The sequence below is a fragment of the Bifidobacterium sp. LH_449 genome, from assembly GCF_056356755.1.
On sequence record NZ_JBKEUV010000002.1, the window covers coordinates 1 to 115,343 of the forward strand.

Here is a 115,343-nt window from a genome sequence, read left to right on the forward strand (position 1 = left end):
CATTGGAACAACCGGCGGCGTCAGAAAAGGCTTCAGGGCCATACCCCGGTCGAGTACCGGAATATGACCCTGACGGTCTAGGACGCTATCATGATAAATATCGTCCAACTTTTGGGGCGCAGTTCACAACGGGGACCTTTCAGATGGGACGATCGCCGTGGAAAGCACTTGCGTTGTGATATGAAAAATACGGAAAGGCACGCGAGAAATATCGGAGGGACAATATGGAATTCGATGTGAACGATTTGCAATGGACACGGCAGCCAAAAAGCTGCGTTATTTCCCAGGATCACATTGAAATCGTCACCCAACCACATACCGACTTGTGGCAAAGAACCTATTATCATTTCCGCAATGACAACGCTCCCGTGCTTCAGATGGATACGGAGGAACGGTTCTTCTCCTTTGTGGTCAAAACGGAATTCCCTGAAAGCCACCATCGGTTTGACCAGTGTGGCGTGGTCATGTATCTGGATTCAGAAAACTGGCTGAAGGGCTCCATCGAATATGAGAATGAGCAATTCCAGCATCTGGGCAGCGTGGTAACGAATGAAGGCTATTCGGATTGGGCGACCACGGAAATTCCCGCCAGCATTAAATCCATGTGGTATCGCCTGAGCCGCAGAGAAGACGATTTCTGCATCGAATGCTCCGAGGACGGGACTGTTTTCCACCAAATGCGTATATGCCACCTGAGCAAGGCAAAAGGAAAGATCCGATTCGGAATCTACGCCTGCAGCCCAGAGGATTCTTCGTTCCGTGCCGTCTTCTCAAATATGAAAATGATGGAATGCCAATGGCTGGCACATGACGGTCAGGCACCGGACGAGGAATTGTAATGCGGTTCATATTGCGTCAGGTAAATCCCGGTTGCTAAGGATCCATTCATATTAATGGGAAAACCATTGATTGCGCCCCGATAACGCTCTACAGCTATAAGGGGCGCAATCAATTTAAGACGCATTATTGTCCCTTAACCCCATACTGTTAAAATGTGCCCTATTGTAATGCACATTGCATTGTCAGGAGTCCAAATGAAGTACAGCGCGCTTTTGAATAGTGGCGCATCTCCCGGTGAGCTTCAGATATCCATCGTCGGCAGTGACATTGTTTCCGCTAGTATGCGGGTTCTTGAGAATCTCTCGGAAAGGGATTGATTACGGTGGAGTTTCTTAACAACGTTGGGTCCGAAAGACTCGGTGACGCCTTTGCCTCATCCATTGATGAAGGTGCCAGGCTTTCCATCATTAGCGCATACTTTACCGTTTTCGCCTATAAGGAGCTCAAAGATGAGCTGTCGAAAGTCGAGAACGTACGTTTTCTTTTCAGCGAACCGACATTCGTCAAGACCATGGAGAACGCGAAGGAACCTCGCCAGTTTGAGCTGGAACGTCGAGAACGTGAACATGGCATTGGCGGTGTGGGACTCGAACTTACATTGAGCAACAATCTTAACCAAAGAGCCATCGCTCGTGAGTGCGCCGATTGGATTCGGAATAAAGGAACATTTCGCTCGGCACGTGTCAGAGGCGCTATTCAGCCCGGCGGCACCTATATCGTTGAAAACCCTGCCGGAACGGCACATGGTTTCATGGGGGCAAGCGCCACATTCACACAGGAAGGTCTCGGCTACGAGCATCGGCCTGACACAGTGACAGGTGTGAGCCATTTCGAAGGCAGGAATGAGACCGCCGGCCTTAAGGCAATGTTCGAATCGGTTTGGAACAATCCGGCCATGGTCGAAGACGTTACGGAATGCGTGGCGGAACAGGTCCAGACGCTCTACCGTGAAAATCCGCCCGAGTTCGTGTATTTCCTGACGCTCTACCATCTGTTCCGCGAGTATATGGATGATGAGGAAGACAACGGCATCCGATCCGGCATCAACTTCGAGGATTCGGTTATCTGGGGGAAACTCTACGACTTCCAGCGGGATGCCGTCGTGGGGGCCATCCGAAAACTCGAGAAATATAAGGGCTGCATCATCGCCGATTCCGTGGGCTTGGGCAAAACGTTTGAGGCGCTCGCCGTCATCAAGTACTATCAGGAACGCAATGACCGCGTCCTCGTGCTATGTCCTAAGCGTCTGCGCGAGAACTGGACGCTGTGGACCAACGACAACGACGACCGTAACCCACTGGCTGACGATCGTTTCAGCTATACGGTGTTGAATCATACCGACCTTTCGCGCTATTCCGGTATGAGCGGTGAGGTTGATCTTGAGCATTTAAGATGGGGTAATTTTGATCTGATCGTCATTGATGAGAGCCATAATTTCCGCAACAAGAGCACCGATGCCGAGAAGAAGGACCGCTATACCCGCCTCATCGAGGATGTCATCAAAAGCGGCCGCCGCACGAAGGTGCTTATGCTTTCTGCGACGCCGGTAAACAATCGGCTGCTGGATTTGCGTAATCAGATCGAGCTCATCACGGAAGGTGACGACGCTTACCTTGCGGATACGGATGGCATCCCTTCCATTACGCAAGTGACGCGTGTGGCGCAGCAGCGTTTCAACGAATGGAGCAAGCTGCCCGACGAGGAGCGAACCACGGAAAGCTTCGCCGAAGCGGTGAACGCCGACTACTTCAAGCTACTTGATGTACTCACCATTGCGCGCAGCCGCAAGCACATCACAAAGTACTATGGTGCCGAAAACGGCACCTTCCCTACAAGGCGACCGCCATTGTCGTTCCAGACGCCAATCGACCTTGAAGGAAAACTGCCTCCGATAGCGGAGCTTAACGACAAGATCGCACAGCTCACGTTCGCCCAGTATCAGCTTTTGGGCTATGTGAGGTACAGCCTACGGAAGAAATATGAGGATCGTTACAGCGACACATGGGGTAAGGATTTTAACAGTCAAGTGCATCGCACCGCTGCCGTAGCGAATCTTATGCGTGTGAACGTACTCAAGCGTATGGAATCCTCAGTGAACAGCTTCGATATCACGCTCCGTCGTATCCTCGAAGGCTGCGAGGCTCTGCTAGCCCAACTCAACGGACTGAAAGAAGCAGGGAAAACAAGGAAGCCGGCTACCAGTACTGGAACCTGGGACGGTGACTTTGACGACGATGACGACGCCGAGGAGTTTGAGGCAGGCTCCAAAGTACAGGTCGACCTTCGTGACGTCGACCAGCTCAAGCTCCGCGCCGACCTTGAATTCGATATCACCGTTCTAAAAGAACTGCTTGAATATGCGGATTCCGTGACACCCGAGCGTGACGCAAAACTCGCCAAGCTGAAGGAGTTCATCGCGGACAAAGTCATGCACCCCTTCAATCCAGGCAGCCGCAAGGTGCTCGTGTTCAGTGCATTCTCCGACACGACGGCCTATCTCTTCGAACAACTCGCACCTTGGCTCAAAAACGAACTCGGACTCGAATGCGCCGAAGTGAGCGGATCCTACAATCGGACATATTCGCTCAAACTGCGCAGAACCACGTTCGAGAACATCCTCGCGCATTTCTCCCCGGTATCCAAGGAACTGCCGGAAGCACAGCGTGCCCAAGGCGAAATCGACATCGTCATCGCAACCGACTGCATTTCCGAAGGCCAGAACCTCCAGGATTGCGACTGCCTCGTGAACTACGACATTCACTGGAATCCAGTACGCATCATCCAACGTTTCGGACGTATCGACCGTCTGGGATCACGCAATAAGGAAATCCAGCTCGTAAACTTCTGGCCCGACATCGCGCTCGACGAATACATCCAACTCGAAGGACGTGTAAAAGGTCGCATGGCATTGCTGGACGCCTCCGCCACGGGCGAAGAGAACGTGTTTGAAGCCAAAGCCTCAGGAGAGATGAACGACCTCAAGTATCGCCGTCAGCAGCTCAAACAGCTGCGTGAGGAAGTACTGGACCTTGAAGACATGTCAGGTGGCATCTCAATCACAGACCTGCAGTTCGACGACTTCCGCGTTGAACTCCAAAGATACGTGAAGGAGCATCCCGACCTTCTGGAGAACGCATCCATGGGAATGCATGCCGTAGTGCCCATCCCCGAAGGACTACGCGCTGAAATCAAGCCCGGCGTCATTTTTTGCCTCATGCAGAATGACGACAGCCGCAACCCTCTGGATACGAACCCGATTTTCCCGTACTATGTCGTCTACGTCACAGCCGACGGGGCACATGTGACGAAACATACGCGGCCGAAGACGGTACTTGACATCATGCGCGCGGTATGCGCCGGCCACGCCGAACCAATCGCCGATCTCTGCCGGGCCTTCAACCGAGAAACAAAAGACGGTCTTCGCATGGAAGCCTACACTGAATTGCTCAACACCGTAGTATCCTCAATCACCGGCGTCCAAGAAGAAAAAAGGCATAGACTCACTATTCAGCCTCGGCGAAGTCGGAACCGGCTCCGTCTCAGGCTTCGACGACTATTCGCTTGTAAGCTTCGTGGTGATGCGATGACGTGGAAATGGAACGACTGTCTGGCATTACCGGACGCAGCGCTCGCAGGCAACAAGCGTGTGCCGAAGACCGTAATTGTCAAGCAGGCACTGTTGACCAAGCACGAGCAGAAGACGCTTGACAAGGTTGCACGTCTTGAGCATTTTGCGACGGTTGCTAAATCGACGACGCGCATACCGTCGCGAGTCGATGATGCCTATGATATCGCTGCCGTGATCTTCCTCCGTTGCGAACTTGCCGGATCAAGCGAAGCCTATGCGGAAGTTGCCCGTCTTCTCCACAAGTGCTTTCCCAACCCCACGGTGCTGCTGATGGATGGCCAGGATACGCGTTGCATGTCTGTGGCGGTCAAACGCAAAAGCTTGGCTGAGAACGGTGCGACCGTTGTGGAAACGGAAGAGTCAACGGGGGCGTTCCATGGGACGGACACTACTTGGAAAGGATTCCTGAACGCAATTGCGTGCGGCCGTCTGCCGCAGGAAGATCTTCTTGCGTATGTTCGGGGACTGGCCGGTCGGGTACGCATGGCTCGTGCCATCCCCGTTGTGGGTTTCTATCCTAACTGTGCGCCTGAGATGGCAGACGCTCTTTTTGAGCTGATAGCGCATGATGATACCCTGCGTTTGGAGGAAAACGAGGTCCGTGCGCAATATCGCAACCAGGAGTTGACGCTCAACGAAACGGCGAAACTGCGCATGCGGCTTAGGGGAATCGAAAAGCAACGCGGGCAGCTGTCCGCAGAGATTAAGGAGATATGCAATGGTTGAGCTCGAGAAACTGGACCTCGAATCAAAGGACCTCGTCGATGATCGTTTGAATAAGCTTCGCGAGCTTATGCCCGAAGTATTTTCCGAGAGCGGTATCGACTTCGAGAAACTGAGACTCGAACTAGGTGATGAAGTCGATGACGGTGACGAGCGCTATGCGTTTACATGGCCGGGGAAACACAATGCAATTCGTCTTGCGCAAACCCCAACAACTCTTACTCTTAGGCCTTTGCCTGAAGAGAGCGTTGATTGGGATTCAACGCAGAACCTTTACCTCAAAGGCGATAATCTCAAAGTCCTAAAAATCCTTCTGAAATCTTATTTCAATAGTGTCAAACTTATCTACATTGACCCTCCATATAACACCGAAGGCGACTTTGTCTATGAGGACTCATTTAGCGATTCAATCGAGGATTACAAAATTCAATGCGGGCTGAGCAATCAAGCGAGTCCAGATTTGAGTGGACGCAAGCACTCTCGTTGGTGTACTTTTATGTATGCTAGAATGAAAGTCGCTCGCGAGTTGTTAACTCATGACGGAATAGTAATTATAAATATCGATGAGCACGAGTACACCAATCTTCAATTCATTATGCATGAGGTTTTTGGGGAAACAAATGATCTCGGGACTATCGTTTGGGACAAAAGAAATCCGAAGGGCGACGCCACTGGCATCGCAATGCAACATGAATACTTGGTAGTATACGCACGCGACAAGTCGCAAATTGCTGACAAACATATCCTGCAGAGACCCAAGAAAAATGCCCAAGCTATACTCGACAAAGCAAAAGCATTGTTCACTTCCATCGGTCCAACTTACTCTCTTTCAGATGCCAATCGTGACTTCAAAGAGTGGATAAAAAGCCGAAATGAACTATCGGGCGGAGAACGTGCTTATAACAGTATTGATGAGAACGGCGAAGTATATCAGCCTGTTTCCATGGCATGGCCAAACAAAAAACGGCTCCTGATGATTATTTTGTTCCTCTTATTCATCCCGTCACTGGAAAAGCTTGTCCTGTACCTCCACGAGGTTGGAGAAACCCCTCGAAAACCATGCAGGAATTGCTCGACAACGATTTAATTGTTTTTGGAAAGGATGAGACGACTCAACCTAGACGTAAGTATCTTCTTCGCGAAAACATGATGGAGAACATACCTTCGCTTTTATATTTTGGCGGAAGCGATACGGCTATGCTAGAAGCGATGGGCGTCCCCTTTGATACGCCGAAGGTAACTTCAGTTTGCACTGAGCATATACAATCCCTTACCTCAGGTAGCGATATCATTCTGGATTTCTTTTCTGGATCTGCAACAACTGCTCATGCAGTCATGCAAGCTAATGCAAACGACGGAGGAAATCGTCGTTTCATTCAAATCCAGCTTGAAGAGCCATGCAAAGAAGGCAGCGAGGCAGCAACGGCCGGATTTAAGACCATCTGCGAGATTGGCATGAAACGTATCCGAGAGGCTGGTGAAAGTCTTGACGCAAACGATACGGGTTTTCGTGTGTTTAAGCTTGATGAATCCAGCATTGCTAAACCAAAATCAGGCGAGCTTCTTCTCAATGTTGTCAAGTCTGGCCGCTCTGATCTAGATATAGTTTTCGAAATGATGCTCAAATGGGGGCTTGAATTGACTCTTCCTATTGAGCAAGAGGTAGTTGCAAGCTATCCTTGTTATTCCGTTGCTTGCGGCGAACTCGTCTGTTGCCTCGCTCCTGGACTCACCACCGAGGCGCTTGAAGCCGTCGCCGACCTTGGCCCACGTCGCGTGCTTATCCTTGATTCTGTGCTTACGGATTCTCTTAAGCTTAATGCCATCCAGATCTTCAAACGTGTCGAAGAGCGTACGGGCCGTGAAGTTGAACTGAGGACGATCTGACATGGCAACGCTTGAACTGAAATATTCTGCGAATCAGCAGCATCAGATAGAGGCGGTCCAGAGCGTCTGCGACCTGTTCCAAGGGCAGGAATTCATGAATAGGGAGTTCCTTGCCGAAGCCGCCGATGACCATCAGTTGTTTGAAAGTGTGGGGCACGCCAACGATCTCCGCCTTTCTATGCGTCAGCTTGAAAGCAACCTGCATGCCGTACAGGAGGAGAACTCCCTGCCCACTACCGATGCTGAAACCGATGGCAGGCTCCGTGACTTTACGGTGGAAATGGAAACGGGCACCGGCAAAACCTATGTGTATACCCGTACGATCTTCGAGCTGAACCGTCGCTATGGCCTGACCAAGTTCATCATTGTCGTGCCTTCCGTTGCCATCCGCGAGGGCGTCATGAAGAGCTTCCGCAGTACCAAAAGCCACTTCGCGGCGCTGTATGACAACGTGCCCCTTGACGTGTTCGTCTATGACTCCAAGGACATGGGGCCGGTAAATAATTTCGCGACATCAAGCTCGATCCAGGTGATGATCATCAACATCGGTGCCTTCAACAAGGCCTATTCCGACGATGGCGGCATCGACAAGGGCAATATTTTCCATCGCCCGAGTGAGAAACTGGTCGGTGGACGTAGTCCACAGGAGTTGGTCGCGGAATGCAACCCCATCGTCATCATCGACGAGCCGCAGAGCGTCGATAACACACCGAAGGCGAAGGCCGCCATCCGCAGCCTGAACCCGCTGTTCGTACTGCGATACTCGGCCACCCATAAGGAGGAATACAACAAGGTCTACACGCTCACCCCCGTCGATGCATACCAGCAGGGGCTGGTGAAGGGCATCTGCGTTGATTCGGTTCTGACCCAGGAGGACCTGAACGGTTCTTTTGTGCGACTCGAGTCGGTGAAGAGCGATCCCTTCGCCGCGAAGTTGACCATCGATGTGAAGCAGAAGGACGGCAGTCAGAAGCGCAAAGCCGTCAATGTGAAAACCGGCGCGAACCTTTATGACACGAGCAAGGAAAATCCCGATTACGAGGCCGGATGGATCGTGAACAACATCTCCGCTCAGGAAGGCAACGAGTTCGTGGAGTTTCTGAACGGCGAGCGCCTTTATCTTGGACAGGCGGTCGGCGACGTCGCCGCCGAGGCGATTAAGCGCGCACAGATCAGGCGTACCATCGAGGATCACCTGCAGAAGCAACTGGAACTCTACCCTCGAGGAATCAAGGTTCTTTCGCTTTTCTTCATCGATACGGTCGAAAAGTATAGGAAGTACGGTTCCGGTTCAGGTAATGAGTACACGAACGGGGAATATGCGGTCGTCTTCGAGGAAGAGTACGCCGATGCGGTAAACAGGTGGCGTCCGCGTTATGAGAAGGCTGGCGTCCCTCTGGATGATGACGCATCCGTCGTGCATTTCGGTTACTTCTCCCAAGATGGCAAAGGGCGTATCAAGAACACCTCCGCCTCGGCGAGTACCGCAGCTGACATCTCCGCTTTCGAGACCATCATGCAGGACAAGGAGACGCTGCTCTCTTTCCCCTCTGACAGCGATGGCGAGGAGCCCAGACGTAAGAAGCGCATCCAATTCATCTGGAGTCATTCGGCGCTCAAGGAGGGTTGGGACAATCCCAACATCTTCCAAATCTGCACGCTGGTGGAAACCAAGGACACCATGACCAAGCGTCAGAAGGTGGGTCGCGGTCTGCGCTTGTGCGTCGATCAGAACGGCGAGCGCTGCTATGACGAGGACGCAAACGTGCTCACGGTGATAGCGAACGAATCGTACGAGGACTTTGCCAAGGGCCTTCAAACCGAAATGAAGAAAGATGGCATACGCTTCGGCGTCATAACACCGGAAAGCTTTACTTCCGCTGTCATAGAGAGGTCTGATGGCACGGAGGAACGTATCGGCTACGAGGGGTCGAAGTCAATTTTCGAAAGTTTGCTTGCAGCAGCTCTTGTGGATAAGCAAGGTAATATCACGGAAGAACTTAAGGTGGCTGCCGAACAGAACGCCGTTGAGCTCCCTGCCGGAATGGAATCTGCAAGAACGCAGATTCAGGCAATCATTCTGCATAAGGCGCAGAAGCTGCAAATCAAGGATAAATCCAAGGAGGTCAAGGTCAAGCTTCAAAAGGATGTGAGCGGCGAGCCTGCGTTCCAAGAGCTTTGGGAGCGCATCCGCAAGCGTACGCGTTTTGAAGTTGACGTCGATACAGAGGCGCTTATCCGTGAAGCCGTCACAGCTATCAGCCAAATGCCGAAAGTTGAGGCCCCGGAAGTCATTTCAACGTATGCCAACATTTCCATTGATGACACTGGTATTGCCGGCGAAGCGATCAGATCTTCCTTGGTTCAGGTCAAAGGTCGACGCGCCTACGACCTGCCTGACCCAATCGCCGAGCTGCAAGACGTCGTGGGGCTTACCCGTGCGACGATCAAGCGCATCCTGGAAGGTTGCGGGCGTTGCGATGAGTTCGCAGTCAATCCTGCGCTATTCCTGGAACAAGTGGCGGGAAAGATCAACAAAGCGAAAAATGAGGCAATCGCGCAAGGGATCAAGTACACCAAACTCCCCGAAGACGACTGGTACACGATGGAAGATCTGGAGCCAGGCGATTTGAAGGCATATCTTGATCAGAACGCATGGGAGCCGAAGAACGGCAAGAGTCTTTACAACTATGTTGTGTATGACTCCTCGAGCGTGGAGAAGCCCTTTGCCGTAGAGCTTGATCAGGCGGAGGAGGTGAAAGTGTTCGCCAAGCTCCCTGACCGCTTCAAGATCGATACCCCGCTTGGTAGTTACAACCCTGACTGGGCTTATGTCGTGGAAAAGGACGGTGAGCATCGCATCTACTTCGTTACCGAAACAAAGGGCGGCGGCAACAATGACATTCGTGTGAGCAGAAAGGAAAACACGAAGATCCAATGTGCCAGGAGACATTTCGAAGCGATCGGTTCGCCTGATCTCGAATACAACGTGAGAACCACGTATCGCAGCATAGGCGTCTAAGTACGATTCTTCGCGCTGCTGACGAAGGTTCTTAATTGCGTGAAGAGACTTGCGAAGCAAAATAGCCCGTACACGACATTAGTGTGCGGGCTATTCTGTGTTCTCCTTGAGAGGTAGGGTAGTGCCCGCTATTTCGCTCGTCTGTAGCCTTTCGGATGTACTCTACGTAAGCCTTCTGCATTGATAGAAGTCGATATCGTCCCACACATTCCAAACTTGTCTAGGAGCGAGAGCAGCGTATCGTCGGAATCCGATTCGGGAATCATTGACGTGGATCCTCCGATGAGCTTCGTATAATCCTCCAGCTCCGCATCTTTGAAACATCTCAAAACTTTGTCTCTATTGATTTCGTTTTCATGTCTCTCTAAGTACCATGCGAGAAGGCGTAGTCTTCCTTCGCGATTCGCCTTTAAATATTTCAGGGAATTGAAGAAGAGATCCCAGTCAATCTCGATATTATCGGTTACGATCATTTCATCGTACATTGCCAACGTCTTAGCGATCTGCTCCTTAAACTCTGCGGTTGCAGCTCCGTAATATGAAGAAAGATTCACCAAGTCATTTGGATCAAAATGTTTAGCGACTATCGCCATGTTAATATCGATTGCATAGCTTTCGTCGAGACGAATCATGCCATCGAAGCAAGAAAGGGCAGCGAGCTTCTTGCTGACATTGATATTCGATTTTAGCAAAGCAATCACTTCATCTTCCTCTATTTTTCTTTCAACTTCGTTAGAGGAATCAACGCCAACTAGTGAAAGAAAACCATTTAAATCGGAAAGTATGTAATCAAGTTTCAGGTTGGAGCTGCAAGTTATAAATTTGTCTAACATGTCGCTGTTCATTTCGATGGTTTTGGTTTCGAGCATCGCTTTCACCGTCTCGTCGTCTAATTTGCTAATATCGAAAGACCGGAACTTAAACCCGCATCCAGCCAAAACTGTCTTTTTATTTTTGACCGACACGGTCTTGCACTCAACAATTTTGCTGACGATATCTTTCGCGTCCACACCTGCTTTTTCGCATTTTGTGGAATTCAGGTCAATGGGCGCACCTTTTGTCTCGATTAACTTAGCGAGATTAGCGGGAATTGAGTTTCTTGCCCATTGATAGAACAATATGACATTGTCTGCATTACATTTGATAAGTTCATTCGCCAGTAGCATGCTTCTGTAATCGGGTGAAACGACTTGGCTGATATCCTCGATCTCAACATCCGCTAAAGTCTCGATATACATTTGAGCGGTCTCCGCTTGAATGGTCTTTTCGTTCAAGACATAGATCACTGACTCCGGTGCGTCCTTGAGCGGCTTCTTGGATTCTCCGGTAACACTAGAGATGAAATAATCCATGTTTTTGGAAACGACATCCTTTATCGGACAGTCAGAGAGCTTCAACACCTCTGTGATCAAAGCGCCACGGTCCATGCTCCCGTTCACTTCGAACTTGAGATTCAAATATCCATCGATGATCAAAGCGGCAGGCATGAAAAGACGGTTATCGTAAACAAAATCCAGTAGAATACTATTTGCGTTTTGGAAATCGATAATTTCGGTGCAATACCCGACGCGATAGAGACCCTCCTCGATTTCCGCATCATTGAAACGTGGATCTCTCTCTAAGAAGTGAGGATCCGCATTGATGTATTCTGTAAAGGCGTTATTCTCCATATCGAGTAGGCGAAAACCATCTCTATTGACAAGGCAGCACTTGCAGAAACAGCGTTTTTCTTCCGCTGATATCGTCTCATCATCCAATAGCTGCGCAGCTGGACTGTCGAAGTAGGTAGGAATCCATGCGAAAATTTCAGGTGTGAACTGTTCTGAAGCGATGAAACCTGCGAGATACTGAACGCCGCCGGATCGCTTGACAGACGACATGAATTCATTAATCTTCTGCTTGTCCTTGCTGCTAAGAAGCGCCGACACAATCCAAGGGTTTCTTATACCTATTCTGGAGAATTCTCCCCGGCTCATACGCCTAACGATCTCACTTGGAGCTTTAGGCCGATACGATAGATCAACCGACTTTGCCTGTTTAATAGCTGACAGGAAGTCATCATCTTCTGCACAAAGCGTATCGGAATAGAAGTTGCTGATATACCGGCGGTAGGATTCGTCAATATATCCGGATGAAACCAGAAATCGCAACATCGGGAAAGAAGGACTGCTTAGAACAGTGCTCATCGAAAGCTCTTCAAAATCCTCCTCACGCTCAATATCGGTGCTTCTAAAATTGAATAAGTCATCTGCATCTGGTAGCTCATCAATAAGCTGCTTAATAGTCATTGAGCGCAAAGTCTCAGATTTGTCCCTCAACTCCTTCTGACGAGCTCGAATAATATTGCTTCTGCTACCTGCATCATTTTGGACCTCCAGAAGTCTCGATTGATAAAGGGTGTTTTCCTCCAGTCTCTGCATGAGGCTCTCGAGTTGATGAGAAGCCCATGATCTTTCTTTGATAGCGTCTAAACAAGAATGCGGGTCAAAATCTTGTGCGTTGCTAAAATTTCTAAGACTCTGGACGATATTTGCCAATTCAACTGTACCGAACATGCATATAAGCTCTTCCTCGCTTACTTCAAGTTGGTGTTTAATATCGTTCAGTTCATTTTGTAGTTTTGCATATTCGGCTTCGTCGTTTTCTGTTAATTTGGCGATAAGTCTTTGCTTTCCGTTTAATACTTCATGAAGGTAGCCTCGCCCAGCTTGGAGCAACTCAAAATCTCCCGGAAACAATGCCTTGTATGCAAGCAAAGCGATTAGACGCTCGGAGTCTCCATCGGCAAAAGACCGACTCTTAAACAAGGCCCTCTTGTAATGATATGCCTCATCGGCTATATCATGGATGATTCTAGGATCGTCAATATACGAAGAAAGCTGATAGAGAAAACCTTCGTCGACTTTCATCCCAACTCCGCTAAGGGCATTCCGGAAGATGTCCAATGCGCTATTTGGGTCGATATAGGGAACGACTGGGATGACATAGTCGAAGAATTTCGTTCGATCATGAGGATTTTCGAACAGTCCGTCACGCACCAGGAAAAAGAACTTTAATGGTTTTGCTTTTTTCTTTTTTGTGCTGCAGAATCTGGAGTCATTCGCCAAGGCGTTTAAGCTCCTCATCTTCTCAAAGATTGCCATCGAATCAAATCTATCAAGATCTTCAAATACAACCGCATCCACCTTGGATGCATTGAGTAAATATACGATTTCGTCTGCACAGCGTTCGTAGGGAGACGTCGAATCAGACGGTGTTACCTCAAACTCAGCGTCGAAAATTTTGATTCGCCTGACCATTTTTGAGATCACGCTCGTGCGTACAAGATGGTATATGCCGACACCTGCTATAACCATCCATGTGACAAGCATGAAGCATTTCGTGTAAGAAAGTTGGAAGGGTAAAAGTTGGGAGGAAGCTTTCGCCAAATATGCGGTTAGGAGTATAAAAGCCAAAACTAGTATGGCTATAGACGCATCGACAGCGGGTTCGCGGTCGCTTAATCTGCGGAATCGGCTCTTCGGAGCCATGGATGTGCCGATTTTATGGACCATCTGTCTGAGAATCTCTGCTTCGATAGCATTTTGAACCGAGGCGCTTTCCGATCTCTGCTCGTCATTTATTTCTCCGAAGGCGGCAAGAGAAACGGTAATCCATTTTTCTTTGTGTTCTTGCCGCTCTCTTTTTACTTTCTCCATGACAGAGCTTTTGCCAGCTCCGTAAGGGCCGGAAAGAGCAATGTTTCTGCAGAGTGGATCATTCAAAACTTTCTCAAATTCTACTTCATATACTGAGAACTCTTCATCGGACAGTTTCTTGGGATGAAGAGGCAGCAGAACGGGCTTTCCCTCGTTTACCAAATTGGACTCCTAAAATTTTAAAACCAACATCATCAACAAGGCGCGAAACTTTATTCGCTTTGCTGATAAATCGTTGACCTTGCAACGTCAACCTTTTTTGGAGGCACCTTTATCTTGGACCTCCATGGCACGCTGTGCTTATATTCAATTGGAAATTGTGGTTTTAAACGTACATGTCAATTTTTCGGGTTTGGTTATGAAGCATACCAACCACCGATACAGGGATTTGATTAATTGGAAGCATCCTACTTCTTTCAATTGGAAGGTCCGGAAGACAAAGGTTACAACATGCTTTTGTCTATTTTATCTGCTGCACAGGAAAGGAAGGCTTATTTGTCGTCGCGCTTGCGGTTGTTTGCCGAAAACTACAATTTGATACAAAGAGAGTTGAGGATATCCTAAGTTTCCGGAAGCCCTTTCTCGGAAGATTAAGCCGTTTATACCAGTGAATATAGTTTTAGCGATGGGGTGCGGGACAATACGGGCATAGAACACGCATTCGTTTGGATGCAGAAGACGACAAAAAGTCGCGGCATTCGCAATTCTTTACTTGTTATCAAACTGATGACATATGTGCTAACAAACCTTGTCGGGATCGTCCGTCCACGTGGGTGCTATTGCCGGAAATTCCTCTCTCAACGTCTGCTTCAAGATTGGTAGAACATCTTCCAAAACCCAATCAAAACGTCTTTTTTCAGATGCTCTTCTTATGAGATTTCTCAAATCGGTTGAAGATTTCGCTTCGTCGGAATCAAGAACATGGGCTATGACATGTTGGAAGACGGATTCAGCTTGGTTGTCATCGTATATGAGCCTAAGCGCGTCGATTAATCCTCTTGCATATCCGATAGCCTCGGCCACGTCATAGTATCTGTTCGGCATACTGATAGTTTCCATCTTTATGCTTCCGGTTCCCTTTTCGTAAATCAGGTCCAGAATCTTTTCATAGACCTTGCTGGCGCTTGTCTCTGAATCGTTGTTTTCGTGTGTTATCTTTCCGTCGACAGACAACAGCGACTCGCCGCAGCGAAGGCAAGTGACTTTAAGGTCTCTGTCATTGGCGCCGCATATTCCGGGCAACACTTCGTAGGAAAAATCCCATCCTCTAGGTCCCCTAGGATATTTTCTACGGCAATCGCGACGATCGTACCAAAATTGCTCAAGAGCGTCGCGTTCCTCATCGGTAAGGTAGATCTCATATTTTTGTTGAGTAGGCTCAGTTTCCTCGAGACTCCAACGGAACACCGTTTCGCCATCTTTATTCACCCACGCGCTTTTAACCCGGTTCTCTTTCCTCAACTCCTCAAATTTCTTATCGAAATACGACCTCATGGATTCATAGGTGTCGAACTTGCGGTACTCCACGCCGGTGCTATGGTGCCACTCGGCAAAACATGAACCCACGCTGTGTTCTGTTCCAAGATTGCAGCCTGCGTGTATAAATCCTTTCCACAAATCCCCTTGCGCAGGGCCTGTGACCATGACGTTCTTATCTTCCGGAAGGAAAGAGATGAAATAGCGGGGATTATCTGGATCGTCGAAAAACAATCTTCCGCACTTCTCGCATTGATAGAATTCCCTCTCTTAATCGAACGGTTCAGATAGGATGCCGAGATCTTGTCCTCGTCCGGTTCTTTCCGACGCTTCCCAGTAGTCTTCAATATCCATATCGGCCACATAATGCGCCTTATAAGGCAGGGAATCCGTCGTGTCGGTTATTGTTCTCCCACATCCGCAATGAAAACGCATCGCAGGCTCCTCCCGTCACTAGTGCAGCTTATTCAATTATTGCAGAGCGCGAGTGATTCGGAATAGATGGGGTGGCCAGTTCTGAGAAATTCTTTGATTGGAGGTACTTCTTGCATAGAAACAAAACTATTTCAGAAACGATTCCAAATCAAAATCAAAGTACCCCCGAAATCTCGTGGATTTCGGGGGTACTTAGCGATTGTTTTTTGCCTGTTTCGGCAGCTCGCCGCATTCTGCAACGTCCTGACTTTATGAGTCATAGTGGATTGCTGCGGGTGGTTTTATAAAACTGACAGGGGTTTACTCCCACTCGCTCCTGTTAGAAGTTTTCTAAACAGATTTGCTTATGGGATTTAACTTAGAGTACTGGTATGCTTTTCATTATTCAAATAGTAGAGGTCATCTGATTTTTGTTGCCATGGTGTTGTCGCGGAACAAACAGATGCTTATTGATTTTCCAGCGGCCTTCTTAATGTTTCAGGGAGCATATGGTTTAACTCTTTTCTGGAGAAAAACTGCGATTCATTATCTTTCAATGCCTTTTGTGCCAAGGAGTAGCTTTTATTGTCTGTCAACGGCGCAGAGGCATATATTTCTGCTGCACGCTCTTGAAGATTATCTCGTCTAACTACAATTTCTTCTCTTGAAAGTGTGAAAAAATCTGTAAGTAAGGATAGATATAATTCTCTGAGTAACCACAACTTGTTTGATGTCTCTAAGTGCAGTTTATGGATAGCAGACAAATCAGTATCCTTAAAATACGCAGTTAGAATTAACAAAAATGTTGAGCAAGCACCGCTTACCCAAGTCAGTAAAATTTGGTTAGTAATTAGCGTACCAATAAAACCGCCAGTCGATATCGCAGAAAGGATTAACTGTAACCACTTTAATGCTGTATATTTCTTATACAATCTTGCCGCATGGATTACTTGAGTAGTATAAGAATATACAACTTTCCCATAGGCTTCTTCGATTTGATTATAGAGCTTTATATCATGATTCCGGGAATTTGTTTCCATATATTCCCCTCCAATCCTGATGCCAGATATAGGCATAATCTTTATTGTAGTCCTCTAAGGCTTCTAAACATTTATTATATGCTTTTTCAGCATCGCTTTTGAAACTGTATTTTTTATAGACACGTTCATTGCTGCCTGGTTTAAGCCAATACGTTTTATCTGCATTATCCAATAAATACTTGAAAAAATCTCTGGACATCCAGTCACAGTATGTATATGACTTATCTGCATGCTGATAATCTTGAATAAACCGATAAGCTATTGTGTCGATTAGGATTCCTGACATCAGAACAGTGTGTTTACTGTTCCATGCTCTAATCATTCTGCATAATCTTTTCAAATTTTTGTCTGATAGTATATTTTGCAAATTAAAAGCATCAATTTCAGCTTTTGGATTCATGCTTTTCCAAGAACCACCGTTGTTTGTATCTGGATAGCAATAACCAGATCTATCTGAATATCTAAATGCAGGAACAACTTCAAACTTAACGTCATCAGAAAAAACAATATCCACAACCTGTCCATCAGCACTTACTGAAGATGAACTATATGTTTTTTTGCAGACTGCATTTTACTGTCTGTAGCAAAGCTGATTGTCCATTGCTGGAATAATCATTATATTTTGTGTAGTAACTCCACGGCAATTCTACAACTATGTCCACGTCACTCGTATAGATGCAAGTACCTCGTCCATATGATCCTACATATAGACTGTGAGTAGTGTCTGAATCGCTGTTCCAAAAATCTTGATTAATTCTTTTGGTGATTGTGTGATATCGTGTTTTAATGTTAGAGACAGCAGTATCGCTTAACCGCAAATTAGAACAAAAACTTGAAAAGTCATTACTTACAGAAATGCTATCCATTATTCCTCCTCACACAGATATTTCACTGTTCTTTTGCAAATTGTCTGTGCAGCCATCACTTTGAACTGCGCCCCAAAAGTTGGACGTCATTTATCATGATAGCTCCTAGGTTTTCAGGGTTGTTTATGTTCAATTAGAAATTACGGGTTGGAGGCTGCGATGCTCCTCCTGTCCCGTTTTGGTCCAGAATTTCCACCGCAGTCCTGTGCGAGCAGTTACTTTTGTATGAATTGAGTGTTTATCTTGTACGCTATAGGCGGCACATACCGGAACGCATATGAAAAATGAACCAGTCCCGTAGCATGCCTCGATAGTTTTCTTTTTGATTGATGAACTAGGATCGAAGTCTTATGTCTGTCAGCATGCCTAATTGATCGCTTATTCATGTATTTGACGTGCAGAATCGTTTCAAAAAGAAAACGGGGGAAAACGTCCCCGGCACTTGGAAGCCTTCCTTGCGGAAAACCAAGCTATTTATACCATCGAATACATCTTTTAGCAATGTGATGTGAAAATGACATGGGCATGAAGCGACACACCTGGGTATGGAATGAACTTTTATTTCTGAAGGCGTACATATTTAGTTTGGCCAAACACCTAAAAGTAGAGCGTCCTGGTCAATCCCAGGACGCTCTAAATATCAATGCGTTACCGCACTGGTTTACTCCCACTCAATCGTTGCCGGCGGCTTGGAGGTGCAGTCGAGAACGACGCGGTTGATCTGGCGGCATTCGTTGGTGATGCGCGTCGAGATGGTGGCCAATACGTCGTACGGCAGACGGGACCAGTCGGCGGTCATTGCGTCTTCGGAAGAGACCGGGCGCAGCACGATGGGGGAGCCGTAGGTACGCTCGTCGCCCTGCACGCCGACGGAGTGCACGTCGGCCAGCAGCACGACCGGGCATTGCCAGATGTCTCGATCCAGGCCGGCCTTGGAGAGTTCTTCGCGGGCGATCGCGTCGGCTTCGCGCAGCAGGTCAAGACGTTCCTTGGTGACCTCGCCGATGATACGGATGCCGAGGCCCGGGCCCGGGAACGGCTGGCGCCACACCATTTCCTCCGGTAGGCCAAGCTCGGTGCCGATGGCGCGCACTTCATCCTTGAACAGGGTGCGCAGCGGTTCGACGAGCTCGAACTTCAGGTCTTCCGGCAGGCCGCCGACGTTGTGGTGGCTCTTGATGTTGGCCGCGCCATCGCCGCCGCCGGATTCGACGACGTCCGGGTACAGCGTGCCCTGCACGAGGAATTTCACTTCCTTGCCTTCGGCGCCGGCCTCTTCGATGACCTGACGCTGTGCCTTTTCGAACGTGCGGATGAACTTTTCGCCGATGATCTTGCGCTTGCGTTCCGGCTCGCTCACGCCGGCCAGGGCGGTGAGGAAGTCTTCGGCAGCGTCGACGGCGATCAGCTTGATGCCGGTCGCTTCAACGAAGTCATGCTTGACCTGTTCGACTTCACCCTTGCGCAACAGGCCGTGATCGACGAACACACAGGTCAGCTGGTCGCCGATGGCCTTGTGCACGAGTGCCGCGGCCACGGCGGAATCGACGCCGCCGGACAGACCGCAGATCACCTGGGCGTCTCCGACCTGTTCGCGGATTTTGGCGACCTGGTCTTCGATGATGCTGGAGGCGTCCCAATTGTTGTCCAGTCCCGCGCATTCGTGCAGGAAGGTTTCGATGAGCTTCTGGCCAAGCGGGGTGTGCTTGACTTCCGGATGCCACTGCACGCCGTACAGCTTGCGGGATTCGTCCTGCATGGCGGCGACCGGCGCGCCTTCGGTGTGCGCGAGGACCTCGAAGCCTTCCGGAGCGCTCTTGACGGCGACGCCGTGGCTCATCCACGTGTCCTGATCGGCGGGGGAGCCGGCCAGCAATCCTTCGGCCTTGTCGATGACGGTGGCGGTCTTGCCGTATTCACCCAAGGCGGCCTTGTCGACATCGCCGCCGAGCTCATGGGCCATGACCTGGAAGCCGTAGCAGATGCCCAGCACCGGGACACCGGCTTCGAAGATCTTCTTGTCGATGGTCGGGGCTCCCGGCTCATATACGGATGCGGGGCCTCCGGAGAGGATGATGGCCTGCGGGTCCTTGGCCAGCATGTCATCGACCGGCATCGAATGCGGTACGAGTTCGGAATAGACATTGGCCTCACGCACGCGGCGGGCGATCAGCTGGGCGTACTGGGCTCCGAAGTCAACGACGAGCACAGGACCTGTTGCCATAAGACTCTCCCTTAATAATAAGTCAATTGTCACGGTTGGGATGGAAGTGAACAGTATAACCTATTGTGGCCTTGCGAGGCGACAAAGAAACGGCGTTGTGCCGCGCTTTCCCTCGCATGAGCGAGCGGTGTCTTTCGAATGGGCAAACGTAACAAACCCTCACGTTCTATTAGACAACACGCCGCGCGGATATACACCGAAACGAACGTGGGAAAATGGGTGAAGTGGCAGTAAATGGCTATTTTCCAGTCTTTTTGTTAATTGAAGACATATTTACTTCCTTCACAAATCAGTCATCAAATCATCACAAAAACAGTATTTTTTCTAACAGAATCAAACATACTTGCAAAAAAATAGCGCAAAGTCGCGCACGGCTCGTAATATAACGAAGTGATTGGTGACGGGCTATGCATGGGATCGCAAAGTTTCATGCATGGGCAAGTCTCCAAACGTTAGTATCAATCGCACAATATTGTGCAGGAGTACAGGAGTACATATGACGAGTCCTGTTATTGGCACCCCTTGGAAGAAGCTGAACGCTCCGGTTTCCGAGGAAGCTCTCGAAGGCGTTGACAAGTACTGGCGCGCCTCCAACTATCTTTCCATCGGCCAGATTTATCTGCGCAGCAACCCGCTGATGAAGGAGCCCTTCACCCGCGAAGACGTCAAGCACCGTCTCGTCGGCCACTGGGGCACCACCCCGGGCCTGAACTTCCTGATCGGCCACATCAACCGTCTCATCGCTGACCACGGCCAGAACACCGTGATCATCATGGGCCCGGGCCACGGCGGCCCGGCCGGTACCGCTCAGTCCTATCTGGACGGCACCTACACCGAGTACTACCCGAACATCACCAAGGACGAAGCTGGCCTGCAGAAGTTCTTCCGCCAGTTCTCCTACCCGGGCGGCATCCCGTCCCACTTCGCTCCGGAAACCCCGGGCTCCATCCACGAAGGCGGCGAACTGGGCTACGCCCTGTCCCACGCCTACGGCGCTGTGATGAACAACCCGAGCCTGTTCGTTCCGGCCATCGTCGGCGACGGCGAAGCTGAGACCGGCCCGCTGGCCACCGGTTGGCAGTCCAACAAGCTCGTGAACCCGCGCACCGACGGCATCGTCCTGCCGATCCTGCACCTCAACGGCTACAAGATCGCCAACCCGACGATCCTGGCCCGTATCTCCGACGAAGAGCTGCACGAGTTCTTCCACGGCATGGGCTATGAGCCGTACGAGTTCGTCGCCGGCTTCGACGACGAAGATCACATGTCGATCCACCGCCGCTTCGCCGAGCTGTTCGAGACCATCTTCGATGAGATCTGCGACATCAAGGCCGCCGCTCAGACCGACGACATGACCCGTCCGTTCTACCCGATGATCATCTTCCGTACTCCGAAGGGCTGGACCTGCCCGAAGTACATCGACGGCAAGAAGACCGAAGGTTCTTGGCGCGCCCATCAGGTGCCGCTGGCTTCCGCCCGCGATACCGAAGAGCACTTCGAAGTGCTGAAGAACTGGATGGAATCCTACAAGCCGGAAGAGCTGTTCGACGAGAACGGCGCCGTGAAGCCGGACGTCACCGCCTTCATGCCGACCGGCGAACTGCGTATCGGTGAGAACCCGAACGCCAACGGTGGTCGCATCCGTGAAGAACTGGTGCTGCCGAACCTCGACGAGTATGAGGTCAAGGAAGTCAAGGAATACGGCCACGGCTGGGGCCAGCTCGAAGCTACCCGCCGCCTGGGCGTCTACACCCGCGACGTCATCAAGAACAACCCGGACAGCTTCCGCATCTTCGGACCGGACGAGACCGCTTCCAACCGTCTGCAGGCCGCTTACGACGTGACCGACAAGCAGTGGACCGCCGGCTACCTGTCCGAGCTGACCGATGAGCACATGGCTGTCACCGGCCAGGTCACCGAGCAGCTGTCCGAGCATCAGATGGAAGGCTTCCTGGAGGGCTACCTGCTCACTGGTCGCCACGGCATCTGGAGCTCCTACGAGTCCTTCGTGCACGTCATCGACTCCATGCTGAACCAGCACGCCAAGTGGCTGGAAGCTACGGTTCGTGAGATCCCGTGGCGTAAGCCGATCTCCTCCATGAACCTGCTGGTTTCCTCCCACGTGTGGCGTCAGGATCACAACGGCTTCTCTCACCAGGATCCGGGTGTCACCTCCGTCCTGCTGAACAAGACGTTCAACAACGATCACGTCGTGAACATCTACTTCCCGTGCGACTCCAACATGCTGCTGGCCGTCTCCGAGAAGTGCTACAAGTCCACCAACCAGATCAACGCCATCTTCGCTGGCAAGCAGCCGGCCGCTACCTGGCTGACCCTGGACGAGGCTCGTGAAGAGCTCGCCAAGGGCGCTGCCGAGTGGAAGTGGGCTTCCAACGCTGCCTCCAACGACGAAGTCCAGGTCGTGCTGGCCGCCGCCGGCGATGTTCCGACCCAGGAGATCATGGCCGCCGCCGACAAGCTGAACGCCATGGGCATCAAGTTCAAGGTCGTCAACGTTGTTGATCTGATCAAGCTGCAGTCCGCCAAGGAAAACAACGAAGCCCTCTCCGACGAGGAGTTCGCTGAGCTGTTCACCGAGGACAAGCCGGTCCTGTTCGCTTACCACTCCTATGCGCACGACGTGCGTGGCCTGATCTTCGATCGCCCGAACCACGACAACTTCAACGTTCACGGCTACAAGGAGCAGGGTTCCACCACCACGCCGTTCGACATGGTGCGTGTCAACGACATCGACCGCTACGAGCTCGTCGCTGAAGCTCTGCGCATGATCGACGCCGACAAGTACGCCGCCGACATCGAAAAGCTCGAAGCCTTCCGTCTGGAAGCCTTCCAGTTCGCTGTCGACAACGGCTACGATCACCCGGATTACACCGACTGGGTGTACTCCGATGTGAAGACCGACAAGCAGGGTGCCGTCACCGCCACCGCCGCCACCGCTGGCGACAACGAGTGACGTTAGCACGAACGCATAACGGTTCATAACGGATGAGGGCTCGCTGGGCAACCAGCGGGCCCTCATTGCGTTTGCGGGGTTATCGGGGGAGAATCGGATTGAGCGGCGACGGAATTCTAAGGTACTAGCATCTTCCGCTCATTCAGTACTTCCTGTATACAGCGTTTCCGTACACTGTGCCAGCTGTGGCCGCAAATTGTATTGGCAGCACTGGCACATTGTGTATGCGGCACCCACACATTGTGCCAGTGCCACATACACAATGTGCGTAGAGTGCCCGGGCAGCGCACAATGTGCGTCGAATCAACGCACAATGTGCGTGTAAACAGCGCACAATGTGCTAGTGGAAGCCGTCCGACGCACAATGTGTATGTGACACCTACACATTGTGTATATGACATTCACGCATGTGCGTGGGGCACTCACACATTGTGCGTGCGGCACTGGTGCATCGTGCGTCGGAATAGGGTGCGGGAATGGGTTTGCTTACAGAGATGTGGGTTGTGATGGTTCTCTCATATTGTCGGAATCATGATTACCGGAAATGATGTGGACCGTAGCCGATATCGCCGATATAGAGCCATCTATGGTTGTTGCCTTGCAGGAGGAGCGATACTGTGACCCACCTCACCTGTGAAATTTCGCACAGGTTTGGTGTGCGTTTTCGCTGATGATTGCGCGTAGCCTGTTTTCCGTGCGGGGCACAAGAGAGGGTATACGTCCCGCGCGGAAAGGGAAGTATGGCAATGATTCGTGAAAATCGCTGGCTGCGGGCCGTCGCTCCGGCCCTGCTGATCCACATCTCCATCGGCACCGTCTATTGCTGGAGCGTGTTCAAGCAGTTGATCGCCGACGAATTCCAGGTCAGTGCAGGGCAGGTCGAATGGGCGTTCTCCCTCGCGATCTTCTTCCTCGGCATGTCCGCCGCATTTCTTGGCCCTATGGTCGAACGCGACGTCAAACGTTCCGCGCTCATTTCTCTGGTCTTCTTCATCATCGGTTTCGCGGGCACGGGCGTCAGCATCATGCTGCATTTCCTGCCGGGCGTCTACATCTTCTACGGCGTCATCATGGGCATCGGCCTTGGCATCGGCTATCTGACGCCGGTCAAGAACCTCATGCTCTGGTTCTCCGATAATAAAGGACTCGCCACCGGCATTGCCGTCGCCGGCTTCGGCCTGGCCAAAGCGATCGCCAGCCCGGTCATGGAATGGCTGATCGCCGCACAAGGTCTCGTCGGCATGTTCTTCATCCTTGCTATCGTCTACGCCATCATGATGGCCGCCGGCTGGCTGCTGATCAAACGTCCCGCCGGTTACGTGTACGATCCGCGCAGCGCAAAGGCCAGCCGGCTTTCCATCATGCGCCGCCCGGCGTTCTGGGGCATCTGGATCGCTTTCTATCTGAACATCACCTGCGGCCTCGCCCTGATCTCCCAGGAAAAGGACATCCTGTCCGACGTGCTGCATAAAAGCCCGCAATATGCGGGGCTGAGCGCAACGGAATTCTCCGCGGCGATCGCAGGCGGCATCGGCACCGTGCTTGCCGTCGACGCGGTGTTCAATGCCGCAGGACGCCTTGGCTTCTCCGCATTGTCGGATCGCTGCAGGCGTCGCGAAACCGCATACAAGGCGCTGCTCATCATGTCGATCGTCGCCTGTGCGTTGCAGTTGCTGACCGGCAGCATCGCCAACGGCATTCTGTGGAGTGTGCTCATCATGCTGTTCCTCGTCAACGCCGGCTACGGCGGCGGCTTCTCCACGCTGCCGGTGCTGCTCGACCAGCATTTCGGCATCGCATCGGTCTCCACCGTGCACGGCCTCGCATTAAGCGCATGGGCGTTCGCCGGTCTTTCCGGCAATCAGCTGGCATCCTTCATCGTGTCGCACGCAAGCAATCCGGAGAACCGTTATGCGACGCTGATCCCGGTATTGACCGTGCTGTATGCAATCGCATTGGTGGCGATATGGCTGGTCGGCCGCCGGAAAACCGAAGAAAGCGTCGCGTAGCAAGGCAGTCGTTGCATGCAAGCAGGCCTCGCATGACACAACATGCGTGCGGTATGGCAATACCGCCATACCGCTATAATCTTTTGGTCACAAAGTTGCGTCAAGAGGAGTCCACATACATATGCGACAGGGATTCGACAACGACAAATACATCGCACTGCAGGCGGAGAACATCAAGAAACGCATCGCGCAGTTCGGCGGCAAGCTGTACCTGGAATTCGGCGGCAAGCTGTTCGACGACTATCATGCGTCGCGCGTACTGCCGGGTTTCGAACCCGATACGAAGTTCCGCATGCTCAAAAGCCTTGCGGACGACGTCGAAATCATCATCGCCATCAACGCCAACCATATCGAAAAAGCCAAGATGCGCGGCGATCTCGGCATCACATATGACGAGGACGTGCTCCGCCTGATCGACATCTTCCGCTCCCGCGGTTTCTATGTGGGCTCCGTCGTGCTGACGCAGTATGCGGGCCAGCCCGCCGCCGACGTGTACCGTCACCGTTTGGCGCAGCTGGGCATCACCTGCTATCTGCATTACCCGATCGCCGGCTATCCGCATGACATCGAACACATCGTGTCCGACGAAGGCTACGGCCGCAACGACTACATCGTCACCAGCCGTCCGCTCGTCGTCGTCACCGCCCCCGGCCCGGGATCGGGCAAGCTGGCAACCTGCCTGTCGCAGCTCTACCATGAGAACAAGCGTGGCACCAACGCCGGGTATGCGAAGTACGAGACGTTCCCGATCTGGAACCTGCCGCTGAACCATCCGGTGAACATCGCCTACGAGGCCGCCACCGCCGACCTGGACGACGCGAACATCATCGACCCGTTCCATCTCGAGGCGTACGGCAAGACCACCGTCAACTACAACCGTGACGTCGAAGCGTTCCCCGTGCTGAAGGCCATGATGGAAAAGATCATGGGCACCAGCCCCTATCAGAGCCCCACCGACATGGGTGTGAACATGGCCGGCTACGCCATCGTCGACGATGAGGCGTGCCGTGAGGCGGCGAACATGGAAATCGTCCGCCGCTACTTCGATGCCGCGGTGAACTACAAGCGCACCGGCACCGGCGAAGAGCAGGTCGAACGTCTGCGTTCGATCATGAAGAAGGCCGGCGTCGGCCCGGACCTTTCCCCGGCCCGTTCGGCGGCCCTGCTGAAGGAGGAGATGACCGGCGCTCCGGCAGGCGCCATGGTGCTGCCGGACGGACGCGTCATCACAGGCAAGACCGGCGACCTGCTGGGCGCCGCCAGCGCGCTGCTGATGAACGCGTTGAAGGCCGTGACCGGCGTGCCGGACGATACGCTCGTCATCGACGAGGCCGCCATCGAGCCGATCTGCCGTTTGAAGACCGAACACCTGTCGAGCGTGAACCGCCGCCTGCACTCCGACGAAACGCTGATCGCCCTGTCGATCACCAGTTCGCAAAGCGAGCAGGCCGCCAAGGTGATCGGCGGCCTGGAGCAGCTGCGCGGCTGCGACGCGTTCTTCTCCGTCATCATCTCCTCGACCGATGAAGACCTGTACCGCAAACTCGGCATCAACGTGTGCTGCGAGCCGAAATACGAGCGCGTAAGCCTGTATCACAAGTGACGCCGTCACAAGTGGTGTGCTGAATCACCGGAACGGCGAAACGGCGGAATGCCGTCGCGTGGAATTCCCGCGCGGCGGCATTCCGCCGTTTTTTCTTGCATCCTTCATAGGTTTTCCGGATGTTTTCCCCGATATTCCCACCCGTTATGTCGCATTCCGCCGTTTATTTTCGGGGGAACGCGTCATATCGGCGGGTAAAGCGCCCCTTGTCGGGTACAATCATTGATTGTTTACCGAATATTCGCGGAATGTTAACCGTCGGATTCGTTTGATGAGGAAGGTGATGACGCCCTTGGATGTGTCTTTTTCGTATTTCATCCAACAGATCTTCTCGAATCCGGCGCTGGCCGTAACCACGCTGCTCACATTGGGCGTCATTTTCGTCAATGGCTGGACGGACGCGCCCAACGCGATCGCCACCTGCGTCACCACTCGCTGCCTGCGTGTACGTTCCGCGGTGATCATGGCGGCGATCTTCAACTTCCTCGGCGTGTTCGTCATGACGCAGATCAACGCCTCCGTCGCCTCCACCATCAGCAATATGGTCGATTTCGGCGGCAACACGCATGAGGCGTTGATCGCGCTATGCGCGGCCCTGTTCTCCATCGTCGTATACAGCGTCGCCGCATCCCTGTTCGGCATCCCCACATCCGAAAGCCATAGCCTGATCGCGGGCCTGTCCGGCGCGGCCATCGCCATCCAGGGCGGTCTGGGCGGCATCAACATGGACGAATGGGTGAAGGTCCTGTACGGTCTCGTGGCCAGCCTCGTATTGGGCTTCGGCATCGGCTGGATCGTATGCAAGATCGTGACGCTCGTCTGCGCGGGCCTCGACCGTCGCCGCGCCAACGGCTTCTTCACGTACGCGCAGATCGTCGGCGCCGCCGCGATGAGTTTCATGCACGGCGCACAGGACGGTCAGAAATTCATCGGCGTACTGTTCCTCGGCATGGCGTTCTGCAACGGGCAGTCCAGCGTCGCAGGCGTGGTCATCCCGGTGTGGCTGATGCTCCTGTGCAGCGCCATCATGGGCATCGGCACCAGCGTCGGCGGCGAGCGCATCATTAAATCCGTCGGCCAGGACATGGTGCGATTGGAAAAGTATCAGGGCTTTTCCGCCGACCTTTCCAGCGCCGTATGCCTGCTGCTGATGACCGTGCTGGGTATTCCGGTCTCCACCACGCATACGAAGACCAGCGCCATCATGGGCGTCGGCGCGGTGCGTCGCCTGTCCGCCATCAATTTCGGCATCGTGCGCGACATGATGCTCACCTGGGTGTTCACGTTCCCGGGCTGCGGCATCATCAGCTTCGTCATGGCAAAGCTTTTCATGTTCATGTTCTAAGGAAGGGACCCGATCAATGGCAAGGAAAAACGATTCTTTTTATTTCGACGGATTCCGGCAGAGCGCCGAATGCGCCTGCCAGGCGGTGAAGCTGCTTTCCGACGTCATGCATGATTACGATCCCGAACATCTGCGTGAGCGCATGGATGAGATGCACCGCATCGAGCAGGCCGCCGATGAGATCCGCCATGGCATGATGGACGAGCTGGTGACCGCGTTCATCACGCCGTTCGAACGTGAGGACATCGCCGCTTTGTCGAGCGCGTTGGACGACGTGGTCGACACGCTTGAGGAGACGCTGTACCGCCTGTATTACGACAACGTGCAGGAGATCCGTCCGGACGCGCTGCAGCTGGTCGACATGATCGACCAGGCGTGCAGCCGCATGGGGGAGCTGGTGTCGGAACTGCCTCGCTTCAAGCGTTCCAAGACATTGCGTGAGCATGTGTTCGCCATCAACAAGATCGAGCAGGACGCCGACCGCCTGTTCGTCGATGCGATGCGTAAGCTGCATACCGCGGGCGGCGACCCGTTGCAGGTGTTCGCTTGGCATGAGCTGTATACGCAGTTGGAAAGCTGCACCGATGATTGCGAGCATGTCGCCGGCGTGATCGACAGCATCGTGATGAAGAACAGCTGATTCGTTATATTGTGGACGACGGTGATGCCGTATCCCATAGGAATCCGGCATCATGCGTATGCGCGTCGTTCAGGAGCTGCGGTGCCGGCGGCGCTCCTCGAGAGCGTGGCGGATCTCATCCATGATTCGCGTGTTGCGCGTGGATGTCATTTGCGGGAACGCGTCGATCAGTCGGCGCTGCTGCCAGTTGAGCGTCGCATGAATATGCTCGTTGAGCTGCGCGAGACGCTCGTGCTTCTCCGTGATCCGCTCGTTGACCGCGTCGATGCGTGCGGCACGATGCTGGTCAAGCTCGTCATCCAGCATGGCGAGACGGCCGTGCAGCGTGCGCAGACCTGCGATGTTGATCGCAAGGTCGACCATCAGCATCGCCGCCAGAACGCCGGTGATGATGTGCAGCGCGAGCGGGGGAAGGCCTGCGGTCAACGCCGAAAGCCAAGGCTGGACGAACAGCATGACGAATGTGGCTCCGGCCCCGAATGCGACGAATCCGTTGAGATACACGCGTCCGTGGATGTTGAAGGGCTTGTCCGTGTAGTCCCAAAGCCTGACGCTGAACAATCGTTCGGTCGCATATGACGTGATGTATTCGATGGCGCAGGCGATGAAACCCGAGCTGAGGAACAGCGCGAACGGATTCCTCACGTCATGCAGAAGCAGGATCACGATGATGCCGCCGAATCCGTATATCGGGCATATCGGGCCGTTGAGCACGCCCCTGTCGACGAGTCGATGCCGCAGCACCAATGCGAGCAGGGTTTCCCAAACCCATCCGACGAATGAGTAGAACGTCCACCATAGGAACAGTTGTTCGAGGTATGTCATCGGTGATTCACCTCTGTCCGTAGCGTGAGAGCGCTTGCATGCCTGTTGCCGTCACTCTATCGCATCCTATGCGGATATGCACTTGGCGTAACACGGCAGGGATCCGCCTTCATGGTGGTATGCGCGTCGGCCTGAGGGCAATCGGGCATCGCCTTTTGGGGTGCGGTTCAGAACGCGCCTTGCATGATGGGCGAGGGGGACTGGCGTCAACGATGGGATGTGCGATCGCGTCAAGGCGAATATGCGAAAGGCGGGCATTCGCCCGCCTTTCCTGTTACGCGTGTCTCCTGTTCCGGGGATCGCTTACTGCTCGTTCTCGCCGGGCTTGGCGGCGAGGAAGTGCTCTTCGCTCGGCAGCACGAGGCTGAGGATCAGCGCGACGACGAACGCCACGGCGATGCAGTTCGAAGCGAAGATCTGCTGGAACAGGGCCGGGAAGTGCACGAAGATGTCGCCGACCTGGGTGAAGCCGATGCCGATGGTCAGGCTCAGCGCGGCGATGGTGATGTTGCGCTGCGTGAAGCCCGCTTCGGCGATCATCTGGAAGCCGGAGAGGATGATGTTGCCGAACATCATGATCGTGCAGCCGCCGAGCACGGCCTGCGGCATCGAGTTGAACACTTCGGCGATGGCCGGCACGAAGCTGGCCAGGATCAGGATCAGACCGCCGGAGAGGATCACCTTGCGGTTGACGACCTTGGTCATGGCCACCAGGCCGATGTTCTGCGCGAAGGAGGTCAACGGCAGGCAGCCGAACAGGCCGGACACGGAGGAGATCAGACCGTCGCCTGCGATCGCGCCGGCGGTTTCCTTCTCCGTAGGCAGACGGTTCAGGCCGACCTTGGTCAGGGCTGCGGTGTCGCCCAGTACTTCCACGGAGGAGACCACGTAGAGCAGGCCGAGGGAGATGATCGCGCCCGGATCGAATTCAGGCTTGAACGGCATGAACTGCGGCACGGAGATGATGGACAGGTCCGCGAAGCCGGAGAAATCGACCTTGCCCATGAAAATGGCGACCACATAGCCGACCACGAGGCCGAACAGCACGGACAGCTGCTTGGCGGTGCCCTTCATCAGCAGCTGGAAGGCGAGGCAGGCGACCAGGGAGATCAGGCCGAGCGTCAGATTCTGCCAGGAGCCGAAATCCTCCGCGCCGGAGCCGCCGCCGAAGCTTTCGGCGCCGACCGTCAGCAGGGAGAAGCCAATCGAGGTGACTACGATGGCGGACACGATCGGCGGCACGAAACGACGCCAATATTTGGCGGTCAGGCCCAACACCAGCTCCAGCAGGCCGCCGACGATGACGGCGCCGACCACGGCGCCATAGCCCTTATCGGCGCAGATCGCCACGGCGGCGGCCACATACGTGAAGGAGATGCCGGTGACCATCGGCAGGCGGGAACCGATCAGCCAGGCGCCGTACAGCTGCAGGCAGGTGCCGAGGCCCGCCACAAGCAGGCCGGCCTGGATCACGGCGGCGGACTGGGCCGCGTCCATGTTCGCGGCGGAGGCGACGATGAAAATCGGGGCGAGATTCGCCACGAACATCGCCATGACATGCTGCAAGCCGAACGGAATGCCACGCCAGAAGGAGACCGGAGCGTCCAAACTGGTCAGGGCTTCGAAGGAGACGGCGGATTTCGTCGTCCTATCCTTATTCGTTGCCATACTGTTCTCTCTCTATTCTCTGTGTCGTTGCACAACAAAACCCTTGGAACGTCCAAGTTGTATTTTTAAAAGCCCACGCAACGCCATCGCGTCGCAATGCCGCGAAGCGACGGTGCGGCGGGCAGAAAAAACCGGGGAACCCGCGATGCGGACGCCCCGGAAAATCTTCAAATCAGCGGAATTCGATGGAGCCGGATTCCGGATCCATCGATTCGACGATCGCAAGCGAATCAACGTCATAGCCGTCGGCGCGCAGCTGGTCGCCGCCGCCCTGGAAGCCCTTTTCCACGGCGATGCCGATGCCTTCGACCACGGCGCCGGCCTTCCCGCACAGGTCGATCAGACCATGCAACGCCTTGCCGTTGGCCAGGAAATCGTCGATCAGCAGCACATGATCGCCTTCATGCAGATACTGCTTGGCCACGATGACGGGGAATTCCTTCTGCTTGGTGAACGAATACACCGTCGTGGAATACTGTTCGCCATCCAGATTGATGGACTGGGCCTTCTTCGCGAACACGACCGGCACATTGCCGAAATGGCGGGCGGCGACGCAGGCGATGCCGATGCCGGACGCTTCGATGGTCAGGATCTTGGTGATGTTCCTACCCTTGAAATGCTCCGCCCAAGCCGCGCCCATGGCGTCGAACAGCGCAACATCGCACTGGTGGTTAAGAAAAGCGTCGACCTTCAGCACGTTGCCCGGCTTGACCTTGCCTTCCAGACGAATGCGTTCCTCAAGCTCCTTCATGAAACCCCTTTGAATAATTGTCGGATGGGCTATGACTGCTTCAACATGAGACCACGCCCACGTATCAAGAACTTCCAGCATACTCGCGTGAGATGACGTGACCGCGACGCCGGGCGCCGCACCGTGTCGCCGGCGTCAAAGCGAACAATGCGCTGCAGACGAAAACGAACGGAAACGGGAAAACGCCGGCGCGATCCAAACGCGACCCGCCGCCGGCCATGACGTATTCGACGGGCCACGACTACTATATGCAAAGGCCACGGCGCTCCAGCGCCGTGCGAATTCCAAAGGAGATACAAGAAGTCATGTCGCAGCGACAGCGCTTCCATTGCATCGACGGCATCAAAGGCGTCGCACTTGCCGCCATCGTCGCCTACCATTTTTCAGTCGCCGGCGAATCCGGCGGCTTCCTCGGCGTGGAAGTCCTATTCACCATCTCAGGATTCCTGCTCACATGGAGCCTGCTCGACGAATACGACGACCACGGCCACCTGCTCCTGCGCCGATACTATCTGCGACGCCTCGCACGCCTGCTGCCCGCCATCATGCTGCTGATCCCCGTGGTCGCAATGCTCAGCGCGGCGATCGACACCGACGCGCTCGTGAAATACGGCTGGGAAAGCCTCGCCGCGATCACCTTCACCTACAACTGGTACGGCATCGCCAGCGGAGCCAGCTACTTCGCCGCAACAGCGCCGCAACCCCTGCAGCACCTCTGGTACGTGGCCGTATTCGCGCAATTCGCGGTATTGCTGCCGCCGCTGGTCGCACTGATACGCAGACACGTGCCGCAAAAACTGCAGTGGGCCATACCGGCAGGCCTCGCCATACTCAGCGCGGTACTGATGGGCGCACTGTACACGCCGGGCAAAGACGCGACCCGCATCTACTACGGACTCGACACCCACACGTTCGGGCTCCTGACAGGCATGGCCTTCGCATGGGCGCTGCACGGCAGCATGCAAGCCGCACTGTCACGACGCCTCGCCCAAACATGGGTGAAAATCAGCCCATGGCTGGCCACGGCGGCGCTGACCGTCTTCCTCGCGCTGACCCGATACGTGCATCAGGACGCCACGGCATTCCGATGGGGACTCGCCCTGACCGCCATATTGACCGTGCTCATGCTGATCGGATCGATCGGCGAAGGCTCCTGGATGGAAAACCTGTTCGAATGGCGGCCCCTCCGACTGATGGGCCGCTACTCATACGGACTCTACCTATGGCATTGGCCGATCTATGTACTGCTCGAACGCCTCATGCCGATGACCCACGACGGGCGCCCGCAATGGCCGCTATGGGCACTCGCCTGGACCCTCACCATGGCATGCGCGGCCTTCTCATGGCATTTCGTCGAACGGCCGGCTGCGCGCCTGCTCGAAGGATGGCGCCCCGACCTCACCGAAACACGAGACAGGTGGAAGGCGCTCGCGGCCGGAATCGTCGCCGTGGCATTGTGCCTGGGATTCGGGTTTACGATGCATGCAGCGCCTGATAAGACGAAAGTGCAGCTTGCGTTGGAGCGGCAGCAGGCGTTGCTGGAGCGGCGGCATCGTCAGGCCGAGCGGGATGCGGAAGAACAGGATTCGAACAAAAGTTCGAATAATGGTTCGGGTGAGGAATCGCCGGCGGAAAACGAATCGGACGAAACCGGCGAAAAGGAGTCCGGCAAAGACGGATCCTCCTCGTTCGGCGCGTCGGGCGGTGTGTCGAACGACAAGGCCGGCAATGCGGCGGTCGGCGAAGACAAGGTCGCGCATGAGCCGCCCCGGCCGGCCGAACCGGTCAAGGGCGGCGACGTCATCGCCATCGGCGATTCCGTCATGCTTGGCGCGTCGTCGGCATTGTCGGCGGCGCTGCCCGGCATCTACGTCGACGCCAAGGAATCGCGCAGCATCGCCGTCGTACGCGATCTGATCTCGTCATACAAGGCGAGTGGCCAGCTCAAAAAATATATCGTCATCGCGGCGAACACGAATTCAGCGACCACCGTCGGCGACTACGCCGAAATCGCGCAGACCGCAGGCCCCGGCCATGTGCTGTGCATCATCAGCGGCCACGGCGAACGGGCGTGGATACCCGTCGCCAACCAGGCGGCACGCGACTATGTCCAGGCCCATCGCGACTCGTCGCTGCTGATCGACTGGGACGCCGCGGCGACGCCGCATCCCGAAGTGTTCTATTCCGACGGCATCCACACCATGCCGGAAGGCGCGAATCTGTATGCGGCCACCGTGCGCGACGCACTCAATGCCTGGTCCGTGCGGCACTGACGTGCTCATGTGGTAAACATGAATGGCTCAGATGGCTCCAAGAATTCGTTCGAGAATCGATTCGACAATCGTTTCGACGGGCCAGCAACAAACGACAAAGGGGAGTGTGCGCCAGTGCAGCAGGATCCTGATTTCATCGCACGTCATGCCGAAGAGCTTATCGGCGACCTGAACGAGCAGCAATCGCAGGCCGTGCAATATCGAGGCCCGGCATTGCTGATCGGCGCAGGCGCCGGTTCGGGCAAAACGCGCGTGCTCACGCGACGCATCGCATGGATCCTGACGCAGTTCGGCGCATGGCCGAGCCAGATTCTCGCCATCACATTCACCAACAAGGCCGCGGCGGAGATGAAGGAACGTCTTGCCGCGCTGATCGGTCCCGTCGCCGAACGCATGTGGGTGTCGACCTTCCACTCCGCCTGCGTGCGCATCCTGCGCCGCGACGGCAAGCAGATCGGGCTTGATTCCGGCTTCTCCATCTACGACACCGCCGATTGCGAACGCCTGGTCAAACTGATCGGCGCCGACCTCAACATCGACCTGAAGCGTTATACGCCGCGCGCGATCCTGTCACGCATCTCCGACTATAAGAACAATCTGACCGACTGGCGAACGCAATTGAAGACGTACGCGCCGGACTATCGTCCCGGCCAGCGCGGATACCAGCTCGGGCGCATCGGCAACGTCGAAGAGCTGTATGCGGTCGTCTACGCCGAATACCAGCATCGTCTGGCGCAGGCCAACGCCGTCGATTTCGACGATCTGATCTCGCGCACCGTCGAATTGCTGCGCACAGATCCGATGGTCGCCGAATACTATCATCACAAGTTCCGCTATATCCTCGTCGACGAATATCAGGACACCAACCATGCGCAGTATGAGCTGGTGCGCGAATTGGCCGGCGTCGATGCGGGGGAGGAGGCCGCGCCCACCGCGGTCGCCGCCGGCAAGACGGGCCCCGCCTGGATCACCGTCGTCGGCGACTCCGACCAGTCGATCTACGCCTTCCGCGGCGCGGACATCCGCAATATCCAGGATTTCGAACAGGATTTCCCGAACGCGCGCACGATCATGCTGGAACAGAACTACCGTTCCACGCAGACCATTCTGGACGCGGCGAACGCGGTGATCGCGCATAATGAAGGCCGCAAGCCGAAGAAGCTGTGGACCGCGTTCGGCAAGGGCGACCCGATCGTCGGATACGCCGCCGACAATGCGCAGCAGGAGGCGGCGTGGATCGCCGGCGAAATCACGCGCGTGCATGCCGAGGAAGGCGTCGCCTACTCGGACATGGCCATCATGTATCGCGCCAACGCGCAGTCCCGTTCTTTGGAAGAGGCGCTGATCAACGCCGGTACGCCGTATCAGCTGGTCGGCGGCACGAAATTCTACGAGCGCCGCGAAATCAAGGACGCCGTCGCCTACCTGCAGGCCATCGTCAACCCGTCCGACAGCGTCAACATGCGACGCATCCTCAACGTGCCCAAGCGTGGGCTGGGCGCGCGGGCCGAAGCGCTGGTCGCATCCTATGCCGACGCGCATATGGGACCGTTCTGGCTCGGCATCGAACATGCCGACGAATTGGACGGCATTACGGCGCGCACCGCGAAGCCGCTGCGCGAATTCCGCGATCTGCTGATCGGATTGCGCGCCTTCGCCGCCGAGCATGATGCGAAACCGTCCGAAATCGTGGCCGAAGTGCTCGACAAGACGGGCATGCTGGAGGAACTGCGCCGTTCGGAGGACCCGCAGGACATGTCGCGTGTGGAGAACCTTTCGCAGCTACAGTCGGTGGCCGCGGAATTCGAACAGAACACGCCGGACGCCACGTTGGCGGCCTTCCTTGAAACCACGGCATTGGTGGCGGATTCCGATCAGCTGCCCAGTGAAGGCGAGGATTCCGGCAAGGTCACATTGATGACGCTGCATACGGCCAAGGGTCTGGAATATCCGATCGTGTTCCTGACCGGCATGGAGCAGGGCACGTTCCCGCATTCGCGCGCGATGGAGGACACCAGCGAACTGTCCGAGGAGCGTCGCCTCGCATATGTCGGCATCACGCGCGCGAAGCGCCGCCTGTACGTGACCCGTGCCGCCGTGCGCGCGCAGTGGGGGCAGGCCAATGAGATGCTGCCGAGCCAATTCCTTGACGAGATCCCGGAAGAACTGATCGATTGGAAGCGTCGCGAAACCGGTGTGGAGCGCATGCGCGGCGGCTGGGGCAGCGGAAGCTTCTCCGACGGCTTCGACGATGATTTCGGCGGATGGCGTGACGACGATTTCTCGGGCTCGTCATTTGGCGGAGGAGCGTCTTCCTACGGGTCCTCGTCCTATGGCTCCTCCTCGCACGGGTCTTCCTCGTACGGCTCCTCGCGCCGCGGCGGATCGTATGGATCGTCCTCATACGGTTCGTCATATGGTTCGTCGTCGTACGGTTCTTCAGGTTCCGGGCGCCGCCGTTCGGCAGGCTCCTCGTATGGCTCGTCCCGCGGTTCTTCCTACTACGGCTCCTTGGGATCGTCTCGCTCCTCGTCGAAGTCCGGCAAGGTCACCGTCCGTCGCGTGACGCCGTCGGACAAGTCGAAAACAGCCCCGGCCTCCGCGCTGAGCAAAGACAACGAGCTCAACATCGCCGACTTCCATATCGGCGACAAGATCACGCATGACCGTTACGGATTGGGCACCGTGCTCGACACGCAGGACAAGGGGCGCAATTCGGTGATCACCGTCGATTTCGGCACGGATGGCGTCAAACGTCTGATGCTCCGGGTGGCCCCGATCGAAAAGCTCTAGGCGACACGGCGAAGTCCGCCCCTGTCGTGTATAGTTGCCGATTGGTGTCTTTCTTCGAAAGGCATCGTCTGGAGCCTTAGCCCATCAGCGGGACGGCGGTCGGACCGTCAAGGCCGGGCCGTTCATGTCTTACCATGACAAAGCGCTGGAGAGGCCGGCTCAGCGTGGAATCCCGTATTCCACGTTCCGTTCAGACAACGACAGAACTAACAAAGGATTAAACCAATGACGAACGTTCAGCGTTCTCGCCGTCAGGTGCGTCTTTCCCGCGCCCTCGGCATTGCACTGACCCCGAAGGCTCAGCGCATCTTCGAAAAGCGTCCGTATGCTCCGGGCGAGCACGGCCGCACCCGCCGTCGCACTGAGTCCGATTACGCAGTGCGTCTGCGCGAAAAGCAGCGTCTTCGCGCTCAGTATGGCATCTCCGAGAAGCAGCTCCGCGCCGCTTACGAGAAGGGCACCCATACCCCCGGCCAGACCGGCAACGCCATGCTGACCGATCTCGAAACCCGTCTCGACGCCCTGGTCCTGCGTGCCGGCTTCGCCCGCACCACCGCCCAGGCTCGTCAGTTCGTGGTTCATCGTCACATTCTCGTTGACGGCAACATCGTCGACCGCCCGTCCTACCGCGTCAAGCCCGGCCAGACCATCCAGGTCAAGCCGAAGAGCCAGACGATGGTTCCGTTCCAGATCGCCGCCGAAGGCGTGCACCGCGATGTGCTGCCGGCGGTTCCGGGCTACCTGGACGTCAACCTGCCTTCCCTGAAGGCCACCCTGACTCGCAAGCCTGAAGCCGAGGAAATCCCGGTGCAGGTCAACATCCAGTACGTGGTCGAATTCTACGCCCGCTGATCTGGATTCACATACTGTAAAAACATACAGTGTAAGGACATACATACAGCAAGAGCCTCGCAGGAAACCTGCGAGGCTCTTCGCTTTCTAGTTGTTTTTGCGTTTTTATATTGTGCGGATTATTCGCCGATCACCATGCCGACGATGCTTGAGACGATCGACATGATCAGCGACCCGATCACCGACCACAGGAACCCGTCAATGACGACGCCGACATCGAACAGGCTCATCGCCAGCCACGACGCCAGTTCCATGAACAGCCAGTTGATGACCAGCGCGACCAGGCCGAAGCTCAAAATCGAAAACGGCAGCGCCAGCAAATGCACGATCGGTTTGATCGATGCATTGATCAGCGCCATGAACAACGCGAAAGCGGCGACGCCGATGATCGGCGGATCGCCGATCACCTCCATGCCCGGCAGCAGCGCGACCATGACGCCCGCCGCAATCGTCAGCACCAGCCAACGTGAAATGAAACTACCCATAGATGATATCGTACAGGGACAAATGCATATATATCGCAAAATCATCCCTTATACCATCCCTGAAACCATCCCTGAAAAACTTTGGGGCGATCTTCAATATGGCACGTCAGAATGCTGAATGCCATATGGGAATGCGCTAATCTGAAGGCATGATGTTGCATTTGCATGTTGTCCGCCATGGGCAGACCCTGTTCAATCGATATAACCGACTGCAAGGATGGAGCAATTCCCCGCTGACCGAAGCCGGCCTGGCCGACGCTCGACGCGCGGGGGAGAAGCTGCGCGATATCGAATTCGCTGCAGCGTTCTGCTCCGACACCACGCGTGCGATGGTCACCGCGCAGCGCATACTCGACATCAACGAATCCGCAGGCCATACACGTCCCGAATTGGTGAACGACATGCATTTCCGCGAGCAGTGCTACGGCTATTTCGAAGGCCAGGACATGTCGCTCGCATGGACGGCCGCGGGCGGCCCCCACGGCGCAAAGGACTACAACGACATCGTGCGCAGATTCGGGCTCGCCGCGACCCGCGATTTCCTGAAGGAAGCGGATCCCTTCCACGATGCGGAATCCGACGCCGAATACTGGCGGCGTGTGGAAGGCGCGTTCGCGCTGATCGCCGCCGACAAGCGCCTGCATGACGGCGATGACGTGCTGATGATCTCGCACGGCAACACACTGCTCAGCCTGATGCACCGCTTCGCGTCGGAGGACTACGATCTGAGCGAACGGCCGGCGAACGGCTCGGTGACATGCCTTGAATTCGATACGGACCAGCCGTTCGGCAATGCGATAACCGTCGCATCGTATAATCAATGAGTTCGCGACTTCCTGCAGCGTCTGGGCCGTTCGTTAGTCTAGTGCGGGTATTGTGGTCGCGGTGCTGTGCCGTGATACTGAAAAGAGGTACAAGATGGGTGTAGGAGAGATTGCAGGTCTCATCGCCGCCATTGCGTTCGCGATTCTGGCCGGATTCATGATCTACCCGCTGATTCGCCTTGGCAAGCTGTTCGACCAGCTCGCCCAAGTCGTCAGGGATACCGGAGACCATGCGATCCCGGCACTTGACGAAAGCGTGACGACCATACAGCAGGTCAACAAGTCGTTGGACGACGTGAACAAGATCTCCGCGGCCGCATCGGCCACGGCGAGCAACGTCAGCGCCTTGAGCGATTTGTACGGCTCGTTCCTGGGCAAGCCCGTCATCAAGATCGCCTCCGTCGTATATGCGGCAAAATCCACCGCCCGATCGTTCCTGCAGAACAAGACTGCGGGACGTGCGGATTCCACTAAGGGGGAGTGATGTTCAAACGTCTGTTCTGGGTGGGCGTCGGCTTCGTGATCGGCGTGATCGCAGTGGCCAAGGCACAGGCCTACGTAAAGGCCAACACCCCTGATGCCGCGCGTCAGTTCCTGCTCGGCCCCGATCAGGAACATGTGACGATGCGCACGCTGCAAGGTCTGGTCAATGAATTCAACTCCACACGTCGGGCACGCGAGGAGGAACTGAACGCACGATATGCCGGATAATCGCTCACCGGCGCGAACGATCTGCTTCGATCACGTCAAATAGACGTCACATAGACAACGGAAGACGACTGCGGACGGCAGTCGAAATCATGACAAAACGGGACCGACCCTGGTCCCGGCCGTAAAGGAGCCCAAAAACACATGCGCACTTCTGAAATCGCGAAGCGCTATCTCGATTACTATGAACGACACGACCACCTTGTCGTGCCGTCGGCATCGCTGATCTCCCCGAACCCGACCACGCTGTTCACCATCGCCGGCATGGTCCCGTTCATCCCGTATCTGATGGGCGAACAGACCCCGCCGTCGCCGCGCATGGCATCGAACCAGAAGTGCGTGCGTACCCTCGATATCGACGAAGTGGGCAAGACCACGCGTCACGGCACCTTCTTCCAGATGCTGGGCAACTTCTCCTTCGGCGATTACTTCAAGGAGGAAGCGATCCACTATGCCTACGAGCTGCTGACCACCCCGCAGAGCGAGGGCGGCTACGGCTTCGACCCGGAGAAGCTGTGGATGACCACCTTCACCGATGACGAGGAGGCTCGTGCCCTGTGGCGCAACGAAGGCGTCGATCCGGAGCACATCCAGATCATGGGCATGGAAGACAATTTCTGGACCACCGGCGGCCCCGGCCCCGGCGGCCCGTGCTCCGAAATCTATGTCGACCGTGGCCCCGAATACGGCGTCGAAGGCGGCCCGATCGCCGACGAGAACCGCTATATCGAAATCTGGGATCTCGTGTTCGAAAACTACGAGGTCGACAACGTCAAGTCCAAGACCGACCTGCACATCGTCGGCGAATTGGAGAACAAGAACATCGATACCGGCGCCGGTCTCGAACGTCTCGCCTACCTGCTGCAGGGCAAGCAGAACATCTACGAGACCGATGAGGTCTTCCCGGTCATCGAGGCCGCGCAGACCATGTCCGGCCGCATGTACGGCGACGACGAGGCGATGGACGTCAAGTTCCGCGTCGTGGCCGATCATGTGCGCTCCGCGCTGATGATCATGAGCGACGGCGTGCGTCCGTCCAACAACGGCCGTGGCTACGTGCTGCGCCGCCTGCTGCGTCGAACCGTCAAGGCCATGCGCGCGCTCGGCGTCACCGATCCGGTGCTGCCGACCCTGTTCCCGGTTTCCAAGAACGCCATGGTTCCGAGCTATCCGGAACTGGAAAACACCTTCCATGAGGTTTCCGAATCCGCATACGGCGAGGAGGACGCCTTCCGCCGCACCCTCGAAGCCGGCACCGAAATCTTCGACATGGCCGTGTCCAAGGCCAAGGAATCCGGCAAGACCACGGTCTCCGGCGACGATGCGTTCAAGCTGCACGACACCTACGGCTTCCCGATCGAGCTGACCCTCGAAATGGCGCAGGAGCAGGGCGTCACGGTCGACGAAGCCAAGTTCCGCGAATTGATGGCCGAACAGAAGTCCCGCGCCCGCGCCGATGCGCTGAAGAAGCGTCACAACGTGGACCTGAGCGTCTACGACGACTTCAAGAAGACGCTGGAACAGCCGATCGACTTCCTCGGCTACACCGATTTCTCCGCGCGCGCCCGCGTGCTTGGCATCATGCAGGAAGGCAAGGGCTCTGTTCCGGCCGTCACCGCTCCGGCGAACGTCGAAGTCATCCTCGACCGCACCCCGTTCTACGCGGAGGCCGGCGGCCAGCTGGCCGATGAGGGTGAGATCCTTTCCGACGACGGCGCAGTGCTCGAGGTCGACGACGTGCAGAAGCCGATCAAGGACCTCATCGTCCACCAGTGCCGTCTGACCGAAGGCACGCTGGTGGTCGGCGCCGAAGTCAACGCCACCATCGACCTTGACCGTCGTGGCGCCATCGCCCGCTCCCACACCGCGACCCACATGGTGCATAAGGCTTTGCGCGAAGAGCTCGGCCCGCAGGCCACCCAGCGCGGTTCCGAAGACGCCCCGAACCGTCTGCGCTTCGACTTCCAGTGGTCCAAGGCCCCGACCAAGACGATCATGAGCGCCGTCGAAGCGCGCGTCAACGACCGTCTGCGCGACAACCTCGCCGTCACCACGCAGGAGATGAAGTTCGACGACGCGATCGCGCTCGGCGCGATGCACCTGTTCGGCGAAAAGTACGGCGACATCGTGCGCGTGGTCTCCATCGGCGAAGACGGCTGGAGCCGCGAACTGTGCGGCGGCACCCACGTCGACCATGTCGGCAAGATCGGCGCGATCAACATCATGTCCGAAGCCTCCATCGGCTCCGGCGTGCGCCGTGTAGACGCGCTGGTCGGCCAAAGCGCCTACGAGTACAACGCCCGCGAACACGCGCTCGTCTCCCAGCTGAGCGACAAGCTCAACGCCCGTCCGGACGAGCTGGCCGAACGCGTGAACACGCTGCTCGCCAAGCTCAAGGAATCCGACCGTCGTCTGGCCGCCATGTACGAAGGCCAGTTGGCGGCGGCCGTTCCGCAGCTCGTCGCCGACGTCAAGGCCTCCGCCGCCCCGGTGAAGGTCGCCGCGAAGAACGTCGGCCACTTCGGATCATTCGACGCGCTGCGTAAGACCGTTCTGGACGTTCGCGGCCAGCTCGGCGAAGACGCTCCGGTCGTCGTCGCCCTCGCAGGCGTCTCCGAAGACGACAAGCCGATGGTCGCGGTGGCAACCAACGAAGCCGCGCGTAAGGCCGGCATCAAGGCCGGCGACCTGGTCCGCGGCGCTTCCAAGATCCTCGGCGGCGGTGGCGGCGGCACGCCGGACTTCGCCCAGGGCGGCGGCAGCGACGCGACCAAGATCGACGAAGCCATCACGGCACTTGCCGAACAGGCGATGAAGGCCTGAGCTTACCCGCATGGTATGGCTCGGCATTGATTTGGGCGACGCCCGGGTCGGACTTGCATTGTCCGATCCGGGCCTCGCCCTTGCTCATCCTGCAGGAAACATACAGGCGTACGGTGATTCGTTCCGTGCGATCGACGATGTTATCGGTATCATCGAAGATGAGCAGATTGAACACGTTGTTATCGGATTGCCGTTGCAATTGGACGGCACTGAAGGTAGAAGCGCGAAAAAGGCCCGACGTTGGGCTGCCAACCTCGAAAAACGACTCGCAACATGGATCGAAGAGGGAGAGGTGGTCCTCGATCAGATGCCGACGGTGGCTCTGGTCGATGAACGTTTGACCACGGTGACTGCGCACCGGCAGTTGCTTGATGCTCAGGTCGGCAGCCGGCAGCATCGCCCGAAAGTCGACCAGCAGGCCGCGGTGGTGATCTTGCAAACGGCATTGGACCGCGTGGAGAAATGAGGGAAGCGATCGATGTCAGAGGATTTCGAAGAGTTCTTCGACGATAACGTTCATTGGGAAGGAGATGGCTCCGATACAGTTGTTCCCGTGAATCCACCGGCTCCTCCGCAGTCTCGTCGCGCCATGCGGCGTCAGCGTGAAATGCACAAGCGGCGCAGGATGTTCGGCATCATCGCGGCTATCATTGTCATCGCCCTGGTGGCCACCGGCGGCTATTTCGGTTATCACAAGCTGATCGACATACGCAACGCCAACAATCAGACCGAATCCGTTATCGAGGATTATCCGGGACCGGGCGAAGGCGAAGTGCAATTCACCGTCGAACAAGGCCAGGACGCCGCGACGATCGCGGAAAATCTGTATGAGGCCGAGATCATCAAATCCGCAGCGGCCTTCACCAGCATCGTCATGGCGAACGGCAGCGTACTGTATCCGGGAACCTTCTCGTTGCTCAGGCATATGAAGGCCGCGGATGTCGTCGCCATCCTCTCCGACCAATCACAGGCCAGCGGCTTCCTGGAAGTCCGTTCGGGGGAACGTGTGTCCGACGTAATCGCCGCAGCGGTGGAGCTTTCCGGATTATCACAGTCCGATTTTGATGCGGTCATCAATGGCGGCGGCGCCGGGATCCTGCCGGATGAGGCGAACGGCGACTTCGAAGGCTGGTTCGAACCGGGCAGCTACGATGTGCAGAACAAAACCGTCGAAGAGATCATCACCGCGATGGTCGAAGCCCGTATCGAAAAGCTTGACTCGATGGGCGTGCCGGCAGGCGAAGAGCGTGAACGAATCCTGATCATGGCATCGATCGCCGAATCCGAAGTGAATTCGTCCGAATACTACGGCAAGGTCACGCGCGTGATCCTCAACCGTCTCGAGCAGGACATCACATTGGGCATGGATTCGACCGTCGCCTACGGTCTCGGCATCAGCGCCAGCGAATTGACCGACGCCATGCTGCAGGATGATTCGAATCCATACAATACTCGTCTTCATGCAGGCCTGCCCCCGGGACCGATCAGCAATCCCGGCGACAACGCCATCGAAGCCGCGCTGAATCCGGAACAAGGCGACTGGCTGTACTTCGTGACCACGAATCTGCAGACCGGCGAAACGAAGTTCACCACAGGCACGCTGGACGAGCAGAATCGGCAGTTCGAACAGTATGTGAAGGAGTACAAGACCGGCAACGAAAACGCCAATTGATCGATCGATCAGCCGGCGTAATCGCGAATAGGATCGCAACACAATAAACGGGCGTGTGACGGAATCCCCGATTCCGTCACACGCCCGTTTGCCGTAGTCATATCACGAAATCAGATCAGCGTCGGCTGTATCACATCAAAGCGGACGCCAATACCGCGAAAACGCCAGCCAACACGATAACCGGCGCGAACGGCGCCTTCCCCTCATATGCCGTGCCGCGCTGCGGATCGAAACGCAACCAGGCCGCAATCCAGATTAGACCGACCAGGCCCATGAACAGCCACCAAAGAACAACCGTCTGCAGGCCTCGCATGCCAATGGCCAGGCCCACCATCAACGTCGTCGTCACATCGCCGAATCCCAACGCCCCCGGCTTCAGCAACGCCAACGCCGTCTGCACGGCGGCGCACAACAGCGCAAACACGGCCGACTGCACGACAACGAACAGATCATTCGCCAGCAAAGCGTATACGCATGTCGCAATCAGCTGGGCCGCGATGCCGATCGCTATCCACAGGCGGGGCACACGGCGGCAGCGAATGTCATTGACTGAGACGGCAAGTCCACAAATCAGACTCGGCAAGCATGCAAGATACCCCATATAGTTACAATAATCCGAAGTCACGCACGAAGCGTGCAGCAAAACGAAAAGGAGAAGGCATGTTGCGTTGGCAGACTGCAGGCGAATCGCATGGTGAAGCGCTTGTCGCCATGATCGAAGGACTGCCGTCCGGTGTACGTATCACCACCGACGATGTGGTCGGCGCGTTGGCGCGTCGCCGATTGGGCTACGGGCGTGGCGCGCGCATGAAATTCGAAGAGGACAAGGTCCGTCTGCTCACGGGCGTACGCCACGGCCTGACGCTCGGGTCTCCCGTCGCCATCGAAATCGCCAATACCGAATGGCCGAAGTGGACGGAGGTCATGAGCGCCGATCCGCTCGGTCATGAGCTGCCGCGTGAAGGCCGCAACGCGCCGCTGAGCCGTCCGCGACCGGGGCATGCCGATCTGACCGGCATGCGCAAGTATGCATTCGATGACGCCCGCCCCGTCCTGGAGCGTTCCAGCGCCCGCGAAACCGCGTCGCGCGTGGCGTTGGGCGAAGTCGCGCGCCAATTCCTGGAGCAGACCCTGGGCATCCGCACCGTCAGCCATGTGATTTCCATCGGCGGCGCCGGCGTCGAAGGCGATTACGCCATGCCGACGGCGGATGACGTGGCCGCGCTGGACGCCTCTCCTGTACGCACGCTGGACAAGGAAGCGGAAGCCCGCATGATCGCGCGCATCGACGAAGCGAAGGCCAACGCCGACACGCTGGGCGGCGTCGTCGAAGTCATCGCATACGGCGTGCCCGCAGGCATCGGCACCTATGTGGAATCCGACCGTCGTCTCGACGCCGCGCTGGCGGGCGCGCTTATGGGCATTCAGGCCATCAAGGGCGTGGAAATCGGAGAAGGCTTCCTTGAAGCGGTCCGCCCCGGTTCGCAGGCGCATGACGAAATGGCCGTCGGCGAAGACGGCCGCATCACACGGCTCACCAACCGTGCGGGCGGCATCGAAGGCGGCATGTCCGACGGCATGCCGATCCGCGTGCGCGCCGCGATGAAGCCTATCCCGTCGATTCCGCGCGCGCTGCGCACCGTCGACGTGGCCACCGGCGAGGCGGCGCAGGCCATCAACCAGCGTTCCGACTCCACCGCGGTGCCGGCGGCCGCCGTCGTGGCCGAAGCGATGGTACGTCTGACGCTGGCCAAGTATGTGCTGGAGAAGTTCGGCGGCGACAGCGTCGAGGAGACGCGCCGCAATGCCGAAGCGTATCTGGCGTCCTGGCCGGAGCACATGCGCTGAGACGATAATGCCACGCTGCGGACTGCTGCAGGGGCCTTTCGGGCCGGCAGCTGCGCAAGCCCCGCACCGCAAACCTGCATCGCAGTCCTGTACCGCAATCGAGGGAAGGAATAATCGTGACTTACACCCGTCCGGTGGCCGTGATCATCGGCATGATGGGGGCCGGTAAGACCCGAGTCGGACGCGAAGTGGCGCAGATGATGAATCTGCCTTTCGCCGACGCCGACGATGAAATCGAACATGAAGTCGGAATGACGATCCCCGACTATTTCGCGCAATATGGCGAGCCCGCCTTCCGCAAGGTGGAAAGCGAGCTCATCTGCGGCATGTTGGAGGATTTCGACGGCGTCCTTTCCCTCGGCGGAGGCGCTCCGATGACGGCGTCGACGCGTGAGTCATTGGCCGAATACGCGCATAACGGCGGCAAAGTCGTGTATCTGATGGCCGATCCGAAGGAAGCGATGGAACGCGCACGCCGTGGCGGCGGCCGGCCGATGCTGGACGGCGATGCCGATGCACGATGGAGGAAGCTGCATGCGCAGCGCGATCCCGTGTTCCGAAAAGTCGCCAACGTGCATGTGCGCACGCATGGACAGACTCCTCAGGCCGCCGCAAAACGCGTGATCGACATGCTGCGGGAACGCTGCGTGCATGTGGACGGCAGCGGCGTCGAACCGTATGATGTGCGCATCGGCGAGGGCATGATGCTGCATCTGGCGGAAGTATTGGGCAGCAAGCCCGCCAAAGTCGCGCTGATCCATACGCAGCCCGTACAGCGTCATTCCGATCACGCCCGCACGATGCTGCGCCAGGCGGGATACGATGTGCTCGATATCGTGATCCCGGATGCCGAAGCCGGCAAAACCATACACGTCGCCAGCGGCATTTGGGCGCGTCTTGGCGAGGCCGGATTCACCCGATCCGACGCGATCGTCGGCCTTGGCGGGGGAGCGGCCACCGATCTGGCTGGCTTCGTCGCCGCGACATGGATGCGCGGCATCCGCTATGTGAACTGTCCGACCTCCCTGCTGGCCATGGTCGACGCTTCCACAGGCGGCAAAACCGGCATCAATACCGAATCCGGCAAGAATCTGGTCGGCTTCTTCTACACTCCGGCCGGCGTGCTCGCCGATATGCGCACGCTCGCCTCTCTGCCCAACGACATCTTCATCGAAGGTCTGGGCGAAGTCGCGAAATCCGGTTTCATCATGGATACGGGAATCCTCGATATTCTGGCCGCTCATGCCGGGCGGCTGCGCGATTTCAACGGGCGTGACTTCGTCGGCGGCCCCTTGGAGGACGTGGTCGCCGAACTGATCGAGCGCACGGTGCGCGTGAAGGCGCATCATGTTTCCGCCGATCTGAAGGAGGCCGGCCTACGCGAATTCCTCAACTACGGCCATACGCTCGGCCACGCCATCGAAAAGCTGGAGCACTTCCGCTGGCGCCACGGCAACGCCGTGGCCGTCGGCATGGTGTATGCGGCGGAACTGTCGCATCTGCTGGGATACATCGATAAGAACGTGGTCGAATATCATCGTTCGCTGCTGTCTTCGCTCGGCCTGCCGATTTCCTGGAACAACGGCAGCTGGGATGACGTGCTCGCCTTGATGCATCGCGATAAGAAGGCGCGTGGCAATACGCTGCGTTTTGTGGTTCTCGATGCCATCGGACATCCGATGCATCTTGACGATCCGCCGGCGGACGCGGTGCGCGAGGCGTTCGAGCGCATCCGCGATTGGTGATGTCGTCGATGCCGTTGCCGGCGATATTACCGGCGACGGCATCGGCAATGGTATTGGAGATGTTCATGGAAGGGATGATTGTATGCGTAAGGTGATTGTCGTCAACGGACCGAATCTGGGACGCCTCGGCGTGCGCCAGCCGGATGTGTATGGCCGTCAGGATCTGGAGACGCTGCGGCGTCTGTGCACTGAGTGGGGCGCGGCGCTTGGCCTCGATGTCGAAGTGCGTCAGACCGATGACGAGGCGGAGATGATCGGCTGGATGCATCAGGCCGTCGATGAGATGACGCCGGTGGTGATGAACCCCGCCGCCTTCACCCACTACTCATACGGTCTGTCGGACGCCGCCCACATGGTCGGCGACGCCGGCCTGCCGCTGATGGAAGTGCATATCTCCAACCCGTCCGCACGCGACGAATTCCGCAAGCGTTCGGTGATCAGCCCGGTCGCCACCGGCACGATCACCGGCATGGGCTTCTACGGATACAAGCTCGCTTTGGAGGCCATCGCTCATCTGCTCGAATCCTGATCTGGAAGATGCCGCTCATCGTGCGGCGGGGTAGTGGGCGCATGCAAGGTCTTGTCAAGGTGTAGCCCGGCGTTCACGGTATTCCTGTCGGAATCGTGCCCCGGTTTTCCGGGCCGCTTGAGTGCGGTCGAGAGGTTTTCATCGTCTCGACTTCGCCCAAGCGGCCTGTTTTTACATTCTTTCTTCTTCTATCACGATAGAGCCGCTCTTTTAACTGATTGTTTCCGGTTTTTCTAGTTAACTTCAACTTCGTCTTTGTTTTGCGATATCTGCGACGTTTTGCGGAGGTCAACACGCGGGTATGCTCCGTGTCGCGTCGCAAAAAGGCCTTTTTGCGACGCGACACGGAGCACAGGGGTGTGTTGCTATCCTCAAAACGTCGCAAAATGAGGACGGCAAACGCTGATTACATCAAAACACCCGACCTGTTGGTTGGTTATAGGGGGGCGGAAGAAGGGAAAGAACAAGCACAGAGGGAAAATATTGACATATCTTCAATAAATGACAGTGTCAGGTGGAGGTTGCGTTATACGCAAGTCGCAGAGTCGAAACGAAAACGCCTCTACGCCAGCGGTGGCTCCGGAATGCTGGGATAACCCACCCATGGAACGCCGGCATTCCGCAATTTCACCACCAAAGGTGTGCGTTGCATCGCCTCCTTATACGTACAGTGAATGATAGTGGTCACACCGGAACGTCGAAGTATATCGTCACGTTCCATCTGATCGGCGACGACCTGCTGCACCGTACGGCTTCTTGTCATTCGGGGGTCGGTATATTTCGCCATCCCGTCAAATTCGAGCACGATCATGCGCCCGTCATGCAGCCGCCACAGGAAATCGACGCGGAAACGCGTGGCCGGGCGGTCAGGATCATAAAATTCCACCTGCAGCGTCGGCACGGCGAAGCCTTCAAGAATGATGATTCCGCGGACCATTGATTCCCCGCCGTTTTCGCTGGACGGATCTGCATATTTCAGCAGATTCCCGATTGCGGAACAATTCGCACGGATCCCGTCGGTTTCCGCCAAGACGTTCGTTGTCGTAATCTTTTCGCTGCGCAAGGCAGAGTCGACAATACCTAATGCATGCTGGAAAGGCAGGCGCAGGGCGCAGTCGATTACAGTTCGCTCCGGTGTGGCGACGAGTAGGCCGGAAACTTTGTCGAATGGTATTGCCGGCATAAAAATACGTTTCAGGCCGATATGATTGCAAGCTTCCTTCGATGATGCATCCGCTGACCGTTCTCCGTATATATGACGACTTGCATGACGGGTGTCCGCAATGGTCACGCAGCGCTGATGAAGGAATCTTGCGTGATCGAAGCCGTATATATCAGCCGCGGTAAGACCTGCGAATATCCAATTCGGATGTCGTAGGGCCAGTGCGCGGGCGGCATGCATAATCTGCTGGCATTCCGTAAGCGCATTCCAATATGATGCCTCCGCATACAGGCCACGATACGGCGATATGATTTCGCCTGATCCGCAGCGCCGCCGCAATGCACAGTCGGCAGCATTGTCCGCGGCGATGGCGCATCGTTGCCGCGACGCCGCCTCCGCCATGATCGTTGTGACTTTTGCGTGCTGTTTCATATGACGACGCTACCGGCAATCCTATTATTTCCGCAACCGATTCCGGCAAATGTGGATAACTGGCTGAGCGGGTGTGTCGCAATTCCGTTCCCGCCGAACTCGTATGCCATGTCCGGTTCCCTTCTCGTGCCATGATGCTGCAACGTTCGCTAGAACTCGCTGAACTTGCATTTGTCCGGGGGGGGGGTATTCTGCCGAGACAACAGGACGAAGATGTTTTATGGAAGGGCTGTCATGGGTGCGACTGTGCTGTCTCATAATCTGTTTGATTATGCCACTTCGGAATTGTCCCAGGATGCGTTCATTTGCTGGTTGAGCGCACAATGGGATAGCGAAGACGGGATTCTGCGTCGAACATCGCAGCGTTTTTTGCGTTGCTGTCTCAATGGCCTAGCTGATGTGGCGGGGTATACGGGGCCCGTCCGCGTGCGGTCCATCGTTCGGCAGTGTCATGGTGCTGATGTGGTACTGGTCGTAATGGTGCGGGAGCTGACGGTGGCCATCGTTGTCGAAGACAAGGTATCCTCGGTGGAGCATGATGGGCAGCTTGAGCGCTATAGGACGAAGATGGCGGAGCAGCTGGACGTCGACTCGTTTGTCGTTGTGTATTACAAGACCGGTTTGTTGACGGAACGCCAAGCGATATGTGGCCGATGCGACGTAATTCTTGACAGGCGGACGATTCTGGATTGCCTGTCCGTGGATTTGGAAGGGCAGATATGCAATCCCATCCTCAACGATTATGTCGAACATCTGAAATCCATCGATGAAGCTTATGCGGCATATATGACGATGCCATTAAGCGCATGGAATTATGAGCAGTTTTGTGGTTTCTTTGAACACCTTGAAGGATTCGTCCATGAGAATGTGCCGGCGATCACATGGGCTGGTTACGGGTATAACGACAATCGCAGCGGGGGACACTGGACGTTCTGGTGTGGCAACGGTATAGAAGTCGGTGACGTTCCCGGACAGCGTTTTATGGTGAACGTCGAATCGCCGAGTGCTTCACTTCTGCACAGCGGCCAATGGATGTGCCGGGCAGTGGTCCGCCACTGCGGGGACGGTATGGGAAAACACTCCCGAAACGATCTGCGCATTCCTGAGGTAAACGACCTGAAATATAGCCGGGTATCCGCGAAAGACCCTGTGGTGGGCAAACTGTTTGAAATCAGACGGGACGGTAACGGTTCGGACTATACGTACCACGATCTTGAGCGACTTGTCGTCCGAGCCATCGATGAGTACGAGACCTGGTGTCAGAGCAATCGATACCGGAGCTGATCAGTTCATTTTCCGGGGGAGGAGATTGAGATGGCAAAATCCCGTCAAACACGAAAACCGGCAACGGTGCTGATCGTGGTCCTCATGTTCGCAACGATTGCATCTGTTGGTGCATGGTACGTATGGGACCGGCACCGGCATGATACCGCCTATATAGAATGCATGCAATCGTTGGCGCCGTTCGAAGGTGCGGATGCGGACACAAGATTCGATGCCGATTTCCTGTCCCGTGAAGCCGTGAGCACCATGGAAAGCGAAGCGTACGCTGTTGCCGGGGAACAGGAAGCGTCGGACTTGGACATGGCCGTGAACGATGTGCCGTCGCTCGGCAGCACGGACATTGTGCAATGTCTGCCCAGTATGTCTTTTGCGCAACTGCATGATGCTGCTGCGACGAATACGCGAATCAGCGATTCATGGTCGGAATACGCTGAGTCAGTACGGCAAGCGCTTGATGACGTGGACTATTCCATCGCCACGCATGAGTATGGCTTCCCGGAGCTTTTCAATCTGGTTACGTTGGGTTCAATGTATCCGTTTGCCGGTGATTACTGCCGACATGATGGCAGCTGCATAACCATCGCCAGATCGGGGGAAGTCACCATAGATAACATGACAGATGATGATCCCTTTCCCGAAGGAGTTGCTTCCGGCGATGTAATCGGGACTCTTCATCCACACTATCAGTCCTACAGCGGCACGCCGGATCAGCCAACATCCATTCATTTGTGCGCAGCAACCGATGATTTCAATTGCATGGGTCCATATCGTTCCAATTTTTACCCTGAAGGATCGGTTGCCGTGCAAGTCGACTACGTAGCCAACGGCGTGAATCTGACAGAGGAATCAAAGTGGGGATGGGCAAAATATGATGAAACCAATATGCCGGATTCGACAAGCCCGTTCCTCGTATTCAAGAGTACTTACAAGGTTGTGGATGGTGAAGTCATCCAGACACACTTTTATCAAACCGCTTCCGTCTCTGACGACGATGTGTATTACCGGGTAACCCCAACTAGAAACGAGGAATCATGATCTGCGATTCATGCAATCAGGAATATTCCGATACTGACCGATCCTGCCCGAATTGCGGCACGACTGTCACCCGTCAAATTGACGGCGATAACCAGATTGGAGAAGTTACGATGCAAATGCAATCTTTCGAAGATTCGGCATCTTCCGCAGACGGTGCCCAGCAAGATGCATCGGGTGATATACAGGCAAGCCATTCGCGGGACAGAGCTTGGACTGTTTTGGACTGTATGGAAGGCATGGGCGCCATCATCGCGGCCGCGGTCGTGCCGTCAATGGCGTTGTCCATTGGCGGGTTGTTCACGTTTACATTTGACCAGCTCAGCGGATTGTTAACGATTGTGCAATCGATTGCTTTCTCCTTGTCGCACAGCAATATGACAGCGTATGCGATACCCCCATCCAGTTTGAGCGGCGTGGCGTTGCTGTACGGCATGTTGATATCGTTCGGTTATCTGTGTGAAATCGTATATCTTGTTCTGTCTGGTTTGAGAATGCGTTTCGCTCACTTCATCCTTGCCGCTGGCATGCTGTGCTTTGCGGCATCGGCGATAATGGTCGTGCTGGCGGCGTCACAGTCGACCGATGCCATCACTCAGGCTGCCCAGTTGCTGCAAATGCGCAATCCGGCATCGACCAGTGTGGTGTCGGCAGCATCAAGATCGTTGATTGCAGCGACGCCAGGATGCTTTGTCGTAATGGTAGCGGGCATTATCACTTCCGCATTGTGCATTGCACATGGGTGGCTGAATAGGCATACACCCTGTGGACATGTCGTGGCGGTTCCCGCTGCCAATGAACAATGAGTTCCAAGAATGTGCAGGTGAGGCCATGACGGCGAGAACAAAGCCGAATAAACTCCCGATGATTCTCACGGCGATATTCGTCGTCGTGGCCATCTGCATCGCCTGCGGAGCCGGATACTGGTGGTCTCAACGACGTCAGGACGAAGCGTTTTCGGCATGCGTCGATCAAGTAGGAAGATATCAGGCAATTCTGCAAGAAAGCACCTCGTTACAGGAAACCCCGTCCTATGCGGTGACCGATCAGAAACCGCTTGAAGTGCTTTCGCAGGCCCTTGCTGATATGCCGGACGTACAATCATCCATACTCTGTTCTCCATACTCGGATGCCGATTCTTTGGAACAGACGTCATCGGAGATACGCCATCATACACAGACATTGACCGCAGCCGTTGATGCGGTACATGCAGTCATCAAGAGTCTGGACGACTACAGTTTGGCGGATATCGTCGCCGCAGCGGAATCCGGGGATTTTTCCCCTATCGCAGGCGAATACTGCCAGAACAGCGGCGTATGCTTTACATTGGCAGATGATGGAACTGCGACATTGACAACGACCTTTGGTGCGGGGGACGGCACCTATCAGGATGTATGGAGCCCGTTCAACGCGTATGGAAGGATACGAACCCAACTTCATTCCACCGTATATGAGCGTGCGTCCATGGATTATGCATATGCGCAGGGCCTAGGATTTTCACTGTCGGGACCGGATTCCGAATACCGCTGCTCCTTGGGAACCGGACTGGAGGCTTGCAGCGATGAGCCACGTTCAAACATATCCGAATATCCGTCATCGGCGACATATTACATAAAAGGTGCAGGCTCTCGGATCTATGCCGACCAGAACCTGTATTACGAGAATTCGTACTGCGAAATCCCATCCCAAGAAGCTTGGCCGAAGGATGACAGGCCATTTATCATGTTTCGTTCCAGTCTCATCGCTGCCGGTGAAGGATGCTTGGTCAATCAGGCGACGGATTCCAGTGTGTTTTATCTTACTGACTGAACGGAGAGACTCCCCCGACGAAACACGCCGCGTCGCACACCGGTGATATGTTGGAATTCCATGGTCAGAAGACAACATGGAAATTCACAGGAACATATCACCAAACATATTTTCGTCACGGGGGGCGTTGTTTCATCGCTTGGCAAGGGGCTGACCGCATCTTCGTTGGGGCGTCTGCTTCGTTCGCGCGGCATTCGTGTGCTGCAGCAGAAGCTTGATCCGTACATCAACGTGGATCCGGGTACGATGAACCCGTTCCAGCATGGCGAGGTCTACGTTACCGAAGACGGCGCCGAAACCGATCTGGACATCGGCCATTACGAGCGTTTCCTCGACGTTTTCCTCAGCCAGAAGGCGAACGTCACCACCGGTCAGATCTACCAGGAAGTGCTGCGCAAGGAACGCGCCGGCGAATACCTCGGCCAGTGCGTGCAGGTCATTCCGCATATCACCAACGAAATCAAGTCCCGCATGCGCGCGCAGGCCTCCGATGACGTCGACGTGATCATCACCGAAATCGGTGGCACCGTCGGCGACATCGAATCGCAGCCGTTCCTAGAGGCGGCGCGTGAGGTCCGTCGCGATCTGGGCGCCGACAACTGCATGTTCGTGCATGTTTCCCTCGTGCCGTACATCGCCGCCGCGCATGAGCTCAAGACCAAGCCGACCCAGCATTCCGTCATGATGCTGCGCCAGCTGGGCATCTCCCCGGACGCGCTGGTGCTGCGTTCCGACCGCCCTCTGAACCAGTCCATCAAGGACAAGATCTCGCTGATGTGCGACGTCGACGCCGAAGGCGTGGTCAACTGCGTGGACGCCCCGAGCATCTACGACGTGCCGAAGACCCTGTTCGACGAGGGCCTCGACGCCTACGTGGTGCGCGAGCTCGGCCTGCCGTTCCATGACGTGGATTGGGATGAATGGCAGGATCTGCTGGAGCGCGTGCATCATCCGAAGCATGAAGTGAACATCGCGATCGTCGGCAAGTACATCGACCTGCCGGACGCCTACCTGTCCGTCACCGAAGCCATCAAGGCCGGCGGCTTCGCCAACTGGGCCAAGGTCAACGTCAAGTGGGTCGCCGCCGACACGTGCGCCAGCCCGGAAGGCGCCGCGGCGGCCCTTGATCAGGTCGACGGCATCTGCATCCCCGGCGGCTTCGGCATCCGCGGCATCGACGGCAAGATCGGCGCCCTGCGTTTCGCCCGTGAAAACGGCTTGCCGGCGTTGGGCCTGTGCCTTGGCCTGCAGTCGATGGTCATCGAATACGCTCGCGACGTGCTCGGCATCGAGGACGCGAATTCCTCCGAATTCGAACCGGATTGCGCCAATCCGGTCATCGCCACGATGGAGGAGCAGAAGGACATCGTCGCCGGCCATGGGGACATGGGCCATACGATGCGTCTGGGCTCCTATCCCGCCGAACTGCTGGAAGGCTCGCTTGTGGCCGAACTGTACGGCACCACGCATGTGACCGAACGCCACCGTCACCGCTATGAAGTGAACGTGGCCTACAAGGATCGCCTGCGCGAAGCCGGCCTGGTCATCTCCGGACAGAGTCCGGATGGCGAACTGACCGAATTCGTGGAACTGCCTCGCGAAGTGCATCCGTTCTATGTGGCCACGCAGGCGCATCCGGAATTCAAGTCCCGCCCGACGAAGCCGCATCCGCTGTTCGCCGGACTGGTGAAGGCCGCGCTCGATCACCAGCAGCGTCACGAGCGCTGAAAGCCGACGAAACGAACGTCGCGACCGTGAGCGGCGAATAGTGACGTACGTCATACGACATGCCTGCATGGCCATGGATTTCTCTGTGGGGAAGTTCATGGCCATGTTGCATAATTGTGCGGGGACGCGCATCACACGCGCTACAACGAAGAGAGCAAATCTAGGAATTGCAGATGAGCGAATCAAACGGGAGCATGCCGGGATTCCCCGGCGGGAACAACAATGGGATGAACGCGGAGCGGTCTTCGACGCAGGCTGGCGCCACGTTCACGTTCGATTCATTGACCGATATCAGTGATGTGCAGCCTCTTGACTCTGCCGATGACGAAGCCCTTGGCGGCAAGAGCGTCAAGAAGAAGCGCGGCCTGCTGTGGCTGTGGATCCTTGCAGCCATTGTGGCGGTGATGGCCGCGCTCGGCGCCGGCGGCGCATGGTTCTTCCAAACGCATACGCTTCCTGGCGTGAAATTATGGGGCGTTTCGATGATGGGACGCAGCGAAGCCCAGATCGCCGACGAGATCGACCGTCAGACCGCCGATGCCGCGGTGCAGGTGACCTATGACGGCACGACGGTGAAGGCGACGCTGCAGGATCTGGATCTGACCGTCGATTCCGATGCGATCGCCTCGCGTGTGTTCCAGTCGAAGCGCGATCTGCCGTGGTGGCAGCGGTTCGCTTTTTGGAATGAGGCCGATGTCGACGACGCCCCGTTCAATGTGCAGGCGGCGGATTCCGGCGCGCTCAACGAAAAGCTCGGCATCGAAGAGACCAAGCCCGTGGACGCGGCTGTGCGGCTGAATGCGGACGGCAACGGATTCGAAGTCGTCGCGGCCCAGCAGGGGCAGGGCGTCAGCGCGACCGAAGCGGCCGAGGAGATGCTTACCGCAGTCGAATCTTTGGGACGGTATGACACCAGAACCGTCACCGCGAAATTGGAGTCCATCGATCCGGCCGTCACCGATGACATCGCCGATCAGGCGAAGCGGACTTTGGATGCTCTCGTACGGAATCCTGTGCGGATCACCATCGGCGATCACGCGATCGCGACGTTGGACGCGCCCGCGTTGGCGGCGTCCATGCGCATCGACGCGAACGACAACGCGCAGCTGGCCGACAATGAGGCCCGCAACGGCTACGTCGTGTTCAACGCCGACCAATTGCAGCGATACTATACCGACAACATCAAATCGAATCTGAAAACGGGACGCGAAGACCGAGAAACCATCGTCAACAACAACGGCGACGTGTTGGAAACCATCAAGGAAGGCCATGATGGCGTGACGGTGGCCGATGGAGCGGACACGAACATCGGCGTTGACGGCATCCAGGCGTTGGCGGCGGGCGGCGGCGACATCACCGTCGAAGGCACCGTCGATCCGATGAAGGAGATCACGACGAAGCGTCACGTCGTCGTCGATTTGTCGGACGGCAAGGTCTACGCCTACGAAAACGACAAGCTGATCAGAACGATGAGCATGTCCGCCGGTGAAGGCAATGACCGCAGCACCGGCGCATGCATGGGCGACCTGTGCACCCCGACCGGTGATTTCACCATCTGGCTGAAATACGAATCGCAGGATATGAGCGGCAATCTGACGCTGTCCGACGGTTCGACCTCGCAGTGGGACGTCAAGGACGTCGGCTTCGTGAACTATTTCTCGAAAACGGGATGCGCGATCCACCGCATCGTCTCGCAGATGACGGATGCGCAGATCGCCGCGATGAACGCCAACACCTCCCACGGCTGCGTCGGCATCGGCTGGGATGTGGCGGAATGGTTCTACGGCTGGTGCCTGTACGGAACCAGCGTGCACGTCCAGCAATAGCGGTCAGCACGGCTGTCAGCGGCAACGGATCGGCATATCGCACATGCAGGTGACCGATAATGCCGACGATGAAGGCCCCGCATGATGCGGGGCCTTTTTTCGTATTCCACATGCCGCAGTTGGAAGGCGGGAAAGGCGACGATCGCTGGCGCCTTTGCCTGACGACGGCGATGTAATGCATATCACGCTGCAGGCGGAATCATATTTTGCATCAGACACTAGCGTTGCCCTGTAAATTCTGTTAGGTTGTGTCATGGACCAGACCGTGAATGGAGGCAGCGTAGGGTGAGTGACAACCAAGCGCCGAACGCGGCGGCAGACGTGGAGATGAGCCAGTATGTGGCTGACCGCGGCCGCGTGAATGAGGAAAAGCTTCGTCAGGATGAGCGGATCATCAGCCAGTTCGGTGATTACACGTATGGCTGGCATGATTCCGACGCCGCAGGCGAAGCCGCGAAGAAAGGCATCAGCGAGCAGGTCGTTCGCGAGATCTCCGCCGACAAGCATGAGCCGGAATGGATGCTGGAAAAGCGTCTTGAAGGCTACCGCGATTTCATCAACCGCCCGATGCCGCAGTGGGGCGTCAACCTGCAGGATTTCGACGCGGATGATTTCAAGTACTACGTCAAGCCGATCGACAAGCAGGCTGCGACGTGGGATGAGCTGCCGGACGAGATCCGCGCCACCTATGACAAGCTGGGCATTCCGGAAGCGGAGAAGAGCCGCCTTGTGTCCGGCGTCGCCGCACAGTATGAGTCGGAAGTCATCTACAATTCGATCCAGGAGGATCTGAAGAAGCAGGGCGTCATCTTCGTCGATACCGACACCGCCGTGCAGCAATATCCTGAGCTGGTCCGGAAGTATTTCGGCAAATGCATTCCGAGCAACGACAACAAGTTCTCCGCGTTGAACACGGCCGCATGGTCGGGCGGTTCGTTCGTGTACGTGCCGAAGGGCGTGCATGTCGACATCCCGCTGCAGGCGTACTTCCGCATCAACACGCCGAATATGGGCCAGTTCGAACGTACGCTGATCATCGCCGACGAAGGCTCCTACGTGCATTACGTCGAAGGCTGCACGGCTCCGATCTATTCCACCGATTCGCTGCATTCCGGCGTGGTGGAGATCTTCGTCGAGCCGCATGCCCGCGTGCGCTACACCACCGTGCAGAACTGGTCGAACAACGTGTACAACCTGGTCACGCAGCGCGCGTATGTGCGCGAAGGCGGCACGATGGAGTGGGTGGACGGCAACATCGGCTCGAAGGCCACGATGAAATACCCGGCCTGCATCCTCGCCGAACCGTATGCCAGCGCCTCCACGATGTCGTTGGGCTTTGCCGGCAAGGGCCAGTATCAGGATACCGGCGCGAAGATGATCCATCTCGCCCCGCATACCAGCTCGACCATTGTCGCGAAGTCCATTTCCCGTGGCGGCGGACGCTCCGCATACCGCGGTCTGGTCAAGATCGTCCAGGGCGCAGAGGGAGCGTCCTCGAACGTGGTCTGCGACGCGCTGCTGGTCGATGATTACAGCCGCACCGACACGTATCCGCATGTGGACGTACGCGAGGACGACGTTTCGATGGCGCATGAGGCGACCGTGTCGAAGGTCTCGGAAGACCAGCTGTTCTATCTGATGAGCCGCGGCCTTGAGGAGAAGGAAGCGATGGGCATGATCGTGCGGGGCTTCGTCGAGCCGATCAGCCGCGAGCTGCCGATGGAATACGCGCTTGAACTGAACAGACTTGTGGAATTGCAGATGGAAGGATCGGTGGGCTGATTCATGACAGCGCAAACCGAAATCAATGTTCCCGTGGCGGGGCGGAACGATTCGTATGCGAATCCGGCGGGCATGCCGTCCAGCGCGGATTGTGCGCCGCGTTCGTTCGACCTGGCTGATTTCACGATGCCGGACCGCAATCAGGACGATTGGCGATTCACTCCGGTCGACCGCATTCCCGAATTCTTCGACGTGTTCGAACCGAGCGGCCGCACCGAAATCGCCGTCACCAACGTCGACGGCACGCCGATCGATCCGGCGGTTGTCGACGTGCGGACCGTCTCCATGGACCAGGCTCCTGCCGGCACGGTGTCGCAGCCGCGCGATCGCGCCGCCGCCGTCGAATGGCATTCCAGCCGTGAGGCGACCGTCGTGAATCTCAACGGCGACACCGGCCAGCCTGTACTGGTGAAGATCACCGGTCACGATTTCGACCTTGACGCGTTGCATCTGGTCATCACCGCCAAAGCCAACGTGCATGCCGATGTCGTCATCGAACACGATGGAACGGCGCGCCTTGCAGAAGGCGTTGAAATCATCACCGGGCGGGATTCGCATGTCTCCGCCACGTTCATTCAGGAATGGGTGCCAGGCAGCAAGCATGTGGGCAACCATCGCATCCGCGTGGGCGAAGCGGCCTCGCTGCGCCATTCAGTCGTCACTCTGGGCGGTGATTTCGTGCGTATCCGCATGGACCAGGATTTCGCAGGCCCGCAGTCGGACCTCAACATGCTGGGCATCTATTTCGTCGACCCGGGCGAGCATATCGAACATCGCACGATGGTGGTGCATAATCAGCCGGAATGCAAGTCCCGCGTCGTCTACAAGGGCGCATTGTCCGGTAGGGGCGCGCACAGCACATGGGTCGGCAACGCGCTGATCGAACCGAACGCCCCGGGCACGGATTCCTACGAACTCAACCGCAATCTGGTGCTCACCCCGGGCGCCATCGCCGATTCCGAACCGAATCTGGAAATCGAAAACGGCAATATCGTCGGCGCCGGCCATGCCAGCTCGGTGGGCCGTTTCGACGATGAGGAACTGTTCTACCTGCAGTCCCGCGGCATCAGCGAACGTGAGGCCCGCAAGCTGGTGGTACGCGGATTCTTCGGCGAACTGGTCGAAGAGATCGGCGTCGACGCCATCGCCGAACATCTGATGACCGTGATCGACCGTCGCCTGACGCGCAGCGAAAGCGTGAATGCCGGCGACGCCGGCGACGCCGTCGAATCGGCGTGAAACGAAGACTTGGAATTGGAGGAAACACAGCATGTCAACTCTTGAAATCAAAGACCTGTACGCCTCGGTGGAAACCAAGGAAGGCCGCAAGCAGATCCTCAAAGGCGTGAATCTCACCGTCAATTCCGGCGAAGTCCACGCGATCATGGGCCCGAACGGTTCGGGCAAGTCCACGCTGGCGTACACGCTGGCCGGCCACCCGAAGTATGAGGTCGACTCCGGCCAGGTGCTGCTGGACGGCGAGGACATTCTGATGATGACGCCTGACGAGCGCGCCAAGGCCGGCCTGTTCCTGGCCATGCAGTATCCGGTGGAAGTGCCGGGCGTTTCCATGACGAACTTCCTGCGCACCGCGAAAACCGAAATCGACGGCAAGGCTCCGGCCGTCCGCACCTGGACGAAGGAACTCACCGAAGCGATGAAGCGGCTGAAGATGGATCCGAAGTTCGCCACGCGTTCGGTGAACGAAGGCTTCTCCGGCGGCGAGAAGAAGCGTGCCGAAGTGCTGCAGCTTGAATTGCTCAAGCCCAAGTTCGCGATTCTCGACGAAACCGATTCCGGCTTGGACGTCGACGCGCTGCGCATCGTTTCGGAAGGCGTGAACCGCGCGAAGGAAGCGAATGATTTCGGCGTGCTGATGGTCACCCATTACACACGCATCCTCAAATACATCAAGCCGGATATCGTGCACGTCTTCTCCGGTGGCCGTTTCGTGCGCACCGCCGGCCCGGAACTGGCCGATGAGCTGGAAGAGAACGGCTACGACCAGTATCTGCCGGAAGGCTCCGATTCCGAATCGGCGCTGGCATGAGTGCGGATTTCGCTTCGATTCGAAGCCAGTTCCCGATCCTCGATCAGCGGATTCACGGTGCGCCGCTGGACTATCTTGATTCGGCGGCCACCGCGCAGAAGCCGCAATGCGTGATCGACGCGGAATCCGATTTCTACCGGACGATCAATGCGGGCGTCCATCGTGGCGCCCACGAATTGGCGGCCCGCGCCACAATGGCATTCGAGGACGCCCGCGCGGCCGTCGCGCGTTTCGTCGGCGCCGAATGGCGTGAAGGCGGCGAAGAGATCGTCGTCACCTCCGGCGCGACCGGCGGCCTGAATCTGCTGGCCAACGCATTCGGATTGGCCAGCCTTGGCCGAGGCGGCAAACCTGCCGAAGGCTTCGCTTTGAAACCGGGCGATGAAATCGTCGTGTCCAAGGCGGAGCATCATTCCGTGTTGCTGCCGTTCCAGGAATTGGCCGCCCGTACCGGTGCCACGCTGAAATGGCTTGACCTTGACGCCGAAGGCCGCATCCTGACCGATGCGGATACGCTGCGATCGGTCATCACGGAGCGTACGCGCATCGTCGCGGTCACGCATGTCGGCAACGTCACCGGCGCGATCACCGATATCGCGCCCATCGTGCGGCGCGCTCATGAAGTGGGCGGCCTGTTCGTCCTCGACGCCTGCCAGTCAGTGCCGCATCTGGCCGTCGACATGCATGCCTTGGACGTCGATTTCGCCGTATGGAGCGCCCATAAAATGTATGGGCCTACCGGCGTGGGATTCCTGTATGGCCGCCGCGCATTGCTGGAGGCGCTGCCTGCGGTGAATTTCGGCGGATCCATGGTGGAGTTGGCGTGGATGGACGCGCCCGCCCAATATATGGCGCCTCCTGCGAAATTCGAGGCGGGAACGCAGCCGATGGCACAGGTCGTCGCCGCTGCGGCGGCGGCGCGATGGATGTCCGCGATCGGCATGGACGTCATCGAAGCGCACGAACGCGCCATCACCGATGAATTGCTGAAATTGGGCGATATCGAAGGCGTACGCATTCTGGGCCCCGGTTCGGCCGAACGGCGTATCGGCACCGTCGCGTTCGACATTGAGGGCGTGCATCCGCATGATGTCGGCCAGTTCATTGACGCGAAAGGCATCGCCATCCGCGTCGGCCATCATTGCGCGCAGCCTGTGCACCGCCATTTCGGCGTATACGCGTCGAATCGCGCGTCGACAGGCGTCTACAACACGGTTGAGGACGCATCGCGGCTGGTCGAAGCCGTCGCGCAAGTGCGCGGCTTCTTCGGCGTCGCGTAGACGCTCGCCGACCGCGATGGGCGGACGGATGATACGAACAGGGAAACGATAGAAATGATGAACGATTACGGCATGAGCGACGCGGACCTGGAACAGATGTACCAGGAAGTCATTCTGGAGGCTTCGAAGAATCCGCACGGCAAAGAGCATTTCGCGCCGGACCTCGCGCAGGAGGGCGCCGCGGCAGAGACGAGCAGCACGATGCAGGCCTCGCATGAGTACTGCGTGCAGGGCCAGTCGCATCAATTCAATCCGACCTGCGGCGACGAGGCGACGATTCGCGTTGAGCTTTCACGGGACGATCCGCACCGCATCAGCCATATCGCCTGGGACGGCCACGGCTGTTCCATTTCGCAGGCCAGCCTTTCCATCATGACGGATTTGGTGGAAGGCCGGACCATTGACGATGCGATGGCGCTGGCCGGTGATTTTCATTCGCTGATGGAATCGCGCGGCGCCGGCCTGAATGATGAGGACGCCGAGGAACGCCTGGGCGACGCCATTGTGTTCCAAGGCGCCTCCAAATATCCGATGCGCATCAAATGCGCGCTGCTCGGATGGGAAGGCATGAAGGATTCCGTGGCGAAGGCGCTGTCGGCCATGTGAGAATCCGCTTTCGACCGAATCGCTGGAATACCGGGAGACGGTCGCATATAGTGAATACGACGTCAATAATGATAATGGAGTGACAATGAGCGACAATCTGGTTCCGGAACCCGCCGCAACGGTTTTCGATTCGGTGAACAAAGTGGTCGGCGACGAAGATGCGGCGCGCCGTGTCATGGCCAATCCGAATCTCGCCGCACTGTACACGTCGGATGATGTCGAAGCCCAGGCCGCGTCTTCCGAGGGCATCACTGACGCCCATGCCACGGACGGCTGCGGATGCGGAGGCCACGAGCATGGGGGAGCGGATGATTGCGCATGCCGGCAGCAGGATGACGGCATCGCGCTGAAGGCCGTCGACGAAATCGGCCGCGCCACCGCGCATGATGTGCGTGAGGCGTTGCATCAGGTCATCGACCCGGAACTCGGCATCGACGTCATTGATCTGGGCCTGGTATACGGCATTGAAATCGACGAATTGGGACGTGCCATCATCACGATGACGTTGACGACGCCGGCATGCCCGCTTACCGATCTGATCGAAGACGAATGCGCCAGCACCTTGGCCGGCCTCGTCGACGAATTCCGTATCGACTGGACGTGGCAGCCGCGTTGGTCCACCGCGAAGATCACGCCGGAAGGCCGTGAGCAGCTTGCCGCATTGGGCTTCAATCTCGATGCGATGCCGCAATATTGATCGTCATTGATCGCCGGCAATCATCAGACAATCATCATGGAGGATCGTCGGCGCAATCATTGAATATCGTTCAATCGTATGGAACGGGCAAACGAAGGGGCGGCGCTTCAAATGAAGCGCCGCCCCTTCCTGCGGATGCGTCAGTCGTCGACGACCGTGCCCTTCGGTACGACGGTGATGCCTTCCGGCGTCACCGTGAAGCCGCGTGCAAGATCGTGCTCGGTATCGATACCGACCGTGGAATTCTCGGTAAGCACGACGTTCTTGTCGAGGATCGCCTTGTAGACGCGGGCGCGACGGTTGATCGTCACGCCGTCGAACAGAATCGAATCGACGACCTGGGACCACGAATGGATGCGCACATTCGGCGATAGCACCGAGTGATGCACTTCACCGCCGGACACGATGACGCCGGGGGAGACGATCGAATCGGTGGCGTGGCCGAGACGGTCGCGGCCGGCATGCACGAACTTCGCCGGCGGCAGGTTGCCCGACATCGTATAGATCGGCCATTCGGAATTGTACAGATTGAACTCCGGCACATACGAGATCAAATCCATATGCGCATCGTAGAACTGGCGAAGCGTGCCCACGTCACGCCAATACGCGTGATCGGCAGCCGTGGAGCCCGGAATCTCATTCGTGGTGAAGTCGTAGACGCCGGCCTCGTTGCGGGATGCGAAGTACGGGGCGATGTCGCCGCCCATGTCATGTTTCGTGTTCTCGGATTTTTCATCCAGCGACAGCGCATCAAACAGCGCATCCGTATTGGCGACGTAATTGCCCATCGAAGCGAGGATGGAATTCGGGTCGTCCGGCAGGCCGTCAGCGGTTTCCGGCTTCTCCTGGAAGGAGCGGATCATATTCGGATGATTGGGGTCCACGTCGATCACGCCGAACTGGTTGGACTGGCTGACCGGCTGACGAATGCCGGCGACGGTGAACTCGGCGCCGGATTCGATATGCTGCTGCACCATCTGCTGGAAGTCCATGCGATACACGTGGTCGGCGCCGACGATGACGACGATATCCGGCTGAACATCCTCGATGATGTTCACGGTCTGATAGATGGCGTCGGCGGAACCCAGATACCAGTGCTTGCCCAAGCGCTGCTGGGCCGGAACAGGGGAGACATAGTTGCCCAGCAGCGGCGAGAAACGCCAGGTAAGCGAAATGTGACGGTCAAGCGAGTGCGATTTGTACTGGGTCAGCACGACCACATGCTGATATCCGGAATTGACCAGATTGCTCAGCGGAAAGTCGATCAAACGGAACACGCCGCCGAACGGAACCGCCGGCTTAGCCCGATCGCGGGTCAGCGGCATGAGCCGCGTGCCTTCGCCGCCTGCCAACACAATGGAAAGGATCTTCGGATTCTTTACCATCAGTATTACTCCTCTCTAAGAGCGTCTTTCGACACCGTATTACGTTTGCCCGGAACCGGTCCGCATCGTTGCTGACCGATTACACAGACAATAATTGCACAAAAACGATGTAAGACACGGTAATTTTCACGCGCGTCGTAACATTTTGCCGACAATTCGTCTATATGAAAGGAATAAGCGTGCCGACAGACGCGCCGACGAGCGGCGGCGTCAATCGCGTATGGCGGTCGCGTAGAAGGCGACCGCGCTGGACGCTGCGACATTCAGACTGTCGACGTCATGATACATCGGGATCTTCACGGTCAAATCGGCGCGCGAAATCGTATGATGAGACAAGCCGTCGCCCTCCGTGCCGAAAATCAGCGCAAGCCTGTCGATGCATTCAGGCGTCGCGGGATCGGCGTTCAATCGGCGAACCAGGTCATCCATCGAAATCGAATCGTCCTCCAACGCCATCGCCACCGTCGTGAATCCCAGATCATGCAGTGTCTGCATGCCGACGAAAGGCCAGTCGTTCTTCTCTTCGCCGATGCGCGTCCATGGAATCTGGAAAACCGTGCCCATCGAGACACGGGCGGCGCGGCGGTACAGCGGGTCGCCGCAGGAAGGCGTCACCAGCACGGCGTCGACGCCGAGGGCGGCCGCCGAACGCATCAGCGCTCCGACATTCGTATGGTCGACGATGTTCTCCATGACCGCGATGCGTCGCGCGTTGCGGCATACTTCTTCGACGCTGGGAAGCGGCCAGCGCTTCATCGCCGACAGCGCGCCGCGATGCAGACGATAGCCGGTAAGACGCTTCAACTGGTCGGGGGAGGCCACATATACCGGAACATCCGGGCCCCAGTTTTTCTCTATCACCGCGAGCGTGCCGGCCATGCCTTCGATCCACGGCTCTTCGACCAGTAAGGAGATGGGTTCGCGGCCGGCGGCAAGCGCGCGGTCGATCACCTTCGGCGATTCCGCGATGAACAGACCCTTCTCAGGCTCCAGACGATTACGCAATTGCATTTCGGTCAGATTCACGTATGGCGCGACGCGCTCGTCGTCAATGCTTTCCAAAGCGATGAACCGCATAATCGTGAAGTCCTTTCCTGTTGCTGCCCAGCGGTCAATATATATATCATCCCACGTCCACTTAAGATCAGGAAATAAATGAGCTTCTCACGCCAAGGGCCAATAACGGGTCCGAATAGAGAAGCTTGAAGACACTGTCAGCATATCAGTTTTCAGTTTCTATGCCTACCGAGCCGTTTCCCACGTCGATATGCATCATTCGTGTTTGCGTGGCCTCCCACCACTGGCGCAATTGGACGCAGTTGGCGGCGTGTTGCGACCAAAACTGCCAAAGGGATGACCACTGATGTCCAAAAGTGCCGTCTTGCACGAGGGCACTGCGCAAAAGTGGACAAAAGATGGGCCTCAAACGTCACTTTTTGCGCAGTGGCATCGTCGAAAGACGGCACTTTTGGATGTTTCGGCAGTGGGCTGCCGGCGCGCCCTGATGTGGCCCCGCCTCCTCATGCCGACGGTTTTGAACGCGACGCGCCGCTGACGGCGACAAAAACTGTCAAGAGGAAGGCTGCCAACAAGAGGACGGCAGCCAATGTCCCGAAACCGCCAAAGATCGAAGTAAGACGGGGAGCACGCAAAAACGCCGCTGAAGCTTGCTTCAGCAACGCAAAAAGGCCGGTTCCCAATCACTTGGAAACCGGCCTTGATGGTGTCCGGAGCGGGACTTGAACCCGCACGCCTGTATAAATAGGCACTAGCACCTCAAGCTAGCGCGTCTACCATTCCGCCACCCGGACTTGTTCGTTGCTCTGTGCGGCAACGAGTTAGAACTATATGCGACGGACGCCGGTTGTGCAAATACGGCGTGTCGCGCTTCTTCTGTGTAGCCTGTAAGCATGACGAATCCTTTGTTTTTGCTTGATACCGAACATGATGACGTGCCGATCGACAGCGACGGCATGCATGCCGGCTGGAAGCTGACGCTGCCGGCATCCGTCAAACGTCATGCCGTGCAGTCCATGCGCTTGAAGGCGGGTGATGAATTGCAGCTGTCCGACGGCAGGGGATTGCGTGTGCGCGCCATACTGCGCGACGAACAGCAGGGCATCGCCGAAGTCCGTGAATTCGGCAGGGAACCGGCTCCTAAGGTCAGGTTGGCGCTGGTGCAGGCGTTGGCGAAGAACGGTCATGACGAGCAGGCGATCGATGTGGCCACGCAGATCGGCGTGGATGAGGTGATCCCGTGGCAGGCGGACCGTTCGATCGCCAAGTGGAAGGCGGGGCGCACCGATCGCAAGTGGAGCCAGGTGCTGCAGGCCGCCACCGAACAGTCCCGCCGCGCCTGGATGCCGGATCTGGGCGATTGCGTGTCGTCGAAGCAGATCGTGGCGATCTGCCGTCGTGCATGCGTGCGCGGAAGCCTGGTGATCGTGCTGCATCAGGACGCGACGCGCACTTGGGACGAAATCGACGAACGCATCCGTGCATTGTGCGACAGGTGCCTTGAGGATGGCCACGAGCGCACGATATACGTCGTAGTGGGACCGGAAGGCGGCATCAGCGATCAGGAGGTCGAATCGTTCACCGATGCCGGCGCCGAAGTGTGCGTGCTCGGCACGAACATTCTGCGGGCCTCCGCGGCCGGTCCCGTCGCGTTGTCGTTGCTGGCGCGTTCCGTCGGACGTTTTTCCTGATATCGAACGCGGCGGCGTCGTTATCCGCAAAATGCAATAGCATTGGTGGCGGTGGCATGGGTAACATGGGATGCGTGGGGATGTCCGCGCGTCCCGTACGTCATGCCGACGCATGGACGAACATATGGAAACACGGTGAAGGAAGCATCATGAACGATTCGGATTGCCTGTTCTGCAAGATCATTGCCGGCGATATTCCCGGCGACAAGGTGTATGAGGACGACACCACGTTCGCATTCAAGGACATCAATCCGCAGGCCAAGGTGCACGTGCTGATCGTACCGAAGACGCATTATGAGAACGTCGCCAAGCTGGCGGCCGCTGACGGCGCGCAACTGTCCCACATGGTCGAAGTCGCGCAGCGGATCGCCGATAAGGAATTCCATGGCGCATATCGTCTGATCTTCAACACCGGTTCGGATGCGGGCCAGTCGGTGTTCCATGTGCACGCGCATGTGCTGACCGGCGAGAAAATGGCGGAATAAAGCGGCGGAAAACGATTCGGAGAGCTTCGCGTGGCCACTGGCCGACCCGACGGTCGGGCGGGCGGCCATATCGCGATCCGCTATCCGATGCAAGTCTTGACATAAAGAAGAGGTTCAGTGGCAACAACGACACGTACCATTACGATTCCTCAGCAGCTTAATCCGGTCACGGTGTTCGGTCCCGCCGATGAGGTGATCCGTGAAGTCGAACGCGCTTTCCCCGATCTGACGATTGTGATTCGCGGCAATCGCATCGGCGTCATGTCGCGTTCCAAGCAGACCGAATCGCAGGCGGCGCAGGCGCAGCATGTGATCGAAGACATCATCCAGGCCGCGTACGTGGCGCCGATGGACGCGGATATGGTGCGTCGTCTGCTGGACCAGCGCGTGCTGCGCAATGATGTTCGCCGTACATATCCGGGCCATGGCGAAAGGATGGAGCAGTTTCGCGCCGATGCGGAAGACCGCATTCCACAGGCTCGGACCACGGATGACGGCCTGCGGCGCAAACCGCAGGTGCCGGGCGTGATCACGTTCGCCGCCGGCAAACCGGTGCGCGCGAAAACAGCAGGCCAGATCGCATATGTGAACGCCATCGAATCCCATACGGTCACGTTCGCGATCGGCCCGGCAGGCACCGGCAAGACGTATCTCGCCGTGGCCAAGGCCGTGCGCGCGTTCCAGGACCGACGCGTACGCCGCATCATTCTGACGCGCCCTGCAGTGGAAGCGGGGGAGAATCTGGGATTCCTTCCCGGCACGTTGAACGAGAAGGTCGATCCGTATCTGCGCCCGCTTTATGACGCGCTCTCCGACATGCTGGGCGCCGACCAGCTGCATCGTTATATGGATGACGGCACGATCGAGGTCGCGCCGCTCGCCTACATGCGCGGCCGCACCCTGAACGACGCGTTCGTGATCCTTGACGAGGCGCAGAACACCACCGAACAGCAGATGAAGATGTTCCTGACGCGTTTGGGGTTCAACACGACGATGGTGATCACCGGCGATATCACGCAGGTCGATCTGACGGTGCCGCGTTCCGGTTTGGCGTCGATCGAACATATCCTCGACGGCATTGACGATATCGCGTTCGCGCATCTGCAGGCCGAAGACGTCGTACGTCATGCGCTGGTCGGCCGTATCGTCGCCGCATACGACCGGCATGCGGCGATCGCCGGCGACCATGGCCGCGACTATCGTCGGGATCGAACGAAGCAGGATGACGGCAGTCGCACCGCGGAAGCGCAGTATATTGAGGAAGGGGCGCGATGAGCGTCGAAGTGACGAATGAAACCGTTTGGCAGATCGATGAGAAGGCGTTCTCCGATTTGGGCGTGTGGGTGATGGACCAGATGCGTGTGAGCACGCAGTCCGATCTGACGATCATGTTCGTCGATCCCGATCCGATCGCGCAGTTGCATTTGCGTTGGATGAACCTGGAAGGCCCGACCGATGTGATGAGCTTCCCGATGGACGAGCTGCGCCCGGGGGACGGACGTACCGTGATGGAAGGCGTGTTGGGCGACATCGTGATCTGCCCGTGGGTGGCGGCCCAGCAGGCCGCGGCGGCCGGACACAGCGTCATGGATGAGATGCTGCTGCTGACGATTCACGGCATCCTGCATCTGCTTGGATACGATCATGTGACGCCGGAGCAGGAGCGGCAGATGTTCGGTCTGCAGCGTCAGCTGCTGCTGACGTTCTTCGCGTTGCGGCAGGGCGTCGGCGCCCCCGCGGTCCTGCCGGCGGGCTCTCAGGACGAGCTGGCCTTGTGGGACGCCGCGCACGGCGGAAAACGCCAGTTCTTCAAACAGTGATGCATGAGCGCCGTATAAGCGATCCGCTGACGATGGATCATGGGGCGGGCCCGATCGGGCCCGCCCTTTTTGCGCCGCAGGCTTCCGCCCCTTCGCGCCCGTGCTGATGATAGACTGGTGAGCGGCTCCTGCAGGGTGCCGCGGAACGTGTATTTCGCCGAATATAGTGTGAAGGATTTACGACACGATGTATGACAGTACGACGATCACGTTGACTGTAGTGCTGGGCGCGGTTGCGCTGATTCTGGTCTGGTTCTCCTTGTCCATGGCCGCCACGGAAGGCGCCGTCGCCCGTGTGACCAGGGCAAGCCTGAACAATCTGATCCTGGAGGCTCAGACCGATTCCGAAATCACGCAATTCGTCCGGATGAAGAAAATCGATCGCATTCATAAAGTGCAAAGACTGATTGCGAACCGATACGCGACCTCCGGATCGTGCGCGTTCTTCCGCATCGTGTGCAATGTGCTGGACGGTGTTCTGGTCACCTGCATCGCGTCGTTGTATGGTGCTCCGTTATGGCTGGAAGTGGTGTGCGGCGTGCTGTTCGCATTGGTCGCCGCCATCGTGTCGATTCTTGTGCGTCCGCGTTTGACCGGCATGTCGAAGCCGGTCGACATCATGCTCAAGCATGCCGGCATCGCCACCATGGCCGTTGCGCTGACGCCGTTTTCCAGGATCGGCGGCCAACCCGATTCACGCCGTCGCAAGGATCAGGATCTTTCCGACGACGAGGAGCTGGAGAAGATCCAGATCGAACAGGGCCGTGCGATGGTCGACCGCTTGGTCGAATCGAACGATTTCGATCCCGAGCTTTCCGAAATGATGCGCAACGTGCTGTCGCTTTCGGAAACGCTGACGCGTGAGATCATGGTGCCGCGCACCGATATGATCTGCATCGGCCGCGACGACACGTTGGAGAACATGCTGAAGCTGTGCTCTCGCTCCGGTTTTTCGCGCGTGCCCGTTATCGGCGATGACGTCGACGATCTGATCGGCGTCGCCTATCTGAAGGATGCCGTGCGCGCGACGGCGTTCAATCCCGCAGCGATATCGCGTGACGTCGCTTCGATCTGCCGTGAACCGATGCTGGTGCCGGAATTGAAGCCGGTCGATGACCTGTTCCACCAGATGCAGCGCACACGCCAGCATGTCGCCGTCGTCGTCGACGAATACGGCGGCATTGCGGGCCTTGTCACGATCGAGGACGCGATTGAGCAGATCGTTGGCGAATTGGAGGACGAGCATGACCGCACGCAGCATTTCGAGCCGGAAAAGGTCGGCGATAGTCGTTGGAGCGTTCCCGCGCGTACGCCGATCGCCGATTTGGAGGAGATCTTCGAAATCGACATCGATGAAGACGACGTCGACACCGTGTACGGCCTGCTCACGAAGCTGATCGGCCGTGTGCCGATCGTGGGCGCCACCGCGGTGACGCGCGGATTGCGCCTGACCGCGGTCGACTCCGCAGGGCGTCGTAAGAAGGTGTCGACGATCATGGTCGAGCCGGCGCACGTCGAGGGCGACGAGGAAACTGACAATACGGATAATAACGGGTCCGAAGCGGGCCAGAACCATACAACAGGCAAGGAATCCAAGGAGCAGCATGACTGATAGCCAGCAGCACACAGCGAACACGAATACGGAGCCAGGCGCTTATCGTTCCGGATTCGTGGCCGTGGTCGGCCGTCCGAATGTGGGCAAGTCGACGTTGACCAACGCGTTGATCGGTACGCAGATCGCCATCGCATCGTCCCGTCCGGAGACGACCCGCAAGGCCATCCGCGGTATCCTGACCACTGAAAACGCGCAGATCGTGCTGGTCGACACTCCTGGCATCCACCGTCCGCGCACGCTGCTCGGGCAACGTCTTAACGACGTCGTGGACGAATCGTTGGCCGAAGTGGATGCCGTCGCGTTCCTTCTGCCGGGCGATCAGGAGATCGGCCCCGGCGACCGCCGTATTCTGAGCCGTCTGCGTTCCGAATTCGCCACGAAACGTGAGGACGGCACGCTCTCATGGAAGGTGCCGCTGATCGCCATCGTCACGAAGATCGATGAACTTGACCGCGAACAGCTGATTGCGAAGCTGATTGAAATCAATGAATTCGCCGATTTCGCCGACATCGTGCCGGTAAGCGCCTTGAAGCATGACAATCTGGAGGAAGTGCGCAACGTGCTGATCGCCAACATGCCTGAAGGCCCGCAGATGTATCCGGCTGAAATGATCACCGAGGAACGCCCTGAGGATACGATCGCCGAACTGATCCGTGGCGCGTTCCTGGAGGAACTTGACGACGAACTGCCGCATTCGTTGGCCGTCGTCGTCGATTCCATCGAATATCCGCAGGATAACGAGACCGGTGCCGGCTATGACGGCAAGGCCATGGTCATGGTGTCGATCTATGTGGAGCGTGATTCGCAGAAGCCGATCATCATCGGCAGGAACGCGGAGCATCTTGTGCGAGTCAAGAAGAAGCTGCGCACGCCGGTCAATCGCATCATCGGCCAAAAGGCGAAGCTTGACCTGCATGTGAAGGTCGCCAAGGGTTGGCAGTCCGATCCGAAGCAGCTGGAACGTCTCGGCTTCTGACCGTCGCGGCGGTCTTCGATCAACGGCATACGACGGGATATAAGTGGAGGGCGCATGGAATTCCATACGCCCTCCACTTATATCCCGGTACGGAACCGAAAATCACTTGCGCTTGGTGTACATCTTCGTGTTCAGCAGCGTTGAATAACGCTTGATGACCTTCGGACGGATGACCTTCATCGAAGCGGTCATCAGGCCGTTCTCCTGAGAGAACTCCTCCGGCAGCACGATGAACTTGCGAACCGATTCCGCACGGGAAACGCCTTCGTTCGCCTTGTCGACCCACTTCTGGATTTCGCCGCGGACGGCTGCGTTTTCGGCGGCGTCCTCCAGCGACATGTTCTCGTCCAGTCCCTTGGCGGCAAGCCACGGGCGCAGGGTCTCCTCGTCAAGCGTGATCAGCGCCGAAATAAACGGACGCTTGTCGCCGAGCACCAGAGCCTGGGAGACGAATTCGCAACGCTTGATGACCTCTTCGATCGGACCCGGAGCGACGTTCTTGCCGCCCGCGGTGATGATCAGATCCTTCTTGCGGCCGGTGATGTAGAGGAAACCGTCATTGTCGAGACGTCCCAGATCGCCCGTCGCATACCAGCCGTCCTCGGTGAACGAATCCTCGGTCGCTTCCGGATTCTTGTGATAGCGCGGGAACACGGACGTGCCCTTGACCTGGATCTCGTCGTCTTCGGCGATACGCAGCTGGAAACCCGGGAACGCGATGCCGACCGAGCCCTGATGGAACGGTGAGCCGAGCACGCTGAACGCGCAGGGAGCCGTCGTTTCGGTCAGGCCATAGCCTTCATAGACCGGCACACCCGCACCACGGAAGAACGCCAGCAATTCCGGGTCAAGAGGGGCGCCGCCGGCGACGATCCACTTGGCGCGTCCGCCCAGCACTTCGCGTAACGCCGAATAGACGATCGGATCGAAGGCCGCACGGCGCATGCTGGTCAAACGGCTCGGCTTGCCCTTTTCGCTGGACTCCTTCATATAGTTCTGCGCGGCGACCACGGCGGAGGCGAAGACGACGCCCTTGGCGCCATGGCCGGCCTTCTGCGAGGCGGCGTTGTAGACCTTTTCCAGAACACGCGGGACGACGATCATCACGGACGGCTTGGCCACCTGAAGATCGGTGATCAGCGTCTTGATGCCCTGCGCGATGTAGACATGCAGATCGCTGGCCACCACGATGTAGTTGATGGCTCGGGCGAAGGAATGGGCCTGGGGGAGGAACAGCAGCACGGTGTTCTTCCTGTCGTGCAGCAGTTCCGGCATGTAGCTCGGCAGGTTCAGCGCGGTGGTGCAGTAATGCTCGTGCGTCATTTCCACGCCCTTCGGCGCTGCGGTGGAACCGGACGTGTACACGATGGAGCACAGGTCGGTCTTCTTCACCGAATCGATCCGTTCGTCCAGCTCCTCATCGCTTACGGACGCGCCGTATGCCATCAGTTCCTCGAGCGCGCCGTTCTCCAGACACATCACACGTTCCAACGTCGGGCACTGCGCCTCCGCATCGGCGGCTTCATTGCGCATGTCGAGTGTTTCGACGACCAGCAGACGGGAATCGGAATTGTCGACGATGTTGCGGATCTGATCCGCGGAATCGGTGTCGTAAATGGTGGCCAGCACGCCTCCGCACGCCATCACTGCGGCGTCGAAGACATCCCACTGGTAGGAGGTCCTGCACATGAAGGCGACGCCGTCGCCCTTCTTCAGACCGTAATGCAGCAGGCCCTTCGCCACGGCGCGAATGTCGGCGAGTACCTCGTTGCCGGTTTTGGTGACCCAGTCGTCGCCGTTCTTATACGTGTACAACGGCTCATCGCCCATGCGGCGTGCGCGGTCGGCGTAGATGTCGTAGATCGACGTGCCTTCGTCCAACGCAGGATTGCCGGCGGTGGAGGAGGTCAGCAGACCGGTCTCAGGGTCGATAAGCGTCGTGGTGGGGAAGCCCGGACCCCATTCGTCGGTGTGCGGCAGTTCGATGCTGCCGCTCGGAGTGGCGTATTCGCCCGGATCCACATAATCGGGGGTGTTGCCGGAGTCGTCGCTGACGGGATGGACGAAGTCACCTCCCAGACGCAGCGCCTTCTGCACCAGATTCGCAGCCTGCTTGTTCAATGAGGTGATAACAGACAAAATAGCTCCCTTTACCACGTAACGTTCTTTCTCAAACACTGAATGATAATCGTTTCCGTCCGGTTCGTCACCTTACGCTACCGTAGGCAGACGCACGTCCAAGCGCCGTCGCGCGGCCCGGTAAAGCGGGTGGACGGCGGTTGGGGGCGTACCGTACAACGGAACAAAAATCACGGTTTAGTCAAATCGTCCATTAAACTATGTGACGTCCATTACACATTCCTTTGAGAATAATGAAGAGGAAAGGGCTCACATGGCTCAAATACCAGAAGCCACCGTGGTCTTCGGCGTCTTGAATGAGACGAGCGCGAACGAGTCCCGCGTCGCGCTGACGCCGGATATCGTGACGAGACTGCGCAAGGCCGGGGTCGCCTGCCTTATCGAAAGCGGCGCAGGCGCCGCAGCACATTATGTCGATGCCGATTACGCCAAAGCCGGAGCTGAGGTCGTTTCCGCGGATGAAGTGATTGCACGCGCCGACGCGCTCGGATTCATCAGCCGTCCAAGCCTCGACATGCTTTCCCGCATCAAGCGCGGAACGTGGATCGTCGGCATGCTCGGCTCGTTCACCGATGCCGATTACGTCGCGGCATTGGAAAACGCCGGACTGGTCGGCGTCGCCATCGAAAAGCTGCCGCGTCAGCTCAGCTCCGCGCAGTCGATGGATGAGATGACCTCTCAGAATTCCGTCATGGGCTACAAGGCCGCACTCGTCGCCGCCGACGCATACGGCTCGTTCTTCCCGATGATGACCACCGCCGCCGGCACGATTCGTCCGGCGAAGGTGCTGATCCTGGGCGCAGGCATCGCAGGCCTGCAGGCCATCGGCACCGCCCGTCGTTTGGGCGCCGTCGTCACCGCGTACGATGTTCGCCCGGCCTCGCGCGGCGAAGTCGAATCCCTTGGCGCCAAGTTCCTCGACCTTGGTCTGGATTTCTCCGCAGGCCAGGGCGAAGGCGGCTATGCCCGCGCGCTGACCACCGAGGAGCAGGCCCAGCAGCAGGCCGCCGTCGACAAGAAGGCAGCCGAATTCGACGTCATCATCACCACCGCCAAGGTCCCGGGACGCAAGCCTCCGGTTCTGCTGACCAAGGCGGGCGTGGACGGTCTGCATCGCGGCGCCGTGATCGTCGACTGCGCGGCCAGCGAATTGGGCGGCAACGTCGAAGGCTCCGAAGTCGGCACGCAGGTCACCGAAAACGGCGTCACCATCATCGGCGCGCCGTATCTGGCCAGCGGCGTGTCCACCACCGCGTCCAACCTGTTGAGCCGCAACGTGGCCGATGTGCTCGCGCACTTCGTCAAGGACGGCAAGCTCGGTATGGATCTGAGCGAGGAACTCGACAACGCGCTGGTGGTCGCCGGCCGTGTCGAAACCGCAGCCCCGCAGGAAAGCGAGAAGTAAAACATGGATATTGTCGTAGCGATCACCCTGTTCGTTCTGGCGCTGCTCATCGGCGTCGAAGTCATCGGCAAAGTGCCGGCGACCCTGCACACCCCGCTGATGTCGGGCGCGAACTCCATCCACGGCATCGTCATCGTCGGCGTCGTCATCGTCGCCGCCCACGCCACCTCTCCGTTGGCTTGGGTGTTCATCTTCCTGGCCGCAGTGCTGGGCACGATGAACGTCGTCGGCGGCTATGTGGTCACCGACCGCATGCTGGAGATGTTCAAGTCCGATAAGTCGAAGAAGAAGGACGGAGAAGCCAAGTAATGGGTACGCTGTCTGAAATGCTGGGCTCGCCGCTCGGCGTCATTGAATGGTTCGTTTATCTGTTCGCCGCAGTGCTGTTCGTCATCGGCCTGCATCTGATGAACTCTCCGAAGACCGCCCGCAAGGGCAACATGGTTTCCGCGATCGGCATGATCATCGCCGTCGTCATGGCGTTCATCGTGCTGTTCGTCGGTGAGATCGGCAACGGATTCCAGCATGGCGTGGCCGTCGTGCTGCTGGTCGTCGGCATCGCCATCGGCGCCGTCGCAGGCGTCGTCTCCGCCAAGAAGGTCAAGATGACCGATATGCCGCAGCTGGTTTCCGTGTTCAACACGGTCGGCGGCGGCGCCGCCGCGCTGGTCGCGTTGAACGACATCCTGACCTCCGAAGAGCTGCCGACCATCGTCGTGCTGATCACGGCCGGCTTGGGCATCCTCATCGGCTCGGTCACCTTCTCCGGCTCTCTGATCGCGGCCGGCAAGCTGCAGGGCGTCAAGTTCCTGCGCAAGCTGACCCTGCCGGCCAAGGGCGTGTGGAACATCGTCTTCATCGCCCTGACGCTGCTGTCGTTCATCATGCTGTGTGTGCAGCCCCAGCAGCGTCTGCTGTGGAGCATCCTGACCACCGTGTTCGCGTTGTGCTACGGCCTGGTCTTCGTCATCCCGATCGGTGGCGCCGACATGCCGGTCGTCATTTCCGTGCTGAACGCCTGCACCGGCACCGCAGTCGCCATGAGCGGCCTGGCCATCAACAACATCGCCCTGATCGTCGCCGGCGCTCTCGTCGGCGCGGCCGGCGTGACCCTGTCCATCGACATGTCCAAGGCCATGAACCGCCCGCTGATGAGCGTGCTCGCCGGCGGCTTCGGCGGCGGCTCCGCCGCTGCCGGCGACGCCGAAGGCCCCGAAGGCACGATGAAGGAAACCACCGCGGACGACGTAGCCGTGCAGCTCGTCTACGCGGAGAAGGTCATCTTCGTCCCGGGCTTCGGTCTGGCTCAGGCTCAGGCTCAGCGCGAGCTCGCCGACCTCGGCGAGCTGCTCAAGGGCCATGGCGTCGAGGTCTCCTACGCCATCCACCCGGTCGCAGGCCGTATGCCTGGCCACATGAACGTGCTGCTCGCGGAAGCGAACGTGCCGTACGAGGAGCTCATCGACCTGGACGACATCAACCCGCAGTTCCCGTCCTCCAACGTCGCCCTCGTCGTCGGCGCCAACGATGTGACCAACCCGGCCGCGCGCCGCCCCGGCACTCCGGTCTCCGGCATGCCGATCCTCGACGTCGATATGGCGCAGAACGTGGTCGTGATGAAGCGCGGCCGCGGCAAGGGCTATGCCGGCATCGAAAACGAGCTGTATTTCAAGGACAACACGCAGATGCTGTTCGGCGACGCGAAGGCCGGCCTGCAGGCCGTCATCGCGGCCGTCAAGGAGCTGATCGCGTAACGGTCCCGCGAAATCGCCGATAACGCGCATATAAGGCTTGTGGCCGCCTTCCGGAACGAAGGCGGCCACAAGTTTTTTTATTCCGATCAGCAGTCATCAACAGGAAGCATCGATCGGAATCATCGATCACTGCCGAATATCCACTAGCGAATATCATCGAAAGCGCGTTCTATGAAACGCGTCACCTTGCGCCAATACACGTCTGGCGCGGCGACGGCGCCCAGCGCATGCGCGGCGCCTGGAATCAGCAGCGTTTCGCGATCGAGCGAAGAGCACCTGTCATGATTCCTCCGCATTTCGGCGGGGGAGACGAACGCGTCGCCGCCGCCATGAACGAACAGCATCGGAATGACGGTGTGATGCAGCGCTTCGGCGCATGTCGCCTGCCGAAAATCGTAGCCTGCGCGTTTCCTGCACAGCAGGCCGGCCAGGCCGACGCAGGCTGCCGCGACAGGTTGCGGCATATGCGCCGTGCGCCGCAGGACGTGAACCAACTGGGCGCGTGCATCGCAATATCCGCTGTCCTCGATCGCGGCGATCACGTTGCGCGGCAGCTGCGGGCTGCCGGCGGCCATCATTACGGCGGTGCCGCCCATCGCATTGCCATGCAGCAGAATCCGCGCATCCTTATCGGATTCGACGATCAGCTCGATCCACTGCATCAGGTCGCCGTATTCCAGATATCCCAAACCGGTGTAGCGGCCTTCGCTTAATTCATGCGCGCGCTGCGCGGGTACAAGCACGGTGAAGCCGAGCTTTGCGTAATGGTACGCCCAAGGCGCCATGCTGTGCGGCTCGTCGCCCCGGCCATGCATGCAGATCGCGTAACGATGCGTATTGTTCCGGACGCAGTCGGGGTCGAACAGCCACGCGTGCAGGCGAAGCCCGTCCCAACTGGTCAGCGCCACCGGCTGACGCGCCTGCGCGAACCAGGAATCGGCCTCCCCGTTGGCGGCATCGATCGGTTCGCTGGTGTGAATCGGCGCCTGCGTTGTGGAACGCAGATCCACGATACGGCGGAACAGCCCGTCGGCGGCCGCGTACAGCGCGCCGGCGCAAGCGACCGCTGCGACGCCTGCGCCGGCTGCAACGCCGCGAATGATCGCCGTGCGGGTATTGCCGGAACGCATATTGCCTGACTGAGTGACGGCTGAAGTGGAACGCGTCATTGCTGCCCCTTCTGGTAACGATTTAAGGATTCATGCATTCGCGAATCCTTTTTCATTGTAAGGTTTGATGAGGCCGCCGGCCGGGAGGAAACGCAGGGGAATCGGCGTCGCGTGAGGCGACGCCCGCAATGGTGACGCGCAATATGTCATATCGATAGATATGTTGATTGCCGCATTCGCTGATCTTTGCCGATATATGCGGCGTATGACGACAGTGCTGCGATTGTCCGGCCCGCGATTATAATAGATGACCGTTGTCTAAAAGACGGTCGCTGCTTGCGCGGCGACGTCATAGGACGACTGCTTTGGCGAGGGAAACGCTATGGCGACGCATTGCGACCGCAACGCGAACTCATATGGCGGCTTCCGTTATCGACTCGGCGTGTGCTCCACTCCTTTGCGGGTGTTCACGGCTCGTTGATGCGCCGAATGAAATAGACCAACCAGTAAAGGAGACCATTATGGCTACCACCATCACCCTCGAAGGCGCCGTTCGCACCGAGTTCGGCAAGGGCGCTGCCCGCCGCATGCGCGTCGCCAACCTGATTCCGGCCACCATCTACGCCGGCGGCGAAGCCCCGGTGTTCGTGCAGCTGCCGATGAAGGAAACCACCCTGTCCCTGCGCCACACCAACGCGCTGTTCACCATCAAGTACGGCGAGGAATCCAAGATGGCCGTCGTCAAGGACGTTCAGCGCAACCCCGTGAAGCGCATCGTCGAGCACGTCGACTTCTACGAGGTCAAGGCCGGCGAAAAGATCGACGTCGAGGTCCCGGTGTTCGTCGAAGGCACCCCGAAGGGCGCCGCCGTCGCGTTCGTCGACATCCAGGAGCTCAAGGTCCGCGCCGACGTCGCCAACCTGCCGGAGCGCATCGTGGTCAACGTCGACGGCCTGATGGACGGCGACAAGGTCTTCGCCAAGGACGTCGTCCTGCCGGAAGGCGTCGAGCTCGACGTCGCCGATGCGGAAGAGTCCGTCGTGAGCGTCACCGTTCCGAGCGACGCCGCTCCGGCTGAGGAAGCCGAAGCTCCGGCGGAAGCCTGATTGTAAGGCGTTCCCGCCCTATCAAGCATTTCAGCTGTAGATGATTCGGGCCTGCATGCGCGTGTTATGCCGCATGCAGGCCCGGATTTTTCATATTATGAACGCTTACGCCCACCTTGCCGCGCACCTGTGAGAGAGTATCAACCGGAACCTGCGCCACAAGCGCGGACAAGAATAATAAGAACGTATACGCCGCCGCATGGGCGGCGGAAGCAATAAGAAGAAGTGACAATGACTGAGCAGAATCATCACGATCCGGCTGAACTGGACAAGCTCGCCGCAAAGTTCACCGTGCTGCCGAACGACAATCCGGCATCCGACGCCAAGCGTGCCGAACTCATCGACAAGCCGGCCTTCGGCCAGCTGTTCTCCGACAACATGGCGCACATCACCTGGACGAAGGGCGAAGGCTGGACCGACCGCCGCATCGAACCGTATGCGCCGCTCAAGATGGATCCGGGCGCATCCGTGCTGCACTATGCGCAGGAATGCTTCGAAGGCCTGAAGGCCTACCGTCACGCCGACGGCTCCACCTGGCTGTTCCGCCCGGATGCGAACGCCGAACGTTTCCAGAACTCTGCCAAGCGCCTGTACCTGCCGGAACTGCCGATCGACGATTTCATCGGCTCCGTGGCCGCGTTGGTCAAGCGTGATGTGAACTGGGTTCCGTCCCGTCGCGAATACACGCTGTATATGCGTCCGTTCATGTTCGCTTCCGAACCGTTCCTGGGTGTGCGTGCCCCGCAGGAAGTCGAATACTGCGTGATCGCCTCCCCGTCCGGTCCGTACTTCCCGGGCGGCGTGAAGCCGGTGAGCATCTGGGTCGAAGACAAGTGGTTCCGCACCGGCCCTGGCGGCACCGGCTTCGCCAAGTGCGGCGGCAACTATGCGGCTTCCCTGCTCGGCGAGTACAAGGGCATTGAGAACGGCTGCGAGCAGGTGTGCTTCGTGGATGCCGCCACCAAGACCTATCTGGAAGAGCTCGGCGGCATGAACATGATGGTCGTGCATAAGGACGGCCATGTGGAGACCCCGTCGCTGACCGGCAACATTCTGCCGGGCGTGACCCGCCGCTCCCTGATCCAGCTCATCCAGGACGACGGCCGTGACGTCGTCGAGACGATGATCGCTCTGGACCAGCTGCTGGAAGACATCAAGTCCGGCGAAGTCACCGAAGTGTTCGCCTGCGGCACCGCCGCCATCATCACGCCGATCGGCCGCTTCAAGTCCGACAAGTTCGACGTGACCGTCGCCGACGGCGGCTCCGGCGAATTCACCCTTGCCCTGCGCGACCAGCTGCTCGGCATCCAGCTTGGCGAGATCGAAGATCCGCACAATTGGATGTGGAAGGTGTGCTGAGGTAATCCTGTGTGAAAAAGGCGGGCTAAATACCCGCCTTTTTCGTATGATTTCATCATCTCATTTTCTGACGGCGTTTACGCGCAATCTGCAGATGACGTGGACCGCTGGCAAAATGGTGAGGCACTGCAATTCAATCTGAACTGCCTTTCATTTCCTGTTGTCCGAGAAATGAAAGGCAGTTCAGATGTTTGCGATTTGCAATTCCAAATCGGAGACAGGGGAGGACATGAACGAACCCACGAACATATGATTCGCTGAATCCGTCATGGTCTATCGCCTATAACTACGCTTCGGACCAGATATGGCGTACCCTTCGACTGCTACGCAGCGACATCCCTTTCGGAGTTGTCGATAACGCCGTCAACTATAAATGAACGACACCAGGGCGCCCCGTTGACGAAACGGTACTCATCTATGGCATGTGGCGAGCATGGAAGCGAATGCTGGAAACCCGAACCGATGCATTGACCATAAACGACTTGAATGCGTATGCAGACATGCTGAACGTCAAACGGTCAGCTGTCGAAAAATGCCCGATGATTGACCGTTGGGAAAGCTCCGATATTTATGGAAGGTTAGCATTCCCTTGGCGGTGGTAAGCGTCACGCATGCCCTCGTCCATGAAAATGCCGGCATGTTCACCCCGCCTGCCGACGGTATTCTTCCCGAGGATGACAGTAAACTCGAATACGAATGCGTCGCGCTTGCACCGGGCGCATTAACGGCAAAGGAGCTTCAAGAATGCCAGTAGATCGTTTGGGAAATATTGATGATCCGAATGGCCGATTTCAACCGAAATAAAAGGCCCGCGGTCCTCGCCGCCAACCATATGCTCATCCACAGCGGAAGGGGAGTGTTCGTACTTCCGCCTCAACGCATGGATGTCGAATTCCGTACGGAACTGCTGAACTATTACGAGACGGATGACCTGCATCGTTTCACCAATTGGCTGGATTATCATGCGGTCATCCGTTCGGATGGGAAAACCCATGCGGAAAGGGATGGCATCGATCAGCCGATATACTGATCATTCGCATCTTCTCCGGTCATTGAGATTTCACAGCATTGTTGCTGTGCATTCAATCAGTCAACGGATTCCTGTTGCCGCTTTCATATTATAAGAACGAGGGAGGAAATCATGGCCGACTTCACCATCCGATACCAAGGTCCCACTGCGGATGATCATGAGGCGTGATTCGTCGTGTTCAACCCGGCCCTGTTCGCGGTCCTGACCATGATCCGTCGTGCGGAGGCAGACGCGGGCGTGCGGGATGATGTGCGGATCCGAAACGTCGGCGACACGTTTCTGACCGTCACGGTATCGTCCGATCCGATCGTCGTTCTTCAACGTCTGCTTGCGGCCGGGTTCCGCCCATCGCTCCGTCGAAACCCTACGCGAGACCCTGACCGTCCGCGTGGAGGCGCTCACGTTCACCAAGCCGATGCGCTGACGCATCAATGACGGGGACACCATTTGTAACGTCGTCCTCGAAGGCGAAGCCTGCCAACGGCGGATCGAAGACGGAACCGTCAGCCTCCACCCGCATGACCGATACAGGATATGGCTCCGCGTCGAACGGTGGACGACGGACGGACATGAACGGATGCGCCGGCTCGCCGTCGAACAAGTATTGGAGCATGTCCCGCAAGCCATACAACTCGACCTGCAAGGCCAGCCGACTACTACGGAAGAGACGAAGCCGCTGCAGACTGTCCGCCGACGTCGGCCGAAACGAGTCAAATACGAGCCGGGTCCCGACGGGCATACAAGCCTGCCGCGCGAACTGTTGGAAGACGAGTGACTCTTTTTTCAAAGAACCTTCATCCAAGAAAAGCGCGGGACGCATTCCCTCGGCGCGAAGACGCGGCGGCAGGAAAGGATGCGGAACCATGCGATTCGAATTCGACGCAAGCCAAAACGACAACTTCGGCTGCAGATACGACCACAACTTACGTAATCAGCAGCTGGCTGAGAATCTGACCGGACTGCCGGCCAAAGCCGAAACTATACCGGACGACATCAACCGTAAGATCATGGAAATGTGCGCGATTATCAGCCGGGAGACCGACATCAGCCCTATCCTGCGGCCATCAGCGTCATGATCCGCTGCCAGCAGGCGTTGAACGTTGACGTGGAGCGGATGAGCGCGCTCGCCATCCGCAATCTCGAAATGAAAACGAACATCGCAAAGGCCTAGGGCATCGAAGCGACGCGTTCACCGGATGCATGAAAAAATCACCCCGATCGTCGACACGATCGGCAACATGGGACGCGGCGAAAAGGAGACGACGTTCACCAGCGGCGGATGGGAATACCGGACGGGCTTTGGCGGGAGCATCCAGTCCGTAGAATCGGCCGATTGAGATTAAACAATAAGGCCGTCCTCATTTTCTAAAAACCGGGAAGGAGGACGGCCTTTAATTCATGCCATCAGGCGAAGAAGACCGGCTACATGCTTCTACGCCTGCGCAAATGCTTCGGCTGATTCTGCGCAACGTAAACACGTTATAGCGTGCCCTAATTGGGTACACCTATCATAGGAATCGACGGTGAACCAAAGATCGGGGGAGGAGGCTCGATTCCAATGGAGAAAAACAAATGGTCATCATGGGAAGGCACGGAGCTTGAATTCCATCCCGACACGATGAACACTGAATGGGTCAACAACGCAATCGCCCGCGGACAGCGAATCAAATATCCCGCCATATATGTCACCACTCGTGACGAGTTAAGCCAAGAATGGCAGACGATCCTCGAAGAGCAGCAGCTCAGTATAGAACAGGCGGCTCAAAAAACCGGTCTCCCATTAAAACGCGTACAGACGCTTCTGACGGACGGGGACTACACTGCACTGGAGGCCTTTCAATTCAGCGAAGCGTTGGGCTATGAACTGACGCGAGTACCAGCGGACGTGAGACTCCAATGAGCGACATTCTGCACGTTTGGAGGGAAGAGCGTCACATTGGCCATTTCGAAGACAATGATGGAACCATTGTCTTCATGTATGATTCGGGCATCGTCACGCCGATCAGTTTGTCATTGCCAATCGAAGGCGCATGGAAGCGGCGTGCGCCGGAACTGTTCCTTGACAATCTGCTGCCGGATAATCCGCAGGTGAGACGAATCATGAAAGCCACGCTTCAAGCGCAGGACCTGTCGCTTTTCAGCCTATTGGACAAAACCGACACAGCTGGCGGACTCGTGTTCACACGAGCAGACACCTTGCCTGCAATCGAAGAGCAACCATTCAGGTTCCTGACGGATCAGGACATCGCCCGTCGCATCGACAAGCTACGGCGCAATCCGTCCGACTGGTGGGAGTATGACGGCGCGGCACGCTTCTCCTTGGCCGGCAATCAGGCGAAGTTCTCTATGACACGCATCGGACCACGTTGGGCCGAATCGGACATGTCCATGCCCAGTACGCATATTCTCAAGCCTGCCGCCCAAGGCGAGCATGGCGACCGGCTGCATGGTACTCGTGATGCGGACTTGGTGGAGGCAGCTACCATGCGACTGTCTCGCTTATGCGGGATTCCCACCGCCGAGGCCGGACTTATCCGATTTTGCGATCAGGAAGCATATATTACGGAACGTTTCGACCGACGAAAAATGCCTGACGGCCGTATCCGTCGCGTTCATACGGAGGATTTGATGCAGGCATTGGGGTTATCGGGACGGGACAAGTACAGTGTGAAGGCTCGTGACGTGTTCCGACTTCTTCACTCCGTCGATTCGACGGATAGCTTGTCATACGAGTTTGCGGAACGTCTGGCGCTGAACGTGTCGGTCGGGAACACGGATGCGCACGCGAAGAACTACTCCCTGTTCCTAGATAATGAGCATATCGGATTCACACCCATGTATGACGTGGTCACGACGACATACTGGCCATGGGTGAGTCGCGCACTGCCTATGCGAATCGGCGGCGCGACCGGAGCACGGCAGGTGACGCCCTCACATTGGGGGAGTCTTGCTCGCGAGAACGGGTTGGATGAGGAACGTATCGTATATTTGGCGCGCAGTATCGCCGGTCGCATATTGGATCGCGCGGATGAAGCGTATTCAGGTCTGCCGCCGGAAATCCGTGACGTGCTGCTTCATGAAATCAATGAGACGAATGCGCGCATGGAACCGTTGCATGAAGACATTTCGCCTTCTGAATCGGATAGCGTGTAGGCAAAACGGATGATGGGCGGAAATATATATGTGAGAAGCGATCTGACGAGCCGACGGGCAGGGAAGAACCACAGCCGTTTGTCTACGCCGGTTTCGCCCGGAGCATGTGAAATACACCGGCGTGGCCCCGATAGGTACGCCCATCTGCTTTGCAAACCAATAGAGGACGAGGCCTAGAATCGGATGCTCAGATCGTCAGATGTCAAAGATATCTGAGCGTTCCTTACTTCGAATCATCGAAGTAAGGAACGCTCACGCCCATGCCAATACGCGGGAGACCATGACCAAATCGGCGGATTCCCAACGACGCGTATGAAGACAACCGTCCGCGCTCGTTTCCATCCTCCGATGAAATGACGTTCGGAAGCCAGGTTGCTCCATCGGTTTCCCGAAACAGTCCATATGCTCCCATGTTCTGATTCATCCGGCAATCCCCGCTGCTGGCGTTGTCTTCAGTCGTATCCATTCACGTACATCGCTTAGCCTGTATCTGACATGGCGGCCGACACGGACGTAGGGGAGGTTGACTCGCTGGAATCCCCAGCCGGCAAGCGTGCCTTCAATACGCCGATTATTCGTGAGGCTTGGACGAGCGTGAGGAGCCTGATCTCGTCGAGAATATCCTTGTTGGCTGTTTCCATGATATCTGTAATGTTTTGTTCGTTCATGCTTTCCCTGTATGCGTCCCGAGGACGTGCTCGGGAACATTACATGTTCGAATACCACAAAATACAGCGAAGGCGATTCAAAGGGGAAAGGAGAAGTCATTCGACATCAAAGGGTCATGCCCGTGTATGCCGCATCATGTCCGGCCGGTCCCGTTCCTCGGCGGAATACCGCCGTTTCCCCATACTTGCACCGCTTGCTGTCAAAGATTCCATACCTCATGCCGGCGACCGAAAATGCGGGGAAGGGGGCGCATTATAAGCGTGGAAGGTCTGCTGACGCTCGTTTCAGTTAGATAGTCTGAATTATCTAAGGTTTTTACAATCAATAATTGCAAAGACCTTTTCCATTCGAGGATTCGCCCGGGCGAATTAGTTATGAACACAAGAAAATAAGCAGCTAAAACATTCTTCTGCGGCATGTCTCGAAATGTATAGCGTTATAACATCTTCGCTAATTCTCAATAAGAACGGACATGATAGCCGTTCCGATTGCAAAACAGTTTGCTGCAGGGGCGGGTTTCCCGTCCCGTTTTACCTGTAAAAAGACTCGCAAACCGCAGAAAATGGCCTCTCTTGATAGCCTGTCAAGGCTATCAAGAGAGGTAGATGCCAATTCTCAACTGATATGATTCCGGCCTACTATATCCATAATCTGGTAACGGATACGACAGTTAGGGGAGCCGGCGGGGTTCTGCTGAATTACATCGAGAAGATGGCTTTGCAAAATGAAAAACAATGTACAAGATTGGACTGTTCCGTTGATAATGAAAAATTGAATCATTATTACGAACAAAAGGGGTATCACAAAGTTGGAATTTACGTGGATAGATTTTACCGAGGAAACAAAAGAAAAAACGACTTTTTAAGTAACAACATCTTTGCAAATAGTAATCATCCAACATAAAAGTAATGGAAAAGTCTGCTGATATTCCGCACTGAAAAGACGGGTTGCATATACGTCTTTTTATTCCACCGTTTCCGTGGATCCAGCATAATTCAACCAGCAATCTTGTATCGGCCGTAGAATCGGAGAGGAAAACATGCGGAAAGAGGAGATCGTGATATCGAATCAGCCGAAAGGGACAAAAGGAATATCTCACGGCAACCGTCTCACGAATATGTCAGACGAAAACAATGATTTGATTAGATCCGTCGAATCAGCCGGCATCAAGACGGTCAAGGGACTGGCGCGTCTCCTGTACCGAATGGGCGTCACCTTTGACGGATTGAATTCGACCCGTCTCGCCATCGAAGTTTTTCTCCGCACCGGCAATCCCCGCGTCCTTGGCTCGCGTAGCGACTACGCCCTGCTCTGCGACTTACGGGACGCCTCCCAATATGTCATCGGCTATGATTACGCCACCCGCCCGTTCGATTTAGCATGGTTCACTAGTATCAACGGCATGATGACCCGCACTGCCGCCATAGAACCCGGTCTGATTCGTACGACAAAGAATGTACAAGCGAGCGCGCCCGAAGGCATATATGTTCCGCCCGTCCCTGATCCGAAGATATTGAAGATGTGGCTGGCCGAAGCTGCAAATGAAAACGGTCCCCTCTATCAAAGGCGAGCCTCCTGTTCGCGCGCATGGCGAAAGCCCAGCCGTTCGGCGATGGAAATAAAAGAACCGCATTGCTGGCGGCCAACGGTCTTCTCATCCGTGAACGGTCGCGGTTCATGCTGAGTGTACCCGTCGAAGAACCTGATCGCACCCGGTTCAACCAGCTGTTGGGGGCGTGGTACATGCGTGCCGACATGACGGTAATCGGCTGGCTGGAGGAGTGGAACCGAACGGATCCCACCCAAGCAGAGTGATGAGAAATGCGGTCTCAGCGGCCTGACATATGATTCGCCTTCTAGGCTGACCCATATCCCGCCATGACGCTTATTGCCGCACGGCATGTCGGGCCGTTATCAGCGGCTCCCGATTCAAAGCGTCCAATCCGGAGGTCCATGACGAGGGTGCACCTCACGAATGGTCGCGAAAGAGGGCCTGTTCCAACCAATCATGAGGTGCGACTCCGTCCCAGACCTCATAAATGGATGCGAAACTCGGCAGCATGAAACAATACGGCAGCGGCCGTGATAGGTTAAGGGCATACAACCAGACACACTTTTGGCCTATGATCCCGAGAGGCATCGTAAGCCTGAACCTTTGCGATGGGATTTTAGTGGAGCCTGGTCAAGGAGGATTGACTCCGCAAATCGTTTGATCTATACGGTGACAGACAACGAATTACTGATTCTGTCCGTTCGCGACCATTACGTCTGAAGTGATTCTCCTGCCATCTCGCTGCCACAGTCTGAAAAAACGACGTAGTACGTCAGATGTCAGATACTTGGCATCCTTCTCAAGAAATCGCAGTGTTCATTCAAAACCGGCATACCGCGAAATTCGGCGTTGACATGAGTCATATCGTTGTAAGCTCTTTCATTGGCTGATGCAGCGATAATGCAATAGGCGCAGACATGTCAACGAAAGACACGGTACAACGAGGAGGAAGAACGGCTCATGGAATTGGCTTTGGAAAGCAATGCGTTTCTCATGGGCGTCGAATACGTGGCCGTGTTCTGCAGCGGCCTGATGGGCGGCCTGTCCGCGGTCAAGAAGAATTATGACGTGTTCGCCATGCTGATCACCGCATGGCTGACCGCATTGGGCGGCGGCATCATCCGTGACGTGATGTTGGGCGCGTTGCCTCCCGTCGGCATCGCCGATAAAGGATTCGTCCTTACGGCGTTGGTCTCCGGCCTGCTCATCGCCGTCATCCATCCGGAAGTGGACAAGCTCAAATGGTCGATGCTGACGATCGACGCGCTGGCCGTGGCCATGTTCGCAGTCAACGGCACGACGAAGGCCATGATGATGGGCACATCCGGCATGACGGCCGCGTTCATGGGCATGTTCACCGCGCTCGGCGGCGGCCTGATCCGCGACATGCTGATCAACGAAGTGCCGATGGTGATTCGTGACAAGCACTGGTATGCGGTTCCTTCCGCAGTGGGGTCCGTGCTGACGGTGCTCGTATGCAAGGGCATGAACGCCGGCTATATCCATTTCGAAATGGAAATGGCGCTCGATATCGCCATCGTCGCAATCGTCGTCGCGATGCGACTTCTATCCGTCAAATTCAACATCATGCTGCCGGGCGCGATGGAGCGTCATCACACATATCTGCCGAGCGACCTGCCGTATCTGAAGCGTTCCGATACGAATCTGCGCATAACCGGTGCCGGCAAGGAAAGGGAAGCCGAGACGGTCTCGTCCGTGATCAAAGAAGAATAATCCGGAAGAAAAGACAGAAATACCCTATCCCGCATACCTGGAACCGCATATTCGTGATGATAGGATTAATGCTGCCGTCAGACATATGGGAGAGAACGATAATGACCGCGGTCAAGATAATCAGCGACGCTTACCGACAGCAGACCACATTCCAAAGCGGGAATGCGTCCACCGGAGAGTGGTCGGACATCAATGTCCAGAACAATGCCGGCAGCAAACTGCTGCGCGACGAATTCAGAAGCGGATTTTTCCCATTCAAGGCGAAGCAGATCGTCGACATCATCCTGGACGAATATGGGGACGGGCAGCAAGCCGTCGACGTGGTATTCGAAGGCACGGATGATGAATTCCGCGAACTCGCAGCGATCTGCAACAGCGAGGATTATGCGGGGCAGGTCAAAGCGGAACGCTCGTCGCGAGTATTGGAGAATGCCCGCGATATTCTGCCCGACGTCATCGAAACGTTCAGAAGACTCGAGCTGGTATTCACTGACAGCAGTTTTCAGAAAGGCGACATACAACAGGATCTGAGGAAGTTCTCCGAGGCGTCCAATGAGACGATACCGGTTTGCGTGATCGGAAACTACAGTTCGGGCAAATCCACATTCATCAATGCTTTGATCGGCTATGAGCTGTTGCCGAGCAGCGATGAGCCGACCACTGCGAAAGTGTATAGGATTTCGCAATCGCTGCAAAGCGATCGTGCATTGATTTCGTTCCAGTACAACAGCACCGGCGTTCGTTTGGAATTCACCGACGTCACCTGCAATGTCAGAACGGAATCCAGTTCATGTGATTTCCTCGACAAACTTCGCGACCTGTGCGAAAGCCTGAATGAAACGCCGATCAGGCATAAGCTTCATACGATTCTGACGTTTGTCAATCAGGAAGCGAATGCGACGGCGGATGATTCCATTTCCGATCTGATCAGCATTGAAACGCCGTTCGTTCGCGACAATTATGCGGAGATGTCGTTGCGTCAATTCGTTATCTTCGACACGCCGGGCTCGAATTCCGCGTCCAATGAGAAGCATTATCAGGTGCTGCAGGACGCCATGCGGAATCTGTCGAACGGCCTGCCGATTTTCGTCTGCGAATACGATACGTTGGACAGCACCGATAATGACAGGCTGTATCAGGAGATTCACGGGCTGAAGGAATTGGACAACCGTTTCACGATGATTATCGTGAACAAAGCCGACGCCGCGGCGTTAAACGCCGATGGAAAAACGGATGAGGGACGCAAGCGCATCCTGAATCTGGCCATTCCACGCAAGCTGTATTCCGGCGGCGTGTACTTCCTGTCGTCGGTGATGGGCTTGGGCGCAAAGAACGGCGGCGATTTCATCGACAAGCACAGTGCGGAAATCTACGAGGATCAACAGAACAAATACACCAATCCCGAATCGCGTTTTTACAAGCAGCTCTATCATTACGATATTCTTCCCGAGCAGATTCGCCGGGAATACGTGAAGTCCGCTGAGGCGCAAAGCAACCTGCTGTATGCCAATAGCGGCCTGTATTCGGTGGAGCAGGCCATCGTCACGTTCGCCGACAAGTATGCGCCATACAATAAGTGCCGACAGTCGGAACTGTTCTTGAACAAGGCCATTGAAACGACCAAGCAGGCCATTGAAGACGCGAAAAATCAGCAGGCGGAAACACGTGATGCGGTGCGTGCGAACATGGAACGCGATAAGAGGATGCTGATTGAGCAGTTGGAGCAGCGTCGTGATGAATTGGAGAACAATTTCAATGCCGAATATCCGGATGAGATGACCCGGCATGCTTCCGAAGTGGAAGAAATCCTAAAAACGAGCGAGAACAGGCTGAAAGAAGCGGAGAAGCGGTTCCTCGAACTGCAGACGAGCGAGCATCATGTCGAAGACCGGAAAAGGCAGGTCGACGATGCTTGCAAGGCCTTGAAAGACAATTTGGCCGGCAATTTTGCGGATGCGGCCAATAATCAATTGTTTGACGCGGTGAAACGTATGGGGTCGGATCTCGCCGCCGACGCGCACAACGTTATCAGGAATTTCAGTGAACTGAAGAATACTCAGAAAATCGTCGACCGTGAAGCTTCCGACGATTTATTGGCGCAAGTGCGATCGCAATTCGCTGACGCCAGAGATCACGTGAGCCAATCGCTCGACCAGAAATCCCAGGAATTCTGGAATGATCGTACCGCTCAGCTGCGTGCTGCATTGTCCGCGATCGTCATGGACTCCGAAAAGCTGACCGAAGAAAAACGCATGGAAATCAACGAAATCATTCTTCGGCATCGGGCGATGGATTTCAGCGACAATCTCAGCCAGATCTTCAACAGGTACAAGTTGCAGAAGTTCTTCAGCGACGGTTTGGATATACGACGGATCGTCCAAATATACAACAACGAACTTCAACGTTGGCTAAAGCAGGTGCAAACCGATCTGAGCGGAGAGCATACCGCTGGTTTCCATCATTGGTCTCAGGGGTTGCTGGACGATATCACCGCCAATATAGAAGAGTACAATCCTCGTCTTCGCAGCCAGAACCAGGCCATCGGCGATTTGGAAAAGCGAATCGCCGAGCTGGAAGGCAAATGGCAGCAGATCAACGATGAGAGACGGCATATCGCCGAACTGATGGCCTGGGCAGACCGCTGAGATTACCGGCATCGTTGCTGACATAGGTATGGACGCAGGAGAGAATCATGGGAATCGGCAAGATGATATCGCATGTCGGAGCAAAAGCGGCCGACACCGTGGCGCGAGCCGCGTCGTTGAGCCCGGAGCAATTGCGCGACGTTGAACGGAAACGCGAGGAATATCTGCAGCTCAAGCCGGATCCCATGGATCCGACCGCCCAGAAGCTGACCAAACGGCTGCTGTCGGCAAGCGGCATCGAAATATTCCATGCATATCTCGAACAGTTGCACGAGCTTTACGTTCCGGTACGTGACGAGCAACCGTTTGACCGCGAACGCAATATTCGTTTCTTCAACATCACCTCATGGGTGACGGACAAGAACGAGAACAGTCTGGAAAAGCTCGTCAACGTGTATGAAGTACTGTCGGGCGAACATTGCAACATCGCGTTGGTGTTCCACCGCACCCACGATGCGACACAGGCTTATCTTGCCGTCGTCAATACATGGAATGCCGACAACAATGTCGACGTGCGCAGGTATAGGCACCTGCTTGCCGGAGCTCTTGCGGGCAATTTCCCCGGAGCGCAGTGGGCCGATTCCGAGCAGTCGGGAAAATTGCCGTGTCTTGATGATGACGTCGCATATTCCGTGGCAGCCGTATCGAATGTCCCCACGGAAAAATCGGAGAAATTCGTCAGCCAGACCATAGAAAAACTATTGGACGGTATCGTACCCGATACCGCGGAGCAGGACTATACGCTTATTCTGTTGGCGACGCCGATAGCGGATGTCAAAGAGCGGAAAACCGTTTTGGAAGGCTTGTATTCTGCACTGAAACCGTATGAATCATGGAGTACGCAGTTCACCTGCAATGAGAGCAATTCCATCGGATCGTCGGCCACTGTCAGCGTGAACGTCGGTGTCAGCGCAGGAACCCAGCAAAGCAGTTCGCAGGGCACCGGCAGCAGCACCGGCACGACACAGTCATCGGGAACATCGCAGGGATATACGGAAGGCGCCGGTACCTCCGATACGGCAGGCACGCAATACACCGACACGACCGGGCAAAGTACGGGCAGCAGCATCGGGCGTTCGCAGTCGGATAGCACGGCCGTGGGCGTGAACGCGAATGCGTCTCTTAGTGGTGGTGGGAATTCTATCGGCAGCATCGGAATCGGAGGAAGCTACACCGATACCGCAACGGTCGGGGAAAGCCTCACGCAAACGGTTTCCGACTCCATAAGCCATGCGCAGGGGAGTTCCCTTGCCCATGCCGTCACCAACAATGTGGCGCATTCCATCAACAATACGTTGGGACTCGCCGTGAACGCCGCGAACACGATCACCAATGCGGCATCCAAGGCTTTGAATGTCGGAGCGAACTTCGGTCTCGGCTTCGCGCGCACTTCGAATGTGACGGCGACCATCGGCAAAAGCGAAAGCATCAGCCAGAATTTCACGAATTACAGCATCAAACATGCCCTCCAATTGTTGGAATCCCAGATGAAGCGCATGGATTTCGGCTCGGCGCTGGGCATGTGGGATTTTGCGGCGTACGTGCTAAGCGAAGACCAGAACATCGCCAATAACGTCGCCCATTTCTATCTGGCGCTGACGCAAGGCGACGGATCGTTCATGTCGGCTTCCGCGGTCAACGTGTGGCGTGGCGACATGCCCGAACAGGATGACGGTGCGCAGACCATCTACTCGTATCTGCGTGATCTTCGCCACCCGCTGTTTGGTCTCAGGCCGGACATCCTCGAACAGGGGGAGGACGGCGAAGTCTCGGATTTCGCAGCCTACCCGGCGAGCGCAACCGCAACTGCGATGCTGACGGGCAAAGAGCTGGCCTATTCGCTGAATTTTCCGAAACATTCCGTTCCGGGCCTACCCGTTCTCGAATGCGCCGGATTCGGGCGCAGCATCTCCACCTACGATGACGCATTCGCCTCCAAACACGACCGTCTGGGCATAGGTCACATCTTCCATATGAACCGTATGGAGCCGACTCCGGTGCAGCTGGATACAGCGTCATTGTCCGCGCACACGTTCATCACCGGCAGCACGGGATCAGGCAAAAGCAACACCGTATATACGATTCTTGAGGAAGCCCGGCAGCATCACGTCTCTTTTCTGGTCATTGAACCGGCGAAAGGCGAGTACAAACAGGTATTCGGCATGGATCCGGATGTGAATGTCTATGGCACGAATCCTGCGATGGGGCCGCTGTTGCATCTCAACCCGTTCTCGTTCCCCTCGGATATCCATATTCTGGAACATCTGGACCGTCTGATTGAAATCTTCAACGTTTGTTGGCCGATGTATGCCGCCATGCCTGCGGTATTGAAACAGGCTGTGGAGCGCGCCTACGAGGAGTGCGGGTGGAATCTGATGAATTCCACCAATTCGTATGGCGAACGTCTATATCCGACATTCGATGACGTCGCACAATGTGTGCGCAGCATAATCGACGACAGCGAATATGACAGCGACAACAAGGGCGCCTACAAGGGGTCGCTGCTCACCCGTCTGCAATCGCTATGCAATGGCATCAACGGTTTGATCTTCACCAGTGAACAGCTTGACGTCGAACAGCTGTTCAATCATAATGCGATCGTCGATCTGAGCAGGGTCGGTTCCAATGAGACGAAATCGCTGATCATGGGCATACTGGTACTGCAATTGCAGGAGCACCGCATGTCCGAACACGTCGGCATGAACACGCCGCTTCGCCATCTGACCGTTCTGGAAGAAGCGCATAATCTGCTGCGCAGAACCTCGCCTTCCGCTTCCGCCGATGGCGGCGACCTGCGTGGCGCAAGCGTGGAGATGTTGTCCAATGCCATTGCGGAAATGCGCACATACGGCGAAGGTTTCATCATCGCCGATCAGGCGCCCGGTCTGCTCGACGCTTCGGTCATTCGCAACACCAACACGAAGATCATCATGCGGTTGCCGGATTTCTCCGATCGAAAACTGGTCGGCGAAGCGGCGAATCTCACCGAGGACCAGATAATTCAGCTGGCGAAATTGCCGAGAGGCGTGGCCGCCATATATCAGAACGAATGGGTCGAGCCGGTATTATGCAAAATCGATCGGCATGATGGGGGAGAGGCGTACACGCCGACACCTTCTTCATCGCCGTCTTCCAATAATCAAGACAAAGCCTTGAAGGACGCTTTGCTGTATTCGCTGATGAGCAAACTGCTGTTCGGCATGGATGATCGCAATGATCTGCTGCGCATGAAAGAGGATGTTCTCGCCTCACGATTGGGTACCAAAGTCAAAATCGGATTCATGGATTATCTGAATGCCGATGCTCGGAATTTCGAGGAACTTTCTTCGACTTTCGGGCGGCTTGCATACGAATTCCTCGATATGGCGCCGATTTACCAGAAGACCAGCCGATATACGCAGCCGGAGGAATGGGAAAATCATCTGCTTGAGGAGATCAAACCGTCTCTCGACGATTTCTCCCGCGAACAAGTCGACCGCATCATCGAATTGATGACGCGCGAACAGGTGTGGCGAGATGCCCTATACGGAGAGTATCTGCAACGCTTCATGGATTTCCGAAGCCACATCGCATGAAAGGAGAAGCAGCAGTATGAGCGAAATACATCATGCTTCTGACGCCGAAGAATCCAATCGGCAGTCGGAGCGGCTGGATGTCAAAAAACCGGAGCAAAATGCAGGCGTCGAACAAGCCGTAGCCAATGTCGAATCCTCGGTTCCGCATGATGCGGCCGAGGCGGAGCGTATGACCAAGGGAAAGGTCTATACCGACGACAATGGCGAGGTGTATCGCATCGGCAACCAGCTCAAGCCGAATGCGGAGTTCACCCGTAATGGGTACAACTACGAAACGGATGAGTTAGGCCGAACAAAAACCGTGTTCGGAAAACTCAGATTACCGGAGAGACTCAAAAATCGTAATATGGATGATATGGAAGCAGTGGCAAATGGTTCGGATTTGCCAGATGATCAACGCGGTCATATATTCGGACGCCTGTTCGGAGGCAGCGATGGCATAGAGAATCTTGTGCCGATGAATAAAGACCTGAATCTCAGCGACTACAAGAAAATGGAAAACAAACTTGTCGGAGCGCTTCAGGCTGGCAAGGAAGTATATCTGAAAGTGGAGCCGGTATATACGGATGATTCCAAACGTCCTACCAGCTTCACGGCCACATATTCTATCGACGGTGAAAAAACTATAACTACGTTCTCGAATGAGAGGAAGCAGCCATGATGGACGAAACAATCTACCAACGCATTCTTGACGAATTGGCACAGTATCTGCCGCAGGATTGGCAAAAACTGGTCGTCTACCTTGAATATGGGGAGGCCTCGTATACCATCGCCTTCTTCGTCAAGCAGGCAGACGTGTATCGCAAATGTTACGATCTTGCCGGCGTGTCCGATACTGAATTGCTTGCATCCTTCAATCGCATCAATGAATTCGTCGCGCCGGCACGAAAGGATGCGCCCGGAGGCGAGTGGACGACGATGACGATGGTGGTCGACGATACCGGCGACATGCATACGGATTTTTCTTACGAGGACTTGTCCGAAACCGCCTACGAGTACGAGCAGGAGTGGAAGAAGCAGTATCTGGTGTGACGCTGCTCGCCCAAACAACGCGGCATCATCGCCGCAAACAAATTTGTCCCCGCAGATCCGAGAGGATCTGCGGAGACAAATCATAGAAGCGACTTATTCAGTCAGATCACATGGCGTTGATCTTCACAGCCAGACCGGACTTGCGGTTGGCGGCCTGGTTCTTGTGGATCACGCCACGGCCCGCAGCCTTGTCGAGCTTCTTGGAAGCAACCTGGAAGGCGGCTTCGGCGGCGGCCTTGTCACCGGAGGCGATGGCCTCGCGGGTGGCGCGGATCGCGGTCTTCAGGGCGGACTTCACCATAACGTTGCGCTTGTGCGCCTTCTCGTTGGTGAGGACGCGCTTCTTCTGCGACTTAATGTTTGCCACTATTTCTCCAAACGACGTTTACATATAAGGACATACAAGCGAATATGATAACACGGTACGCGGATAAACTACAGCGACTTCAGGAGTGTCGCCACGCGGATGCCCACGGCTGCGGCTAAAATCATTCCGTTACGCAGTATATATGAGGAGGATGGCGTGGGCCAGCAGCATAATCAGCCCGGATACACCGATCAGTCGCTGATCCGCAATTTCTGCATTATCGCGCATATCGATCATGGTAAATCCACCGTGGCGGACCGTATTCTGCAGTTGTCGGGCATTGTGCCGGAACGTGAGATGCATGACCGTTTCCTTGACCGTATGGATATCGAGCAGGAGCGCGGCATCACCATCAAATCGCAGGCCGTGCGCGTGCCGTGGACGTTCGACGGCACCGAATACACGCTGGGCATGATCGACACCCCGGGCCACGTCGACTTCACCTATGAGGTTTCCCGCGCATTGGCGGCATGCGAAGGCGCGGTGCTGCTGGTCGATGCGACGCAAGGCATCGAAGCGCAGACGCTGAGCAACCTGTATATGGCCATCGACCATGATCTGGCGATCATTCCGGTGCTCAACAAGATCGACCTGCCGAGCGCGGAACCGGACAAGCATGCCGAGGAGATCGCCGGCCTGATCGGCTGCGACCCGTCCGACGTGCTGCGCGTTTCCGGCAAGACCGGCGAAGGCGTTGCGGAACTGCTCGACCGCATCGTCATGGACGTGCCCGCGCCGACGGGCGATCCGGGCGCTCCGGCGCGCGCCTTGATCTTCGATTCGGTCTACGACTCCTACCGCGGCATCGTCACCTATATCCGTATGGTCGACGGTGAGCTGAAGTCCCGCGAGAAGCTGCACATGATGGGCATCGACATGACGCATGATCCGATCGAGATCGGTGTCATCAGCCCGGATATGACGCCGACGAAGGCGCTGGGCGCGGGCGAGGTCGGCTATGTGATCACCGGCGCGAAGGATGTGAGCCAGTCGAAGGTCGGCGACACGATCACCTCGGCGAAGGACGGCGCGACCGAGCCGCTTGCCGGCTATCGCGACCCGCAGCCGATGGTGTATTCCGGTCTGTTCCCGATCGACAACGCGCAGTATCCGGAATTACGTGAAGCGCTTGACAAGCTTAAGCTCAACGATGCCGCGCTGATCTACGAGCCGGAGACGTCGGTCGCGTTGGGCTTCGGCTTCCGCTGCGGCTTCCTCGGCCTGCTGCACATGGAGATCGTTTCCGAGCGCCTGAGCCGCGAATTCAATCTTGACCTGATCTCCACCGCGCCGAACGTGCCGTACACGGTCACCGCCGAGGACGGTTCCGTGCACCGCGTCACGAATCCGAGCGAATTCCCGGACGGCAAGATCAAGAAGATCATCGAGCCGATGGTCGCCGCCGACATCATCACGCCGAAGGAGTTCATCGGCGCGGTGATGGACCTGTGCCAGGATCACCGCGGCATCATGGGCACGATGGAATACATTTCCACCGACCGTGTCGAAATGCACTACCGCATTCCGCTCGCCGAGATCGTCTTCGATTTCTTCGACCAATTGAAGAGCCGTACGAAGGGCTATGCGTCGCTCGACTACCATGAGGACGGCGAGCAGTCCGCCGACCTGGTGAAGGTCGATATTCTGATCCAAGGCGAAAAGGTCGACGCCTTCAGCGCCATCGTGCATAAGGACAAGGCCTACAGCTATGGCGTGATGATGACGAAGAAGCTGCGCGAGCTGATTCCCCGCCAGCAGTTCGAGATTCCGATTCAGGCCGCGATCGGCTCGCGCATCATCGCCCGCGAGAACATTCGCGCGCTGCGCAAGGATGTGCTTGCCAAGTGCTACGGCGGCGACATCTCGCGTAAGCGCAAGCTGTTGGAGAAGCAGAAGGCCGGTAAGAAGCGCATGAAGATGCTTGGCCATGTCGAGGTGCCGCAGGAGGCGTTCATCGCCGCGCTTTCCACTGACGACGGTGCGAACGACCGCGACACGAAGGACAAGATCCGCGCCGCGCAGAAGACAGAAGGCTGATTTTCGATGCCGTCACCCGCCGTATGAGGCACGTCAAGCGGGTGACGGCATATTTTGTGGACGGCCGCATATCGCAAGGCGACGCCGCAGGACGGTCCCGATTCCGGGATCTCGGATTCGCAGCCGTCGCAACCGCTGAATCATCACATCAACATAATGCCGTGCAATCGCACGATCGAACGCCATTTGGAGGACACCTTGACGCCGAATCCTTTTGAAGTGTACGTGCATGTGCCGTTCTGCCTGCGCCGCTGCGGCTACTGCGATTTCAACACGTATACGGCCGTTGATATGGGAGGCGGCGCATCCCGCGGCAATTATGCGAATATGGCGATTCGTGAAATGCGGTTGGTGCGTCAATGGCAGTTGGGTCATGGCATCGACGAGCCGCCCGCGGAGACGGTGTTCTTCGGTGGAGGCACGCCGACGATTCTGCCCGCACATGATTTGAATGCCATATTGCAGGCGATTCGTGATATCTGGGGCATCGCTGATGGTGCTGAGATCACGACGGAGGCGAATCCGGATACGGTGGATGCCGATTATATTCGGGAGCTTGCCGATGGTGGCTTCACGCGAATCTCATTCGGCATGCAATCGGCGGTGCCGCATGTGTTGAAAACGTTGGATCGCACGCACACGCCGGCGAATGTCGAGGCGGGCGTTCGCACCGCCGATGCTGCGGGTTTGCGTTCCAGCGTCGATTTGATCTATGGCGCGCCGGGGGAGAGCCTTGACGATTGGCGCACTTCCGTGCAGGCGGCGATTGATTTGCAGGTGAATCATATTTCCGCGTATGCGCTGACGGTGGAACCCACCACGAAGATGGGACGCCAGATTGCCGCCGGTGTGCTGCCGAAGCCGGATGATGACGACGAAGCCGCAAAATACGAGATTGTGGATGACATGTTGTCCGCAGCTGGCCTGACATGGTATGAAGTGTCCAATTGGGCCCGTCCCGGCTATGAAAGCCGCCATAATCTGGGATACTGGCGCAATGTCGATTGGGCCGGAATCGGTCCGGGCGCGCACAGCCATTATGCGAAGTCGCAACAGGCGGATTCCGATCATGTTCCAATGTCGCCGGAATCCTCGGGATTGCGCAGTTGGGATATCGCCCATCCGAGATTGTGGGGCGTCGCCATTTCCGAAGGCCATGTACCGTGGGCGGATAGCGAATCGATCACCGCTGCGGAGAATCTGGAAGAGACGATCATGCTGGGACTGCGTCTTCGTGAAGGCCTGCCATTGGAGCGCGTCCGCTCCGCAATGCGCGCCGCCGGCATCACCGCCGGCATCGATATGTCTCTCCTTAATGGATTAACGCAATCAGGTCTGATCGCCATCAATGATGACCGCGTAATACCCACTCGCAAAGGCCGTCTTCTTAACGATAGCGTCATTGAGGATTTCTTCGATCTGTGCGGCCTGTGATCAGACGATCGCCTGATCTGGTGATGAAGGATTGCATTGCATAGGGCCTCCGTCATATGGACATGAAACATGCTTGTTATATACACGGGCGTACCCTGTGAACGCATTGTTAAAGAACCGCAGTTTCGTCTGCCAAAATGAGAAAAGGGTGGTTTCGGTGACTTTCCACGCTCCGCTTGATTTGACGATACACAGATCCGAAGGATTATATGATCCCGGAGCTGAACATGACGCTTGCGGCGTCGGTATGGTGACGACTCTCAACAAGCGCGCGGAGCGAAAGATCATCGACGACGCCATTGAAGTGCTTGTCAATCTGAATCATCGTGGCGCAGTCGGCGCGGAGGAGAACACCGGCGACGGCGCGGGCATCCTGATGAGCATGCCCGATGAGTTCATGCGGGCCACCGCCGGCGTGGAACTGCCGGAAGAAGGCCGGTATATTGCCGGCATCGCATTCCTTGACCGCGATATCGCCGCTTCCGGCCGGCAGGAGCAGGCCATTGCGAAGATCGCATGCGAAGAAGGCCTTGACGTGCTCGCATGGCGCGTCGTGCCGACCAATCCGAACGGCCTGGGCCTGCAGGCGCTGGCTTCGATGCCGTCGTTCAAGACGCTGATCATGGCCGATCCGGAAGGCAATCTCGCCGGCATCGAACTGGACCGCAAGGCATTCCGCGTGCGCAAGCGCGTCGAACATGAGGTCGGCGTGTATTTCGCATCGCTGTCAAGCCGTACGATCACATATAAGGGCATGCTGACCACGATGCAGCTGCAGCCGTTCTTCCTGGACCTTTCCGATGAACGCATGAAGGCGCGCATCGCAATCGTGCACTCACGCTTCTCCACGAACACGTTCCCGAGCTGGCCGCTCGCCCAGCCGTTCCGCCTGCTGGCGCACAACGGCGAAATCAACACCATCCAAGGCAACCGCAACTGGCTGTCCGCACGCGAAGGCAAGCTCAGCTCGACGCTGCTCGGCGAGCTGAAGCCGCTGCTGCCGATCGATACTCCCGGCTATTCCGATTCGGGCACATTCGACGAATGCCTGGAGCTGCTGCATCTGTCCGGCCGCTCGCTGCCGCATGCGATTTCGATGATGCTGCCGCCGGCGTGGGAGAAGAACACCGAACTCGATCCGGACATCCGCGCGTTCTATGAGTACAACAACACGCTGATCGAGCCGTGGGACGGCCCGGCGCACATCATCTTCACCGATGGCACGCAGGTCGGCGCATTGCTTGACCGCAACGGCTTCCGTCCCGGTCGTTGGCAGCTGACCGACGACGGCACGGTGGTGCTCGCTTCGGAAACCGGCGTGCTGCCGCAGGTCGGCGAAGACCATATCGTTGCCAAAGGCCGTCTGGAACCGGGCAAGATGTTCCTGGTCGACACCGCCGAAGGCCGCATGATCTCCGACGAGGAGATCAAGAAGACGCTGGCCTCCCAGCATCCGTACCGCCAGTGGATCGAAGGCAACAGCGTCGAGCTGAGCGAGCTGCCAGCCCGCGAGCATGTGAGCCATTCCGGCCAGTCCGTGCAGCGTCGCCAGCGTGCGTTCGGCTATACGGAAGAGGACCTGAAGCTGTTGCTCGCCCCGATGGCCGACACCGGCAAGGAGCCGCTCGGTTCGATGGGCAACGACGCGCCTTTGGCGGCCCTGTCGAATCGCAGCCGCATGCTGTTCGACTATTTCACGCAGAAATTCGCCCAGGTCACCAATCCGCCGCTCGACTGGGAACGCGAAGAGATCGTCACCTGCCTGGAATCCGCGATCGGCCCGGAGCCGAATCTGCTGGAAGACGGCGAACTGCATGCCAAGAAGATCCTCATCCCGTTGCCGGTCGTCAATTCCGAAGAGATGGCGCAGCTGAAGCGTCTCGACCGCGCGAAGATCCTTGGCGGCTACTACAAGCCGTATGTCGTCAAAGGCCTGTATCAGGTGGCCGGCGGCGGCAAGGCGCTGGCGGAACGACTGGAGGAGATCTTCGCCGAAATCGACGAAGCCATCGCCGGCGGCAAGAATTTCCTCGTGCTGTCCGACCGTGATTCGAATCATACGTGGGGCCCGATCCCATCGTTGCTGCTGACCTCCGCGGTGCAGCATCATCTGCTGCGCCGCCACACGCGCACGCAGATCTCGATGGTCGTGGAGGCCGGCGACGTGCGCGAAATCCATCATGTCGCACTGCTGATCGCCTATGGAGCGGCGGCGGTCAACCCGTATCTGGCATTCGAATCCGTGGAGAATCTGGCGGCCGAAGGCTACCTGAAGGTGGACGGCGCGACCGCGGTGAAGAATCTGACGCGGGCGCTTTCCACCGGCGTGCTCAAGATCATGAGCAAGATGGGCGTTTCGACCATCATGAGCTATCGTGGCGCGCAGCTGTTCGAAGCGGTCGGCCTGAATAAGGACGTCATCGACCGGTACTTCACCGGCACCACGTCACGCGTCGGCGGCGTCGGCCTTGACGAAATCGCCGAAGAAGTGGCCATCCGCCATCGCGTCGCCTACCCGAACCAGTGGACCGCACGCCCGCATCGCAATCTGGAGACCGGCGGCGACTACAAGTGGCGTCGCACCGGCGAAGACCATCTCAACGATCCGGAAGCCATCTTCCTGCTGCAGCAGTCGACCCAGCGCGGCGATTACGGCATGTTCAAGAAGTATTCGGCGCATATCAACGACACGTCGAACCGTTTGATGACGCTGCGCGGCCTGATGAAGTTCAATCAGACCCGCAAGCCGATCGACATCAGCGAAGTGGAGCCGGCCAGCGAAATCGTCAAGCGTTTTTCCACCGGCGCGATGAGCTACGGTTCGATTTCGCAGGAAGCGCATGAGACGCTCGCCATCGCGATGAATCGCATCGGCGCGCGCTCCAATTCCGGCGAAGGCGGCGAATCCGACGACCGCATCAACGATCCGGAGCGCGTCAGCCGCATCAAGCAGATCGCATCGGCGCGCTTCGGCGTCACCAGCGATTATCTGGTGCACGCCACCGATCTGCAGATCAAGCTCGCCCAGGGCGCGAAGCCCGGCGAAGGCGGCCATCTGCCGGGCGCGAAGGTCCCGCCATGGATCGCCAAGGTCCGTCATGCGACGCCCGGCGTGGAACTGATCTCCCCGCCGCCGCATCATGACATCTACTCCATCGAGGATCTGAAGCAGCTGATCAACGACGCGAAGATGGCCAATCCGAAGGCGCGTGTCCATGTCAAGCTCGTCTCCGAATTCGGCGTCGGCACCATCGCCGCAGGCGTGGCGAAATGCCATGCCGACGTCGTGCTGATCTCCGGCTATGACGGCGGCACCGGCGCGGCTCCGCTCAACGCCATCAAGCATGCCGGCACCCCGTGGGAGATCGGTCTGAGCGAAACGCAGCAGACGCTGATCCTCAACGGCCTGCGTTCCCGCATCGTCGTGCAGTGCGACGGCGAATTGAAGACCGGCCGCGACGTGATGATCGCGGCATTGCTGGGCGCCGAAGAATTCGGTTTCGCCACCGCCGCATTGATCGTCGAAGGCTGCGTCATGATGCGCGCCTGCCAGAAGAACACCTGCCCGCAGGGCATCGCCACCCAGGATCCGGAATTGCGCGCACGCTTCCGCGGCAAGCCGGAGCATGTGATCAACTTCTTCATGTTCATCGCCGAGGAAGTGCGCGAACTGCTCGCCCAGCTCGGCTTCCGCACGCTGGAGGAGGCCGTCGGCCACGTCGAATGCCTTGACCAGAACGAGGCGATCCGCCGCTGGAAGTCCGACGGCATCGACCTGAGCAACGTGCTGATGCAGCCGGGCCCGGTTCCGGGAACGATTCTGCACAATACGGAAGAGCAGAACCATGAGCTGGACAAGGCGCTCGACAATCAGCTGATCGATATGGCCAGGCCAGCGCTTGAAAACCGCGAGCCGGTACGCATCGAAATGCCGATCCGCAATGTGAACCGTACGCTCGGCACGATGGTCGGCTATGAGATCACGAAGCGTTACGGCGCTGAAGGCTTGCCGGATGACACGATCGACATGACGCTGCACGGTTCCGGCGGCCAGTCCATCGGCGCGTTCATTCCGCGCGGCGAGACGATGCGCGTGTACGGCGAAGTCAACGATTACGCAGGCAAGGGCCTTTCCGGTGGCCGCATGGTCGTGCGCGCGGAAGACGGCGTCGCCTTCGATCCGCACACGAACGTCATCGCAGGCAATGTGACCGGCTTCGGCGCGACCTCCGGCGAAATGTTCGTGGCGGGCCGTGCGGGCGAACGCTTCGCCGTGCGTAACGGCGGCGCCACCTTCGTGGTGGAAGGCGTCGGCGACCACGGCTGCGAATACATGACCGGCGGCACCGTCGTCGTGCTCGGCCCGACCGGCCGCAATTTCGGCGCGGGCTTCTCCGGCGGCCACGTCTACATGCTTGACCTCGACAAGGCCAAGGTCAATCCGGAAGCGGCGGAGCACTCGCTGCGCTTCGAAGCGCTCGACGAAGCGGCCGAGCCGATCGTGCATGATCTTGTCAAGCGCCACGCCGAAGAGACCGGCTCCGCATTCGCCGCCGACCTGCTGTCCGACTGGGATGAGAACGTCAAGCGTTTCACCCATATCGTGCCCAAGCAGTTCGTCGCGATGACCGATGCGATGAGCGAGGCCGAGAAGAACGATATCGATTTCAATACGCCCGGCGTCTGGGAACAGGTGTACGAGCAGGTAATGCAAGGAGTGTGAACATGGGTGACCCGAGAGGATTTCTGAAAGTCCGCACCCGTCAGGAGCTGGCCGAACGCCCGGTCGAGGAGCGCATCAGGGACTGGTTCGACGTGCATGCCGAGTCCGGCGTGCAGCCGTGGACCAAGCAGCAGGCCGCACGATGCATGGACTGCGGTACGCCGTTCTGCATGACCGGCTGCCCGTTGGGCAACATCATCCCGGAATTCAACGACCTAGTCCGTCAGGAGCAGTGGGAGGACGCCTACAACAGGCTCTCCGAAACGAATAATTTCCCGGAAGTCACCGGCCGCATCTGCCCGGCCTTGTGCGAATCGGCCTGCGTGCTCGGCATCTTCCAGCCGCCGACGATGATCAAGAACGACGAATGCACGATCATCGACCAGGCGTGGGATTTGGATTACGTCAAGCCGTTGCCGCCGCAGCGACTCACCGATCAGACCGTCGCCGTCGTGGGTTCCGGCCCCGCCGGCCTCGCCTGCGCGCAGCAACTGACCCGCGCCGGACACACGGTCGTCGTCTACGAACGTGACGATGCGATCGGCGGCCTGATGCGCTACGGCATTCCGAATTTCAAGCTCGACAAGCGCCTGCTGGACCGCCGCATCGAGCAGATGAAGGCGGAAGGCACCCGCTTCCGTGCCGGCGTGGAGATCGGCCGCGATATCAGCTGGGACGATCTGCGCTCACGATATGACGCCGTGGTCGTGGCCATCGGCTCCACCGTGCCACGCGACATGAACCTGCCCGGCCGCGAATTGGACGGCATCCATTTCGCGATGGAATACCTGCCGGACGCCACACGACGCGTGTACGGAGTGAAGCCCGTCAACGACATCACCGCCGAAGGCAAGCATGTCGTCGTCATCGGCGGCGGCGACACCGGCTCCGACTGCCTGGGCACCGCCTTGCGCCAGGGAGCAAAAAGCGTGACCGTGCTGCAGATCATGCCGAAGGAGCCGTCGGAGCGCCCGGACAACCAGCCATGGCCGACTTTCGCCCGCCTCTACCAGAAGACCACGTCGATGGCCGAAGGCGGCGAATACCTGTACAACACGGATTCCATCAACTTCGTCGGCGACGATGGGCATGACGAGCGAGTGACCGTGGAAAACAGCGCCACCGCCGCGGGTTTCGTCGCCGACGAGCGCGGCCATGTGACCGGACTGAAGATCGTGAACGTGGCTCCGGGCGAGAACGGCCCATTCACGCGACAGCCGGGTACGGAGCGGATCATTCCGGCCGATCTTGTGCTCATTTCCGTCGGTTTCCTGCATCCCGACACCACTACGCTGGTCGACCAGCTGCCGGTGGAGTTGGACGGCCGTGGCAATGTGGCGCGCGACGACGATTACGCTTCATCCCAGGATGGCGTATTCGTGGCCGGCGATGCCGGACGCGGCCAGAGCCTCGTGGTGTGGGCCATCGCCGAAGGACGCTCCTGTGCGGCCGCGGTGGACCGTTACCTGTCCGGCAACACGGAATTGCCCGCGCCGATCGTCGCTTCGCAGCGTCCGATGGCGTTGCCGCGATGACGTGCGCCGATCCGATGGCGATCTGATTTGCGTGCGACCTGCATCCTAATCGCAAAAATAACCGCAAACCGACTGTGATTTCGGCGATTGAAACGTATCGACGGATGACATTGGGGTACAGTATTGCCCAGTGTCATCCGTCGATTCATATATGAAGGAGTAGAGCGATGCCGAATCGTGCAGAACGTCGCAAGGCCGCGCGTGACAGCCGCAGGGGAGTGCCGCAGCAGTATGATCAGACGCGCGGCCGCGCCAGGGCCGGCATGATCGATGAATATGCGCTGCAGGAGAAGTCCCGCCGTCTGCAGGAAGGCACGGACGGCCCGTGGAAGCCGAGCGGCGGCAAGATCGAGGAGACCGAAACCCTGCTGACCGTGAATCCGGATTACACGAATCCGAAGATGTTCAAGGCGCCGCATTCCGTCCGTCAGTGGTTCCGTCTGGTCAGCTGGCTGCTGATCGCCATCTCCGTCATCGCGTTCTTCGTGGTGATGTGGCTGCCGAGCCATCCGATCTGGCTGATCGTCACCGTGTCCGTCGTCTTCATCGTCGGCGTGCTCAGCCTGTTCTTCACTGCAGGCAATTCGAAGCATAATCCGAATCTCGATCAGAACGGCACCGCCGTCTGACGGATTCCATGATCTCCGGTTCCCCTTCGCTGCGCCGCCCCATATGACGCGACGCAGCGAAGATTTGTTTTTGGGCGTCCCTTTGCGCTACGGTATGGCGGGCCGCCGTCACGCAAGACCATGCCGAGCATCGTCGCGAATACGTCATGCCACTGCGTGCCCTGAGTCTCCGGCATTGCCGAATAGCCGAATCTACCATTGGCAATGGCGTTGATGCGACGGTTCATGACGCCAAGATCGTATTGCACCCGCGCATATGCGACGTCGTCGATCCGCTGTTCGTTGCGGGCGACGCCAAGCGGCATGCCCGGCACCTTCGACATGAACGGATACGGGGCGTCGATGATTCCACGCGGATCGTCATGATGCTCCACGCTCGGAATCGGGACGGCGCCGGCATCCAAGGTCGAGGCAAGACGTATGGCCTGTACTTCCGCAGGTCATGATGTTCGTCTCGCACGTCATGACCTGCGTCGACGCCGCGGGAGCGATTTTCAGAACATGTGCGGAACCATCGTCCAAGGTGACGCTGTAGGCGGCGTTGAACGTACCGCCGTTCAATGCCATGATCCCTTGCGCATGGCGTCCTGGGAAAGCCTCGGCCGGCAATCGCCGGATGATGCCGTCGGAAAGTTCGCTCTTCGTCGCGCCGTACATGGATGACAATGGTAAATGCATGATTCGGCGTGACACGACCGCCAAAAGCACGGCGACAGGCATTCCACAGTCTAAAGTGGAGGATGATTCGACTGTTCGCATTTGACTCGTGGAGGAGCGAAATCATGAAAGTTGACATTCTGACCCGTGAATATCCGCCGAAAGTCTATGGCGGCGCCGGCGTGCATGCCGAAGAGCTTTCCAAGGTGCTGGCCGAACGCGTCGACGTTACCGTGCGCGCATTCGACGGCCCCCGTACCGAAGCCGACGTGCCCGCCATTCCGGGCGAAGGTCCGAAGGGCTCGCTCAAGCTGGTCGGCTATGACACTCCGGCCGAATTGAAGGACGCGAACGCCGCTTTGAAGACCTTCGGTGTGGATCTGCAGATCGCCAACGATGTCGATGCGGATGTCATTCACGCCCACACCTGGTACGCCTGCCTGGCCGGCTATCTGGCCAAGATGCTGCATGGCACGCCGCTGGTCATCACCGCGCATTCCCTGGAGCCCTTCCGCCCGTGGAAGCGCGAACAGCTTGGCGGCGGCTATGAGCTGAGCTCCTGGGCCGAAAAGGACGCCTATGAGCATGCCGATCGCGTGATCGCGGTATCCGCGGGCATGCGTGAGGACATTCTCTCCGCCTATCCGAACATCGACCCGAAGAAGGTCGTCGTCGTGCACAACGGCATCACGTTGTCTGATTTCGCGACCCCTGCCGACGACGATCCGGGCTGGAAGGTGTTCGAACGCTACAACATCGACCGCAGCAAGCCCACGCTGCTGTTCGTCGGCCGCATCACCCGTCAGAAGGGCCTGCCGTATCTGCTGCAGGCGCTGCATTTCGTCGATCCGGGCATCCAGGTCGTGCTGTGCGCGGGCGCGCCGGACACTCCGGAAATCATGGAGGAGGTCAAGAGCGCATTCGCCAGGCTCGACGAGGAGCGCGGCAACATCATCTGGATCGAGGAGATGCTTCCGAAGCCGGAACTGAACGCTCTCGAACATGGCTGCGACGCTTTCATCTGCCCGAGCATCTACGAGCCGCTCGGCATCGTCAATCTTGAAGCAATGGCCTGCGGCCTGCCGGTCGTCGCTTCCGCCACCGGCGGCATTCCGGAAGTCGTCGTCGACGGCGAAACCGGCTATCTGGTGCCGATTGACCAGCTGCATGACGGCACGGGCACTCCGACCGATCCGGACAAGTTCGTGCATGACATGGCAGACGCGATCAACAGGATCATGGCCGATCCGGAACTGGCCAGGAAGATGGGGCAGGCCGGTTACGAGCGCGCACGCGACAAGTTCAGCTGGGAATCCATCGCCGACAAGACCGTCAAGGTCTACGAGGACGTGCTGGCCGAGCGGAAGCAGTAGAAAGCGGTAAAAGCCAGCTGCGGCAAGCGGTAAAGCGGCGTTCCCGATGATTCGGGCGCCGCTTTGCCGTATGCGCCATACCGGTCATCGTGATACGGCTGTTTTCCGCCGCATCCGCGGCTTCGTCCGCACATGATGCAGACAGTGTGAGACGCAGTGGCATCCAAACGGCTTCGCATCATTAGAATCACAACCATGACGCAAAAGGATTCCGAACAGGCAACATGTGGGCAGGCCGCTGGCGAACAGACGGCATCCGACCGCATCGTCCTGCAGCTTGACAATGTAGAATTCCGTCGCAACAGGCGTGTCATCATCACCGATGTGAATCTCACCATTCGCGCGGGCGAACGATGGGTGCTGTTCGGGCCGAACGGCATCGGCAAATCCACGGCCGTGGGCATGCTGTCCACGCGTACGTTCCCGTCTGAAGGGCGCGTTTTCGTGCTCGGACACCAGCTCGGCAAATATGACGTGTTCAAGCTGCGCACGCGCATCGGCCTGGCCTCGGCCGATTTGGGTCGTCAATTCCCGGATTTCGAAGATCCGCTGGATGCCGTGGTCACCGGTCTGAGCGCAGTGACGGGCCGTTGGCAGGACACGTATTCCGAAGCCGATTACGCCCGCGCCCGCCAATTGCTGCACGATTTCCATGTCGGCTATCTTGAAGGCAAGCAGATGTGGCGCCTGTCGGAAGGCGAACGCACGCGCGTGCTGATCGCCCGCGCATTGATGGGCGATCCGGAGCTGCTGATCATGGACGAACCGACCACCGGTCTTGATCTGGGCGGCCGCGAGCAGGTGATGCGTACGCTGAGCCGCATCGGAAGAGAGGATTCGCAGCGTGCCGTGGTATTGGTGACACATCGCCTGGAGGAGATCCCCGAAGGATTCGACCATATCGCCATCATGGGCCGCATGCCGGTTTCCGCGGAAGACGCGACCGCGGACGGCATCGACGCGATGGGTGATCCTTCCGCCGGCACCATCATCTACTCCGGCTCCCTTGAGGACGGCCTGACCGACGAGCGTCTTTCCGGCCTGTTCGGCATGCCGATCGAAGTCCAACGCTCCCACGGCCGCTGGGCCGCCTACGCCGTGTGACCTCAAATTCGGCTTGCCTGCCGTCCTGCGACCTTGCATGATCAAAACGTTGATTTTCCACTCCAAGCCGCCGCATCCCCGGCATCCCCTTATCCACAGACCCCGCCGACGAAATACTACGGATATTGCCATGACAGATACAACGGATAATAAATGGGCGCGTGCGTTGCAGGCCAAGGGAATTGGCATCGGTCCCGAACAAGCCTCATCCGCCACGGCAGGCAAACGTAATCTTCAGCGCGAAAAAGGCGCGGAGAACGATATGATCGCTTCTTCCAGAAAGCGTCCGAACGGCAAGCCATCACGATCGATGCCTTTCAAAGCCACAGGGCATAAGGGCGGCATCAGCAGGCAAGGCGGCTGAATCAGTACAGCCGTCTGATAGACTCCATTTGGCTGTTCGCTGCTCGATGGCGCGGCAGTGTAACGTCATGGATTTGGTTGAGAACAATTCTTCGGCAGAACGTCAGGGATTACGAAAAGGAGGATCATGCGTCGAGGACCGCTGCAGGCTGGTGAGAAAGTGCAGTTCACCGACCGTAAATCCAACAAGATCACCGATCAGCTGGTTGCGGGCGGTTCCACGCAGACGTCGCATGGTCTGATCCTGCATGACGATGTGATCGGCCGGACCGAAGGCGTGGTCGTGGTCACGGTCACCGCGAAACGTGAGGCGCAGGTCAACCAGCAGCATCCCGAACGCGATGCGAACAAGCCGTGGAAGGGCACGCGCGCGATCGGCGGTTGGGAGTATGCGGTGATGCGTCCGCGTATGGCCGATTATGTGCTGTCGATGCCGCGTGGCGCGCAGATCATGTATCCGAAGGACATCGCGCAGGTGATTCAGCTTGGCGACATCCGTTCCGGCATGCGCGTACTGGAATCCGGCGCGGGTTCGGGCGCGATGAGCCTGAACCTGTTGGATGCCGTAGGACGGAGCGGCCATTTGACGACGATCGAGATGCGCAGCGAATTCGCGCGCGTGGCCGAAGCGAATGCGACATTGTATTACGGCGCCCGCCCGCAATGGTGGGATCTGCTGACGGGTGATTTCGATTCCGTTGCCGCGACGCTGCCGGAGCATTCGTTCGACCGCATCATGCTTGACATGTTGGATCCTTGGAATCGCCTTGAGCAGGCGTATCGTGTGATCGCGCCGGGCGGCGTGCTGATCGCTTACGTGACGACGACCACGCAGATCAGCCGTCTGGCGGAGGCGTTGCGTGAAGCCGGCTGCTGGACCGAGCCTGAGATCCAGGAGACGATGGAACGCAATTGGAAGGCGCAGGGGCTGGCGATTCGTCCCGATCATCAGATGATCGGCCATACCGGCTTCCTTGTGGTCAGCCGTGCGATGGCCGAGGGCTACACGGCACTGCGCAAGCGCGACCGTGCGACGAAGGACACGGTGACCGATGTCGATTCGCTGACCGCCGAGGAGCGCGCGGAGCAGCTGGAGGAGCTGGAGCTGCGTGATATCTCCGACCGTAAGCTGCGCAAGGTGCTGCGCGATCTGGACAAGCAGGTGTGCGCGCTTGACGAGTGAACATGTTTGGTCGCCCGAACGTTCCGAGGGCGTCTTTCCGGATGACGGGCGAAGCTTCGCGGGCCGGATGGAATCCTCGCCGGGTGAAACCACTATGAAGCGGCGACAAACACCGCTTGCAAAATCAATCATCGAATGCGCGGATTTGCGATAATGGGTGTGGATACAGCAATTGGGATCCATGCATTCGCTATAGCGGGAACGGAGTGCGCGTCGTGGGCGTGAACATCAAGAAGAAAGCCAAGAAGGCCAAGAACTATCCGTACGTGCTGATCGTCATGCGCCATGCGAAAGCCGAACCGGCCAATGCCGGCGGCGATATCGAGCGTAAACTGACGGATAAGGGCCTGAAGCAGGCGAAAGCCGTCGCCAAAGGCCTTGTCGGCATGGGGCTGATGCCGACGCGTATCGCGTGTTCCGGCGCGACCCGCGCCCGCCAGACCTGCGAGCGGATGTTGAAGGTGTTCGGCGACGAGCCGAAGGTCGATTACCGCCAAAGCCTGTACGCGGACGGCATCCAGTCCGTGTTCGACGAGCTCGCCCAGACGAAGGACAAGCACCATGTGCTGATGGTGCTCGGCCATGAGCCGACGGTGTCGTACGCATGCCAGTGGCTGGCGAGCGAATCTTCCGATCCGGCGCTGCTCGATCTGATGAACCTGGGCATGACGCCCGCTTCGTTGGTGATGCTGGGTTCGGATAAGCCGTTCAATCAGTGGCAGACGCATGACGGGGAGGTGTTCGCCATTATCTCCCCGAAGGATTTTGACTGATCGCTGATTGGTCGCCGAAGGATGCTGATTGATGTTGCCATCATTTGATGATGTCGGATTATGCGGTGCAGCCCGATGATGGCGTCATCGATAATCGGCATTCAATGATGTAAATCGCAGTCACCGATCGCAGTCATATAAATCATATTTATAACGACATGCAAATTTGGCCGATGCCTTATAACACGGGTTTTTCTGATAGGCTGACGGCAACCGACAACGAAGCATCTGTTTGCCGTCAGGAGGTCCCGCATGTCTACTTGTACTTCTGTTTCAGGATTCCCGCGCATCGGCCGCGATCGTGAATTGAAAAAAATCGTGGAGGCATATTGGAAAGGCAAAGCATCGCTTGACGACGTGCGCGCCGTCGGGCGGCAGCTGCGCTCATCGCATTGGCGCCTGCAGGCCGAGGCCGGCATCGACCTGATCCCCGGCAATGATTTCAGCCTGTACGATCAGGTGTTGGATACCGCGCTGCTGATCAACGCGGTGCCGCAGCGCTACCGTCGTCTCGCCTTCGAGCAGCCGGAAGATACGCTGTTCGCGATGGCGCGCGGCTATCAGGGCACACGCGGCGACGTGACGGCGCTGCCGATGAAGAAGTGGTTCACCACCAACTACCATTACCTGGTTCCGGAAATCGACGAAGCCACCGACATCCGTCTGGTCGGCACGAAACCGTTCGACGAATTCAACGAGGCGAAACGGCTCGGCGTTCTCACCAAGCCGGTGCTGATCGGCCCCTACACGTTCCTCAAACTGGCCCGCAACGCGCAGGCGGAGGAATTGGAATGCGATCTTGGCCTGGTCAATGCGGCCGCCGCGGCGTATGCGCAGATCGTGAAGCGGTTCGTCGAGCTTGGCGCGCAATGGCTGCAGTTCGACGAACCGTATCTGACGCTTGACAAGGGGCCCGGCGATACGGAGCTGTTCAAGACCCTGTACTCCAAGATTCTGCCGTCCCGCCAGGGTAAGGTCCGCGTGCTGCTGAACACGTATTTCGGCCATATCGCCGACATTTACGAAACCGTGAACCTGCTCGGGTTCGACGGCATCGGCTTGGACCTGGTCGAAGGCCGCGACGCGAATCTCGCCGCGGTCGAAAAGCATGGCGTCGCCGAAAACACGACGCTGTTCGCAGGCGTCGTCAATGGCCGCAACATTTGGCGCAACGATTACGCCGCCAGCCTTGAATCGGTCGATACGCTGCGTAAGGTCACGCCGAACGTCGCCGTTTCCACCGCCTGCTCGCTGCTGCATGTACCGTTCAGCGTGGCGGGGGAGACCCGTCTTCCCGACGAGGTGCGCCGCCATTTCGCGTTCGCCGTCGAAAAGATCGGCGAACTGCATGACATCGCCGCCCTGTGCGAAGCCGATGCCGAAACGCGCGCCGCAGCCGACACGCTGACCGCGAACAAGACGCTGTTCGACGGCACCCGCGTCACACCCGACGCGCAGGTGGCGGCACGGCTCGACGCGCTGAAGGATGAGGATTTCGTGCGCACGCCCGCCCGCGCGCAGCGCCGTACGCTTCAGCATCAGGCGCTTGGCCTGCCGCCGCTGCCGACCACGACGATCGGGTCCTTCCCGCAAACCGCCGAAGTGCGCGCCGTCCGCGCGCAATACCGTTCCGGCGGCATCAGCGGCGAACAATACGTCGCCTTCGTCGAATCGCAGATCGACGCCTGCATCAGACGGCAGGAGCAGGTCGGTCTTGACGTGCTCGTGCACGGGGAATTCGAGCGCAACGACATGGTCGAATATTTCGGCCAGCATCTCAACGGATTCCTGTTCACCGACAATGCGTGGGTGCAATCCTACGGCACGCGCTGCGTCAAGCCGCCGATCGTGTGGGGCGACGTGTCCCGCGCACGGCCGATCACCGTGGCATGGTCGGCGTATGCGCAAAGCCGCACCAATCATCCCGTCAAAGGCATGCTGACGGGGCCTGTGACGATCCTCAACTGGTCGTGGCCACGTGAAGACATCAGCCATGAGGAGCAGACCAAGCAGCTTGCGCTGGCGATTCGCGACGAGGTGC

General features: G+C 57.4%; 89 protein-coding genes, 1 tRNA gene and 1 pseudogene (1 of these 91 running past the window's edge). 70 read left to right on the plus strand and 21 right to left on the minus strand.

Translation table 11 applies throughout. The annotated features are described in order from the left end of the window. The 6 genes from AC1AX7_RS01830 to AC1AX7_RS01855 form a co-directional block, all read left to right on the plus strand. Positions 1-81 (plus strand): IS3 family transposase (locus tag AC1AX7_RS01830; RefSeq protein WP_476508673.1); only part of this gene is annotated, 81 nt, incomplete at its 5' end. A gap of 155 nt (positions 82-236) precedes the next feature. Next, positions 237-839, plus strand: a complete 603-nt coding sequence (locus tag AC1AX7_RS01835; RefSeq protein ID WP_476508412.1) for a DUF1349 domain-containing protein — start codon at positions 237-239, stop codon at positions 837-839. A 323-nt stretch (positions 840-1,162) separates the two neighbouring features. Continuing rightward, positions 1,163-5,194 (plus strand): DUF4391 domain-containing protein, encoded by a 4,032-nt coding sequence (locus AC1AX7_RS01840; RefSeq protein WP_476508413.1) that lies wholly within the window; start codon positions 1,163-1,165, stop codon positions 5,192-5,194. Further along, on the plus strand, positions 5,187-6,278 hold the full coding sequence (locus AC1AX7_RS01845; RefSeq protein ID WP_476508414.1) for a site-specific DNA-methyltransferase: 1,092 nt from the start codon (positions 5,187-5,189) through the stop codon (positions 6,276-6,278). The genes AC1AX7_RS01840 and AC1AX7_RS01845 overlap by 8 nt, the downstream gene beginning before the upstream one ends. Continuing rightward, entirely contained in the window at positions 6,251-7,078 is an 828-nt protein-coding gene (locus AC1AX7_RS01850; RefSeq protein WP_476508415.1) for a DNA methyltransferase, read from the plus strand. Before AC1AX7_RS01845 ends, AC1AX7_RS01850 begins: the two co-directional genes overlap by 28 nt. Position 7,079: 1 nt before the next feature. Further along, positions 7,080-10,100, plus strand: coding sequence for a restriction endonuclease (locus AC1AX7_RS01855; RefSeq protein ID WP_476508416.1), 3,021 nt, complete (start codon positions 7,080-7,082; stop codon positions 10,098-10,100). A 128-nt stretch (positions 10,101-10,228) separates the two neighbouring features. On the opposite strand, the gene AC1AX7_RS01860 is transcribed toward AC1AX7_RS01855, so the two are convergent. The 5 genes and pseudogenes from AC1AX7_RS01860 to guaA all read right to left on the minus strand — a co-directional run bounded on the left by AC1AX7_RS01860 (position 10,229) and on the right by guaA (position 19,818). Next, complete coding sequence (locus AC1AX7_RS01860; RefSeq protein ID WP_476508417.1) at positions 10,229-13,960, minus strand: YobI family P-loop NTPase; 3,732 nt, start codon at positions 13,958-13,960, stop codon at positions 10,229-10,231. 576 nt (positions 13,961-14,536) lie between these two features. Then, entirely contained in the window at positions 14,537-15,508 is a 972-nt protein-coding gene (locus AC1AX7_RS01865; protein ID WP_476508418.1) for a hypothetical protein, read from the minus strand. Between the two features lie 647 nt (positions 15,509-16,155). Further along, positions 16,156-16,728, minus strand: coding sequence for an SLATT domain-containing protein (locus AC1AX7_RS01870; protein WP_476508419.1), 573 nt, complete (start codon positions 16,726-16,728; stop codon positions 16,156-16,158). After that, positions 16,703-17,594: pseudogene (locus AC1AX7_RS01875) on the minus strand (SMODS domain-containing nucleotidyltransferase). Before AC1AX7_RS01875 ends, AC1AX7_RS01870 begins: the two are co-directional and overlap by 26 nt. Before the next feature lie 661 nt (positions 17,595-18,255). After that, positions 18,256-19,818, minus strand: coding sequence for a glutamine-hydrolyzing GMP synthase (gene guaA, locus AC1AX7_RS01880; protein WP_476508420.1), 1,563 nt, complete (start codon positions 19,816-19,818; stop codon positions 18,256-18,258). Between the two features lie 496 nt (positions 19,819-20,314). Here guaA and AC1AX7_RS01885 point away from each other — a divergent pair, with 496 nt between their 5' ends. The 5 genes from AC1AX7_RS01885 (at position 20,315) to AC1AX7_RS01905 (ending at position 28,389) form a co-directional block, all read left to right on the plus strand. After that, positions 20,315-22,792 (plus strand): phosphoketolase, encoded by a 2,478-nt coding sequence (locus AC1AX7_RS01885; RefSeq protein WP_476508421.1) that lies wholly within the window; start codon positions 20,315-20,317, stop codon positions 22,790-22,792. A gap of 740 nt (positions 22,793-23,532) precedes the next feature. Beyond that, positions 23,533-24,801, plus strand: a complete 1,269-nt coding sequence (locus AC1AX7_RS01890) for an OFA family MFS transporter (RefSeq protein ID WP_476508422.1) — start codon at positions 23,533-23,535, stop codon at positions 24,799-24,801. Positions 24,802-24,922: 121 nt separating this feature from the next. Next, a complete protein-coding gene (locus tag AC1AX7_RS01895) occupies positions 24,923-26,404 on the plus strand; it encodes a DUF1846 domain-containing protein (RefSeq protein WP_476508423.1) in 1,482 nt (493 codons plus the stop codon). 292 nt (positions 26,405-26,696) lie between these two features. Next, positions 26,697-27,749 (plus strand): inorganic phosphate transporter, encoded by a 1,053-nt coding sequence (locus AC1AX7_RS01900; RefSeq protein ID WP_476508674.1) that lies wholly within the window; start codon positions 26,697-26,699, stop codon positions 27,747-27,749. A 16-nt stretch (positions 27,750-27,765) separates the two neighbouring features. Beyond that, positions 27,766-28,389: a DUF47 domain-containing protein gene (locus tag AC1AX7_RS01905; RefSeq protein WP_476508424.1), complete on the plus strand. Its 624-nt coding sequence runs from the start codon at positions 27,766-27,768 to the stop codon at positions 28,387-28,389. Positions 28,390-28,458: 69 nt separating this feature from the next. Here the strand turns inward: AC1AX7_RS01905 and AC1AX7_RS01910 are convergent, their stop codons facing one another. The 3 genes from AC1AX7_RS01910 to AC1AX7_RS01920 form a co-directional block, all read right to left on the minus strand. Then, the gene (locus AC1AX7_RS01910) at positions 28,459-29,214 is read right to left on the minus strand and encodes a putative ABC transporter permease (protein ID WP_476508425.1); all 756 of its coding nucleotides are present in this window, start codon (positions 29,212-29,214) and stop codon (positions 28,459-28,461) included. 303 nt (positions 29,215-29,517) lie between these two features. Continuing rightward, on the minus strand, positions 29,518-30,882 hold the full coding sequence (locus AC1AX7_RS01915) for a nucleobase:cation symporter-2 family protein (protein WP_476508426.1): 1,365 nt from the start codon (positions 30,880-30,882) through the stop codon (positions 29,518-29,520). A 172-nt stretch (positions 30,883-31,054) separates the two neighbouring features. Continuing rightward, a complete protein-coding gene (locus tag AC1AX7_RS01920) occupies positions 31,055-31,633 on the minus strand; it encodes a xanthine phosphoribosyltransferase (protein ID WP_476508427.1) in 579 nt (192 codons plus the stop codon). Positions 31,634-31,938: 305 nt separating this feature from the next. Here AC1AX7_RS01920 and AC1AX7_RS01925 point away from each other — a divergent pair, with 305 nt between their 5' ends. From AC1AX7_RS01925 to rpsD, 3 genes are all read left to right on the plus strand, one after another. Beyond that, positions 31,939-33,906, plus strand: coding sequence for an acyltransferase family protein (locus AC1AX7_RS01925; protein WP_476508428.1), 1,968 nt, complete (start codon positions 31,939-31,941; stop codon positions 33,904-33,906). Between the two features lie 114 nt (positions 33,907-34,020). Further along, entirely contained in the window at positions 34,021-36,699 is a 2,679-nt protein-coding gene (locus AC1AX7_RS01930; protein ID WP_476508429.1) for an ATP-dependent helicase, read from the plus strand. A gap of 225 nt (positions 36,700-36,924) precedes the next feature. Further along, the gene (gene rpsD / locus AC1AX7_RS01935) at positions 36,925-37,551 is read left to right on the plus strand and encodes a 30S ribosomal protein S4 (RefSeq protein ID WP_476508430.1); all 627 of its coding nucleotides are present in this window, start codon (positions 36,925-36,927) and stop codon (positions 37,549-37,551) included. A 119-nt stretch (positions 37,552-37,670) separates the two neighbouring features. Here rpsD and AC1AX7_RS01940 read toward each other — a convergent pair whose 3' ends face one another. Next, complete coding sequence (locus tag AC1AX7_RS01940) at positions 37,671-38,036, minus strand: phage holin family protein (protein ID WP_476508431.1); 366 nt, start codon at positions 38,034-38,036, stop codon at positions 37,671-37,673. Positions 38,037-38,185: 149 nt separating this feature from the next. Here AC1AX7_RS01940 and AC1AX7_RS01945 point away from each other — a divergent pair, with 149 nt between their 5' ends. The 6 genes from AC1AX7_RS01945 to mltG all read left to right on the plus strand — a co-directional run bounded on the left by AC1AX7_RS01945 (position 38,186) and on the right by mltG (position 44,063). After that, a complete protein-coding gene (locus AC1AX7_RS01945) occupies positions 38,186-38,860 on the plus strand; it encodes a histidine phosphatase family protein (protein ID WP_476508432.1) in 675 nt (224 codons plus the stop codon). Positions 38,861-38,954: 94 nt separating this feature from the next. Next, on the plus strand, positions 38,955-39,344 hold the full coding sequence (locus AC1AX7_RS01950) for a DUF948 domain-containing protein (protein ID WP_476508433.1): 390 nt from the start codon (positions 38,955-38,957) through the stop codon (positions 39,342-39,344). Then, positions 39,344-39,571, plus strand: a complete 228-nt coding sequence (locus AC1AX7_RS01955; RefSeq protein ID WP_476508434.1) for a hypothetical protein — start codon at positions 39,344-39,346, stop codon at positions 39,569-39,571. Before AC1AX7_RS01950 ends, AC1AX7_RS01955 begins: the two co-directional genes overlap by 1 nt. A gap of 141 nt (positions 39,572-39,712) precedes the next feature. Beyond that, on the plus strand, positions 39,713-42,391 hold the full coding sequence (gene alaS, locus AC1AX7_RS01960) for an alanine--tRNA ligase (RefSeq protein ID WP_476508435.1): 2,679 nt from the start codon (positions 39,713-39,715) through the stop codon (positions 42,389-42,391). A gap of 10 nt (positions 42,392-42,401) precedes the next feature. Beyond that, positions 42,402-42,857, plus strand: a complete 456-nt coding sequence (gene ruvX, locus AC1AX7_RS01965; protein WP_476508436.1) for a Holliday junction resolvase RuvX — start codon at positions 42,402-42,404, stop codon at positions 42,855-42,857. Positions 42,858-42,869: 12 nt separating this feature from the next. Beyond that, a complete protein-coding gene (gene mltG, locus AC1AX7_RS01970) occupies positions 42,870-44,063 on the plus strand; it encodes an endolytic transglycosylase MltG (RefSeq protein WP_476508437.1) in 1,194 nt (397 codons plus the stop codon). 130 nt (positions 44,064-44,193) lie between these two features. On the opposite strand, the gene AC1AX7_RS01975 is transcribed toward mltG, so the two are convergent. Beyond that, entirely contained in the window at positions 44,194-44,664 is a 471-nt protein-coding gene (locus tag AC1AX7_RS01975; RefSeq protein ID WP_476508438.1) for a prepilin peptidase, read from the minus strand. Between the two features lie 59 nt (positions 44,665-44,723). Here AC1AX7_RS01975 and aroC point away from each other — a divergent pair, with 59 nt between their 5' ends. The 3 genes from aroC to AC1AX7_RS01990 all read left to right on the plus strand — a co-directional run bounded on the left by aroC (position 44,724) and on the right by AC1AX7_RS01990 (position 48,185). Beyond that, entirely contained in the window at positions 44,724-45,911 is a 1,188-nt protein-coding gene (gene aroC, locus AC1AX7_RS01980; RefSeq protein WP_476508439.1) for a chorismate synthase, read from the plus strand. A 116-nt stretch (positions 45,912-46,027) separates the two neighbouring features. Beyond that, positions 46,028-47,656 (plus strand): bifunctional shikimate kinase/3-dehydroquinate synthase, encoded by a 1,629-nt coding sequence (locus AC1AX7_RS01985; protein WP_476508440.1) that lies wholly within the window; start codon positions 46,028-46,030, stop codon positions 47,654-47,656. Between the two features lie 82 nt (positions 47,657-47,738). Continuing rightward, on the plus strand, positions 47,739-48,185 hold the full coding sequence (locus tag AC1AX7_RS01990; RefSeq protein ID WP_476508441.1) for a type II 3-dehydroquinate dehydratase: 447 nt from the start codon (positions 47,739-47,741) through the stop codon (positions 48,183-48,185). Positions 48,186-48,747: 562 nt separating this feature from the next. On the opposite strand, the gene AC1AX7_RS01995 is transcribed toward AC1AX7_RS01990, so the two are convergent. Next, entirely contained in the window at positions 48,748-49,779 is a 1,032-nt protein-coding gene (locus AC1AX7_RS01995) for a hypothetical protein (RefSeq protein ID WP_476508442.1), read from the minus strand. A gap of 234 nt (positions 49,780-50,013) precedes the next feature. On the opposite strand from AC1AX7_RS01995, the gene AC1AX7_RS02000 reads away from it, so the two are divergent. The 12 genes from AC1AX7_RS02000 (at position 50,014) to AC1AX7_RS02055 (ending at position 63,873) form a co-directional block, all read left to right on the plus strand. Continuing rightward, positions 50,014-51,063, plus strand: coding sequence for a hypothetical protein (locus AC1AX7_RS02000; protein WP_476508443.1), 1,050 nt, complete (start codon positions 50,014-50,016; stop codon positions 51,061-51,063). Between the two features lie 30 nt (positions 51,064-51,093). Then, positions 51,094-52,098, plus strand: coding sequence for a hypothetical protein (locus tag AC1AX7_RS02005; protein ID WP_476508444.1), 1,005 nt, complete (start codon positions 51,094-51,096; stop codon positions 52,096-52,098). Continuing rightward, on the plus strand, positions 52,095-52,901 hold the full coding sequence (locus AC1AX7_RS02010; protein WP_476508445.1) for a hypothetical protein: 807 nt from the start codon (positions 52,095-52,097) through the stop codon (positions 52,899-52,901). The genes AC1AX7_RS02005 and AC1AX7_RS02010 overlap by 4 nt, the downstream gene beginning before the upstream one ends. Continuing rightward, entirely contained in the window at positions 52,891-53,904 is a 1,014-nt protein-coding gene (locus AC1AX7_RS02015; protein ID WP_476508446.1) for a hypothetical protein, read from the plus strand. Before AC1AX7_RS02010 ends, AC1AX7_RS02015 begins: the two co-directional genes overlap by 11 nt. A 60-nt stretch (positions 53,905-53,964) precedes the next feature. Beyond that, positions 53,965-55,632: a CTP synthase gene (locus AC1AX7_RS02020; protein ID WP_476508447.1), complete on the plus strand. Its 1,668-nt coding sequence runs from the start codon at positions 53,965-53,967 to the stop codon at positions 55,630-55,632. Between the two features lie 173 nt (positions 55,633-55,805). Further along, complete coding sequence (locus AC1AX7_RS02025) at positions 55,806-57,458, plus strand: L,D-transpeptidase (RefSeq protein WP_476508448.1); 1,653 nt, start codon at positions 55,806-55,808, stop codon at positions 57,456-57,458. 327 nt (positions 57,459-57,785) lie between these two features. Further along, the gene (gene sufB / locus AC1AX7_RS02030; RefSeq protein WP_476508675.1) at positions 57,786-59,240 is read left to right on the plus strand and encodes a Fe-S cluster assembly protein SufB; all 1,455 of its coding nucleotides are present in this window, start codon (positions 57,786-57,788) and stop codon (positions 59,238-59,240) included. Between the two features lie 3 nt (positions 59,241-59,243). Then, positions 59,244-60,479 carry a Fe-S cluster assembly protein SufD gene (gene sufD, locus AC1AX7_RS02035; protein WP_476508449.1) on the plus strand — a complete coding sequence of 412 codons (1,236 nt, stop codon included), beginning with the start codon at positions 59,244-59,246 and terminating at the stop codon, positions 60,477-60,479. Positions 60,480-60,510: 31 nt separating this feature from the next. Then, positions 60,511-61,290 carry a Fe-S cluster assembly ATPase SufC gene (gene sufC / locus AC1AX7_RS02040; RefSeq protein WP_476508450.1) on the plus strand — a complete coding sequence of 260 codons (780 nt, stop codon included), beginning with the start codon at positions 60,511-60,513 and terminating at the stop codon, positions 61,288-61,290. Beyond that, on the plus strand, positions 61,287-62,570 hold the full coding sequence (locus tag AC1AX7_RS02045) for a SufS family cysteine desulfurase (RefSeq protein ID WP_476508451.1): 1,284 nt from the start codon (positions 61,287-61,289) through the stop codon (positions 62,568-62,570). Before sufC ends, AC1AX7_RS02045 begins: the two co-directional genes overlap by 4 nt. Positions 62,571-62,627: 57 nt before the next feature. Further along, the gene (sufU, locus tag AC1AX7_RS02050; protein ID WP_476508676.1) at positions 62,628-63,176 is read left to right on the plus strand and encodes a Fe-S cluster assembly sulfur transfer protein SufU; all 549 of its coding nucleotides are present in this window, start codon (positions 62,628-62,630) and stop codon (positions 63,174-63,176) included. Positions 63,177-63,261: 85 nt separating this feature from the next. Continuing rightward, the gene (locus tag AC1AX7_RS02055; protein WP_476508452.1) at positions 63,262-63,873 is read left to right on the plus strand and encodes a metal-sulfur cluster assembly factor; all 612 of its coding nucleotides are present in this window, start codon (positions 63,262-63,264) and stop codon (positions 63,871-63,873) included. Positions 63,874-64,013: 140 nt separating this feature from the next. On the opposite strand, the gene glgC is transcribed toward AC1AX7_RS02055, so the two are convergent. From glgC to AC1AX7_RS02070, 3 genes are all read right to left on the minus strand, one after another. Continuing rightward, complete coding sequence (glgC, locus tag AC1AX7_RS02060; protein ID WP_476508453.1) at positions 64,014-65,258, minus strand: glucose-1-phosphate adenylyltransferase; 1,245 nt, start codon at positions 65,256-65,258, stop codon at positions 64,014-64,016. A gap of 210 nt (positions 65,259-65,468) precedes the next feature. Next, on the minus strand, positions 65,469-66,335 hold the full coding sequence (locus tag AC1AX7_RS02065) for a TrmH family RNA methyltransferase (protein WP_476508454.1): 867 nt from the start codon (positions 66,333-66,335) through the stop codon (positions 65,469-65,471). A gap of 644 nt (positions 66,336-66,979) precedes the next feature. Next, positions 66,980-67,069, minus strand: a tRNA-Leu gene (locus AC1AX7_RS02070). A gap of 99 nt (positions 67,070-67,168) precedes the next feature. Between AC1AX7_RS02070 and AC1AX7_RS02075 the strand changes: the two genes are divergently transcribed. The 6 genes from AC1AX7_RS02075 to era all read left to right on the plus strand — a co-directional run bounded on the left by AC1AX7_RS02075 (position 67,169) and on the right by era (position 72,862). After that, positions 67,169-67,966, plus strand: a complete 798-nt coding sequence (locus AC1AX7_RS02075; protein ID WP_476508455.1) for a 16S rRNA (uracil(1498)-N(3))-methyltransferase — start codon at positions 67,169-67,171, stop codon at positions 67,964-67,966. Positions 67,967-68,115: 149 nt separating this feature from the next. After that, entirely contained in the window at positions 68,116-68,451 is a 336-nt protein-coding gene (locus AC1AX7_RS02080; protein WP_476508456.1) for a histidine triad nucleotide-binding protein, read from the plus strand. A gap of 117 nt (positions 68,452-68,568) precedes the next feature. Beyond that, positions 68,569-69,726 (plus strand): PhoH family protein, encoded by a 1,158-nt coding sequence (locus AC1AX7_RS02085; RefSeq protein ID WP_476508457.1) that lies wholly within the window; start codon positions 68,569-68,571, stop codon positions 69,724-69,726. Beyond that, a complete protein-coding gene (gene ybeY / locus AC1AX7_RS02090) occupies positions 69,723-70,271 on the plus strand; it encodes an rRNA maturation RNase YbeY (RefSeq protein WP_476508458.1) in 549 nt (182 codons plus the stop codon). Before AC1AX7_RS02085 ends, ybeY begins: the two co-directional genes overlap by 4 nt. Before the next feature lie 187 nt (positions 70,272-70,458). After that, positions 70,459-71,883, plus strand: a complete 1,425-nt coding sequence (locus AC1AX7_RS02095) for a hemolysin family protein (RefSeq protein WP_476508459.1) — start codon at positions 70,459-70,461, stop codon at positions 71,881-71,883. Next, on the plus strand, positions 71,876-72,862 hold the full coding sequence (era, locus tag AC1AX7_RS02100) for a GTPase Era (RefSeq protein ID WP_476508460.1): 987 nt from the start codon (positions 71,876-71,878) through the stop codon (positions 72,860-72,862). Before AC1AX7_RS02095 ends, era begins: the two co-directional genes overlap by 8 nt. A gap of 102 nt (positions 72,863-72,964) precedes the next feature. On the opposite strand, the gene AC1AX7_RS02105 is transcribed toward era, so the two are convergent. Beyond that, entirely contained in the window at positions 72,965-75,001 is a 2,037-nt protein-coding gene (locus tag AC1AX7_RS02105) for an AMP-dependent synthetase/ligase (RefSeq protein WP_476508461.1), read from the minus strand. A gap of 253 nt (positions 75,002-75,254) precedes the next feature. Here AC1AX7_RS02105 and AC1AX7_RS02110 point away from each other — a divergent pair, with 253 nt between their 5' ends. The 3 genes from AC1AX7_RS02110 to AC1AX7_RS02120 are packed head-to-tail and all read left to right on the plus strand — an operon-like array spanning position 75,255 to position 78,160. After that, a complete protein-coding gene (locus AC1AX7_RS02110) occupies positions 75,255-76,406 on the plus strand; it encodes an NAD(P) transhydrogenase subunit alpha (RefSeq protein WP_476508462.1) in 1,152 nt (383 codons plus the stop codon). A gap of 3 nt (positions 76,407-76,409) precedes the next feature. Further along, positions 76,410-76,715 (plus strand): NAD(P) transhydrogenase subunit alpha part 2, encoded by a 306-nt coding sequence (locus tag AC1AX7_RS02115; protein WP_476508463.1) that lies wholly within the window; start codon positions 76,410-76,412, stop codon positions 76,713-76,715. Beyond that, positions 76,715-78,160: an NAD(P)(+) transhydrogenase (Re/Si-specific) subunit beta gene (locus AC1AX7_RS02120; protein WP_476508464.1), complete on the plus strand. Its 1,446-nt coding sequence runs from the start codon at positions 76,715-76,717 to the stop codon at positions 78,158-78,160. Before AC1AX7_RS02115 ends, AC1AX7_RS02120 begins: the two co-directional genes overlap by 1 nt. Before the next feature lie 143 nt (positions 78,161-78,303). On the opposite strand, the gene AC1AX7_RS02125 is transcribed toward AC1AX7_RS02120, so the two are convergent. Beyond that, positions 78,304-79,329: an alpha/beta hydrolase gene (locus AC1AX7_RS02125; protein WP_476508465.1), complete on the minus strand. Its 1,026-nt coding sequence runs from the start codon at positions 79,327-79,329 to the stop codon at positions 78,304-78,306. Between the two features lie 461 nt (positions 79,330-79,790). Between AC1AX7_RS02125 and AC1AX7_RS02130 the strand changes: the two genes are divergently transcribed. The 3 genes from AC1AX7_RS02130 to AC1AX7_RS02140 all read left to right on the plus strand — a co-directional run bounded on the left by AC1AX7_RS02130 (position 79,791) and on the right by AC1AX7_RS02140 (position 82,764). Beyond that, positions 79,791-80,375 (plus strand): 50S ribosomal protein L25/general stress protein Ctc, encoded by a 585-nt coding sequence (locus AC1AX7_RS02130; protein WP_476508466.1) that lies wholly within the window; start codon positions 79,791-79,793, stop codon positions 80,373-80,375. Positions 80,376-80,606: 231 nt separating this feature from the next. Next, a complete protein-coding gene (locus AC1AX7_RS02135) occupies positions 80,607-81,734 on the plus strand; it encodes a branched-chain amino acid aminotransferase (RefSeq protein ID WP_476508467.1) in 1,128 nt (375 codons plus the stop codon). A 781-nt stretch (positions 81,735-82,515) separates the two neighbouring features. Further along, positions 82,516-82,764, plus strand: coding sequence for a hypothetical protein (locus tag AC1AX7_RS02140; protein ID WP_476508468.1), 249 nt, complete (start codon positions 82,516-82,518; stop codon positions 82,762-82,764). Between the two features lie 60 nt (positions 82,765-82,824). Here AC1AX7_RS02140 and AC1AX7_RS02145 read toward each other — a convergent pair whose 3' ends face one another. Both AC1AX7_RS02145 and AC1AX7_RS02150 read right to left on the minus strand, forming a co-directional pair. Continuing rightward, positions 82,825-83,085, minus strand: a complete 261-nt coding sequence (locus tag AC1AX7_RS02145) for a hypothetical protein (RefSeq protein ID WP_476508469.1) — start codon at positions 83,083-83,085, stop codon at positions 82,825-82,827. Between the two features lie 43 nt (positions 83,086-83,128). After that, positions 83,129-83,629, minus strand: a complete 501-nt coding sequence (locus AC1AX7_RS02150) for a hypothetical protein (protein ID WP_476508470.1) — start codon at positions 83,627-83,629, stop codon at positions 83,129-83,131. On the opposite strand from AC1AX7_RS02150, the gene AC1AX7_RS02155 reads away from it, so the two are divergent. The 4 genes from AC1AX7_RS02155 to AC1AX7_RS02170 all read left to right on the plus strand — a co-directional run bounded on the left by AC1AX7_RS02155 (position 83,628) and on the right by AC1AX7_RS02170 (position 85,917). Further along, positions 83,628-83,840 (plus strand): hypothetical protein, encoded by a 213-nt coding sequence (locus tag AC1AX7_RS02155; RefSeq protein ID WP_476508471.1) that lies wholly within the window; start codon positions 83,628-83,630, stop codon positions 83,838-83,840. The genes AC1AX7_RS02150 and AC1AX7_RS02155 overlap by 2 nt on opposite strands. A 120-nt stretch (positions 83,841-83,960) precedes the next feature. Next, positions 83,961-84,101, plus strand: coding sequence for a hypothetical protein (locus AC1AX7_RS02160; protein ID WP_476508472.1), 141 nt, complete (start codon positions 83,961-83,963; stop codon positions 84,099-84,101). 221 nt (positions 84,102-84,322) lie between these two features. After that, positions 84,323-84,664 (plus strand): hypothetical protein, encoded by a 342-nt coding sequence (locus AC1AX7_RS02165; protein ID WP_476508473.1) that lies wholly within the window; start codon positions 84,323-84,325, stop codon positions 84,662-84,664. Continuing rightward, positions 84,661-85,917 carry a HipA domain-containing protein gene (locus tag AC1AX7_RS02170; protein WP_476508474.1) on the plus strand — a complete coding sequence of 419 codons (1,257 nt, stop codon included), beginning with the start codon at positions 84,661-84,663 and terminating at the stop codon, positions 85,915-85,917. Before AC1AX7_RS02165 ends, AC1AX7_RS02170 begins: the two co-directional genes overlap by 4 nt. A 479-nt stretch (positions 85,918-86,396) precedes the next feature. Here the strand turns inward: AC1AX7_RS02170 and AC1AX7_RS02175 are convergent, their stop codons facing one another. Continuing rightward, entirely contained in the window at positions 86,397-86,585 is a 189-nt protein-coding gene (locus AC1AX7_RS02175) for a hypothetical protein (RefSeq protein ID WP_476508475.1), read from the minus strand. A gap of 1,040 nt (positions 86,586-87,625) precedes the next feature. Between AC1AX7_RS02175 and AC1AX7_RS02180 the strand changes: the two genes are divergently transcribed. The 8 genes from AC1AX7_RS02180 (at position 87,626) to AC1AX7_RS02215 (ending at position 97,124) form a co-directional block, all read left to right on the plus strand. Then, positions 87,626-88,270 (plus strand): hypothetical protein, encoded by a 645-nt coding sequence (locus AC1AX7_RS02180; protein WP_476508698.1) that lies wholly within the window; start codon positions 87,626-87,628, stop codon positions 88,268-88,270. Next, positions 88,174-88,401 (plus strand): hypothetical protein, encoded by a 228-nt coding sequence (locus tag AC1AX7_RS02185; RefSeq protein WP_476508476.1) that lies wholly within the window; start codon positions 88,174-88,176, stop codon positions 88,399-88,401. Before AC1AX7_RS02180 ends, AC1AX7_RS02185 begins: the two co-directional genes overlap by 97 nt. 301 nt (positions 88,402-88,702) lie before the next feature. Next, entirely contained in the window at positions 88,703-88,858 is a 156-nt protein-coding gene (locus AC1AX7_RS02190; protein WP_476508477.1) for a Txe/YoeB family addiction module toxin, read from the plus strand. 240 nt (positions 88,859-89,098) lie between these two features. Beyond that, positions 89,099-89,872 (plus strand): trimeric intracellular cation channel family protein, encoded by a 774-nt coding sequence (locus tag AC1AX7_RS02195; protein WP_476508478.1) that lies wholly within the window; start codon positions 89,099-89,101, stop codon positions 89,870-89,872. 101 nt (positions 89,873-89,973) lie between these two features. Continuing rightward, the gene (locus tag AC1AX7_RS02200) at positions 89,974-92,517 is read left to right on the plus strand and encodes a dynamin family protein (protein WP_476508479.1); all 2,544 of its coding nucleotides are present in this window, start codon (positions 89,974-89,976) and stop codon (positions 92,515-92,517) included. Between the two features lie 47 nt (positions 92,518-92,564). Further along, on the plus strand, positions 92,565-96,092 hold the full coding sequence (locus AC1AX7_RS02205; protein ID WP_476508480.1) for an ATP-binding protein: 3,528 nt from the start codon (positions 92,565-92,567) through the stop codon (positions 96,090-96,092). A 16-nt stretch (positions 96,093-96,108) separates the two neighbouring features. Further along, a complete protein-coding gene (locus AC1AX7_RS02210; protein ID WP_476508481.1) occupies positions 96,109-96,753 on the plus strand; it encodes a DNA/RNA non-specific endonuclease in 645 nt (214 codons plus the stop codon). After that, entirely contained in the window at positions 96,750-97,124 is a 375-nt protein-coding gene (locus AC1AX7_RS02215) for an immunity protein YezG family protein (protein ID WP_476508482.1), read from the plus strand. Before AC1AX7_RS02210 ends, AC1AX7_RS02215 begins: the two co-directional genes overlap by 4 nt. A 106-nt stretch (positions 97,125-97,230) precedes the next feature. On the opposite strand, the gene rpsT is transcribed toward AC1AX7_RS02215, so the two are convergent. Then, entirely contained in the window at positions 97,231-97,491 is a 261-nt protein-coding gene (gene rpsT / locus AC1AX7_RS02220) for a 30S ribosomal protein S20 (RefSeq protein ID WP_476508483.1), read from the minus strand. 156 nt (positions 97,492-97,647) lie between these two features. On the opposite strand from rpsT, the gene lepA reads away from it, so the two are divergent. The 5 genes from lepA (at position 97,648) to AC1AX7_RS02245 (ending at position 107,849) form a co-directional block, all read left to right on the plus strand. Beyond that, positions 97,648-99,528 carry a translation elongation factor 4 gene (gene lepA / locus AC1AX7_RS02225; RefSeq protein ID WP_476508484.1) on the plus strand — a complete coding sequence of 627 codons (1,881 nt, stop codon included), beginning with the start codon at positions 97,648-97,650 and terminating at the stop codon, positions 99,526-99,528. A gap of 186 nt (positions 99,529-99,714) precedes the next feature. Further along, complete coding sequence (hemW, locus tag AC1AX7_RS02230; protein ID WP_476508485.1) at positions 99,715-100,962, plus strand: radical SAM family heme chaperone HemW; 1,248 nt, start codon at positions 99,715-99,717, stop codon at positions 100,960-100,962. Positions 100,963-101,119: 157 nt separating this feature from the next. Beyond that, positions 101,120-105,685, plus strand: a complete 4,566-nt coding sequence (gltB, locus tag AC1AX7_RS02235; protein WP_476508486.1) for a glutamate synthase large subunit — start codon at positions 101,120-101,122, stop codon at positions 105,683-105,685. A 2-nt stretch (positions 105,686-105,687) separates the two neighbouring features. Next, positions 105,688-107,220, plus strand: coding sequence for a glutamate synthase subunit beta (locus AC1AX7_RS02240; RefSeq protein ID WP_476508487.1), 1,533 nt, complete (start codon positions 105,688-105,690; stop codon positions 107,218-107,220). Positions 107,221-107,387: 167 nt separating this feature from the next. Further along, positions 107,388-107,849, plus strand: a complete 462-nt coding sequence (locus tag AC1AX7_RS02245; protein WP_476508488.1) for a tripartite tricarboxylate transporter TctB family protein — start codon at positions 107,388-107,390, stop codon at positions 107,847-107,849. Here AC1AX7_RS02245 and AC1AX7_RS02250 read toward each other — a convergent pair. Then, complete coding sequence (locus AC1AX7_RS02250) at positions 107,828-108,253, minus strand: hypothetical protein (protein WP_476508489.1); 426 nt, start codon at positions 108,251-108,253, stop codon at positions 107,828-107,830. The genes AC1AX7_RS02245 and AC1AX7_RS02250 overlap by 22 nt on opposite strands. Positions 108,254-108,631: 378 nt before the next feature. Between AC1AX7_RS02250 and glgA the strand changes: the two genes are divergently transcribed. The 6 genes from glgA to metE form a co-directional block, all read left to right on the plus strand. Continuing rightward, positions 108,632-109,879: a glycogen synthase gene (glgA, locus tag AC1AX7_RS02255; protein ID WP_476508490.1), complete on the plus strand. Its 1,248-nt coding sequence runs from the start codon at positions 108,632-108,634 to the stop codon at positions 109,877-109,879. A 195-nt stretch (positions 109,880-110,074) separates the two neighbouring features. Continuing rightward, positions 110,075-110,983, plus strand: a complete 909-nt coding sequence (locus AC1AX7_RS02260) for an ABC transporter ATP-binding protein (protein WP_476508491.1) — start codon at positions 110,075-110,077, stop codon at positions 110,981-110,983. Between the two features lie 130 nt (positions 110,984-111,113). Continuing rightward, positions 111,114-111,347 carry a hypothetical protein gene (locus AC1AX7_RS02265; RefSeq protein ID WP_476508492.1) on the plus strand — a complete coding sequence of 78 codons (234 nt, stop codon included), beginning with the start codon at positions 111,114-111,116 and terminating at the stop codon, positions 111,345-111,347. 126 nt (positions 111,348-111,473) lie between these two features. Further along, complete coding sequence (locus AC1AX7_RS02270; RefSeq protein ID WP_476508493.1) at positions 111,474-112,529, plus strand: tRNA (adenine-N1)-methyltransferase; 1,056 nt, start codon at positions 111,474-111,476, stop codon at positions 112,527-112,529. 215 nt (positions 112,530-112,744) lie between these two features. Next, positions 112,745-113,302, plus strand: coding sequence for a SixA phosphatase family protein (locus tag AC1AX7_RS02275; RefSeq protein WP_476508494.1), 558 nt, complete (start codon positions 112,745-112,747; stop codon positions 113,300-113,302). Between the two features lie 252 nt (positions 113,303-113,554). After that, positions 113,555-115,343: the 5' portion of a 5-methyltetrahydropteroyltriglutamate--homocysteine S-methyltransferase gene (gene metE / locus AC1AX7_RS02280; protein ID WP_476508495.1), read on the plus strand. Its footprint extends 536 nt past the window's final position; only the first 1,789 of its 2,325 coding nucleotides appear in the window; the start codon lies at positions 113,555-113,557; the stop codon falls past the right edge of the window.

What these genes read in the sequence shown, in the direction of transcription:
- AC1AX7_RS01845 (WP_476508414.1), top strand. Translation starts at nt 5,187, where the DNA reads ATGGTTGAGCTCGAGAAACTGGACCTCGAATCAAAGGACCTCGTCGAT.
- AC1AX7_RS01850 (WP_476508415.1), top strand. Translation starts at nt 6,251, where the DNA reads ATGCAGGAATTGCTCGACAACGATTTAATTGTTTTTGGAAAGGATGAG.
- AC1AX7_RS01855 (WP_476508416.1), top strand. Translation starts at nt 7,080, where the DNA reads ATGGCAACGCTTGAACTGAAATATTCTGCGAATCAGCAGCATCAGATA.
- AC1AX7_RS01870 (WP_476508419.1), bottom strand. Translation starts at nt 16,728, where the DNA reads ATGGAAACAAATTCCCGGAATCATGATATAAAGCTCTATAATCAAATC.
- guaA (WP_476508420.1), bottom strand. Translation starts at nt 19,818, where the DNA reads ATGGCAACAGGTCCTGTGCTCGTCGTTGACTTCGGAGCCCAGTACGCC.
- AC1AX7_RS01885 (WP_476508421.1), top strand. Translation starts at nt 20,315, where the DNA reads ATGACGAGTCCTGTTATTGGCACCCCTTGGAAGAAGCTGAACGCTCCG.
- AC1AX7_RS01890 (WP_476508422.1), top strand. Translation starts at nt 23,533, where the DNA reads ATGGCAATGATTCGTGAAAATCGCTGGCTGCGGGCCGTCGCTCCGGCC.
- AC1AX7_RS01895 (WP_476508423.1), top strand. Translation starts at nt 24,923, where the DNA reads ATGCGACAGGGATTCGACAACGACAAATACATCGCACTGCAGGCGGAG.
- AC1AX7_RS01905 (WP_476508424.1), top strand. Translation starts at nt 27,766, where the DNA reads ATGGCAAGGAAAAACGATTCTTTTTATTTCGACGGATTCCGGCAGAGC.
- AC1AX7_RS01910 (WP_476508425.1), bottom strand. Translation starts at nt 29,214, where the DNA reads ATGACATACCTCGAACAACTGTTCCTATGGTGGACGTTCTACTCATTC.
- AC1AX7_RS01915 (WP_476508426.1), bottom strand. Translation starts at nt 30,882, where the DNA reads ATGGCAACGAATAAGGATAGGACGACGAAATCCGCCGTCTCCTTCGAA.
- AC1AX7_RS01920 (WP_476508427.1), bottom strand. Translation starts at nt 31,633, where the DNA reads ATGAAGGAGCTTGAGGAACGCATTCGTCTGGAAGGCAAGGTCAAGCCG.
- AC1AX7_RS01925 (WP_476508428.1), top strand. Translation starts at nt 31,939, where the DNA reads ATGTCGCAGCGACAGCGCTTCCATTGCATCGACGGCATCAAAGGCGTC.
- rpsD (WP_476508430.1), top strand. Translation starts at nt 36,925, where the DNA reads ATGACGAACGTTCAGCGTTCTCGCCGTCAGGTGCGTCTTTCCCGCGCC.
- AC1AX7_RS01940 (WP_476508431.1), bottom strand. Translation starts at nt 38,036, where the DNA reads ATGGGTAGTTTCATTTCACGTTGGCTGGTGCTGACGATTGCGGCGGGC.
- AC1AX7_RS01945 (WP_476508432.1), top strand. Translation starts at nt 38,186, where the DNA reads ATGATGTTGCATTTGCATGTTGTCCGCCATGGGCAGACCCTGTTCAAT.
- AC1AX7_RS01950 (WP_476508433.1), top strand. Translation starts at nt 38,955, where the DNA reads ATGGGTGTAGGAGAGATTGCAGGTCTCATCGCCGCCATTGCGTTCGCG.
- AC1AX7_RS01955 (WP_476508434.1), top strand. Translation starts at nt 39,344, where the DNA reads ATGTTCAAACGTCTGTTCTGGGTGGGCGTCGGCTTCGTGATCGGCGTG.
- alaS (WP_476508435.1), top strand. Translation starts at nt 39,713, where the DNA reads ATGCGCACTTCTGAAATCGCGAAGCGCTATCTCGATTACTATGAACGA.
- ruvX (WP_476508436.1), top strand. Translation starts at nt 42,402, where the DNA reads ATGGTATGGCTCGGCATTGATTTGGGCGACGCCCGGGTCGGACTTGCA.
- mltG (WP_476508437.1), top strand. Translation starts at nt 42,870, where the DNA reads ATGTCAGAGGATTTCGAAGAGTTCTTCGACGATAACGTTCATTGGGAA.
- AC1AX7_RS01975 (WP_476508438.1), bottom strand. Translation starts at nt 44,664, where the DNA reads ATGGGGTATCTTGCATGCTTGCCGAGTCTGATTTGTGGACTTGCCGTC.
- aroC (WP_476508439.1), top strand. Translation starts at nt 44,724, where the DNA reads ATGTTGCGTTGGCAGACTGCAGGCGAATCGCATGGTGAAGCGCTTGTC.
- AC1AX7_RS01990 (WP_476508441.1), top strand. Translation starts at nt 47,739, where the DNA reads ATGCGTAAGGTGATTGTCGTCAACGGACCGAATCTGGGACGCCTCGGC.
- AC1AX7_RS01995 (WP_476508442.1), bottom strand. Translation starts at nt 49,779, where the DNA reads ATGAAACAGCACGCAAAAGTCACAACGATCATGGCGGAGGCGGCGTCG.
- AC1AX7_RS02000 (WP_476508443.1), top strand. Translation starts at nt 50,014, where the DNA reads ATGGGTGCGACTGTGCTGTCTCATAATCTGTTTGATTATGCCACTTCG.
- AC1AX7_RS02005 (WP_476508444.1), top strand. Translation starts at nt 51,094, where the DNA reads ATGGCAAAATCCCGTCAAACACGAAAACCGGCAACGGTGCTGATCGTG.
- AC1AX7_RS02010 (WP_476508445.1), top strand. Translation starts at nt 52,095, where the DNA reads ATGATCTGCGATTCATGCAATCAGGAATATTCCGATACTGACCGATCC.
- AC1AX7_RS02015 (WP_476508446.1), top strand. Translation starts at nt 52,891, where the DNA reads ATGAACAATGAGTTCCAAGAATGTGCAGGTGAGGCCATGACGGCGAGA.
- AC1AX7_RS02020 (WP_476508447.1), top strand. Translation starts at nt 53,965, where the DNA reads ATGGTCAGAAGACAACATGGAAATTCACAGGAACATATCACCAAACAT.
- AC1AX7_RS02025 (WP_476508448.1), top strand. Translation starts at nt 55,806, where the DNA reads ATGAGCGAATCAAACGGGAGCATGCCGGGATTCCCCGGCGGGAACAAC.
- sufB (WP_476508675.1), top strand. Translation starts at nt 57,786, where the DNA reads ATGAGCCAGTATGTGGCTGACCGCGGCCGCGTGAATGAGGAAAAGCTT.
- sufD (WP_476508449.1), top strand. Translation starts at nt 59,244, where the DNA reads ATGACAGCGCAAACCGAAATCAATGTTCCCGTGGCGGGGCGGAACGAT.
- sufC (WP_476508450.1), top strand. Translation starts at nt 60,511, where the DNA reads ATGTCAACTCTTGAAATCAAAGACCTGTACGCCTCGGTGGAAACCAAG.
- AC1AX7_RS02045 (WP_476508451.1), top strand. Translation starts at nt 61,287, where the DNA reads ATGAGTGCGGATTTCGCTTCGATTCGAAGCCAGTTCCCGATCCTCGAT.
- sufU (WP_476508676.1), top strand. Translation starts at nt 62,628, where the DNA reads ATGAACGATTACGGCATGAGCGACGCGGACCTGGAACAGATGTACCAG.
- AC1AX7_RS02055 (WP_476508452.1), top strand. Translation starts at nt 63,262, where the DNA reads ATGAGCGACAATCTGGTTCCGGAACCCGCCGCAACGGTTTTCGATTCG.
- glgC (WP_476508453.1), bottom strand. Translation starts at nt 65,258, where the DNA reads ATGGTAAAGAATCCGAAGATCCTTTCCATTGTGTTGGCAGGCGGCGAA.
- AC1AX7_RS02065 (WP_476508454.1), bottom strand. Translation starts at nt 66,335, where the DNA reads ATGCGGTTCATCGCTTTGGAAAGCATTGACGACGAGCGCGTCGCGCCA.
- AC1AX7_RS02075 (WP_476508455.1), top strand. Translation starts at nt 67,169, where the DNA reads ATGACGAATCCTTTGTTTTTGCTTGATACCGAACATGATGACGTGCCG.
- AC1AX7_RS02080 (WP_476508456.1), top strand. Translation starts at nt 68,116, where the DNA reads ATGAACGATTCGGATTGCCTGTTCTGCAAGATCATTGCCGGCGATATT.
- ybeY (WP_476508458.1), top strand. Translation starts at nt 69,723, where the DNA reads ATGAGCGTCGAAGTGACGAATGAAACCGTTTGGCAGATCGATGAGAAG.
- AC1AX7_RS02095 (WP_476508459.1), top strand. Translation starts at nt 70,459, where the DNA reads ATGTATGACAGTACGACGATCACGTTGACTGTAGTGCTGGGCGCGGTT.
- era (WP_476508460.1), top strand. Translation starts at nt 71,876, where the DNA reads ATGACTGATAGCCAGCAGCACACAGCGAACACGAATACGGAGCCAGGC.
- AC1AX7_RS02110 (WP_476508462.1), top strand. Translation starts at nt 75,255, where the DNA reads ATGGCTCAAATACCAGAAGCCACCGTGGTCTTCGGCGTCTTGAATGAG.
- AC1AX7_RS02115 (WP_476508463.1), top strand. Translation starts at nt 76,410, where the DNA reads ATGGATATTGTCGTAGCGATCACCCTGTTCGTTCTGGCGCTGCTCATC.
- AC1AX7_RS02120 (WP_476508464.1), top strand. Translation starts at nt 76,715, where the DNA reads ATGGGTACGCTGTCTGAAATGCTGGGCTCGCCGCTCGGCGTCATTGAA.
- AC1AX7_RS02125 (WP_476508465.1), bottom strand. Translation starts at nt 79,329, where the DNA reads ATGACGCGTTCCACTTCAGCCGTCACTCAGTCAGGCAATATGCGTTCC.
- AC1AX7_RS02130 (WP_476508466.1), top strand. Translation starts at nt 79,791, where the DNA reads ATGGCTACCACCATCACCCTCGAAGGCGCCGTTCGCACCGAGTTCGGC.
- AC1AX7_RS02135 (WP_476508467.1), top strand. Translation starts at nt 80,607, where the DNA reads ATGACTGAGCAGAATCATCACGATCCGGCTGAACTGGACAAGCTCGCC.
- AC1AX7_RS02140 (WP_476508468.1), top strand. Translation starts at nt 82,516, where the DNA reads ATGGCCGATTTCAACCGAAATAAAAGGCCCGCGGTCCTCGCCGCCAAC.
- AC1AX7_RS02155 (WP_476508471.1), top strand. Translation starts at nt 83,628, where the DNA reads ATGCGATTCGAATTCGACGCAAGCCAAAACGACAACTTCGGCTGCAGA.
- AC1AX7_RS02150 (WP_476508470.1), bottom strand. Translation starts at nt 83,629, where the DNA reads ATGGTTCCGCATCCTTTCCTGCCGCCGCGTCTTCGCGCCGAGGGAATG.
- AC1AX7_RS02160 (WP_476508472.1), top strand. Translation starts at nt 83,961, where the DNA reads ATGCATGAAAAAATCACCCCGATCGTCGACACGATCGGCAACATGGGA.
- AC1AX7_RS02165 (WP_476508473.1), top strand. Translation starts at nt 84,323, where the DNA reads ATGGAGAAAAACAAATGGTCATCATGGGAAGGCACGGAGCTTGAATTC.
- AC1AX7_RS02170 (WP_476508474.1), top strand. Translation starts at nt 84,661, where the DNA reads ATGAGCGACATTCTGCACGTTTGGAGGGAAGAGCGTCACATTGGCCAT.
- AC1AX7_RS02175 (WP_476508475.1), bottom strand. Translation starts at nt 86,585, where the DNA reads ATGAACGAACAAAACATTACAGATATCATGGAAACAGCCAACAAGGAT.
- AC1AX7_RS02180 (WP_476508698.1), top strand. Translation starts at nt 87,626, where the DNA reads ATGCGGAAAGAGGAGATCGTGATATCGAATCAGCCGAAAGGGACAAAA.
- AC1AX7_RS02185 (WP_476508476.1), top strand. Translation starts at nt 88,174, where the DNA reads ATGGCGAAAGCCCAGCCGTTCGGCGATGGAAATAAAAGAACCGCATTG.
- AC1AX7_RS02195 (WP_476508478.1), top strand. Translation starts at nt 89,099, where the DNA reads ATGGAATTGGCTTTGGAAAGCAATGCGTTTCTCATGGGCGTCGAATAC.
- AC1AX7_RS02200 (WP_476508479.1), top strand. Translation starts at nt 89,974, where the DNA reads ATGACCGCGGTCAAGATAATCAGCGACGCTTACCGACAGCAGACCACA.
- AC1AX7_RS02205 (WP_476508480.1), top strand. Translation starts at nt 92,565, where the DNA reads ATGGGAATCGGCAAGATGATATCGCATGTCGGAGCAAAAGCGGCCGAC.
- AC1AX7_RS02210 (WP_476508481.1), top strand. Translation starts at nt 96,109, where the DNA reads ATGAGCGAAATACATCATGCTTCTGACGCCGAAGAATCCAATCGGCAG.
- AC1AX7_RS02215 (WP_476508482.1), top strand. Translation starts at nt 96,750, where the DNA reads ATGATGGACGAAACAATCTACCAACGCATTCTTGACGAATTGGCACAG.
- AC1AX7_RS02240 (WP_476508487.1), top strand. Translation starts at nt 105,688, where the DNA reads ATGGGTGACCCGAGAGGATTTCTGAAAGTCCGCACCCGTCAGGAGCTG.
- AC1AX7_RS02245 (WP_476508488.1), top strand. Translation starts at nt 107,388, where the DNA reads ATGCCGAATCGTGCAGAACGTCGCAAGGCCGCGCGTGACAGCCGCAGG.
- glgA (WP_476508490.1), top strand. Translation starts at nt 108,632, where the DNA reads ATGAAAGTTGACATTCTGACCCGTGAATATCCGCCGAAAGTCTATGGC.
- AC1AX7_RS02260 (WP_476508491.1), top strand. Translation starts at nt 110,075, where the DNA reads ATGACGCAAAAGGATTCCGAACAGGCAACATGTGGGCAGGCCGCTGGC.
- AC1AX7_RS02265 (WP_476508492.1), top strand. Translation starts at nt 111,114, where the DNA reads ATGACAGATACAACGGATAATAAATGGGCGCGTGCGTTGCAGGCCAAG.
- AC1AX7_RS02270 (WP_476508493.1), top strand. Translation starts at nt 111,474, where the DNA reads ATGCGTCGAGGACCGCTGCAGGCTGGTGAGAAAGTGCAGTTCACCGAC.